General features: G+C 55.4%; 112 protein-coding genes, 7 tRNA genes and 1 pseudogene (2 of these 120 only partly in view). 84 read left to right on the forward strand and 36 right to left on the reverse strand.

The genetic code is table 11. The annotated features are described in order from the left end of the window. The 28 genes from fliJ to ACXAE6_RS13935 all read left to right on the forward strand — a co-directional run. Positions 1-360: the 3' portion of a flagellar export protein FliJ gene (fliJ, locus tag ACXAE6_RS13800; protein ID WP_475149363.1), read on the forward strand. It extends 87 nt beyond the left edge of the window; only the last 360 of its 447 coding nucleotides appear in the window; its start codon lies beyond the left edge, outside the window; the stop codon is at positions 358-360. Positions 361-494: 134 nt separating this feature from the next. Continuing rightward, positions 495-800 carry an STAS domain-containing protein gene (locus tag ACXAE6_RS13805; protein WP_475149365.1) on the forward strand — a complete coding sequence of 102 codons (306 nt, stop codon included), beginning with the start codon at positions 495-497 and terminating at the stop codon, positions 798-800. An 11-nt stretch (positions 801-811) separates the two neighbouring features. Next, positions 812-2,524, forward strand: coding sequence for an ATP-binding SpoIIE family protein phosphatase (locus ACXAE6_RS13810; RefSeq protein ID WP_475149368.1), 1,713 nt, complete (start codon positions 812-814; stop codon positions 2,522-2,524). A 6-nt stretch (positions 2,525-2,530) separates the two neighbouring features. Then, positions 2,531-2,890, forward strand: a complete 360-nt coding sequence (locus tag ACXAE6_RS13815) for an Hpt domain-containing protein (protein WP_475149370.1) — start codon at positions 2,531-2,533, stop codon at positions 2,888-2,890. 84 nt (positions 2,891-2,974) lie between these two features. Beyond that, positions 2,975-4,849 carry a flagellar hook-length control protein FliK gene (locus ACXAE6_RS13820; protein WP_475149372.1) on the forward strand — a complete coding sequence of 625 codons (1,875 nt, stop codon included), beginning with the start codon at positions 2,975-2,977 and terminating at the stop codon, positions 4,847-4,849. Between the two features lie 78 nt (positions 4,850-4,927). Beyond that, positions 4,928-5,458, forward strand: coding sequence for a flagellar basal body-associated FliL family protein (locus ACXAE6_RS13825; protein ID WP_475149376.1), 531 nt, complete (start codon positions 4,928-4,930; stop codon positions 5,456-5,458). Positions 5,459-5,466: 8 nt separating this feature from the next. Further along, a complete protein-coding gene (fliM, locus tag ACXAE6_RS13830; RefSeq protein ID WP_392803848.1) occupies positions 5,467-6,543 on the forward strand; it encodes a flagellar motor switch protein FliM in 1,077 nt (358 codons plus the stop codon). Beyond that, on the forward strand, positions 6,536-7,021 hold the full coding sequence (gene fliN, locus ACXAE6_RS13835; protein ID WP_475149381.1) for a flagellar motor switch protein FliN: 486 nt from the start codon (positions 6,536-6,538) through the stop codon (positions 7,019-7,021). The genes fliM and fliN overlap by 8 nt, the downstream gene beginning before the upstream one ends. A gap of 4 nt (positions 7,022-7,025) precedes the next feature. Beyond that, complete coding sequence (fliO, locus tag ACXAE6_RS13840) at positions 7,026-7,520, forward strand: flagellar biosynthetic protein FliO (RefSeq protein ID WP_475149385.1); 495 nt, start codon at positions 7,026-7,028, stop codon at positions 7,518-7,520. 13 nt (positions 7,521-7,533) lie between these two features. Then, the gene (gene fliP, locus ACXAE6_RS13845; protein ID WP_392804193.1) at positions 7,534-8,265 is read left to right on the forward strand and encodes a flagellar type III secretion system pore protein FliP; all 732 of its coding nucleotides are present in this window, start codon (positions 7,534-7,536) and stop codon (positions 8,263-8,265) included. A 19-nt stretch (positions 8,266-8,284) separates the two neighbouring features. Continuing rightward, positions 8,285-8,554: a flagellar biosynthesis protein FliQ gene (gene fliQ, locus ACXAE6_RS13850; protein WP_475149387.1), complete on the forward strand. Its 270-nt coding sequence runs from the start codon at positions 8,285-8,287 to the stop codon at positions 8,552-8,554. A gap of 4 nt (positions 8,555-8,558) precedes the next feature. Beyond that, positions 8,559-9,332: a flagellar biosynthetic protein FliR gene (gene fliR / locus ACXAE6_RS13855; protein ID WP_475149391.1), complete on the forward strand. Its 774-nt coding sequence runs from the start codon at positions 8,559-8,561 to the stop codon at positions 9,330-9,332. Between the two features lie 6 nt (positions 9,333-9,338). Continuing rightward, a complete protein-coding gene (gene flhB / locus ACXAE6_RS13860; protein WP_475149394.1) occupies positions 9,339-10,493 on the forward strand; it encodes a flagellar biosynthesis protein FlhB in 1,155 nt (384 codons plus the stop codon). Positions 10,494-10,603: 110 nt separating this feature from the next. Beyond that, positions 10,604-12,826 (forward strand): flagellar biosynthesis protein FlhA, encoded by a 2,223-nt coding sequence (gene flhA / locus ACXAE6_RS13865; RefSeq protein WP_475149398.1) that lies wholly within the window; start codon positions 10,604-10,606, stop codon positions 12,824-12,826. Positions 12,827-12,836: 10 nt separating this feature from the next. Continuing rightward, the gene (gene flhF / locus ACXAE6_RS13870) at positions 12,837-14,195 is read left to right on the forward strand and encodes a flagellar biosynthesis protein FlhF (RefSeq protein WP_475149400.1); all 1,359 of its coding nucleotides are present in this window, start codon (positions 12,837-12,839) and stop codon (positions 14,193-14,195) included. A gap of 61 nt (positions 14,196-14,256) precedes the next feature. Beyond that, positions 14,257-15,084 carry a MinD/ParA family protein gene (locus tag ACXAE6_RS13875; protein WP_475149403.1) on the forward strand — a complete coding sequence of 276 codons (828 nt, stop codon included), beginning with the start codon at positions 14,257-14,259 and terminating at the stop codon, positions 15,082-15,084. 22 nt (positions 15,085-15,106) lie between these two features. Then, on the forward strand, positions 15,107-15,820 hold the full coding sequence (locus tag ACXAE6_RS13880) for an RNA polymerase sigma factor FliA (RefSeq protein ID WP_392804191.1): 714 nt from the start codon (positions 15,107-15,109) through the stop codon (positions 15,818-15,820). Between the two features lie 304 nt (positions 15,821-16,124). Then, a complete protein-coding gene (gene cheY, locus ACXAE6_RS13885) occupies positions 16,125-16,499 on the forward strand; it encodes a chemotaxis response regulator CheY (RefSeq protein ID WP_475149405.1) in 375 nt (124 codons plus the stop codon). 34 nt (positions 16,500-16,533) lie between these two features. Beyond that, the gene (locus ACXAE6_RS13890; protein ID WP_475149408.1) at positions 16,534-17,454 is read left to right on the forward strand and encodes a protein phosphatase CheZ; all 921 of its coding nucleotides are present in this window, start codon (positions 16,534-16,536) and stop codon (positions 17,452-17,454) included. Between the two features lie 20 nt (positions 17,455-17,474). Beyond that, a complete protein-coding gene (locus tag ACXAE6_RS13895; protein ID WP_475149411.1) occupies positions 17,475-19,670 on the forward strand; it encodes a chemotaxis protein CheA in 2,196 nt (731 codons plus the stop codon). A gap of 31 nt (positions 19,671-19,701) precedes the next feature. Then, positions 19,702-20,754 (forward strand): protein-glutamate methylesterase/protein-glutamine glutaminase, encoded by a 1,053-nt coding sequence (locus ACXAE6_RS13900; RefSeq protein ID WP_392803825.1) that lies wholly within the window; start codon positions 19,702-19,704, stop codon positions 20,752-20,754. Positions 20,755-20,785: 31 nt separating this feature from the next. Next, positions 20,786-21,520: a flagellar motor protein gene (locus tag ACXAE6_RS13905; protein WP_475149414.1), complete on the forward strand. Its 735-nt coding sequence runs from the start codon at positions 20,786-20,788 to the stop codon at positions 21,518-21,520. After that, entirely contained in the window at positions 21,517-22,341 is an 825-nt protein-coding gene (locus ACXAE6_RS13910; protein WP_475149417.1) for an OmpA family protein, read from the forward strand. Before ACXAE6_RS13905 ends, ACXAE6_RS13910 begins: the two co-directional genes overlap by 4 nt. A 71-nt stretch (positions 22,342-22,412) precedes the next feature. Further along, complete coding sequence (locus ACXAE6_RS13915; RefSeq protein ID WP_392803819.1) at positions 22,413-23,183, forward strand: ParA family protein; 771 nt, start codon at positions 22,413-22,415, stop codon at positions 23,181-23,183. A gap of 87 nt (positions 23,184-23,270) precedes the next feature. Next, entirely contained in the window at positions 23,271-24,362 is a 1,092-nt protein-coding gene (locus ACXAE6_RS13920; RefSeq protein ID WP_475149421.1) for a chemotaxis protein CheW, read from the forward strand. Between the two features lie 73 nt (positions 24,363-24,435). Further along, positions 24,436-24,915: a chemotaxis protein CheW gene (locus ACXAE6_RS13925; protein ID WP_108165415.1), complete on the forward strand. Its 480-nt coding sequence runs from the start codon at positions 24,436-24,438 to the stop codon at positions 24,913-24,915. Between the two features lie 125 nt (positions 24,916-25,040). Beyond that, the gene (locus ACXAE6_RS13930) at positions 25,041-25,427 is read left to right on the forward strand and encodes a hypothetical protein (protein ID WP_392803814.1); all 387 of its coding nucleotides are present in this window, start codon (positions 25,041-25,043) and stop codon (positions 25,425-25,427) included. 14 nt (positions 25,428-25,441) lie between these two features. After that, on the forward strand, positions 25,442-26,197 hold the full coding sequence (locus tag ACXAE6_RS13935; protein ID WP_475149426.1) for an MlaA family lipoprotein: 756 nt from the start codon (positions 25,442-25,444) through the stop codon (positions 26,195-26,197). Positions 26,198-26,227: 30 nt separating this feature from the next. Here the strand turns inward: ACXAE6_RS13935 and ACXAE6_RS13940 are convergent, their stop codons facing one another. Continuing rightward, positions 26,228-26,530 carry a PilZ domain-containing protein gene (locus tag ACXAE6_RS13940; RefSeq protein ID WP_475149429.1) on the reverse strand — a complete coding sequence of 101 codons (303 nt, stop codon included), beginning with the start codon at positions 26,528-26,530 and terminating at the stop codon, positions 26,228-26,230. Positions 26,531-26,624: 94 nt separating this feature from the next. On the opposite strand from ACXAE6_RS13940, the gene ACXAE6_RS13945 reads away from it, so the two are divergent. From ACXAE6_RS13945 to ACXAE6_RS13990, 10 genes are all read left to right on the forward strand, one after another. Beyond that, entirely contained in the window at positions 26,625-27,809 is a 1,185-nt protein-coding gene (locus ACXAE6_RS13945) for a SpoIIE family protein phosphatase (RefSeq protein ID WP_475149435.1), read from the forward strand. 33 nt (positions 27,810-27,842) lie between these two features. Continuing rightward, a complete protein-coding gene (locus tag ACXAE6_RS13950; protein ID WP_475149439.1) occupies positions 27,843-28,319 on the forward strand; it encodes an STAS domain-containing protein in 477 nt (158 codons plus the stop codon). Between the two features lie 27 nt (positions 28,320-28,346). Next, positions 28,347-29,381: an NAD(P)H-dependent glycerol-3-phosphate dehydrogenase gene (locus ACXAE6_RS13955; protein ID WP_475149443.1), complete on the forward strand. Its 1,035-nt coding sequence runs from the start codon at positions 28,347-28,349 to the stop codon at positions 29,379-29,381. Next, on the forward strand, positions 29,381-29,668 hold the full coding sequence (locus ACXAE6_RS13960; protein WP_475149448.1) for a DUF4389 domain-containing protein: 288 nt from the start codon (positions 29,381-29,383) through the stop codon (positions 29,666-29,668). The genes ACXAE6_RS13955 and ACXAE6_RS13960 overlap by 1 nt, the downstream gene beginning before the upstream one ends. Positions 29,669-29,670: 2 nt before the next feature. Next, positions 29,671-30,108 carry a phosphohistidine phosphatase SixA gene (gene sixA, locus ACXAE6_RS13965; protein WP_475149453.1) on the forward strand — a complete coding sequence of 146 codons (438 nt, stop codon included), beginning with the start codon at positions 29,671-29,673 and terminating at the stop codon, positions 30,106-30,108. Between the two features lie 121 nt (positions 30,109-30,229). Continuing rightward, positions 30,230-31,039 carry an alpha/beta fold hydrolase gene (locus ACXAE6_RS13970; protein ID WP_475149456.1) on the forward strand — a complete coding sequence of 270 codons (810 nt, stop codon included), beginning with the start codon at positions 30,230-30,232 and terminating at the stop codon, positions 31,037-31,039. Between the two features lie 3 nt (positions 31,040-31,042). Then, positions 31,043-31,861, forward strand: coding sequence for an alpha/beta fold hydrolase (locus ACXAE6_RS13975; protein WP_475149460.1), 819 nt, complete (start codon positions 31,043-31,045; stop codon positions 31,859-31,861). A 104-nt stretch (positions 31,862-31,965) separates the two neighbouring features. Further along, positions 31,966-32,907 (forward strand): 50S ribosomal protein L3 N(5)-glutamine methyltransferase, encoded by a 942-nt coding sequence (gene prmB, locus ACXAE6_RS13980; RefSeq protein WP_475149463.1) that lies wholly within the window; start codon positions 31,966-31,968, stop codon positions 32,905-32,907. Between the two features lie 48 nt (positions 32,908-32,955). Then, positions 32,956-34,053, forward strand: a complete 1,098-nt coding sequence (gene aroC / locus ACXAE6_RS13985) for a chorismate synthase (protein WP_475149466.1) — start codon at positions 32,956-32,958, stop codon at positions 34,051-34,053. Positions 34,054-34,130: 77 nt separating this feature from the next. Then, complete coding sequence (locus ACXAE6_RS13990; RefSeq protein WP_475149467.1) at positions 34,131-34,508, forward strand: DUF2914 domain-containing protein; 378 nt, start codon at positions 34,131-34,133, stop codon at positions 34,506-34,508. Here the strand turns inward: ACXAE6_RS13990 and ACXAE6_RS13995 are convergent. The 3 genes from ACXAE6_RS13995 to ACXAE6_RS14005 form a co-directional block, all read right to left on the reverse strand. Beyond that, a complete protein-coding gene (locus ACXAE6_RS13995; RefSeq protein ID WP_475149469.1) occupies positions 34,489-35,646 on the reverse strand; it encodes a cation diffusion facilitator family transporter in 1,158 nt (385 codons plus the stop codon). The two genes, ACXAE6_RS13990 and ACXAE6_RS13995, sit on opposite strands and share 20 nt — an antisense overlap. Next, positions 35,643-36,320 carry a tRNA (guanosine(18)-2'-O)-methyltransferase TrmH gene (gene trmH / locus ACXAE6_RS14000; RefSeq protein WP_475149473.1) on the reverse strand — a complete coding sequence of 226 codons (678 nt, stop codon included), beginning with the start codon at positions 36,318-36,320 and terminating at the stop codon, positions 35,643-35,645. Before trmH ends, ACXAE6_RS13995 begins: the two co-directional genes overlap by 4 nt. Before the next feature lie 91 nt (positions 36,321-36,411). Further along, positions 36,412-38,241, reverse strand: coding sequence for a beta-ketoacyl synthase (locus ACXAE6_RS14005; protein ID WP_475149478.1), 1,830 nt, complete (start codon positions 38,239-38,241; stop codon positions 36,412-36,414). A gap of 101 nt (positions 38,242-38,342) precedes the next feature. Here ACXAE6_RS14005 and ACXAE6_RS14010 point away from each other — a divergent pair, with 101 nt between their 5' ends. Beyond that, a complete protein-coding gene (locus tag ACXAE6_RS14010; protein WP_475149482.1) occupies positions 38,343-39,320 on the forward strand; it encodes a GlxA family transcriptional regulator in 978 nt (325 codons plus the stop codon). Here the strand turns inward: ACXAE6_RS14010 and ACXAE6_RS14015 are convergent. Genes ACXAE6_RS14015 through ACXAE6_RS14035 form a run of 5 tightly spaced genes read right to left on the reverse strand, consistent with a single transcriptional unit; the run spans position 39,317 to position 42,264 of the window. Then, the gene (locus ACXAE6_RS14015) at positions 39,317-39,772 is read right to left on the reverse strand and encodes a DUF2069 domain-containing protein (protein WP_475149484.1); all 456 of its coding nucleotides are present in this window, start codon (positions 39,770-39,772) and stop codon (positions 39,317-39,319) included. The genes ACXAE6_RS14010 and ACXAE6_RS14015 overlap by 4 nt on opposite strands. Continuing rightward, a complete protein-coding gene (gene wrbA, locus ACXAE6_RS14020) occupies positions 39,759-40,358 on the reverse strand; it encodes an NAD(P)H:quinone oxidoreductase (RefSeq protein WP_475149486.1) in 600 nt (199 codons plus the stop codon). Before wrbA ends, ACXAE6_RS14015 begins: the two co-directional genes overlap by 14 nt. Before the next feature lies 1 nt (position 40,359). Next, positions 40,360-40,707: an arsenate reductase (glutaredoxin) gene (arsC, locus tag ACXAE6_RS14025; protein ID WP_475149489.1), complete on the reverse strand. Its 348-nt coding sequence runs from the start codon at positions 40,705-40,707 to the stop codon at positions 40,360-40,362. Between the two features lie 19 nt (positions 40,708-40,726). After that, positions 40,727-41,071: a hypothetical protein gene (locus tag ACXAE6_RS14030; RefSeq protein WP_475149494.1), complete on the reverse strand. Its 345-nt coding sequence runs from the start codon at positions 41,069-41,071 to the stop codon at positions 40,727-40,729. Next, positions 41,068-42,264, reverse strand: coding sequence for a DesA family fatty acid desaturase (locus ACXAE6_RS14035; RefSeq protein WP_475149499.1), 1,197 nt, complete (start codon positions 42,262-42,264; stop codon positions 41,068-41,070). The genes ACXAE6_RS14030 and ACXAE6_RS14035 overlap by 4 nt, the downstream gene beginning before the upstream one ends. 244 nt (positions 42,265-42,508) lie before the next feature. Here ACXAE6_RS14035 and ACXAE6_RS14040 point away from each other — a divergent pair, with 244 nt between their 5' ends. The 3 genes from ACXAE6_RS14040 (at position 42,509) to ACXAE6_RS14050 (ending at position 45,235) form a co-directional block, all read left to right on the forward strand. Continuing rightward, a complete protein-coding gene (locus ACXAE6_RS14040; protein ID WP_475149503.1) occupies positions 42,509-44,215 on the forward strand; it encodes a protein-disulfide reductase DsbD family protein in 1,707 nt (568 codons plus the stop codon). Between the two features lie 128 nt (positions 44,216-44,343). Next, positions 44,344-44,859 (forward strand): 3'-5' exonuclease, encoded by a 516-nt coding sequence (locus ACXAE6_RS14045; RefSeq protein ID WP_475149506.1) that lies wholly within the window; start codon positions 44,344-44,346, stop codon positions 44,857-44,859. A 73-nt stretch (positions 44,860-44,932) separates the two neighbouring features. Next, entirely contained in the window at positions 44,933-45,235 is a 303-nt protein-coding gene (locus ACXAE6_RS14050) for a BolA family protein (RefSeq protein ID WP_475149513.1), read from the forward strand. A gap of 15 nt (positions 45,236-45,250) precedes the next feature. Here ACXAE6_RS14050 and ACXAE6_RS14055 read toward each other — a convergent pair whose 3' ends face one another. Further along, entirely contained in the window at positions 45,251-45,796 is a 546-nt protein-coding gene (locus ACXAE6_RS14055; protein WP_475149520.1) for a YecA/YgfB family protein, read from the reverse strand. Positions 45,797-45,925: 129 nt separating this feature from the next. Between ACXAE6_RS14055 and ACXAE6_RS14060 the strand changes: the two genes are divergently transcribed. Both ACXAE6_RS14060 and ACXAE6_RS14065 read left to right on the forward strand, forming a co-directional pair. Then, positions 45,926-46,001: transfer RNA gene (locus ACXAE6_RS14060), tRNA-Arg, on the forward strand. Positions 46,002-46,047: 46 nt separating this feature from the next. Beyond that, positions 46,048-46,800: an S-methyl-5'-thioinosine phosphorylase gene (locus tag ACXAE6_RS14065; protein ID WP_475149523.1), complete on the forward strand. Its 753-nt coding sequence runs from the start codon at positions 46,048-46,050 to the stop codon at positions 46,798-46,800. Between the two features lie 71 nt (positions 46,801-46,871). Here the strand turns inward: ACXAE6_RS14065 and ACXAE6_RS14070 are convergent, their stop codons facing one another. Further along, a complete protein-coding gene (locus ACXAE6_RS14070; protein WP_475149530.1) occupies positions 46,872-47,693 on the reverse strand; it encodes a CsiV family protein in 822 nt (273 codons plus the stop codon). Between the two features lie 8 nt (positions 47,694-47,701). Then, positions 47,702-51,163 carry a transcription-repair coupling factor gene (gene mfd, locus ACXAE6_RS14075; protein WP_475149536.1) on the reverse strand — a complete coding sequence of 1,154 codons (3,462 nt, stop codon included), beginning with the start codon at positions 51,161-51,163 and terminating at the stop codon, positions 47,702-47,704. A 303-nt stretch (positions 51,164-51,466) separates the two neighbouring features. Between mfd and ACXAE6_RS14080 the strand changes: the two genes are divergently transcribed. From ACXAE6_RS14080 to sthA, 9 genes are read left to right on the forward strand one after another with little or no spacing between them, the layout of a single operon-like run. Further along, complete coding sequence (locus ACXAE6_RS14080; RefSeq protein ID WP_475149540.1) at positions 51,467-52,804, forward strand: Na(+)-translocating NADH-quinone reductase subunit A; 1,338 nt, start codon at positions 51,467-51,469, stop codon at positions 52,802-52,804. A 2-nt stretch (positions 52,805-52,806) separates the two neighbouring features. Then, positions 52,807-54,009 carry an NADH:ubiquinone reductase (Na(+)-transporting) subunit B gene (locus tag ACXAE6_RS14085; RefSeq protein ID WP_475149542.1) on the forward strand — a complete coding sequence of 401 codons (1,203 nt, stop codon included), beginning with the start codon at positions 52,807-52,809 and terminating at the stop codon, positions 54,007-54,009. Further along, a complete protein-coding gene (locus tag ACXAE6_RS14090; protein ID WP_475149546.1) occupies positions 53,999-54,781 on the forward strand; it encodes a Na(+)-translocating NADH-quinone reductase subunit C in 783 nt (260 codons plus the stop codon). Before ACXAE6_RS14085 ends, ACXAE6_RS14090 begins: the two co-directional genes overlap by 11 nt. A gap of 2 nt (positions 54,782-54,783) precedes the next feature. Then, entirely contained in the window at positions 54,784-55,443 is a 660-nt protein-coding gene (locus tag ACXAE6_RS14095) for an NADH:ubiquinone reductase (Na(+)-transporting) subunit D (protein ID WP_392803747.1), read from the forward strand. Further along, positions 55,444-56,052 carry an NADH:ubiquinone reductase (Na(+)-transporting) subunit E gene (gene nqrE / locus ACXAE6_RS14100; RefSeq protein ID WP_392803745.1) on the forward strand — a complete coding sequence of 203 codons (609 nt, stop codon included), beginning with the start codon at positions 55,444-55,446 and terminating at the stop codon, positions 56,050-56,052. A gap of 18 nt (positions 56,053-56,070) precedes the next feature. Next, complete coding sequence (gene nqrF, locus ACXAE6_RS14105) at positions 56,071-57,297, forward strand: NADH:ubiquinone reductase (Na(+)-transporting) subunit F (RefSeq protein WP_475149553.1); 1,227 nt, start codon at positions 56,071-56,073, stop codon at positions 57,295-57,297. Continuing rightward, positions 57,297-58,322 (forward strand): FAD:protein FMN transferase, encoded by a 1,026-nt coding sequence (locus tag ACXAE6_RS14110; RefSeq protein ID WP_475149559.1) that lies wholly within the window; start codon positions 57,297-57,299, stop codon positions 58,320-58,322. The genes nqrF and ACXAE6_RS14110 overlap by 1 nt, the downstream gene beginning before the upstream one ends. A 43-nt stretch (positions 58,323-58,365) precedes the next feature. Next, positions 58,366-58,602, forward strand: coding sequence for a (Na+)-NQR maturation NqrM (nqrM, locus tag ACXAE6_RS14115; RefSeq protein ID WP_108165378.1), 237 nt, complete (start codon positions 58,366-58,368; stop codon positions 58,600-58,602). Positions 58,603-58,625: 23 nt separating this feature from the next. Beyond that, entirely contained in the window at positions 58,626-60,020 is a 1,395-nt protein-coding gene (gene sthA / locus ACXAE6_RS14120) for a Si-specific NAD(P)(+) transhydrogenase (RefSeq protein WP_475149565.1), read from the forward strand. 69 nt (positions 60,021-60,089) lie between these two features. Here the strand turns inward: sthA and ACXAE6_RS14125 are convergent, their stop codons facing one another. The 4 genes from ACXAE6_RS14125 to nhaB all read right to left on the reverse strand — a co-directional run bounded on the left by ACXAE6_RS14125 (position 60,090) and on the right by nhaB (position 64,694). Next, positions 60,090-60,950 carry a DNA replication terminus site-binding protein gene (locus ACXAE6_RS14125; protein ID WP_475149568.1) on the reverse strand — a complete coding sequence of 287 codons (861 nt, stop codon included), beginning with the start codon at positions 60,948-60,950 and terminating at the stop codon, positions 60,090-60,092. 165 nt (positions 60,951-61,115) lie between these two features. Further along, positions 61,116-62,042: a transaldolase gene (tal, locus tag ACXAE6_RS14130; protein WP_475149572.1), complete on the reverse strand. Its 927-nt coding sequence runs from the start codon at positions 62,040-62,042 to the stop codon at positions 61,116-61,118. An 82-nt stretch (positions 62,043-62,124) separates the two neighbouring features. Further along, the gene (dusA, locus tag ACXAE6_RS14135) at positions 62,125-63,120 is read right to left on the reverse strand and encodes a tRNA dihydrouridine(20/20a) synthase DusA (protein ID WP_475149576.1); all 996 of its coding nucleotides are present in this window, start codon (positions 63,118-63,120) and stop codon (positions 62,125-62,127) included. Positions 63,121-63,179: 59 nt separating this feature from the next. Next, positions 63,180-64,694 carry a sodium/proton antiporter NhaB gene (gene nhaB, locus ACXAE6_RS14140; protein ID WP_475149581.1) on the reverse strand — a complete coding sequence of 505 codons (1,515 nt, stop codon included), beginning with the start codon at positions 64,692-64,694 and terminating at the stop codon, positions 63,180-63,182. Positions 64,695-64,988: 294 nt separating this feature from the next. On the opposite strand from nhaB, the gene ACXAE6_RS14145 reads away from it, so the two are divergent. Further along, the gene (locus ACXAE6_RS14145; RefSeq protein ID WP_475149586.1) at positions 64,989-65,636 is read left to right on the forward strand and encodes a multidrug transporter; all 648 of its coding nucleotides are present in this window, start codon (positions 64,989-64,991) and stop codon (positions 65,634-65,636) included. A gap of 2 nt (positions 65,637-65,638) precedes the next feature. On the opposite strand, the gene ACXAE6_RS14150 is transcribed toward ACXAE6_RS14145, so the two are convergent. Continuing rightward, on the reverse strand, positions 65,639-65,953 hold the full coding sequence (locus ACXAE6_RS14150) for an SCP2 sterol-binding domain-containing protein (protein ID WP_475149594.1): 315 nt from the start codon (positions 65,951-65,953) through the stop codon (positions 65,639-65,641). Positions 65,954-66,078: 125 nt separating this feature from the next. Here ACXAE6_RS14150 and sohB point away from each other — a divergent pair, with 125 nt between their 5' ends. After that, positions 66,079-67,080 carry a protease SohB gene (sohB, locus tag ACXAE6_RS14155; RefSeq protein ID WP_475149599.1) on the forward strand — a complete coding sequence of 334 codons (1,002 nt, stop codon included), beginning with the start codon at positions 66,079-66,081 and terminating at the stop codon, positions 67,078-67,080. Between the two features lie 57 nt (positions 67,081-67,137). On the opposite strand, the gene ACXAE6_RS14160 is transcribed toward sohB, so the two are convergent. Next, positions 67,138-68,883, reverse strand: a complete 1,746-nt coding sequence (locus ACXAE6_RS14160; protein WP_475149604.1) for a lytic transglycosylase — start codon at positions 68,881-68,883, stop codon at positions 67,138-67,140. 136 nt (positions 68,884-69,019) lie between these two features. Between ACXAE6_RS14160 and ACXAE6_RS14165 the strand changes: the two genes are divergently transcribed. The 3 genes from ACXAE6_RS14165 to dnaQ are packed head-to-tail and all read left to right on the forward strand — an operon-like array spanning position 69,020 to position 70,998. Next, positions 69,020-69,811 carry a class I SAM-dependent methyltransferase gene (locus tag ACXAE6_RS14165; protein WP_475149609.1) on the forward strand — a complete coding sequence of 264 codons (792 nt, stop codon included), beginning with the start codon at positions 69,020-69,022 and terminating at the stop codon, positions 69,809-69,811. Continuing rightward, positions 69,804-70,250 carry a ribonuclease HI gene (gene rnhA / locus ACXAE6_RS14170; protein ID WP_392803716.1) on the forward strand — a complete coding sequence of 149 codons (447 nt, stop codon included), beginning with the start codon at positions 69,804-69,806 and terminating at the stop codon, positions 70,248-70,250. Before ACXAE6_RS14165 ends, rnhA begins: the two co-directional genes overlap by 8 nt. Position 70,251: 1 nt before the next feature. Continuing rightward, on the forward strand, positions 70,252-70,998 hold the full coding sequence (gene dnaQ, locus ACXAE6_RS14175) for a DNA polymerase III subunit epsilon (protein ID WP_475149614.1): 747 nt from the start codon (positions 70,252-70,254) through the stop codon (positions 70,996-70,998). 21 nt (positions 70,999-71,019) lie between these two features. On the opposite strand, the gene lexA is transcribed toward dnaQ, so the two are convergent. Beyond that, the gene (lexA, locus tag ACXAE6_RS14180; protein ID WP_475149618.1) at positions 71,020-71,628 is read right to left on the reverse strand and encodes a transcriptional repressor LexA; all 609 of its coding nucleotides are present in this window, start codon (positions 71,626-71,628) and stop codon (positions 71,020-71,022) included. A 74-nt stretch (positions 71,629-71,702) separates the two neighbouring features. Here lexA and ACXAE6_RS14185 point away from each other — a divergent pair, with 74 nt between their 5' ends. Continuing rightward, positions 71,703-72,545, forward strand: a complete 843-nt coding sequence (locus tag ACXAE6_RS14185; protein ID WP_475149621.1) for an alpha/beta hydrolase — start codon at positions 71,703-71,705, stop codon at positions 72,543-72,545. A gap of 65 nt (positions 72,546-72,610) precedes the next feature. Here the strand turns inward: ACXAE6_RS14185 and ACXAE6_RS14190 are convergent, their stop codons facing one another. Continuing rightward, positions 72,611-73,705 carry a 3-deoxy-7-phosphoheptulonate synthase gene (locus ACXAE6_RS14190; RefSeq protein WP_392803708.1) on the reverse strand — a complete coding sequence of 365 codons (1,095 nt, stop codon included), beginning with the start codon at positions 73,703-73,705 and terminating at the stop codon, positions 72,611-72,613. Between the two features lie 108 nt (positions 73,706-73,813). Here ACXAE6_RS14190 and ACXAE6_RS14195 point away from each other — a divergent pair, with 108 nt between their 5' ends. Further along, positions 73,814-74,260 (forward strand): hypothetical protein, encoded by a 447-nt coding sequence (locus tag ACXAE6_RS14195; RefSeq protein ID WP_475149624.1) that lies wholly within the window; start codon positions 73,814-73,816, stop codon positions 74,258-74,260. Between the two features lie 5 nt (positions 74,261-74,265). On the opposite strand, the gene ACXAE6_RS14200 is transcribed toward ACXAE6_RS14195, so the two are convergent. Continuing rightward, positions 74,266-75,027 carry a sulfite exporter TauE/SafE family protein gene (locus ACXAE6_RS14200; protein WP_475149627.1) on the reverse strand — a complete coding sequence of 254 codons (762 nt, stop codon included), beginning with the start codon at positions 75,025-75,027 and terminating at the stop codon, positions 74,266-74,268. 234 nt (positions 75,028-75,261) lie between these two features. Between ACXAE6_RS14200 and cysB the strand changes: the two genes are divergently transcribed. Next, a complete protein-coding gene (cysB, locus tag ACXAE6_RS14205; RefSeq protein ID WP_108165360.1) occupies positions 75,262-76,236 on the forward strand; it encodes an HTH-type transcriptional regulator CysB in 975 nt (324 codons plus the stop codon). Positions 76,237-76,245: 9 nt separating this feature from the next. On the opposite strand, the pseudogene ACXAE6_RS14210 reads toward cysB, so the two are convergent. Then, a pseudogene (locus ACXAE6_RS14210) lies at positions 76,246-76,971 on the reverse strand (phosphoadenylyl-sulfate reductase); the annotation flags it as partial. A gap of 239 nt (positions 76,972-77,210) precedes the next feature. On the opposite strand from ACXAE6_RS14210, the gene thrH reads away from it, so the two are divergent. Then, positions 77,211-77,828 carry a bifunctional phosphoserine phosphatase/homoserine phosphotransferase ThrH gene (gene thrH, locus ACXAE6_RS14215; RefSeq protein WP_475149630.1) on the forward strand — a complete coding sequence of 206 codons (618 nt, stop codon included), beginning with the start codon at positions 77,211-77,213 and terminating at the stop codon, positions 77,826-77,828. 10 nt (positions 77,829-77,838) lie between these two features. On the opposite strand, the gene pabB is transcribed toward thrH, so the two are convergent. Both pabB and ACXAE6_RS14225 read right to left on the reverse strand, forming a co-directional pair. Further along, positions 77,839-79,206, reverse strand: coding sequence for an aminodeoxychorismate synthase component I (gene pabB, locus ACXAE6_RS14220; protein ID WP_475149635.1), 1,368 nt, complete (start codon positions 79,204-79,206; stop codon positions 77,839-77,841). A 78-nt stretch (positions 79,207-79,284) separates the two neighbouring features. After that, positions 79,285-79,665 carry an FHA domain-containing protein gene (locus ACXAE6_RS14225; protein ID WP_475149637.1) on the reverse strand — a complete coding sequence of 127 codons (381 nt, stop codon included), beginning with the start codon at positions 79,663-79,665 and terminating at the stop codon, positions 79,285-79,287. A 199-nt stretch (positions 79,666-79,864) separates the two neighbouring features. Here ACXAE6_RS14225 and ACXAE6_RS14230 point away from each other — a divergent pair, with 199 nt between their 5' ends. The 8 genes from ACXAE6_RS14230 to ACXAE6_RS14265 all read left to right on the forward strand — a co-directional run bounded on the left by ACXAE6_RS14230 (position 79,865) and on the right by ACXAE6_RS14265 (position 87,282). After that, complete coding sequence (locus ACXAE6_RS14230; RefSeq protein WP_475149640.1) at positions 79,865-81,880, forward strand: serine/threonine-protein kinase; 2,016 nt, start codon at positions 79,865-79,867, stop codon at positions 81,878-81,880. A 44-nt stretch (positions 81,881-81,924) separates the two neighbouring features. Beyond that, positions 81,925-83,325 (forward strand): PhoH family protein, encoded by a 1,401-nt coding sequence (locus ACXAE6_RS14235; protein ID WP_475149643.1) that lies wholly within the window; start codon positions 81,925-81,927, stop codon positions 83,323-83,325. Positions 83,326-83,448: 123 nt separating this feature from the next. After that, the gene (gene uvrY, locus ACXAE6_RS14240) at positions 83,449-84,093 is read left to right on the forward strand and encodes a UvrY/SirA/GacA family response regulator transcription factor (protein WP_475149645.1); all 645 of its coding nucleotides are present in this window, start codon (positions 83,449-83,451) and stop codon (positions 84,091-84,093) included. Between the two features lie 7 nt (positions 84,094-84,100). Beyond that, on the forward strand, positions 84,101-85,933 hold the full coding sequence (gene uvrC / locus ACXAE6_RS14245; protein WP_475149649.1) for an excinuclease ABC subunit UvrC: 1,833 nt from the start codon (positions 84,101-84,103) through the stop codon (positions 85,931-85,933). A 119-nt stretch (positions 85,934-86,052) separates the two neighbouring features. Continuing rightward, entirely contained in the window at positions 86,053-86,610 is a 558-nt protein-coding gene (gene pgsA, locus ACXAE6_RS14250; protein WP_475149652.1) for a CDP-diacylglycerol--glycerol-3-phosphate 3-phosphatidyltransferase, read from the forward strand. Positions 86,611-86,907: 297 nt separating this feature from the next. Then, positions 86,908-86,982 (forward strand) — tRNA-Gly (locus ACXAE6_RS14255). Between the two features lie 70 nt (positions 86,983-87,052). Then, positions 87,053-87,126, forward strand: a tRNA-Cys gene (locus ACXAE6_RS14260). A gap of 68 nt (positions 87,127-87,194) precedes the next feature. Further along, positions 87,195-87,282, forward strand: a tRNA-Leu gene (locus ACXAE6_RS14265). Positions 87,283-87,310: 28 nt separating this feature from the next. On the opposite strand, the gene ACXAE6_RS14270 is transcribed toward ACXAE6_RS14265, so the two are convergent. The 6 genes from ACXAE6_RS14270 to ACXAE6_RS14295 form a co-directional block, all read right to left on the reverse strand. Continuing rightward, positions 87,311-87,709: a VOC family protein gene (locus ACXAE6_RS14270; RefSeq protein ID WP_475149655.1), complete on the reverse strand. Its 399-nt coding sequence runs from the start codon at positions 87,707-87,709 to the stop codon at positions 87,311-87,313. A gap of 39 nt (positions 87,710-87,748) precedes the next feature. Continuing rightward, entirely contained in the window at positions 87,749-88,138 is a 390-nt protein-coding gene (locus tag ACXAE6_RS14275) for a VOC family protein (RefSeq protein ID WP_475149658.1), read from the reverse strand. A 30-nt stretch (positions 88,139-88,168) separates the two neighbouring features. Next, the gene (locus ACXAE6_RS14280; RefSeq protein ID WP_475149662.1) at positions 88,169-88,705 is read right to left on the reverse strand and encodes a cell division inhibitor SulA; all 537 of its coding nucleotides are present in this window, start codon (positions 88,703-88,705) and stop codon (positions 88,169-88,171) included. Positions 88,706-88,871: 166 nt separating this feature from the next. Continuing rightward, positions 88,872-89,357 (reverse strand): DUF934 domain-containing protein, encoded by a 486-nt coding sequence (locus tag ACXAE6_RS14285; RefSeq protein WP_475149667.1) that lies wholly within the window; start codon positions 89,355-89,357, stop codon positions 88,872-88,874. Then, positions 89,341-91,002 (reverse strand): nitrite/sulfite reductase, encoded by a 1,662-nt coding sequence (locus tag ACXAE6_RS14290; RefSeq protein WP_475149668.1) that lies wholly within the window; start codon positions 91,000-91,002, stop codon positions 89,341-89,343. Before ACXAE6_RS14290 ends, ACXAE6_RS14285 begins: the two co-directional genes overlap by 17 nt. Positions 91,003-91,442: 440 nt before the next feature. After that, on the reverse strand, positions 91,443-91,661 hold the full coding sequence (locus tag ACXAE6_RS14295; RefSeq protein WP_475149670.1) for a DUF2970 domain-containing protein: 219 nt from the start codon (positions 91,659-91,661) through the stop codon (positions 91,443-91,445). A gap of 191 nt (positions 91,662-91,852) precedes the next feature. On the opposite strand from ACXAE6_RS14295, the gene ACXAE6_RS14300 reads away from it, so the two are divergent. The 3 genes from ACXAE6_RS14300 to ACXAE6_RS14310 are packed head-to-tail and all read left to right on the forward strand — an operon-like array spanning position 91,853 to position 98,045. After that, a complete protein-coding gene (locus ACXAE6_RS14300) occupies positions 91,853-96,670 on the forward strand; it encodes an NAD-glutamate dehydrogenase (RefSeq protein ID WP_475149672.1) in 4,818 nt (1,605 codons plus the stop codon). A gap of 50 nt (positions 96,671-96,720) precedes the next feature. Further along, entirely contained in the window at positions 96,721-96,978 is a 258-nt protein-coding gene (locus ACXAE6_RS14305; RefSeq protein ID WP_475149676.1) for a DUF2835 domain-containing protein, read from the forward strand. Positions 96,979-97,031: 53 nt separating this feature from the next. Next, a complete protein-coding gene (locus tag ACXAE6_RS14310) occupies positions 97,032-98,045 on the forward strand; it encodes a quinone-dependent dihydroorotate dehydrogenase (RefSeq protein ID WP_475149680.1) in 1,014 nt (337 codons plus the stop codon). A gap of 69 nt (positions 98,046-98,114) precedes the next feature. On the opposite strand, the gene rmf is transcribed toward ACXAE6_RS14310, so the two are convergent. Continuing rightward, positions 98,115-98,330 carry a ribosome modulation factor gene (rmf, locus tag ACXAE6_RS14315; RefSeq protein ID WP_392801347.1) on the reverse strand — a complete coding sequence of 72 codons (216 nt, stop codon included), beginning with the start codon at positions 98,328-98,330 and terminating at the stop codon, positions 98,115-98,117. A gap of 269 nt (positions 98,331-98,599) precedes the next feature. Between rmf and rlmKL the strand changes: the two genes are divergently transcribed. After that, entirely contained in the window at positions 98,600-100,744 is a 2,145-nt protein-coding gene (gene rlmKL, locus ACXAE6_RS14320) for a bifunctional 23S rRNA (guanine(2069)-N(7))-methyltransferase RlmK/23S rRNA (guanine(2445)-N(2))-methyltransferase RlmL (protein ID WP_475149684.1), read from the forward strand. Here the strand turns inward: rlmKL and ACXAE6_RS14325 are convergent. Then, the gene (locus ACXAE6_RS14325; RefSeq protein ID WP_475149687.1) at positions 100,741-101,847 is read right to left on the reverse strand and encodes a class I SAM-dependent methyltransferase; all 1,107 of its coding nucleotides are present in this window, start codon (positions 101,845-101,847) and stop codon (positions 100,741-100,743) included. The two genes, rlmKL and ACXAE6_RS14325, sit on opposite strands and share 4 nt — an antisense overlap. Before the next feature lie 39 nt (positions 101,848-101,886). On the opposite strand from ACXAE6_RS14325, the gene ACXAE6_RS14330 reads away from it, so the two are divergent. After that, positions 101,887-102,312: a secondary thiamine-phosphate synthase enzyme YjbQ gene (locus ACXAE6_RS14330; RefSeq protein WP_475151759.1), complete on the forward strand. Its 426-nt coding sequence runs from the start codon at positions 101,887-101,889 to the stop codon at positions 102,310-102,312. A 13-nt stretch (positions 102,313-102,325) separates the two neighbouring features. Here ACXAE6_RS14330 and trmA read toward each other — a convergent pair whose 3' ends face one another. Beyond that, entirely contained in the window at positions 102,326-103,411 is a 1,086-nt protein-coding gene (trmA, locus tag ACXAE6_RS14335; protein WP_475149690.1) for a tRNA (uridine(54)-C5)-methyltransferase TrmA, read from the reverse strand. A 147-nt stretch (positions 103,412-103,558) separates the two neighbouring features. Between trmA and ACXAE6_RS14340 the strand changes: the two genes are divergently transcribed. Next, entirely contained in the window at positions 103,559-104,191 is a 633-nt protein-coding gene (locus ACXAE6_RS14340; protein ID WP_475149693.1) for a MiaE family protein, read from the forward strand. Here the strand turns inward: ACXAE6_RS14340 and ACXAE6_RS14345 are convergent. The 3 genes from ACXAE6_RS14345 to folD are packed head-to-tail and all read right to left on the reverse strand — an operon-like array spanning position 104,188 to position 106,372. Continuing rightward, positions 104,188-104,973 carry a UDP-2,3-diacylglucosamine diphosphatase gene (locus tag ACXAE6_RS14345; protein ID WP_475149696.1) on the reverse strand — a complete coding sequence of 262 codons (786 nt, stop codon included), beginning with the start codon at positions 104,971-104,973 and terminating at the stop codon, positions 104,188-104,190. The two genes, ACXAE6_RS14340 and ACXAE6_RS14345, sit on opposite strands and share 4 nt — an antisense overlap. 2 nt (positions 104,974-104,975) lie before the next feature. After that, complete coding sequence (locus ACXAE6_RS14350; protein WP_392801332.1) at positions 104,976-105,473, reverse strand: peptidylprolyl isomerase; 498 nt, start codon at positions 105,471-105,473, stop codon at positions 104,976-104,978. A 32-nt stretch (positions 105,474-105,505) separates the two neighbouring features. Next, entirely contained in the window at positions 105,506-106,372 is an 867-nt protein-coding gene (gene folD / locus ACXAE6_RS14355; RefSeq protein ID WP_392801329.1) for a bifunctional methylenetetrahydrofolate dehydrogenase/methenyltetrahydrofolate cyclohydrolase FolD, read from the reverse strand. Between the two features lie 174 nt (positions 106,373-106,546). Between folD and ACXAE6_RS14360 the strand changes: the two genes are divergently transcribed. From ACXAE6_RS14360 to ACXAE6_RS14395, 8 genes are all read left to right on the forward strand, one after another. Beyond that, positions 106,547-106,623, forward strand: a tRNA-Pro gene (locus ACXAE6_RS14360). A 62-nt stretch (positions 106,624-106,685) separates the two neighbouring features. Beyond that, positions 106,686-106,762, forward strand: a tRNA-Arg gene (locus tag ACXAE6_RS14365). A 22-nt stretch (positions 106,763-106,784) separates the two neighbouring features. Beyond that, positions 106,785-106,860, forward strand: a tRNA-His gene (locus ACXAE6_RS14370). Between the two features lie 155 nt (positions 106,861-107,015). Continuing rightward, positions 107,016-108,329 (forward strand): trigger factor, encoded by a 1,314-nt coding sequence (gene tig / locus ACXAE6_RS14375; protein ID WP_475149699.1) that lies wholly within the window; start codon positions 107,016-107,018, stop codon positions 108,327-108,329. Positions 108,330-108,425: 96 nt separating this feature from the next. Beyond that, the gene (gene clpP / locus ACXAE6_RS14380; protein ID WP_108165334.1) at positions 108,426-109,064 is read left to right on the forward strand and encodes an ATP-dependent Clp endopeptidase proteolytic subunit ClpP; all 639 of its coding nucleotides are present in this window, start codon (positions 108,426-108,428) and stop codon (positions 109,062-109,064) included. 149 nt (positions 109,065-109,213) lie between these two features. Further along, complete coding sequence (gene clpX / locus ACXAE6_RS14385; RefSeq protein ID WP_392801323.1) at positions 109,214-110,500, forward strand: ATP-dependent Clp protease ATP-binding subunit ClpX; 1,287 nt, start codon at positions 109,214-109,216, stop codon at positions 110,498-110,500. 109 nt (positions 110,501-110,609) lie between these two features. Continuing rightward, a complete protein-coding gene (gene lon / locus ACXAE6_RS14390; RefSeq protein ID WP_475149703.1) occupies positions 110,610-113,039 on the forward strand; it encodes an endopeptidase La in 2,430 nt (809 codons plus the stop codon). Between the two features lie 188 nt (positions 113,040-113,227). Beyond that, positions 113,228-113,421, forward strand: the 5' portion of a protein-coding gene (locus ACXAE6_RS14395; RefSeq protein ID WP_108127673.1) for an HU family DNA-binding protein. 79 nt of this gene lie beyond the right edge of the window; the window shows 194 of its 273 coding nt (coding positions 1-194); it begins with the start codon at positions 113,228-113,230; its stop codon lies beyond the right edge, outside the window.

Here is a 113,421-nt window from a genome sequence, read left to right on the forward strand (position 1 = left end):
GCTCAGCTGGAGCGGGAAATTAAACAGCTGGATGAACTGGCCGAATATCAGCGCGATTACCATCAGTCTTTGCAGATCAGCGGTGGCACGGGTATTTCCATCGAACAGTGGCGCCGTACTCAGGGTTTTATCGACCAGTTGGAAACGGTGATGGGCCGCCAGCGTGGTGTCATCCAGCAATGGCAGGAGCAGGAAGGCAAATTACTGGAGCATTGGCAGGGGCTTTATCAGCGCCGCAAAACGCTCAATCAGTTGGTGGAAAAAGTCTCCATGGAAGAGTTGATTGAGGCCGACCGACGCGAACAAAAAGCGCTCGATGAGGTGGTCAGTCAGATGCGCCAACGCAGCGGCAGTTGGTAGTTGCGCCCTTGGTTAAACAGACATTACAGTGGCGCTGGCCGGGCACTTTGGACTAACCGCATGGCCTGGCTGGCGGCTGCGATAAAGCCGGCTACAATGAGTTCAAGGCGCACCGCCTGACTAGAGGAACCGCTATGACCGTCTCGGCAATACCCAATGACAACGGTACAGAAATTACCATTAAAATTACCGGCCGCTTCGATTTCAGTTCGCACCAGGAATTTCGCCAGATTTATGAGAATGCAGCCCCCAACATCCAGGGTTACATCATAGATATGGGTGAGGCGACTTACCTCGACAGTTCGGCATTGGGTATGTTGTTGTTATTGCGCGATCATGCCGGTGGCGATAATTCCGACATTCGCATTATTAATTGCAACGAAGACGTTCGCAAAATTCTATCCATATCCAATTTTGGACAACTGTTTCGGATCGAATAACTGCGTCTGCCATGTCCAGCGCCCCGCTCACCATTCTGGTTGCCGACGATAGTAAAACCGACCGTCGGATTCTCAGCGCCATTGTGCAACAGGAAGGCCACCGGGTGGTGGAGGCGAGTAATGGCATCGAGGCGCTGGAGCGATTTACCGAAAGCGTCCCTGACATTATTTTAATGGACGCCTTGATGCCGAAGATGAATGGCCTGGAAGCCAGTCGTCTGATCAAGCAACGCGCCGGTAATCAACTGGTGCCGATCATTTTCCTGACCTCACTTCAGGATGCTTCATCGCTGGCCAGCTGTCTGGAAAGTGGCGGCGATGATTTTATGTCCAAGCCCTATAACCGGGTCATCCTCAAAGCCAAAATCAACGCCTTTGGTCGCATGCGACGCATGCACGATCAATTGCAGTCCCACAACCGTCAGATGCTGCTGGAGCAGCAAGTTGCCAAGACGGTCTTTGATAACGTCGCTCACTCCGGTTGTCTGGCGCTGCCCAATCTGCGTCATTCGCTGTCACCGCTGGCGGTTTTCAATGGCGATACTGTTCTGGCGGAGCGCAAACCCGACGGTGGCCTGTCGTTGTTTCTTGGCGACTTCACCGGTCACGGTCTGCCGGCAGCCATCGGTGCCATGCCGGTGGCGGAAATCTTTTATGGCATGACCCAAAAAGGTTTTGCCATGGAAGATGTGTTGCGGGAAATCAACGCCAAGTTGCACACCATTTTACCGACCGAAGTTTTTTGCTGCGGTGCCATGGTCGATCTGGATGTGACCAATAAGCTGGCGCGCATCTGGGTCGGTGGCGTGCCCTCGGTGTATCTCTATCGCAGTGACAGTGGCGAAGTCGAAAAAGTGCCGTCAACCAATCTGCCGTTGGGGGTATTAAAACCGCGCAGTTTTTCGCCGCAACCCAATGATTACCGCATGCATAATGGTGACCGCGTTTTTCTGTGGTCGGATGGCATTGTCGAAAGCCATAACGCGGCCGGGGAATTGTTCGGAGAGGCTCGTCTGGATGCGCTGTTCACCCATGCTAAAGATCCTGAGCGGTTGTTCGATGACATTCTCGATGCCGTCGACGCCTTTATCGGTGGCAGTGGTCGCGACGATGACATCACGCTGTTGAGCGCCACCATGGTCGATCTGGATGTATTGGGCCTGCCGCTGTTGCACAGCAATAAAGCGTCCATCGGTGGACCCATGGATTGGCAGATGAGTTTGCAGCTTGGGCCGCAGAGTCTGGGCGCTTTTAATCCCTTGCCGCTGGTGCTGAACATTCTCACCGAGGTAGAAGGGCTGCGCACGCTCAGCGGCTTGCTCTATACCGTGCTGGCCGAATTGTTCAACAACGCGCTCGAACATGGCGTACTCGGTCTGGATTCCCGTCTGAAGCAGGATCCTCAGGGTTTTGCCCAGTATTACCGTTTACGGGAACAGCGATTGGCTAATTTGCAAAGCGGCCGGGTCTGTTTGGAAATACGCCATCGACCCAGTGGCGATGGCGGCGAATTGGTGTTTGAGATCAGCGATACCGGTCCGGGTTTTGACTATGGTTATCAAGACCTGCGCTGTCTGACCGATAACCCGGACTACAGTGGACGCGGTTTGGCATTAGTAAGGCAGCTATGCGATGAACTCGAATTCAATGACACCGGTAACCAGGTTCGCGCCACCCTGTGCTGGCCTCGCCCAGCCAGGAGTGATGTGCCTGCAAACGGATAACACACCATGACAGCTGACCAGCCTGAACAGCATCTGGATGAGGCCGCTCTGGCCGACTTGCGCATCTTGCTGGAGGATGAATTCAGCGACCTTATCGACACCTTTCTGGGCGATGCCCGCCAGCGTTATGCCGAATTGGTTGAGCTGCTGCAACAAGCCAGACCGGATGCTCAGATGGTACGCAGTACGGCCCACAGTTTTAAAGGCAGTTGTCTGAACGTGGGGGCTCCTCATCTGGCGCAACTCTGTCGTCGTCTGGAAGATCTTGCCGCTGTGGATCAACTGACAACAGTCGACTCTCTGGTTGCGGATATGGGTGACGAGTTGGCCGAGGTGGATCGGCTGTTGCACGAACATTATCTCTGATTGACGTTTTTTCCAAAGCTGGCCCGGCCATTGCTATGTTCACTGTGGACACCATCGTCCTGAACACTGCAAAAGAGAGCACTCATGCTGTTTTTGACCAGCCCGGATGCCAGTCTAAAACCCGTCAGCCTATCACCAGGCACAACCCCCGATGCCCTGAAAGTCACTAGTGACGGGGCTTCCAATGGAATATTCGCGCGGTTGTTGTCCACAGAGACGGCGCCACGCCCGCTGTCGATTGACGCTGAGCAGGCCCCCGTATTGACGCCACAGCTGCTAAAAGCGGCGCTGGGGAATGCCTTGGGTGACGGGGTTGAGGGTCAGAATTTGCCGCTGCAGCGGCAAGCCTTGGTCGGCATGTTGCCGGATGTTGTGGTGGCGCAGGGAGTCTTGCCGGGCACAACAATGACGCCAAACAGCAGCGTACTGCCCAGCCTGGATTTGCAGGTCAGCGAGGACGAGGATGGCTTGAATCTCAAGAGCGAAGGTCTGCCTTCGACCTCCTGGCTGGCCCGGCTTTTTGGTCTGGGACCGACAACGGAAGAGGCTGGCGAGGCGCTCGATGATCTCGACAGCAGCCTGCAGGACCTGGGTGAGACGATTGCGCAATTACTGGGCGTCAAACCCTTGCGCGAGGTGGTCGAACAGAACCAGTCCGCTGCTGATGGTGGCAGCAACAGCGATGCGGCCCTCAACAGTGATGATTCTGTTGATGGTGATGTTTCGGTCGATGGTTATGGTTCCGTTGACGCTGATGACTTTGATGTTGAAGCTGCGCTGGCGCAACTGGGTATCGAGCTGCCGAGCGAGACCGTGGAGCAATGGATCACCGCTGATACCCTGGTGATTGATCCCAAGGCGGTTGAGCGGCTGCAGAATTTTCTCCATGAAGAGTTGGGCCTGAACCTGGTTCAGACCGAAACCGTTATCAACGCCATGACCACCTGGGTCAAAAACCCGCCACAGCTGAACATCACCCCGGAACAGTTGGCCGCAGCCGATGGCGAGCAGTGGCAGCAGGTTGAACAATTGACGCAGGTGCTGGATGAACTGGGCGGCCAGTTCAGCAGTTGGCTGGAGCAGTTGGACGCCATGGCCAACGGCAGCGATAAAGGTGCCGTTGCTGAGGCAGCGCCGGTGCTGTCCAAGGAATTACGCACTCTGGCCGATGCCTTGAATGGCAAAGGCAGCCTTGAATCCGATGGCAAAACACCGTCGCCAGCGGTCATGGTGGCGCGTCTGCTGCAAAGCGTTCAGAACAGCGCCACCAGCGGCAGCCTGCCGATTACTCTGGATAACAGCCGTCCTGAGCAGGCTTTGTTGCTGGCTCCGGCCAGTCCGGTCAGTCACGATGTGGCCTTCAACACCACCCTGGTGAAGATGGCGCGTGAATCCCTGACGAGTAAAACCGACGCTGAAACCCGGGTGGCGGCGTTAAGCAGCGCCGTCAGTGCTTCCGGTGACAGCAATCAGGTCGTCAATTTGTCACTGTCACAGAGCGACACGCCCGAGCAGCCCCAGGTGCTGGATCTGAAACGGGTGGACCGGCCCTTGGTGTCTGCCGAGGTCAGCCGTCAGTTGAGTGAACGCATTCAGATGATGTCGCAAGGCGAGATCAAACACGCCACCATTCGTCTGGATCCGCCGGAACTGGGAACCCTGGAGATCAAGGTAACGGTGCAGCATGATCAGACTCAGGTGCAGATCACCTCGCCCAACCCTCAGGTGCGTGAAGCGCTGGAAAGTCAGAGCGTGCGCCTGCGTGAGATTCTGGAGCAGCAGGGCTTGAACCTGTCGAATCTGGATGTACGCGATCAATCGTCCAACGGCAATGCCGACTCCGGTGACGGCAGCGGCAACCGCCGTGGCGGCGGCGAGGGTGATGACGGTCTGGATCAGGAAGCACCGCTGGCGGCCGCATCAGGCCGGCCGATGGGACTGGTTGATCACTTTGTTTAGTTATGGCGTCACAGTCCGCTAGAATGTGAGCATCACCCTGACTTATGCAGGGCCCGGCAGCAGTAAGAGAGCGAGCGTATGGCAGAGGAAGAGATCCCCACGACAGGCGAAGAAGCCGGTGGCAAGAGTCGACTGAAGTTATTGATCATGGTGATTGGTGGTGCTGTGGTCATTGCCATCTTGTCGGTGGCGGCAACCTGGTTCTTTCTCGGACGCGGTGGCGAAGAAGAAGCGCCACCGGAGCCGGAGGAAATTCCGCTGACGCCGCCGACCGAGATGTTAACGGATGGGCCGGCTATTTATCTGGCGTTGCAGCCGCCCTTTATTGTGAATTACAGCGTCGGGGCGCGGACGCGATTCCTGCAGCTGGAGCTGAGCATCGTGGCGCGCGATCATGCGGTGATTGATACCGCCAATACCTATATGCCGCTGATTCGCAATAATTTACTGGAAGTCCTGTCCGAGCAGGACTTTAACAACCTGAGAACAGCCGACGGCAAAGAGCAATTGGTCGAAGATCTGACCAAGACCATCCAGGATGTGATGGAAATGCGCCTCGGCAGGCCAGGTATTGAAACTGTGCTGTTCCGCAGCTTTGTCATGCAATAGGGGGTCCCGTGCAGGACTTACTCTCACAAGACGAAATTGATGCGCTCTTACACGGCATTGACGACGGCGCCGTTGAAGAAGAGGACGCCGGGGACGGCACTGGGGTCAAGACCTACGACCTGACCAGCCAGGACCGCATTGTCCGGGGCCGGATGCCGACCCTGGAGATGATCAACGAACGTTTTGCGCGCTATACCCGCATCAGCATGTTTAACTTTTTGCGGCGCAGCGCGGATGTGGCCACCGGCGGGATTCAGATTCTCAAGTTCGGTGAATACGTCCATACCCTCTATGTACCGACCAGTTTGAACCTGGTGAAAGTGCGGCCATTGCGCGGCACAGCGCTGTTTATTCTCGACGCCAAGCTGGTGTTCAAACTGGTGGACAACTTCTTCGGCGGTGACGGTCGTCACGCCAAGATCGAAGGCCGGGAATTTACTCCGACGGAAATCCGCGTGGTGCAGATGGTGCTGTCGCAGGTGTTCCAGGACATGAAAGAAGCCTGGGCGGCGGTGCTGGATGTCGATTTCGAATACGTCTCCTCGGAAGTTAACCCGGCCATGGCCAACATCGTATCGCCCAGCGAGGTGGTGGTGGTGTCGACCTTCCACGTCGAGCTCGATGGCGGCGGCGGTGACCTGCACGTCACCATGCCTTATTCGATGATTGAACCGGTGCGCGAAGTGCTGGATGCCGGTGTGCAGAGTGACGTCGATGAAGTCGATGATCGCTGGATCGATTCACTGCGCCACGACATTCTGCGCGCCAAAGTGCCGATCAACACCAAGGTGGTGGAACGCGATATCAAGCTGCGCGATCTGGTCGAACTGGAAGCGGGCGACATCATTCCGATCGATCTGCCCGAGAGCATCACCATGACGGCCAATCAGGTGCCGTTATTCGAATGTAAATTGGGACAATCCGGCGAGAACCTTGCATTAAAAGTGATTAAGCCGGTCAAGACGAACTCCCGTGATGTCGGTGATCTGAAAACGCGGCTGATGGGCCAACGCCAGAAAAAACGGGAAGAACACGCCGTCGAGGCCATAAACGAGGCGGTCAAGCAGGAGAATCAAGATGAGTGATGACGATCTGCCAAACGAAGACGAGAACAACGCAGAAGGCGGCGAAGACGAAGCGCTGTCTGAAGACTGGGCAGCGGCCATGGCCGAAGCCGGTGAAACCGGTGATGACGACAGCGATGACAATGATGTCAGTGCTGACGCCAACCCACGGGCGCCGCTGGAAGAGTTCGAGGTAACGCCACCGGGCGCGCCGACCAGCACGGGCAGCAGCGATGACACACCGAACCTGGATGTGATTCTGGATATTCCGGTGACCATTTCGATGGAAGTCGGCAACACCCAGATTCCGATTCGCAACCTGTTGCAGCTGAACCAGGGCAGTGTGATCGAACTGGATCGTCTGGCCGGTGAACCCTTGGACGTGCTGGTCAACGGTACGCTGATTGCGCATGGCGAGGTGGTGATGGTGAACGAGAAGTTCGGTATCCGCCTGACCGATGTGGTCAGTCAGCAAGAACGCATTCAGCGGCTGAGGTAATGTCATGGGTTTTGACACCCGCAGCAAAAAATTGACGCATCCAGGCCTGGTCGGTTTGTTGATGGCGTTATGGTCGTTGCCAGGCTGGGCGCAGCCATCGTCCTCAAGCCTGCTGCCAGGCGGTGGCAGCGACTATTTTAAGCTGACTTTAACCCTGGTCTTCATTGTTGGCCTTATCTTTGCGTGTGGCTGGTTAGTACGACGAATGGCTGGCGGTACGAGCTTCAATCACCGTCACATCAAGGTACTGTCGGTCATGCCGCTGGGCACCCGGGAAAAATTGATGTTGGTGAAGGCGTTCGATGACTACCTGCTGCTCGGTGTCACCAGCAACAACATCAATACCCTGCATCGCTTCGATGAGCCCCCAGATCTGACAGAGTTGCCACTGACCAGTCCATTCGCCGATCGCATGAAAGGCTTGTTGAAAGGACTGGATAGTGACCCTCTGGCCAAGCATCAAAAGAACACTAAGAACCGCTCAAACTCTGGCGACTGATTACAGTCGCCTGCTGATTGTCATCGCCTTTGGCCTGCTTTCTCTGCTGGCCGGTTTTGCCCACGCAGAAGGCATTCCCGCTCTGACCGTCACCGGTACCGAAGACGGCGGTCAGGAATACACCGTCACCATTCAAATTCTCGCCATCATGACGGCGCTGACCTTTATTCCGGCAGCGCTGATGATGATGACCAGCTTTACCCGCATCATTGTGGTGTTCGCTATCCTGCGGCAAGCCATCGGTTTGCAGCAGACTCCTTCGAATCAGATGCTGATTGGCCTGGCATTATTCCTCACCTTTTTCATCATGTATCCGGTGTTTATGCAGATAAACCGCGATGCCATCCAACCCTATATGTCCGAAGAAATTTTACCGCTCGAAGCCATCGATCGTGGTTTGGCGCCGATGAAAGATTTTATGCTCAACCAGACGCGCGAGACCGATTTGAATCTCTTTGTGCGCCTGGCGGATATGGAAGGTGAAATTGAAACACCGGAAGCGACTCCGCTGAATATTTTGATTCCGGCCTTTGTCACCAGTGAATTAAAAACCGCTTTTCAAATTGGCTTTTTGTTATTCATTCCTTTTTTGATCATCGACCTGGTGGTCGCCTCTATTTTGATGTCGATGGGTATGATGATGTTGTCACCCATCATTATTTCGCTGCCGTTCAAGATCATGCTGTTCGTCCTCGTCGACGGCTGGGCCATGATCATGGGATCGCTGGCTTCAAGTTTTGTCTGAATTCGGGAGAATCTGACTGATGGATGCTGCCAACATTGCGGATCTGTTTTCCGAAGCGCTGTTTATTGTGGTGGTGATTGTGACCGTGATTATCGGACCTTCGCTGATAGTTGGTTTGATCGTCGCGACCTTTCAGGCCGCCACCCAGATTAACGAACAGACGCTGAGTTTTTTGCCACGTTTGATCATCACCTTGGTGGTCTTGATCGTCACCGGGCCGTGGATTGTCGCTAAGGTGGTCGATTTCACCAATACCATTATTTTTAATATTCCCATCCTGATCGGGTAGTGAAGTGGAACTGACTGACGCCCAGATCGCCTCCTGGATCAGCCACTATATGTGGCCTTTTTTCCGCATCACTGGCTTTTTTATGATCGTGCCGGTGCTCGGTGCACGAGTGACGCCGGTGCGGGTTCGGGTGTTATTGGCCTTTGTCTGGACCACGGCGCTTTACCCCATTTTGCCGCCCATGCCGATGATCGAAGTGACTGGTCTGGGCAGCCTGGTCATCATCGCGCATCAGATATTAATCGGTGTGGTACTGGGGTTTGTGGTGCTGGCTATTTTGCAGGTGGTCGTTTTGGCGGGGCAGATTATTTCGATGCAGATGGGCCTGGGCTTTGCTTCGATGGTGGATCCGGCCAACGGCATTAATGTGGCTGTGTTGGCGCAGTGGTATCAGGTCTTGGTGACGCTGGTTTTTCTGGCCATTAATGGTCATCTGGTGGTGCTGGAAGTGCTGGCCGATTCTTTTGACGTGTTGCCGGTGGCACCAATCAGTTTTAACCAGGGCAGTTTCCTGGCTGCAGCGGAGTTTGGCTCCTGGGTGTTTCGCGCGTCACTGATGCTGGCACTGCCGGCCATTGCCGCCTTGCTGTTGGTCAACCTGACTTTCGGTGTGATGACGCGTGCCGCTCCGCAGCTGAACGTTTTTACCCTGGGTTTTCCGGTCTCCATGCTGGCTGGTCTGGTGATTGTCTGGGCCAGTTATTGGGCGGCCTATCCCATGGTGCAAAAGCTGGTCGGCATTCATGTCGATTTTATGCGCAACTTAATGGCCTGGTAAGACGTCATGGCAGAAGAGAACGATAGTTCCCAGGAGAAATCCGAAGAACCCACGGAACGAAAACTCCAGAAAGCGCGAGAAGAAGGCAATGTCGCGCGCTCGCGTGAGCTGAACACCAGTGCCGTCTTGTTAGCCGGTGCTGTCAGTATGTTGTTGTTCGGACCCAGCGTCGGCGAGTCGATGCTGGGCATCATGAAGTTCACCTTCAGTTTCGATCGTCAAGCCAGTTGGGACACCATCGTTGCGCTGCGTTATCTGGAAGCTTCGATCTTTGAAGCACTCTGGTCGTTGGTGCCGGTCTTTGCGTTGTTATTAGTCGCCGCCATCGTTGGTCCCATCGCTTTGGGCGGCTGGAATTTTGCGGCCAAAGCTGCGGCGCCAAAAGCCAGCCGCATTAATCCGCTGTCAGGTATCAAGCGGATGTTTTCGATGAATGCGCTGGTTGAGTTGCTGAAAGGCTGGGGCAAGGTTTTGGTGGTCGGCACGGTGTCCGTTATTGCACTGTTCGGCCTGAAAAACGATTTTCTGTCGATGGTGTTTGAGCCGACCGAACCCGCCATTAAACATGCGGTCGTACTGCTGGCCTGGACCTTTTTAATTATCTGCTCCAGTACTTTGATTATTGCTGCGCTGGATATTCCTTTTCAGATATACAGTCATACCAAAAAATTGCGTATGACCATGCAGGAGATCAAAGAAGAATATAAGAACACCGAAGGTAAGCCTGAGGTGAAAAGCAAGATTCGTCAGTTGCAGCGTGAAATGGCGAACCGTCGCATGATGTCGGATGTGCCGGACGCCGATGTGGTTATCACCAACCCGACCCACTTTGCGGTCGCGCTGAAGTATGAGCCTAACTCTATGCCGGCGCCCGTTCTGCTGGCCAAGGGTATCGATGAATCCGCTTTGAAAATTCGTGAAATCGCCAACGAATACAAAATACCGGTGATGGAAATTCCACCGCTGGCGCGTTCGGTTTATTACCACACCAAGATTGGCGATGAGATCCCGGAAGGGTTGTACATCGCTGTGGCTCAGGTATTGGCTTACGTCTATCAAATTGATCAGTGGCGCAAAGGGCGTGCGCCCAAGCCGGAAGCCAAGCCTGACTTCCCGATTCCTGACGATCTGCGTGAGGACGAGCCGCCTCCGCAGCAATAAGTCATGCTCGGTTGTGACGCTGTTCCGAACAATTTGAGAGTGCCATCGCATTCTGGCCCGATCCGTGCAAACACCAAGGTGAACCTACAGATTCGCCTGATTATTGACAGATGGCTTTCCTCGATAATGTAAGAGGGTTGGGAACCCAGGTACGCGGTCTCGATCGCGGCGCCGTTCTCAGCTCCACCCGCACCAATGCCAAACTGATGACGCAGCGCGTCGTCGGTGTGCCCTTGATGTTGCTGCTGGTACTGGGCCTGATGACGCTGCCGGTACCGCCCTTTGTTCTGGACTCTTTTTTCACCTTTAACATCGCCTTGTCGATCGTGGTGTTGCTGGTAACCATCTACGTACTGCGTCCGCTCGACTTTGCCGTCTTTCCGTCCATCATTCTGGTCGCGACCTTATTGCGTTTGGCGCTGAACGTGGCGTCGACGCGGGTGGTGTTGCTCTACGGCCATGAAGGCGGTGACGCTGCCGGTCAGGTGATCGAGGCTTTTGGTGCGGTCTTGATTGGCGGTAATTACGCCGTTGGTTTTATCGTCTTTGCCATTTTGATGATCATCAATTTTGTCGTGGTCACCAAGGGCGCCGGCCGGGTCTCGGAAGTCAGCGCGCGTTTCACCCTCGATGCCATGCCCGGTAAGCAGATGGCAATTGACGCCGACCTGAACGCCGGCCTGATCGATGCCGAAACCGCCAAAACCCGCCGCACTGAGATCGCCCAGGAAGCCGACTTCTATGGCTCCATGGACGGTGCGTCAAAGTTTGTTCGCGGTGATGCCATCGCCGGTATTCTGATTCTGGCGATTAACATCTTTGGTGGCCTGGCCATCGGTATGTTGCAGCATCAGTTGGAATTCGGTCAGGCGGTGGAACGCTATGCTTTGCTGACCATTGGTGATGGTCTGGTTGCACAGATTCCGTCGCTGTTGTTGTCGGTTGCCGCGGCCATCATGGTGACGCGCAACTCCAACAGCCAGGAAATGGGCGAGCAGATTCTGCATCAGATGTTCTCCACGCCTCGGGCGCTGAGCATCGCTGCTTTTCTGATCGGTGTCATGGGCGTGCTGCCCGGTATGCCGCATTTCGTGTTTTTGTCACTGGCGTTTATCTGTCTGATCGGTGCGCTCTTTATTGTCTACCGCCAAAAAGTTGCCGCCGGTGAATCTTTCTTGCCCGGTGCGCCGGCCCCCAGTGGTGCTGGGGCGAGCGCTAAAACCGGTAAGGTCGAACCCGGTGGCGCGCCGCCGGTGGCGAGCTCTGAAAGTGATACCAAAGAGCTCAGTTGGGATGATGTGCAACCGGTCGATATTGTCGGACTGGAAGTGGGCTATCGCCTGATTCCACTGGTGGATCGCTCGCAAGGCGGGCAATTGCTCGGTCGCATCAAAGGCATTCGCAAGAAGCTGTCTCAGGATCTGGGTTTTCTGGTGCCGTCGATTCATATCCGCGACAACCTCGATCTGATGCCCAATGCCTATCGGCTGACGCTGATGGGCGTGGGTATCGCTGAAGCTGAGGTGTATCCGGATCGCGATATGGCGATTAATCCGGGCCAGGTGTTCGGCTCGCTCGATGGCATCAAGACCCAGGACCCGGCTTTCGGTCTGGAAGCGGTGTGGATTGAGTCGACGCAGCGTGATCGCGCCCAGACGCTCGGCTACACCGTGGTCGATGCCAGTACGGTGGTGGCGACGCACGTTAATCACCTGCTGCATCAGCACGCCTATGAACTGCTCGGTCATGAAGAAGCCCAGCAGATGCTGGATCTGCTGACCAAAAAATCGCCCAAGCTGGCCGAAGAACTGGTGCCCAATACTTTGACGCTCAGTCAGTTGCTCAAGGTGTTGCAGAACCTGCTGATGGAAGAAGTGCCGGTGCGCGACCTGCGGACCATTGCCGAGTCGCTGACCAATTTACAGCCGAAGAGCCAGGATATCGCCATTCTCACGGGCGCAGCGCGGATGGGACTGTCGCGCATGATCGTCCAGGGCATCGTTGGTAACGAGCGTGAAATACCGGTGATCACTCTGGATCGCGGGTTGGAACAGTTGTTGCAGAAGACAGTTCAACAGGCCGGAAATGATGGAAATCTTGACGGTGTGACCTTGGAGCCGGGTATGGCCGAGCGACTGCAGCAATCTTTGCAAGAGACGTCGCAACGTCTGGAAGGCGAGGGCAAGCCCTCCATTTTGCTGGTCTCCGGTTCGATCCGTATGTTGTTGGCGCGCTTTGTTCGCCACGGCGTGCCGGGATTGAAGGTCCTCAGTTTCCAGGAAATACCGGATAATAAACACATCACCATCGTGGCCACGGTAGGCGGTCAGTGAGGATAAATCGATGAAAGTGAAACGCTTTGTCGTTGCCAGCATGCAGGTTGGGCTGAAGCAGGTTGCCGAGGCTCTGGGGCCGGAAGCGGTTATTCTGTCGACGCGCAAACTGCCCGAGGGCACCGAGATTGTCGCTGGTGTCGATGAGGCTGAATTCGCTCGCTTTGAAGCCAACCGACCGGCCGCACCGGACCCGGACGCCATTATCAAGGCACATCCGCGCCAGAACGATGGCCAGCCCAAGCTGGATACTGAGAGCCTGAAGGGATTGCTGGAAAATCTGGCGCCGCACAGTCGTGCTGCCTTTGGTGATCTGGCACCGGACCGCTCAGCGACCAGCAGTTTTGCTGCCGATCAGACACTGGATTCTCCCCTGGCACGTGCCATGGAAGCCGAGCAGCGTGTCGAGCAGGCGGCACAGCGGCCGACGCCGAAAGCAGAGGCTCAGCCAACCCAACTGCGCGCTCAGTCCGACCAGGAGTTGATGACGTTGATGCGTCAGGAAATCGACAGTCTGCGTCAAATGCTCAAACAGCAAAGCGATTTTCTACAGGCGCCGGTAGTGGGGCCACAAACGCCTCAGCTGGAAAAACTGGAAGGCCGTTTGCGCGCCCTGGGGTTGGGTGAATCGGTACAGCGTTCGCTGTTGCGCCACTACAACCGCGATGCTGCTCTGGATGCCAACTGGCGTCGTCTGCTGGCACGCTTGGCGTCTGGCCTGTCGGTACCGGTGTTCGATCCGTTGACCGAAGGTGGCGTGGTGGCACTCTGTGGCCCCACCGGCGCCGGTAAAACCACAACGCTGGCCAAGCTGGCGGCCCGCGCGGTCAAGCGCCGTGGCCATGCCAAGGTGGCGGTGGTCAGTACCGATTGTTACCAGCTGGGGGCTCAGGATACCCTGGCGTCGGTCAGTCAGATTCTGGGTGTGGATTATCGCGCCCTCGGTGAAGACGATAGCCTGGCGGAAACACTGCAAGAGCTGGCGCATTATCATCTGGTGTTGATCGACACCAGCGGCAGCGCCGAAGCGTTGCGTCAGTGGCGTGAGCAGGTAATCGATACCGGTCTGGATGCGCGCATTCAAAGCGTGCTGGTGATGCCGGCGACCGCCAACAGCGACAGTCTGAACCAGTTTATTCAGGCGTTTCCGAGTCAACATCTGGCGGGCGCCATTATTACCAAGCTGGATGAAGCGCCTTGTTTTGGCAGTGTTTTTGACAGCTTGCTGCGTCACCGCTGGCCTTTGTGGTACAACACCGATGGTCAGCGCATCCCGCAGGATATTGACAGTGTCGATCCGGTGCGGCTGGTGAAGCGATTGGCGCGCGCGCTGGATGAAACACGCCCAGGGCTTGCCCAGGCGAGCTGACACAGGGCCATCAAAGACGATGGTAATTGCCTATACTGGGCCAACGGAGTTAAACGAGCGAATGAGTGGTTTGAAACCGATACAGGTACTGGCCGTCACCGGTGGTAAGGGTGGCGTGGGTAAAAGCAATGTGTCCGTCAACACGGCCGTCGCATTGGCAGAGCAGGGCAAGCGAGTGGTGCTGCTGGATGCCGATTTGGGCTTGGCCAATATTGATGTGCTGCTGGGCGTTTCGTCCGGCCGCAATATCGGCGATGTATTGTCTGGCGAGGCAGAGTTGCGCGATATCCTGGTACCCGGCCCCGGTGGCATTCGCATTATTCCGGCTTCGTCTGGCACCCAGCGCATGGCCAACCTGGGCGAACAGGAACACGCAGGTATCATCGGTGCATTCAGTGATCTGGGCGACGATATGGATGTATTGATCGTCGATACCGCCGCGGGTATTTCGCGGACGGTGACGTCCTTTGTTCGCGCCGCTCAGGAAACACTGATCGTAGTGACTGACGAACCCACGTCAGTGACCGATGCTTATGCTTTGATCAAGGTGTTGAACCGCGACTGTAAGATGGATCGATTCAGGGTGTTGGCTAATATGGTCCGTACGCCCAATGAAGGTCAGGCGCTGTTCAATAAATTATCGAAGGTCACGGATCGCTTTTTAGATGTGACGCTTCAATATGTCGGCTCAGTACCCATGGATGAATCGGTACGTAAGGCCGTCCAGCGCCAGAAGGCCGTTGTCGAGGCGTATCCGCGGTCCAAAGCCGCGATCGCTTATCGTTCACTGGCCCAGAAGGTCGCGACCTGGCCCTTGCCAACCACACCTCGGGGAAATCTCGAATTTTTTGTGGAGCGGCTGGTCCAGGGGACTACTGGAGTCGCCTGACATGTCGGTGCAGCATTACACTATGTATCAGACCGAAAAAAAGGTCGATTACGACCGCCTGGTAAACGAGCAGGGTGTGCTGGTCAAGCGCATTGCCCATCACTTGCTGGCTCGTCTGCCAGAAAGCGTACAGCTGGAAGACCTGGTGCAATCGGGCATGATCGGCTTGTTTGAGGCTGCACAGAATTACGATCATACCAAGGGTGCCAGTTTCGAAACCTACGCCGGCATTCGCATCCGCGGCGCCATGCTCGATGAAGTGCGTAAGGGTGACTGGATTCCGCGTTCCGTACACCGCAATTCGCGCCGCATTGCCGATGCTATTCGCGAAATTGAAATGCGTGAAGGCCGCGATGCCCAGGATCAGGAAGTAGCCGCTGTGCTGGAGATGAGTCTGGACGACTACTACTCCCTGCTCAAAGACACTCAAGGCTCACGTCTGTTCAGCTTTGAAGAGCTGATGGAGCAGGGCAATGGTGATCTGCAGGATTACCAGGTGGGTAACAGCCAGCACCTGGCACCGCATTCGGAAGTAGAGTCTGACCAGCGTAATCACCAGTTGGCTGACGCCATCAAGCAGTTACCAGAACGTGAGCAACTGGTGTTGTCGCTGTATTACGACGAAGAGCTCAACCTCAAGGAAATTGGCGCTGTTCTGGGCGTCAGTGAATCCCGCATCAGTCAAATCCATACCCAGGCCGCCATGCGCCTGCGTGCCCGTATGAGCGAGTGGTAGCCACTTGTATTTGCCCTTTCAGTCAGGCTGTATCACGGCCGCTGTTGGGGTAGACTAGTCGGCTTCCGGACGCTCTAAACTATCGCGATCACCGGTCGATACAGATGCCAACAGACCTTGACGAGTCTTGTGGGTGCTCTCATTCGCAGTTGTGGTAACACAATTGGGCTTGAGTTAGCGCTTAGAGCCACGACGGTCAGTGAAAAGGCATTCTCAAGACTGGATAGCCGGTTACCAGCGTCTATCATAAAGACAGTAAGCAGTTTGTCGGGTGAGGCTAGAGGAGGTCATCTTGGACAAGAACATGAAAATCCTGGTTGTCGACGATTTTTCAACAATGCGGCGCATTGTTAAGAATCTTTTGCGCGACCTGGGCTTCAGTAACACCCACGAAGCGGACGATGGTTCCAGTGCATGGCCGATGTTGCAAAGCAGCGATTTCGACTTTGTGGTAACCGACTGGAACATGCCGGGTATGACCGGTATCGAACTGCTCAAGAAAATTCGTTCGGACGAACGTCTGAAATCCATTCCCGTCTTGATGGTTACCGCTGAAGCCAAGCGCGATCAGATCGTTGCTGCTGCTCAGGCAGGCGTTAATGGCTATGTCGTCAAGCCGTTCACTGCGGCCGCCTTGAAAGAGAAGATCGATAAAATCTTCGAACGGGTAGATGGCTGATAGCCGGTGTTAAGGGTTGACCAAAGAGGCCGTTATGGCTGATCCAGACAACAAAAAATTATCTCCTGAGTTTCTAGATGCGCTTAAAGCCATGGTTCCAGCTCTGCTGGAGCAGGTGCAGCACGAGAATATGGACGAAGCGGTTGCGATTCTGGCTAAGCTACAACAGGCCCGGACCGAGCATTATGCCGGAACTACCTTTTCCGATTTATTGAAAGAAAAGGCCGCAGAACTGCATCAGCGTATTGAAGCAGGGGAAACCGAATCGGCGCTGGAAACGCTCCAGGAATTGCAGGATGCGCGTGATCGGGGGCTCTATCAGGAAGTCGGCCGGCTCACCCGAGCGTTGCACAGCGCCATCACCAACTTTCATATTGATGCCAAGCCTGGTGAAGGCGTGCAGGAGCTTTCGGAAATGTCCGAAGCCACTGACCGACTGGGTTATGTCGTTACTTTGACGGAAAAAGCGGCCAATACCACCTTGGATCTGGTCGAAGAAAGCATGCCGGTGGCCGGTGCGTTAAAGGAAGAATCTGCGCGTCTGAAAAGCGAGTGGAAGCGCCTGGTCGATCGGGATATGAGCGCCGAAGAGTTTCGTTCGCTGTATTGGCATTTAGACGGGTTTTTTACTCTGCTGAATGATCAATCTGAAACGCTCTATAGCAATCTGTCGAGCATTTTGCTGGCACAGGATTTTCAGGATTTGACCGGTCAGGTCATTAATAAAGTTACCAGTTTGGTCAAGGAGGTCGAAGCCAGTCTGGTGGATTTGGTCTTTATGGCCAGCCAGGTCGATGAAATAACTGGCATCGTTCGCGAAGGCCCAGAGGTTGACGCCGATAAGACCGCTGAAGTCAGCGATAAAGGCGAAGGACCTCAGATCAATGCCAATGCTGAGGGTGTCGTATCCAGCCAGGACGATGTGGACGATCTATTGTCCAGTCTTGGTTTTTGATTGGGGTCTAGGAGAGCAGCATGGGCTTCGAAGCGGACGAAGAGATTTTACAGGATTTCCTGGTTGAGGCTGGTGAAATTCTAGAGCAATTGTCCGAACAGCTGATTGAACTGGAGCGCAGCCCGGACGACCGGGATTTGCTCAACGCCATTTTCCGGGGCTTTCACACCGTTAAAGGCGGCGCTGGTTTTTTGCAACTGACACCCTTGGTCGATTGTTGCCACGCTGCGGAAAACGTCTTCGATACGTTGCGTAATGGCTTGCGTCAGATCGATGCTGATCTGATGGATGCCGTGTTGCGTGGCCTCGATAACGTCAACGAAATGTTCGCTCAAGTCAGTAATGGCGAAACACCTCAGCCTGCTGATGAAGAACTGGTGGCGCTGCTGCATCGATACGCTGCGCCGGCTTCGGCGGACGAAGCCCCTGCTGAAGCCGAAGAAGCTGTGGCAGCAGACACCGACGAGGCAGCTTCCAGCGTCGCCCAGGATGCCCCCAAGCCCGGTGATGACATCACCGATGCCGAATTTGAAGAATTACTTGACGCCATTTCCCCGAACGATCAGGCCGGATCAGCGCCGGCGTCGGGCTCAGAATCTTCAACGCCTCCGCCGGCTGCCAGTGAACTGACTGGCAGTGGTGATGAAATTACCGATGACGAATTTGAAGCGTTGCTGGACGAGTTACACGGTAAAGGTCAGTTCAAGGCAGCGGGCGGCGATGAGGCGCCAGCGAAAGAAGAGAAGCCTGCGGCTCCGGCTGCGGCGGCCTCGAACAGTAACGAAATCACGGATGATGAATTTGAAGCGCTGCTGGATGAACTGCACGGCAAGGGTCAGTTTAAAGCAGGTGCTGACGAAGCTGCGGCTGCATCGGCAGACGATGCCAAACCCAAAGCCGAAGCGCCGAAAGCTGCAGCCAAACCAGAGCCCAAGGCGGCAGCCAAGCCGGAACCCCAGGCGGCACCTAAAGCTGAAGCCAAGCCCGCAGAAGCCAAGGCGCCCGCTAAAGCCGCTGGCGGCGAACCACAGCGGGCGGCTGCCGGTGGCGATACCACCGTGCGTGTCGACACCAAACGACTCGACGACATCATGAACATGGTGGGCGAACTGACGTTGGTTCGTAACCGTCTGATGCGTCTGGGCAGTGAGTTGGAAAACGAAATGCTGCAGAAGGCGGTGAGTAACCTCAACGTCGTGACCGGTGATCTGCAAACCTCGGTGATGAAAACCCGGATGCAGCCGATCAAAAAAGTCTTTGGTCGGTTCCCGCGCGTGGTTCGGGATCTGGCGCGCAGCCTGAAAAAAGAAGTGAATCTGCAATTGGTCGGGGAAGAAACCGACCTCGATAAAAACCTGGTCGATGCGCTGGCCGATCCTTTGGTGCACTTGGTCCGCAACTCGGTCGACCACGGTGTCGAGATGCCTGACGTGCGTGCTGCTGCCGGCAAGCCGCGCGCCGGTGAAGTGGTGCTGTCAGCCGAGCAGGAAGGTGATCACATCCTTTTGATGATCCGTGACGACGGCGGCGGCATGGACCCCAATGTGCTGCGCGGTATTGCCGTTAAACGCGGGGTCATGGATCAGGAAGCGGCCGACCGTCTGACCGACAACGAATGCTATAACCTGATTTTTGCGCCCGGCTTCAGTACCAAGACCGAGATCTCCGATATCTCCGGCCGCGGTGTGGGCATGGACGTGGTTAAGACCAAAATCAGTCAGTTGAACGGCACCATTGATATCGATTCGGAAAAAGGCCGTGGTACCACCATTCGCATCAAGGTACCGCTGACGCTGGCCATTATGCCGACGCTGATGGTGATGTTGGGTGATCAGGCATTTGCCTTGCCATTGGTTAACGTGGATGAAATTTTCCATCTCGATCTGAGTCGAACCAACGTTGTCGATGGTAAAGAAGTGGTGATGGTGCGAGGCAAACCCTTGCCGCTCTATTACCTCAAACGCTGGCTGGTTAAAGGCCATCGCAGTGACCCCAAAGAAGAAGCCGGTCATGTGGTCGTGGTGTCTGTCGGTACTCAGAAAGTCGGCTTTGTGGTTGACCAACTGGTTGGTCAGGAAGAGGTGGTGATTAAACCTCTTGGGCAGATGTTACAAGGCACGGAAGGCATGGCAGGTGCGACCATCACGGGTGATGGCCGTATCGCACTGATTATTGACGTCCCTGGCTTATTGAAAGCCTATTCCGCTGCGGATTGATGCGGGCGTTTGCCCAATTAAGGAGAATTGAATGCCCATCTCGGTGATGATCGTTGACGATTCCAGCTTCTTTCGAACCCGGATTCGTGGACTGATTGACGCCCATCCTCAGCTGAAGGTGGTTGGTGAAGCGTCCAATGGCCGTGAAGCCATCGATCTGGCGGTGCGCCTCAAGCCCGATGTCATCACCATGGACTATGAAATGCCCATGATGGATGGCATCTCGGCGGTTCGTGAAATCATGAACCGCCAGCCGACGCCTATCCTGATGTTTTCGTCCCTGACCCAGTCGGGCGCCCGGGTTACGCTGGATGCCCTGGATGCCGGTGCGGTCGATTACCTGCCCAAAAGTTATGAAAACGTCGCCGATGGTCCTTCGGCGCTGAAAAAAGCGCTGTGTGAAAAGATCATTGCCATCGCCGGTCAGGCCCGTCCCCGGGCGACCGGTCTGGATGCGGTGCCACCGCCGCCGGAAAAACCGGCACCGGCTCAGGCAGGTCGACGCAAGCGTTATGCGCAGCGTTTTGATCTGGTGATGATCGGTACCTCCACCGGTGGTCCGGTTGCACTACAGAAGGTACTGACGCAAATACCGGCCAACTTCCCAGCGCCGATCCTGATGATCCAGCATATGCCGGGCAGCTTTACCGGCGCTTTTGCCGAACGGCTTGATCGGCAGTGCGCGCTGAGCGTACGTGAAGCCAGTGATGGTGACAGCCTCAAAGCCGGTGAAGCGCTGTTGGCGCCAGGCGGCCTGCAGATGATGTTCTCCGGCAAGAATCGGCTGCGTATCTTTGAAGGCGATGAGCGACTCAATTACAAACCCTCGGTCGATGTCACCTTTGGCAGCGCGGTTAAGTACTATGGCAAGAACATTCTGGCGGTGGTGTTGACCGGCATGGGCGCCGATGGTCGCGAAGGCGCTCGCCTGATCAAAGACAGTGATGGGGTGGTTTGGGCGCAAGAGTCATCGACCTGTGTGATTGATGGCATGCCTTCTGCAGTGGTCAAAGCCAATTTGGCTGATGAAGTCATCGCTTTGAATGAAGTCGCCAATCGCCTGATAGAGGTGGTGTCGGCCTGATTCGGGGTTTTGAACGCAGGGGACCTACACCATGATCGCGTTTTTTGGGTTGCTGCTGGCCTGGTTTGCTGTCTTTGGCGGCCATCTGCTGGAAGGCGGCCATATCGGTTCACTCACCAACCTGCCGGCCGCCGCTATTGTCTTGGGCGGGACTCTGGCGGCTGGTCTGGTGCAGTCAGACACTGCCACCTGGCGCCTGGCCTGGCGCTATTTCCCATCCGTATTCAGCGGCCCTGACTGGGCGCTCAGCAACGCTCAAGCGAAGCTGGTGCGCTGGTGTCAGTTAGCCCGTAAAAAAGGGCTGCTGGCGCTGGAAGCCGACTCCAATAGCGAGGCTGACGACTTTATGCGCTTGGGCCTGCAATTGCTGGTTGATGGTGAGCCCAGCGACAAAATTCAGCGCAGCCTTGAAGTGTCGATGGACACTCGCGAAGGACGTTGGCTGAAAGCGGCTCAGTTGTTCGATTCCCTGGGTGGCTATGCGCCGACCATGGGGATTATTGGTGCCGTTCTGGGACTGATTCAGGTGATGACCCAGATTGAAGATACCCAGGCGCTTGGCGGCGGTATTGCCACCGCTTTCGTGGCGACCATCTATGGTGTTGGTCTCGCCAACCTGTTCTTCCTTCCCGTTGCTGCTCGCCTGAGAACCCTGGCTGAAGAACGTTTTGCGTTTGATGAGATGGTGCTCGATGGCATGCTGGCGATTGCCGATAGTGAAAACCCCAGAGTTCTGGAGCGTCGCCTGAAGGAGTATGGTGAATGAGACGCCGGCGTCGTCGCAATCAACGCTTCAGCGCCAATCAGTCGCAACGCTGGATTTTATCGTACGCCGATTTTTTGACGTTATTGTTCGCCTTCTTTGTGTTTCTCTACGCCATTTCTTCGGTTGATAGCGGAAAGTTTGAGGCGGTCAGTCGTAATCTGTTACAGATATTCAATGTTGAGCCGAGCAGTATTGATCCGATTGAGTTGGAAACAACGCCGGCGGGCCCGGATTTTTTTAATCCGTTGTATCGTCCTGAACCGATTCCCAGTACTCGTGAGAATCTGGCTGATACCCAGCCCTATCATCAGGAATCGACCTTATTGGAATTACGCCAGCAGTTGGAAGAACACTTTGCCCAGCGTATTGATGATCAGTTAATCAGCGTCAGTGGTAATAGCGAATGGCTGGAAATCAATTTAGAGGAACCGGTTTTATTTTTGCCCGGATCGGCCGATATAACGGCACAAGCGGAAGCCATTCTCTATGAAGTGGCGGCCTTATTGAGTCCATTGCAGCAACCGGTGGCCGTTGAGGGCTATACTGATCAATCACCACCGGGTGGTCAGTTTGACGATAATTGGACCTTATCGGTTACCCGGGCGGCGAATGTCGTCCGCTATTTGCAGACGGCGGGAATTGCCGGCGAACGCCTATCCGCCGTAGGGTTTGGGGAATATCAACCGCGCTTTGATGAGACCAACGCCCAGCGAGCCGCACGAAACCGGCGGGTCAGTATTGTTGTTACGCGGCTGAACGGGCCTAATAGCCTGATATCATCAACGTCTGCGCCAGTTGGTCCGGAAGTTGCTAAACCCTGAAGCGGTCCTTGGTCCGAGGGCAGGTTTTGGCCGCTTTCGGAACAAGAAGAACGGATGTTTAAGGAGAGTCCATGCACGTTTGGTCCGTTGCCAATCAAAAAGGCGGGGTGGGGAAAACCACCTCGGTGGTTTCATTGGGCGCCATGTTGGCCGACAAGGGCCACAGAGTATTGGTGTTCGATCTGGATCCCCAGGGCTCTCTGACCAGCTATTTCGGCTATAACCCCGATGATCTGGAGCGCAGTGCTTACGACCTGTTTATGACCAAGGGCAAGGTGCCTGAAGACTTGCCCAAGCAGCTGATCAAGGAAACCTCCCAGCCGGGCATGTCGCTGATGCCGGCGTCGACCGCTCTGGCTACTCTGGAGCGTAACGTCAGTCAGCAGGAAGGCATGGGCCTGGTGGTGTCCAAGACACTGGCGCACCTCTGGGACGATTTTGACTATGCGCTGATCGATACGCCGCCTTTGCTTGGTGTATTGCTGATTAATTCGCTGGCAGCGTGCAAGCGCTTGCTGGTGCCGGTGCAGACCGAGTTTCTCGCGCTTAAGGGCCTGGAGCGGATGGTTCATACCATCTCCATGGTGATGGCATCGCAAAAACGCGGTTTGCAGCATTTGATCATTCCAACCATGTTTGACCGTCGTACTCAGGCGTCGTTGAAGACGTTGCGTACCTTGCGCGAACAGTACGAAGGCAGCATCTGGCAGTCGGCTATTCCGGTCGACACCCGTTTTCGTGATGCCAGCCGCGAAGGCTTGCCGATTTCACTTTACTCGCCGGATTCCCGTGGCGCCCGGGCGTATCAGTCATTGTTAAAAACGCTGTTGGCGATGGAGTGAGGTTGAATCGATGCATTGCGCTCACCTTGAATCGTTATTTTTTAGCTCCGGTGTTGTGCTGAGCCGGCGCGTGGGTGGGCATTTGCGATGAATAACAAGGCAGAAACAGAGGTTCGCACCGAACTGGCGGCTGATCGCACTCTGGCAACCTATCTGGATGCCATGCTGCATGAAGCCACCTTCAGCGAGCCCGAAGACGAAGAATTGGACTTGGCAGCCGAAGCAGCGATCGAGGATGCTGTTGTCGAGCCAGAGCCAGAGCCAGAGCCAGAGCCAGAGCCAGAGCCAGAGCCAGAGCCAGAGCCAGAGCCAGAGCCAGAGCCAGAGCCAGAGCCAGAGCCAGAGCCAGAGCCAGAGCCAGAGCCAGAGCCAGAGCCAGAGCCAGAGCCAGAGCCAGAGCCAGAGCCAGAGCCAGAGGTGGCTCAGGCAGAACCGGAACCTGAGGTTGAGGCAGTACAGCCAGACCCGGGACCTGTGGTCGAACCTGAACCTGAACCTGAAATAGAAACGGCTCAAGCGGAACCGGAGCCCACCTGGGATGATGTCCCGCCCGAGCCCGAACCTCAGTCGTTTGAGCCTGAGCCGGTGGCTGAAATACAGCAGCCGGAACCGGTATTTGAACCGGAGCCTGTATTCGAGCCTGAACCTGAGATCGAGGCGCCGCAAGCAGGCATTGATTTTGACACTGAGCTTGAGCCCGAGGATGAAGGCCTGAGTCGTTGGTTGGAGAACGGCCGACCGGTCTGGGGGCAGGAGCGTTTTGATTGTCTTGTATTTGTGGTCGATGGCCTTAAATTGGCGGTGCCGTTATTGCTGTTGGGTAATATTCATCCAATGGACAAAGAATTGACGCCTTTGTTCGATCAGCCGAAATGGTTTCTGGGATTGTTACCGATTCAGTCCGATCGCCACATTCGCGTGGTCGATACCGCTCAGCTGGTGATGCCCGAGCGCTATCGGCCGGAAAGTAAGGAAAGCCTGGAGTATGCCGTCGGTGTGCATGGTTCGGATTGGGCTTTTGGCTGCCATTCCATAGAAGGCTCTATCAGCCTGCACCCCGATGCGGTGAAATGGCGTTCCACTCGCACCAGTCGACCCTGGTTGGCCGGTACGGTGATTGATCAAATGTGTGCCCTGGTGGATTTGCACGCCTTTGCGCGAACGGCTCTAAAACGCTGATTTCAGCGGCCCAGCTGGACGCCTGAGCGGACTCTACTATAGTTGCTAACCAGATGAATTAAGAGGTTCTGTTATGACAGCGCAAACCATCAAAGCCGGTGATGACTCGGTTTTACAATGGGTGACGTTTCGGCTGGGTAACGAGACTTATGGTCTCAACGTGATGCAGGTTCGTGAAGTCTTGCGGTATTCCGAGATTTCACCGGTACCGGGTGCACCGAGCTATGTAATTGGCATCATTAATTTGCGCGGTAACGTCGTCACGGTGATCGATACCCGTGAGCGTTTCGGGCTGCAGACGGCTGAGCTGACCGACGACACCCGCATTGTTATTCTCGAATCCGATAATCAGGTGGTCGGTATTCTGGTCGATTCAGTCGCTGAGGTGGTGTATCTGAAGGCGTCCGAAATTGAAACGGCACCGAATGTCGGAAATGATGAAAGCTCTCGTTATATCCAGGGCGTTTGTCACAAGAACGACGAACTTTTAATTCTGATCGAAATCGCCAAACTGCTCACAGAACGCGAATGGCAGGAAATTGCCGAGCTGTAATTTGAGCGCCGCCCTTATTACCTGATTCCCAGCTGACTTATTGCTCCCCTCCGAACTGGCCCGCTTTGTGCACAAAGAGGGTCAGGGTGTGACGACCGTCAATAATCAAACGGAGGGGATCCGTCATGTTGAATGAAATGCTGCATACTGGCCAGGCTTTGCTGGCATCATTGGAACCGACTTCCTGGGGCGTCGCTGCTGTCGCCATTTTGCTGCTCGGTGTTGTTTGGCACCATGCGCGCAAGATTCGACAGCTGCAGCAGCAGTTACTCAATCAGGATCGTTTTTTGCGCCAGGAATTGAAAATGATGAACCAAGGCGCCATTGGTGTGGGTAACCGCGTTAAAACTCTGGAAAAGCAGGTGCGCAGTCAGCCCAGTGAATTTGAACAACGCCTGTTGGCACAAGCCAGCGTTGCTCAAGCCCAGGAACAACGCCCCAACCGACCGTCCAAAAGCCGTGCTGAACAAGCCTTGGCAGACTGGATGAAGGATTATCGCACGACAGCCTGAGGCATCATTCGGCTTTGAATTCCAAGACCACCCAAACCTTAACTTCTCTGGTGCTGAGCCTGGTATTGCTCGGCGCCGGCCAGGCCATTGCTGACGATCGCGATCCACTGGAGCCGCTGAATCGAGCGATTTTTTCCTTTAATAACGGTGTCGACCGCGTGCTGGTGCGGCCGGCAGCGCGTGCCTATCGCTGGGTGATGCCGAATTTCGCCGAGCAGGGGGTGCGTAATGTGTTCGCCAACCTCGGAGAGGTGCGTAATGCCAGCAATAATCTGCTGCAGGGCAAATGGCAGCGCACCGCGGCAGCGACCGGACGTTTTGCCATAAATTCGACGGTCGGCGTGGTCGGCCTCTTTGATGTGGCGACACGGGTCGGTATTGAACCGGTGCCGGAAGATTTTGGTCAGACACTGGGTTACTGGGGTCTTGGTCACGGTCCTTATCTGGTGTTGCCGGTATTGGGACCGTCATCGTTACGGGATGGTACTGGTCGGGCGGTGGATTTCTGGCAGGATCCTTTGCTCTACGTCGAGCTGGAGCCGGCGGAGCGGGGCGCAATTTTTGTCGTGAGTGGCTTGCAGACGCGGGCGGATTTGCTGTCGTCGGATGGTCTGTTTTCCGGTGATACCTACCCGGTCATTCGCGAAGCCTACTTCTCGATGCGCGAGTTCCAGGTCAATGATGGCGAGGTCAAGTCGGATGCCTTTATCGACGAAGATGGCAGCGAAGAAGGCTACGTCGATGAAGGTTTCATCGACGAAAGTTTCTAGCCGTAGGTGCTGGCCGGTTAAGGTTTTTGCCTAATCCAGCCCGAGTATCTCGACGCCGTGGCGGTATTGATTGCCGTCCGCGTCGCAACGCACCACTTCAGCCTGAGCGTCTAATGAGGACAGCTGCTCATTGGGCGATTCAATCACCACTCGTATCTGGGTTCCCAGTGACAGTGGTTGATCCATTATCAGGCTCATGCCCACCGCACTGAAATCCTGACACAGGGCGGTTAATGCTGTGCTCTCCCCCTCTATAAAGATTTGCGCCTGGGCGTTCATCCGCATGCGAATGAAGTCCCTTTTCTCGTCATAATCTCGATCCGCTGTGCTCATGCTCACCTCGTCTGGCCGATGGCGGATGGCGGTCTATTGCTTTCCAGACCCCGCCCCGTTAAGTTGCATCCATCTCGCAGTGGAAGTCAACCAGATGCCGATCACCGACGCCAAACTGCTGGTCGTGGACGATGACCAGGCGGTACGCGATTCCATCGTCGCTTACCTGGAAGACAGCGGTTACAGCGTACTTGAGGCCGATACCGGCGAAGCCGCCCTGGCTTTGTTCGAGCAAGAATCCCTGGATTTAGTGATTTGCGATATTCGCATGCCAGTGATGGATGGCCTGACGTTGTTGCGACGCATCATGGAAGTGACCGATGAAGTGCCGGTTATCGTTGTTTCCGGTGCCGGCGTTATGTCTGATGTGGTCGATGCGCTGCGCCTGGGTGCCAGCGATTACCTGATGAAACCCATTGTTGATCTGGGCGTGCTCGAACATTCGGTCGAGCGGGCGCTGGAACGGTCGTTGTTGGTACGCGAGAACTACCGTTATCGGGTCGAGTTGGAAGCGCGCAATCAGGAACTGCAGGACCACGTTGATCGACTTAAACTCGACTTGCAGGCCGGTCGTGCGGTCCAGCAACGCCTGTTGCCTGAGCAGCCGCTGGAGCGGGGCGGTTATCGCATCAACCATCGTATGGTGCCGTCGAGTTATCTCAGTGGCGATCTGGTCGATTATTTTCCGGTGCCGAATGATCGTGTGGTGTTTTATGTGGCCGACGTCTCTGGTCACGGAGCCAGCTCGGCCTTAATTACCTTGCTGATCAAAAACCAGATTGATCGTCTGCGCGATGAAATCGACAACGGCAGTTCAGATGTCGTGCTGCACCCCTCTAAGGTGCTGACGCTGATCAATCAGGAGTTACTGAAAACCCAGACCGGCAAACACGCCACGGTATTTTATGGAGTTCTGGATACGGCCTCTGGGCAGCTGAGTTACGCCTCGGCGGCGCATTTTCCGGCGCCGGTGCTGAGTATTGCGCAATCGGTACGCGCTTTGGAGCCGGAAAACCTGGCGGTTGGTTTGTTTGAAGATGTCGGGTTTAACGGACGGGAATTGTCGCTACAAGATTTCGAACGACTGTCGGTTATGTCTGATGGTGTTCTGGAACTGCTCAACGATGGCAGTTTACAAGAAAAGGAAGCGCACTTACTTGAGTTGGGTGCGGACCCGTCCCATACTATGCTCCAATTTCTGGCGCAGATGACCGAAAGGGGTAAAACCCAGGCTGTGCCGGATGACATCACAGTGCTAACGGTCGAAAAGATTGCCTAGGTCGTATCCTCAATGAGTACCGGTCGAGTTTTAATGGCGAACAAATCAGGTGCCTATGTCATTAAGCTGACAGGCGATGTCCGGATGACGCTCTGTACCACGCTCGACAGCTGTCTATACCGAATGGTTGATGACCCGGTGTTTCAGTCTGTGACGGTTGATGTCACCGAAGCAGAAGGCATCGACAGCACCAGCCTTGGTATGCTGGCCAAGGTTTCCCGTCTTGCTACCCCGGCCATGGGCCGTGTTCCCACACTCGTATCCACCCGCGCTGACATCACCCGACTCATCGAAACCATGGGGTTTCGAGATCGTGTCTTCGCTATCGTTTCCCGACCCGAATCGGCTACTCAGTCGACTCTTGACGAACAGCCAGCTTTGCCGGTTGATGAAGGCGATGCCCGCGACCGGGTGTTGGAAGCTCATAAAATTCTGATGTCGTTAAACGACCATAACCGCCAGACATTCAAGGAGCTGGTGGAGTGTATCGAGAATCAGGCGCGGCACTAAGCCCGACCCTGATCGCAAGGAGAGAAAGTGTCCAATTCCCCTTTACCGCCCCAGCGCATTGCCGTTCTGGGCGGTGGTAGCTTTGGTACCGCAGTGGCCAATATCGCTGCAACCAACGGCCATATGGTTCGACTGTGGATGCGCAGTGAAAAACAGGCCGATGACATCCGCCAGCAAGGCGAGAACAGCCGTTATCTGCCCGGTTATAAATTGTCTGAGCGCTTGCAACCGGAGCTCGATCTGGTCGCGGCCGTCAGTGATGCCGATTACGTCTTTGTTGCCGTCCCATCCAAAGCTTTTCGGTCGGTGACGGAACAGGCTGTTCCGCTGTTGCCGGCGCATACTGCGCTGATCAGCCTGACTAAAGGCATTGAACCGGGTAGTTTCAAGTTGATGAGCCAGATCCTGCATGATCTGGCGCCGAGTCATGAAACCGGTGTAATCAGCGGACCGAACCTGGCTAAGGAAATCGCCCAACAGCAAATCTCTGCGACGGTGATTGCTTCCTACAGTCAGTCGCTGCGCCAGAATGTACAGCAGTTGTTGAGCAGCCAGCATTTTCGGGTCTACGGTAACCCGGATATCTACGGCGTTGAGTTGGCTGGGGCCTTGAAGAATATCTACGCCATCATCACAGGTCTGGCTGCGGCTCTGGGTATGGCGGAAAACACCCGCGCTGCGATCATCACCCGGGCGCTGGCTGAAATGTCCCGATTTGCAGTGCGTTTGGGTGCCAATCCCATGACCTTCCTGGGTCTGGCCGGGGTCGGGGATTTAATCGTGACTTGTAGCTCGCAACTGAGCCGTAATTACCGGGTAGGCTATTACATCGGTGAAGGCGATTCGCTGAAGCAGGCCATCAAGCGCGTCGGCGAGACCGCTGAAGGTATTAATACGCTGCGCATGGTGCACGAAAAGGCTGCCGAAATGGGTATCTATATGCCGTTGGTGGGTGGGCTCTACGCCATCATCTATGAAGACAAACCGATTCGGGAAGTGTCGGGCAATCTGATGTCGGGTGATCTGGCGCAGGATGTCGAGTTTATGGGAGCAGGGATCTGATGCAATCGAACATACGTGAACGCAGCGAACACCAATTATTGCGATTGGTGTTTATGGTCATCTTCGGCGTGGTGCTACGGCTCAGTGTCATACTGACGTTTTTGCTGGCTGCCGTGCAGTGGATCTGGCGCTGGTTTCAGCGTGACGATAATCAGCGGCTGCGTGGTTTCTGCCTGGCGCTGGGTCGCTATCAGCATCAGCTGCTGGATTATTTGTTGTTCAATACCGAGGCCAAACCCTTTCCGTTTGCTGACTGGCCAGTGGACGAAACCGATCTCGAGGACTGACCATGCGTTTGCTGCTGTTGCGTCATGGTCAGGCCGAAGCCAGCGCACCCACAGACGCCCAGCGCCGGCTGGTAGCGGCGGGTGAAGCCGCTGTATTGCAACAAAGCCAATGGTTAGACTCCTCGGTGAGCGCTTTCTACTGCAGTCCCTACCGCCGCGCTCGCCAAACCGCCGAACTGATTCGTCCCACTCTGGGTCATACCGAGCCGATTATCGATGACCGTCTGACACCGGATAAACCGGTCAAGGGCGTTCTGGATTTACTGCAAGCGGCAGAAGGCGATGTCATTTTGCTGGTTGCCCACAATCCGCTGCTGTCTCATTTGGCCGGTACGCTGATTGGCGATCCTTACGCCGTGTCACTACCGACCGCCGGTCTGGTTTGCCTCGAAGCCGATGGCTGGTTCCCTGGCAGTGCCCAATTATTGTGGCAGAAATAAACCTTATTGGTTGTTTTCGGCGTTTATTTAATCGAGATTTGCATTAATTCAAACGGTTGTTTGAACGAGGCTGTGGCCTGAACTAAATTGTAGAGTCTCGATGCTGCAGTTCAGGTCATCCATGAAACCGCTGATCCATTTTGCTCACGCTAACGGTTTTCCCTCAGCCAGTTACAACGCTTTGTTTGCGGCCTTGTCGTCCGACTATGAGGTCTGTCAATTACCGCTGGCCGGACACGATCCCAATTATCCGGTGACTGATAATTGGCCGCACCTGAAACAACAGTTGATCGACAGTATTGAAGCCCAGTGTGATCGACCGGTGATTGGTCTGGGGCATTCCCTGGGTGGCGGTCTGACGATGATGGCGGCTCGCGAGCGACCGGATCTGTTCGCAGCCATCCTGTTACTCGATGTGCCTTTGTTCAATTGTCTGGAAAGTTTGTTAGTGCGAGCGGTGAAACAGTTGGGCCTGGTTGATGCGGTCACTCCAGCAGGGCGATCCAAGCGCCGGCGTACTCAATGGCCTGATGCTGAAACCGCACTCGACTATTTCCGCACCCGTGGATTGTTCAGCCGTTTTGATGACCGCTGCCTACGGGATTACGTCGACAGCGCCATTCGGCCTGCGGCCAATGGTGGGGTCGAATTGGCTTATGAGCTGGAGGTTGAGTTAGCGATTTTCCGCAGCATGCCGCATACCCTGGCGGTGCGTGCCGGTCAGTTGTCGATGCCGGCCGGCATTTTGGTCGGCCGCGATACCGACACGGTTCGTAAAAGCCAATACCTGCGCATGAAACGACGCCTCGGCTTCTATGGCGAGCGCATTGAAGGCACCCATATGTTCCCACTGGAATACCCGGAACAAACGGCTGCGGCCATCAATCGGCAGCTGCTGCATATGCAGCTGGATCAGCAACAGGCCGGTTAATCCATGCGTGAATTCAGTCTGTTACAGGGACGCATTCAAGGCGTTCGTTGGGGGCAGGGGCGTCCGGTGCTGGCGTTTCATGGTCTGCTCGATAATGCCATGAGCTTTCAGCCATTGGCGCAGCATCTGGATGACTGGGAAGTCTGGGCGATTGATCTGCCGGGCCACGGTCGTTCGGCGGCGTTGCCGGGTCGTGGTGGCTGGAGTTTACCCGACTGGCTGCCGTTATTGGGTGAGCTGCTGGACGATCTGGACTGGCCGCAATACGAAATTCTGGGACATTCTCTCGGCGGTATTCTCAGTCAGATGTTGGCCACCCTGGATTCACGCATTCAGCGCTTGTGGTCCTTGGATGCACTGGGGCCAATAACCGACAGCGATACGGGAAATTTGGATCGCTTACAGCGTCTCTATGATCGTCGTTTAAAGCCCGCCAGTCGGCGTCGTCATTATCATCATCCTGATGCGCTCTGGAAAGCGCGGACAGCAGGGCGCTTCCCCTTATCTGAACGTTCAGCGCGATTGTTGACCCGGCGCGGTGTTGGCCTGGATGGCGACGGCTGGTATTTCAATCATGACCGGCGCCTGCGCCAGGAAACCAGCTGGCGACTGAGTGAAGCGCAAGTGTTGGCGATGTTGGCGCGGCTGGGTTGCCCACTGCATCTGGCCTTGTTTGAACAGAGTCCCCTGGCTGATCAGCAACAACTGGCAGCACGTCAGCAGGCGGTTCCGCAGTTGCATCTGGCCAGCTTTGCCGGCGGCCATCATGCGCATATGGAAACCCCGCAGCCGATTGCCGAATGGCTTCAATCCAGTGTCTGAAACTTCGATGTTCTGACGGTCAATAAAGCTTGCTGGCGGGTGCGCAAGTCGATGGCTAAATCAGGTATACTGCGGCTTCCTTTTTTAAAGGCTTGTTTCTTGGCATGTCTCAGTTTGCCTTTGCATTCGATGATTCCGATCTGCAGCAGCGTAGTCAGCAGCAATTAACTCAGTTGGCCGACTGGGTACGCTTTGGTGCCAGCCAGATGGCCCGTCATGAGGTATTTCACGGTCACGGTTTTGAGTCCGCCTGGGATGAGTCGCTGTTCTTGTGTCTGCGGGCACTGCAACTGGATTGGGACCTGCCGGCGGCGGCTTTGTCGACCTCCTTGCTCGACGAGGAACGGGCGCAATTGTGGCAGTTTCTGCGCCAACGTTGCGAAGCCAAGGTACCCACGGCTTATCTGCTGCAGGAAGCCTGGTTTTGTGGCGAACCTTTTAAGGTCACGCCAGACGTGCTGATTCCGCGCTCTCCCATTGCCGAACTCATCGATACCGGTTTTGAACCCTGGTTAAGCCAGGCTCCCAAACGCATTCTCGATTTGTGCACTGGCAGTGGTTGTATTGGCATTGCCGCTGCCCGGGTGTTTCCCGAGGCGCAAGTCGATCTGAGCGATCTCAGTGAAGCAGCGGTGGCGATCGCGGTGGAAAATGTTGAAGCCAAAGATCTGGGCTGGCAGATCGATGTCTACCAGGGCGATCTGTTCGCAAGCCTGACCGATGCACGCTACGATTTAATCATCGCCAATCCGCCTTATGTCGATGCCGAAGACATCGATTCCATGCCCGCTGAATTTCACCACGAGCCAAGACTCGGTCTGGCGTCGGGCGAGGATGGTTTGGATCTGGTACGTCGACTGTTAACCCAGGCTGCCGATCATCTGTGCGACGATGGTCTGTTGGTGTGTGAAGTCGGTAACAGTGCCGGCGCGCTGATGGAAGCCTATCCCGATTTGCCTCTGGAGTGGCCGGAATTCAGCCAGGGTGGATTGGGCGTTTTTATTATTCATGCGGCGGATTTACGCGCTTATTTTTCTCAGCTTTAATCCGTCTACTTAATTTTGACCCGATAAAAAACTGCAACGGAATTCAGGATGTCAGGCAATAGCTTCGGAACACTTTTTACCGTCACCACCTTTGGCGAAAGTCACGGCCCGGCTTTGGGTGCCATTGTCGATGGTTGCCCGCCGGGAATGACGCTGTCAGAAGCGGATTTGCAGGGCGATCTGGATCGCCGTAAACCGGGTACCAGCAAATACACTACTCAGCGGCGTGAAGCTGATGAGGTGCGTATTTTGTCGGGGGTTTTCGAAGGTAAAACCACTGGTACTCCGATTGGATTATTGATCGAAAACATCAATCAGCGCAGTAAAGATTACTCCGAAATCATGAACACCTATCGGCCGGCGCACGCTGATTACGGCTACGATCAAAAATACGGTTTCCGCGACTATCGCGGTGGTGGTCGCAGCTCGGCGCGTGAAACCGCCATGCGTGTGGCTGCCGGCGGAATTGCCAAGCGTTATCTCGCCAGCCAGGGCATTCATATCCAGGGCTGGCTCAGTCAGATGGGTCCGATCGAGCTGGATTTTAAAGACGCCTCAGCCATTGAACAGAACCCCTTTTTCAGCGCCGATCCCGGTAAAGTGGCTCAGCTTGAGGAACACATCGTACAGTTGCGTAAAGCCGGCGATTCAGTCGGCGCGCGCGTCAGCGTACGTGCCACTGGTTTAATTCCTGGCTTGGGTGAGCCGGTTTTTGATCGTTTGGATGCCGATTTGGCCAAGGCGTTGATGAGCATCAATGCGGTTAAGGGCGTGGAAATTGGCGATGGTTTTGGTGTGGTTAATCAACGCGGCAGTGAGCATCGCGATGAGTTAAGTCTGCAAGGATTTTTGTCCAATCATGCTGGCGGCATTGTCGGCGGTTTAACAACCGGTCAGGCCATCGAAGCGCACATCGCGCTGAAGCCGACATCGAGTATTACCATTCCCGGTCGCAGTATTACCCGCCAGGGTGAAGCGACGGAAATGATCACCAAAGGTCGTCATGATCCTTGTGTCGGCATTCGCGCGGTGCCCATTGCTGAAGCCATGCTGGCGTTGGTGTTGATGGATCATTGGTTGCGTCATCGCGCTCAAAACGCTGACGTTACACCACCCATTCCTGCTATTCCCGGCGCTGTTGAATAAGTCGATCAGCGCATTTACAGCGGCTGCGTTTCATGCCAATTTGACGGAATACTTCGCGCCAAGAGGAGACAATAATAATGCGAAGCTTCCGTTGGCCGGCCGTTATTCTGGCGGTCCTCTTGCCGGTGCTGGCCCAGGCGGACGTGGTCCGTCATCACTTCACCCGCAATGTCGTTGAGCGCGAACCAGTCGATCGACTGAGCAGCGCCACCAACATTAATCCGCTCTATTATTTTACCGAACTCGAAGGCATGACCGGTGCCACCATTGTGCATCGCTGGCGCTTGAATAACCGTCTGATGGCCGAGGTGCGTTTTGAAGTACAGGGGCCGCGGTGGCGGGCCTATTCGAGCAAAGAAATGTTGCCCGACTGGGATGGCATCTGGAAGCTGGAAGTGCTCGATGGCGACGGCAATTTACTGGCGACCGATACCATCAGTGTGCTGATCGACTGAGCCGTTCGCCGCTGATGGTCAGGGTGATGTCGGCAATCCAGTCAATATCGTTTAACAATTTCAGGCAGTGCTGACGCGCTGCCTGACGTTGCTCATCACTGGCAAAACGCAGTTCCAGTTGGGCGCGTTGTTGTTGGTAGTGAATGATCAAACGATCGTAATCACGCACACCATAGTCGGCCAATAAACCCTCTACGGCCGGACGCAGAGGTGCCAGCGGGCGTACCTGGCTGTCGTCAGGGTCGGGTTCATGATCAATGTGCAGGGTGACATCGGCAATATCGTCGTATTGCTGTTTGAGCGTGGTTAAAGCCCATTCGTTGATCTGGTGTCCTTCGGAGACGGAGATACGGCTGTCGACGCGCAGATGAGCATCGACAAACAGGTCCGGCCCCATGCGGCGGGTACGCAACAGATGCACATCACGCACCCCCGGTATTGTCGCCAGCGTCGTTGCCAGCGCGTGCTGGCGATCGTGATCAACGCCCTGATCGACCAATTGCTGTATGGCCTGCCAGGCCAGGCGAATGCCCATCCAGCCAATCATGACGGCGACGATCAGCGCTGCGACGATTTCCAATGCCGGATAACCGGCCAGCGTCGCCAGTAAACCTACCAAGACCACCACGGATGACAGGCTGTCCGAGCGAGCGTGCCAGGCGTTGGCTTCGATCAAGGCCGAGCGTGCCAGCCGAGCCTGACGAATGGCGTATTGGAAGTAGCCTTCTTTTAAGACAATGGCGACCACCACCGTTACCAGACCAAGCAGGCTTGGCAGCGGTCGTGTATCGGAAAACAGCAGCCCGACGGTTTCAACCGCAATACCCAGAGCAACAGTGAGCAGCAGGGCGCCCAGCATGACGGTACCGAGTGTTTCGAAACGGGCGTGGCCATAAGGATGATCGCTGTCCGGGCGCTGGCGGGCGATGCGCGCCAGCAGGATGATTGGCAAGTCAGCCAGCAGATCGGACAGGCTGTGCATGGCATCGGCAATCAGCGCTGGCGATGCAATTAACCAGCCCACTGCCAGTTTGATGACAAAGGCCAGACCATCAACCACCACCGCCCAGGCATTGGTGCGCCGGATGCGTCGATGGCGATCTTGCTCGGTGCTGGTATCGGTCTGGTTCTGGCTCACAGCGCGCCTCGGTAGGCCGGATCGGCCGGTGGAATTAAGTCACCATCCTCGTCCAGTTCCGGGTAGGGCAAGCCATGGCGATCGCAGTAGGCTGCCATCTTCGGTTGTGCCCAGCGAAACAGGGTGGCGCGGTAGGTCGAATCTTCGATAAAGGGGCGATCGTAGAGCCCGGCCTGACGCCGCTGATGCATGGCTTCTTCCAGAATGATGGCGGCCGCAACGCTGACATTATAGCTTTCCACCATGCCAACCATAGGGATGGTCAGGTGTTCATCGGCGGCTTCGGCAGCTACGTCACTCAGGCCGCGTTTTTCCGCGCCCATGATCAGTGCGAAGGGTTGGCGATAATCCACGTCACGGTAGTTGCGCGCTCGTGGTGACCAGTGTGCGGCATAGAGTTTAAAGCCGCGCTCGCGAGCGGCCTGCATGGCGTGTTCGATGTTGTCGTGAACCCGGGCAGCGACAAAGCGACCACTGCCGCCAGCGGTGTTGTGATACACCAACCGTCCGCGAAGCGGTTGCACCATATGGATTTCCGGAATGCCGACCGCATCGGCGGTGCGCAAGATGGCAGAGATGTTTTGTGCCTTGTGAACCTGATCGGTCAGCACCGTCATATCGGGCTGACGATCACGCAGCACCTGCTTGAATTTTTCGAAACGTGAACGACTCATGCGGTTCCAGAGTTTTCAGGACGGCGCTACTTTAACGGCCTTTCGGCAAAGCGCAAATCAGCGGGCGAGGGCAAGCCTCGCCCGCTGTGGCTCAATCGAGGTAGGGATTGTTTTGCGGCAGGTCGATGGCGGAGGTGAAGCGGCTCAGCGACAGTTGCTCGCGGCTCAGGCTCAGGTCGTTTTCACCCATCACTGCCTCACCGAAGGAGTACATCACCTTCAGTCCCTGTTCGCGCGTGCGACGGTCATAGTCGGCCTGGGCAGCGGCGATGACTTCGTTGCGGCCTTGCCAGCCATCGAGGCTGTTTTGACCGTGACGCTGACGCAGCAGCTCGAGCGTCTTGGCTGGCGACAGCACCAGAGCGCTGGCGTTGTTGCCACCAAAGCCCTTGGCATTGATCAGGGCGCCGTCCATCTCTGCACCCAACTCGCCGACCGCTTTGTGATCCATCAGGATGTCCAGGTTGGAGCGATGCACATCCTCAGCAATGTGATCAATGGTGCGAATGCCGGGAATAAAGCCTTCCGCCCAAACACCCAGGGCGGCGGTCAGGCTGTCGCCAGCAGCAGGCGCCTGGGAATGACCCAGATAAGCTTTGATCGCACTGATCGGCCAGTGCTGAATACCAAAGGTCTTGGCGATTTCATTAAAGATATGCGATTCGGTCACCCGGTTTTGTGGCGTGCCGGTACCGTGCGCCATCACAAAAGTACGCGCCAGCCCAGCGTCGCCCAGAATGGCACGGGCCAGCGCAGTGGCCTTGGCCATGGTGATGTAATTACCGACACCCGGGCTGGAAATGGATTTCTTGTTGGCATCGGCGTTCACGAAGACATCGGCGACCGAGCCAAAGATGGTAGCTCCGCATTCCAAGGCCAAAGCATCGTCCATCAGCACCACGAACTGGCTGGATTCGGCCATGGTAAAGCCAGCGTTGGCGGAAAACGGACGACAGGCGCGACGGTTATCGACCAGATCACTGCCATCGAGCGCGCGCAGTTGGTCGTCTTCGGCCAACGCGCCCATGGTGCGAAAACCCTCAATGATTTCCGGCACGATCGGCGCTTCGGAGTTGCCGACGATGGCGACCCGGCACTGGCCCGATTGGATGTCGGCCATGCCCTGGCGCAGGTTGTACAAAAAGGTCGCACAGGCGCCGACGTTGGTGCCGGTATTGCCGACACTGTTGATTACGTAGGAGTTGATAAAGTCGGCCGACATTTCCGGCAACGACAGCGGCAGCATCTTGGAGGTGATGCGTGAACCAGTCATTGGCGACTGATAGAGCCCGCGCAAGCCAGCCTGGTCGAGCTGAGAATAAGCCGAGCCGGCGTAGACCGAGATTTGATCCGGACGCACCCGCTCCAGCACCGACTGCCACTCCATACCGATCGACTGAATCGCATCAGAGGCACCATAAACCGCCATCTGCAAACCGCGCGGATGGTGTGTGGCGTTGTAATAGGAAGAAGGGTCGAAACCGCTGGGCAAGGAACCGGCAGAAGACACCTTGCTGCTATAGCTGCCCGGCAACAGCACCGGCATCTCGCCAGCAACATGAATGTGCACTTTATTGCCGTGCTCGCTGGTGACTGTCCAGCCTTCAGGCAGAGGATCGGGCAACTGACGACGCGTTAATTCGAAGTTCAGACCGTCAGCATGGCTCAGCTTGGCTTTGGTCTGCGTCTCGACCTGGTCGGGGTCGTAATGACTGGCGGGGTTGATGCGGCGCACCAGGGTGCCATCGAGCATGGCTTGCCGATCGTTGGTGCCCATCAGCGTCGCCAGGTCTTGCCAGGTCGCGGCCATACGGCTGTCGTCGAGGGCTTCGTGCACCAGGCGACGATAGCTGTGATGCATGGAGACCCGGCCAGCGGCGTTGATGCCACCAAAGCCGACGATCAGAGGCAGTGATTTCATGAGTGGACGTCCGTCAGTCAGTAACTGGGCGAGGACTATAGAGCCTGCCGTTCAGTGGTGTTATAACTATCTGGACGAAAAGCAATACAAAAAGGACATCCATGAAGCTGGCCTTTGTTATTGGTCCTCAATCTTTGTTGACTGGCATCGCCTTGCCAGTGGAGATGTTTTACGCCGCCAGTCGACATCGGGTGCGGCGACGTTCGGCCACACCACTGTCGATTCAACTGGTGGGTGAAACGCTGCAGCCGCAGCGCGCCATCGGCGGTCTGAATATTCAGGCGGATCACACCTTTGCGCAAGCCGACAACGCCGATCTGGTGTTTGTGCCGCCGATGTGGGGCACACCCTGGCCGGTTATCAGTCAGGCGCGAGGACTGCAGCACTGGTTGGTTGAACAATATCAGCAGGGCGCGCGCCTGGCGGCGACCGGCACCGGCGTCGGCCATTTGGCGCGGGCTGGCTTACTCGATAACAGAGTGGCTACTACGCATTGGTATTATCTGGACCGGTTTCGCCAGCGCTACCCGCAGGTGAAATTTGAAGGTCATCATTTCGTCACTCATGAAGATGGCCTCTATTGCGCCGGCTCAATCAATGCCCAAACAGACTTGGTGCTGTTTTTGATCGAACAAACTTTTGGTGAAGAAGCATTGGCGCTGGTTGAGCGGCAATTTATGCACGAGCTTAAGCGGACCTTCTCGACACCCTATTTCGAGCCGGGCGGAGCAGTGCATCATGATGAGGGTGTCAGCCTGGTGCAATCCTGGATACGCCAGCATCTGACCGACGATATTACGCTGATTAATCTGGCCGCCTTGATCGATCAATCTGCGCGTAATTTCAGTCGACGTTTTCAGGCCGCGACGGGCGAAAGCCCGATGGCCTATGTGCTGCGTTTGCGCCTGGACAGCGCCCGGGAATTGTTGCGCGATACCAACTTGACGGTGGCCGAGGTGGGGGAGACGTGCGGCTTTCGAACCGCCGCCTACTTTGGCCGGGTGTTTCGCGAGCGTCTGTCGATGACGCCCGGCGAGTATCGCAAGATGGTGCGCTCTAAGCTGTTTACCGCCGGTTAAAGCTGCTGTTCTTTAGCGGCCTGGGCTTTGCGTTGACGAATGACTTCCTCGCGGGCTTTTTTCGCCTTGGCGGCTTTTTTGAACGGCCGCAGCCAGACGATGATTTGCACGAAGGCGTTTAATGTTGTGCCGGTGATGGCCAGGCCGGCAATCAGATCGCCGGGTTTGAAGATCAGCACGATGCCGAACATCAAATACGCCAGAATTAAAAAACTCAGCCAGCTGACGGAACCGGGTTGAGGTTTGTGCGCTGCGGCGACAAAGCAGAACAGCGGAATGGAACTGAACAGACCCACCACGAAGCATGAAGCAATCCACTCGCCCAGTGGCATTGAACCGTAGGCTGGGCCATACAAAAATGCGCCAGCGTAGAGTGCAATCATCAACAGCCAGTAAGCCAGTTTCAGTTGGCGGTTCAGATTGATGGTGTTGTCTTTTTCAGCGGTTGCCATCGTCAAGCCTCAATGCCAGTTGTGCCAGTCGTCGACCCTGATTGCGAGCCAGACGAAGAACTTCAGCGTCCGGAGTTTGGTGGTCAGGCCCGGCGACCCAGGAACTGCCGTACGGCGTACCGCCAGCGCTGTGATCGTGCAGGGCGGCTTCGCTGAAGGGAATGCCGCTGATCAACATACCATGATGCAACAGGGGCACCATCATCGACAGCAAGGTCGATTCCTGGCCACCGTGAGGTGTGCTGGTGCTGGTGAACACGCCGGCGGGTTTGCCGATCAGTCGTCCGGAAACCCATTCATTAGTGCTCTGTTCGAGGAAGAATTTCAGGCTGGCGGCCATATTGCCAAAGCGCCCTGGTGAACCGAGCGCGAGGCCCGCGCAACCGGCCAGGTCGTCTAAGGTGCAATAGAGCGGACCATCGTCGGGAATATCGTTGGCCGGCGCTTGGTGATCGGCGCGCACCGCAGGCACGGTACGCAGCCGCGACTCTATGCCGCTGACTTCATCGACACCACTGGCAATGGCCTGCGCCAATCGTGCCACGCTGCCGTTGCGGCTGTAATAGAGCACCAGTAGATAAGGCACCTCAGATCAGCTCCAGAATCTGTTCCGGCGGACGGCCGATACGGGCAGATTTACCATCGCTCAATACCGGCCGTTCCATCAGTTTCGGATAGGCGGCCAAGGCTTTAGCGATGGCATCAGCGTCGCTGTCGGCCGACAATCCTGAGGCGCCATAATCGGCTTCTTTGGCGCGCACCAAGGCACTGGCCGGCGTATCCAATTCAGCGATCAGGGTTTTGATTTCTGCGGCGTTAAGCGGCTCTTGCAAATAGAGGCGAGTCTGATAATCCACACCCGCATCCTCCAGCAGCGCCAGAGCCTGGCGCGATTTTGAACAGCGCGGGTTGTGATACAAAGTCAGGGTGGTCATGGCGTTTCTCCAAGTCTGGCTAACTGCCGGGGCGCCAATCGTAGAGGCGCTCCAATTCATTCTGGTGCCACATTTCCGCTTCCGGACCACGATCAGTGCCCTGGTAAACGCCCAGAGTTTTGAGCTTGATAAAAAAGCCCGGGCGCGGAATAGGCTCGTTGCCTTTTTGAATCACCAGAGCAGCGCGTTGCGGTCGACCCAGCAAGGCATCATCTTCCTGTACAGCTTCCAGCAGTTCGGCCAGTTTTTGAATCTGTTTGGGGGGCACGAGCCCGAGGGCGTCGGCCAGAGGTTTGTACTGGATGGTCTCACGACGCAGTCGCAGACCTTCCAGTAATTGCAGCAGGGCGTTGGTATCACTCATGAATGGCGAACAGCGACCGGTTTCAGGGTGTATTGACGCAGCATGGTGGTGAACTCGGCCAGGGTTTCGTTGCCATAGGCTTCAGCCTTTTCACACCAGGCTTTGAAGGCTGCGGCCAGTTCGTCGCGCGAGCGGGTGCGCAACGCCCAGATGGCGTTCAGTTCTTCTTTGAGGTTGTGCAGTCGATGCAATTCCGGGTGCTTGTCGAAGAAATCGGTCATCCACTGGCGACGCGATTCGTCCCACTGTTCCTGGCTTTGTGACAACCAGGCCGACAATCGACGATAGTGCTGACCGGCACTGAGACGAATGTCGGCGTCTTCACGTACCGCCTGGCGCAGCACGCGGCGATGGAATTGCGCCATCACCCGGAAGCGGTCGTTGGCGGCAGCAACGGCGGTATCGGCATCGATCAACGACTTGCCATCGTGACGGAATACCAAAGGACCACGACGCACATTGCTGGCCAGCCCCAGCGCTTTGAACAGTCGGATATAGGTCCAGCCCAGATCGAACTCATACCAGCGCGATGACAGTTTGGCCGAGTTGGGGTAGGTGTGATGGTTGTTGTGCAATTCTTCACCACCGATGACGATGCCCCAGGGCACCAGATTACGGGCCGCATCGGGTGACTCGTAATTTCGGTAACCCCAGAAATGCGCTACGCCATTGATCACACCCGCAGCCCAGAACGGAATCCACAGCATCTGAATCGCCCAGATGGACAAACCAATGGGGCCGAACAGGGCGATATTGATAACGGCCATTAAACCGATCCCCGCCCAGTTGCCGATTTTATGGCTGTAGAGGTGACGCTCAATCCAGTCGTCTGGTGTGCCGTTACCGTAGCGTTTGAGCGTGGGTTCGTTGGCGGCTTCTTTGTACAGCTCGGCGCCTTGCCAGAGTACTTTGCGTAAACCCAGGATTTGCGGGCTGTGCGGATCGTCTTCGGTCTCGCAACTGGCGTGATGACGACGGTGAATGGCGGTCCATTCCTTGGTAATGATGGCCGTGGTAAGCCACAGCCAAAAGCGGAAAAAGTGTGCCAGAACTGGATGCAGATCCAGGGCGCGATGGGCGCTGTGGCGGTGCAGATAAACGGTTACAGAAACGATAGTCAGGTGTGTCAGTACCAGGGTGTAGAGCACAGGGTGCCACCACTGCCACTGCAAGAGACCGGTTGCCAGCGTCATTGATTCTAAGGTCCACGGAGATTGAAGCTGGCAGTATAGGCAAGCGGTGCCAGCGGGTGAAGCTGTGTCTTGCGGTCTGTTCTAAACTGGCATCAATTACAAAGTAAAGAAGCCGAAAGCTGGCTGGCCGGTGACCCCTTGGCATCCCTAGTATTTGACGCCAAATTGACAGACCTACCGTCGTCGGCTTTCCAGGGTTGACGCTAAAGTGGTTAACGCTACAACAGTAAGGACCTGAGGTTCGATGAGATCGTTAGTCGCAGTATTGCTGATGATGGCAGCCAGTCTGGCGCAGGCGACCGACTTCCTGCCGGTGGATGATGCCTTTCAGTTGAGCGTTGAGCGCCAGGGTGATGAGCTGCGTCTGCACTGGCAGATTGCCGACGATTATTATCTGTACCGCGATCAGCATCGCATTCAGCCAAGCGAGGGCGTTGAATTGGGAGCGGTGCAGCTGTCTCCCGGAGCGGTAGAAAAATACGATCCCACCTTCGATCAGCAGATGGTGGTCTACTACGGCAGCATGACCGCCGTTTATCCGGTACGTACGGACAGCGGCGAGATCGAAGTGGTCTATCAAGGCTGTGCCGATGCCGGCCTCTGTTATCCACCCCAAAAACGCCGTTACGACCTCAAAGGTGTGGCTCTGGCCAATGCCGATTCCGGCTTTGGTGGTTTTTCTTCCTTCGACGAATCCTCCCTGATCGACCTGCCTGTCAATCGCCAAAACGGCTCTGAACTGGCGGCCGTTACCCTGGCCAGCGCGCTGCTGTTTGCCCTGGTCGGCGGCCTCATTCTCAATCTGATGCCCTGCGTGTTTCCGGTACTGTCGTTAAAAGCGTTGCAACTGGCGCAGCACCGCTCTGAGCCTGGTCCCGGCGAAAGCGAGCACAGCGCCATTGCCCACGGTTGGCTTTATACCGCCGGCGTGGTGATCAGCTTTATTCTGGTAGCGTTGGTGTTGCTGGTGCTGCGCTCGCTCGGTGCCTGGGTAGGCTGGGGTTTTCAATTGCAATCGCCTGGCTTTGTGGCGGCGCTGGTGGTGCTGTTTTTTGTGCTGGCCTTGGCGATGAGCGGTTTTATCGAAATCGCCGGACGTTGGATGGGGGCCGGTCAGAATTTGGCGACGCGCTCCGGCTGGAGCGGCAGTTTCTTTACCGGCGTGCTCGCGACCCTGGTGGCCACACCCTGTACTGCGCCTTTTATGGGCGCCGCCATTGGTTATGCCTTAACCCAGTCGACGCTGATCGGCCTGACTATTTTCGCCGTTATGGGGCTGGGGCTGGCGTTGCCGATTCTGGTGTTGACCTATGTTCCCGGCTTGGGCCGCTTACTGCCCAAACCTGGCGCCTGGATGCTGACTTTCCGGCAACTGATGGCCTTTCCGTTGTTCGCGACGGTGTTGTGGCTGCTGTGGATCCTGATCGAGCTGACCGAACCAGTGGTGGTTATGAGCGCAGGTTTAGGACTGTTGTTACTGACGCTGGTGTTATGGACCGGCCGTTGGGCAACGCGCCTCGATGGTGCGCCTTTATGGTTGCTGCGTGGTGGTCAGGTGGTGGTGGCGCTCTGGGCTTTGTCGTTGGTGTTTTCCGTGCCCCGAGTGGATGAGCAGTGGCAGCCCTATGATGCTGCTACCTTGCAGCGTTACCAGAGCAATGGCGAAGCGGTGTTTTTAGATGTCACTGCTGCCTGGTGTATTACTTGCAAAGCCAACGAATCGGTTGCCTTATCGGGTGATGCTTTTGATCAGTTGGTACAACGCACTGGCGTGCAGTTGATGCGCGCCGACTGGACGCGGCCTTCGCCGGCCGTCGATGCTTTGATTGACAGTTTTGGACGTAACGGTGTGCCGCTCTATGTGTTGTATCCGGCTAATGGCGGTGCGCCGCAAGTGTTGCCACAAATTCTGACGCCTGGTGCTGTCGCTGCAGCTTTTGAGTCACTCTAGGCGGAAAGTGTTTGCAGCGGCTGCTAGCATCACAGTAATGCTGGCAAAGCTTGCTAAGCTATTGATCAGACTGTTAAACATGCCCTGTAACGGGCCAATCCCATTGCAGGAGTAGGTTGTCAACGCGGATGTTGTTGCCAGGTATTTTGGACATAGAAGCGTCCGGTTTCGGCCGGGGCAGTTACCCCATCGAAGTCGGCGTTGCCACGGAGCAAGGCGAAGAATACGCCTGGCTGGTTGTGCCGGAGCCTGACTGGTTGCATTGGGATGAAGGCGCTCAGGCGATCCACGGCATTAGCCAGGAGATGTTGTTGAGCGAGGGCGTTTCGGCTGCCTTGGTGGCCGATCAGTTGAATGAGTTGCTCGAAGGTCAGATTTTATACAGTGATGGCTGGGGTTTTGATTCCGGTTGGCTGGCGCTGCTCTATTACAGTGCCCGCAAGACCATGACTTTCCGTCTGGAAACGCTGCCGCGCATTCTCAGCGAATTTCAGTTATCGGTCTGGGATGAAACCAAACATCGCATTCGTACCGAGCGTGGTTTGAGTCATCATCGCGCCGGTGTCGATGCCAAGGTATTGCAGCTGACTTATGAAGCCACCAGCTTGCTCGAACATCAGCAGCAATTGCGCGGGCCAGGTTGATTTTCAGCGATTGCCGCCCATTTTGGCAGCCTGTAGCTTTATCTTTCGCCTGTGACTGTTATCGAGGTTGATCATGTCTGTTGCCGCATCCATTGAAGCCAAACTGGCGCCATTGTCGCCATCCCACCTGTTGATCGAAAACGAAAGCCACCGTCATTCGGTACCCGAAAACAGCGAAACCCATTTCCGCCTGGAGATCGTCAGCGACCGTTTTGATGGCTTACGCTCGGTGAAGCGCCATCAGTTGGTTTATGGACTTTTGCAGGAAGAATTGAACGGTCCGGTACATGCGTTGGCGATTCATGCTTACGCGCCGCAGGAGTGGGCCGGACAGGCACCGACATCTCCCGATTGCCGTGGCGGCAATAAGCTTTGAGTGATTAACGCCGGGTTATTTTACCGGCGCCTGCAGCAGTAAGTAGAGGTCGGTTAATACTTCGGGCAGATCGTCGATCATCTGGCGAATCAGCTTGGGCTGACGATAGATTGGCTGGTAATCGGCTTCATCAGCAAACAAACCAGACGCTACTTCGATGGGCAGCAACAAGGTCGCCAAGTTGTCTTGCTGTTCACTCTCGAACGATTCCGGCGTCGTGAAAACCACTTCCATAAAAGCTTCGGCCCAGAGCTGCTGCGGCGAATCCTGCCAGTCTGCAGTGGGTTCGAAGGTCAGAGCAATGCCATCGTCGGCATAGAGTTCGGTGGCAATCTGCTGATGCAGCTGCACGCATTGATCGGCAAACCATTGCGCTTCGGCTTCTGGCAACTCGTGCAGCGATTGGTCGATGGCGCTGGCCAGCCATTCATCGGACAGCGGCTGGGCACCGATCGCCAGGGCGGTCAGGTAACCGTGCAGGCCGTGAATGTCGAGGCAATCCTCGGCGCGTTGGTCATCTTCCAGCCAATCGGCCAGTTGGTCCAAATCAAGATCAGTCATGGTTTTTCCTTGGCAACTTGGCGCTGATTATAGCGGTCTCAGAGCCGGCTGAATATGATGTCGACGTCGCTAATGCCTTGATCACAAACGGTTTCCATGCCGGCGAGGGGTCGGTACAATGCCCGCCGACTCCCTGTAGTTCAACTGGATAGAACGAGGCCCTCCTAAGGCCTAAATCCTGGTTCGAGTCCAGGCGGGGAGACCAGCAAACATCAGAACAACACCAACAACAGCAACGAGAGGTGTCACGGATGTCAGAAACACTGGCCATTATTGGCGGTACCGGTTTGACCCAATTGCCGGGACTGACAATTTCCAAAGCACACGATGTGCAAACACCTTTCGGCAGTCCGTCGGCGCCGATCCTCGAGGGCGAACTGGATGGTTATCGTGTGCTGTTTTTGTCGCGTCACGGCCATCCACATCGCATTCCACCGCATCAGGTGAATTACCGCGCCAATCTGTGGGCATTGCAAACGCTCTATGCCACCGACGTTATTGCCGTCACCGCCGTTGGCGGCATCACCCGTAATATGTCGACGGGATCATTAGTGGTGCCAATGCAAATCATCGATTACACCCACAGCCGTGAATCGACCATTTTTGAAGGCGAACTGGCGAGCGTGACCCACGTCGATTTCAGCTATCCCTATACCGAATCGTTGCGTCAGCTGTTGTTGCAGTCGGCCAAGAGCGCCGGCGAAGCGGTGATCAACGGTGGCGTTTATGGAGCGACTCAGGGGCCGCGCCTGGAAACCGCCGCTGAGATTTTCCGTATGGAACAGGATGGCTGCGACATCGTCGGTATGACTGGTATGCCCGAGGCGGTTTTGGCGCGAGAACTGAAGCTGCGTTATGCCGGTTTATCGCTCGTGGTGAATCCGGCCGCTGGTAAAGGTGACGGCGTTATTACCATCAAGCAGATCGATGAAAACCTGGCCGAGGGTATGGAGCGGGTGAAGCGGATTTTGAACGTCGCTGTTGATCAGTTTTACGGTTCTTGATGGGCGCTGTTATCAAGCAAAAAAGGTCGGCATTGCCGACCTTTTTTATGTTCAATCATTCTTCCGCAAGCTTATTTGTCGATCGGCGTAATCAGTATCAGCATGCCGAATTCCGGGTTGTCGAGATAGTGCAGCTCGCCGCTGCGCATACGACGACGTTGCTTCAGACTGATGCTGTCGGTGGCGACAAAAAATCGTTGGTGACTGGTTTGTGCCGTCAGTTCACTTTGATAAACCGGCGCGCCCTGGTTTAACGACAAGCCTGTGAAAGGCGCAGTTGTGTCGCCTTCCTGGTGGTCGTTTATCAAACGAAAGGGATTGTCAGTCTGGGCGTAATGAATCAACTGCAGGTCGGTGGTGAGGTGAAAATACCGCTCGACGTAGAGCTCCAGATAACCCTGCAATTCGTGTTGCTGGCCGTAAGTTTTGCCACCACTGATGCGCAGCAATTCGACATCGTCGCGACCCGGTACCGGCTGTACCCAGGCCTGGTGAAATAACAGCCGATAACCATCGCGACGACTCATGGCTGCGATTTCATCGGCCAGTTGGTATTCGGATTCCCCCAGCAAACGGAAGGGCGATAACTCGCTCAAGTCGCCATCGAGGACGGTGCGTTCCGGCCCGAAAGTGATCTCGTGGCTTTCCTGGGGTTCGTCGTCGGCATCTTCGTCGTCACGGTCGAAGCGCAGGGTATTGGGGATTTCAACGCGGAAGGGTTGTTCGGCGAGCATCGGGTAGGTTGGCCATTGTTCCGGGCTGTCGGTTTCCCGGTCCGGGTTTTCGAACACCAGAATTTCAACCTGATACCAGCGCTCCTCGTCGGATTCGGCCAGCGCCAGCGGTGCAATCAGGGTCAACGTCAATGCCAGGGCGGCATGCTTGAGTGTCATCAGAGGTCTCATCCGGGTTTGCTGGTGATCAGTGTGAGGATTTCTTCGACGGTGTCAAACCGCTGTTCGGGCGTTGCACAGTCGGCGCTGAAGCGCAGTTGAGTACCGTTTTTTAACTTGAACCGATGTGGCTGAGATTGAATCAACTGCACCAGTCGGAAGGGGTCGATGATGGTGTCTTTGGCGAAGTCGATAAAGCCACCACTGGGGCCGACATCAAAGCGTTCAATACCAATGGGTTCCAGGCACAGGCGCACCGAGGTCTGGCGGACAAGGTTGCGTACTGGCTCCGGCAACAGACCGAAACGGTCGATCATTTCCACCTGCAATTCATCCAGCTCATCGGCATCAGCGGCCGAGGCGATGCGTTTGTACAGTGACAAACGGGTGTTGATATCAGGAATGTAATCATCCGGAATCAAGGCCGGTATGCGCAGGTTCAGGTCGACACCGCCGCGTTCGGCCGCTTCCGGCGAGAACGTCTCGCCTGCTTGAATGGCTTTGACGGCGCGATTGAGCATATCCAGATAGAGCGAGAAACCGATGCCTTCGATGTGGCCGCTCTGTTCGTCACCCAGCAACTCGCCGGCACCGCGAATCTCCAGGTCATGGGTGGCGAGCGTAAAGCCGGCACCCAGATCCTGAGCTTCGCCAATGGCTTCGAGGCGTTTCTGGGCGTCTTTGGTCAGCGACTTCCAGGGCGGCGTCATCAAATAGGCGTAAGCCTGGTGATGTGAGCGACCGACGCGACCGCGTAACTGATGCAACTGCGCCAGTCCAAAGCGGTCGGCGCGTTCGATAACGATGGTGTTGGCTGAAGGCACGTCGATGCCGGTCTCGATAATGGTGGTGCACAGCAGCACATTAAAACGCTTGTGGTAGAAGTCGGACATGATGCGTTCCAGCTGTCGCTCGGGCATCTGGCCGTGCGCCACCACGATGCGCGCTTCCGGTACCAGTTCGCGTAACGCCTGGGCGGTGCGCTCGATGGTGCTGACTTCATTGTGCAGGTAATAAACCTGACCACCGCGGAGGATTTCACGCAACAGGGCTTCTTTAACTTGGGCGTCATCGCGTTCGCGTACGAAGGTTTTTACCGACAAACGGCGCGCTGGTGGTGTGGCGATAATGCTTAAATCGCGCACGCCAGACATCGACATATTGAGGGTGCGCGGGATCGGTGTGGCGGTCAGTGTCAGGATGTCGACATTGGCACGCAGCGCTTTGATTTTCTCTTTCTGGGTGACGCCGAAGCGGTGTTCTTCGTCGATGATCAGCAAGCCCAGATCTTTAAAGCGCACGTCCTTTTGCAGCAGCTTATGGGTGCCGACGACGATGTCGACGCGACCGTCGGCCAGGCCATCAATGATGGCACTGGTTTCTTTACCGGAGCGGAAGCGGCTCAAGGCTTCGACGCGCACCGGCCAGTCGGCAAAGCGGTCGCGGAAGTTCTCGAAATGTTGTTGGGCGAGCAGGGTGGTCGGCACCAGTACCGCCACCTGACGACCGGCCTGGGCGGCAATAAAGGCGGCGCGCAGCGCGACCTCGGTTTTACCGAAACCAACGTCGCCACAGACCAGGCGATCCATTGGTTGCTGGCGTTGCATATCGGCGATGACCGCATCGATGGCATTGGCCTGATCGGCGGTTTCCTCGAAACCAAAGCCAGCGCTGAAACGAGCGTAATCAGCTTCGTTGAAGTCGAATTTATGACCACTGCGCGCCTCGCGTTCGGCGTACAGATTGAGCAGTTCGGCAGCGGTGTCGCGCACTTTTTCCGCCGCCTTGCGCTTGGTCTTGGCCCAGCGGTCATTGCCCAGTTTGTTCAGTGGCGCCTGGTCGATGTCGGCGCCGGAATAACGGCTGATTAAATGCAGGTTGCTGACGGGTACGTAGAGCTTGGAACCTTCGGCGTAGGTCAGCATGACGAATTCCTGCGCCTGGCCGTCCACTTCCAGCGTTTCCAAACCGAGATAACGACCGACGCCGTGATCGAGGTGAACCACCGGTGCGCCCGGGCTCAATTCGGTCAGGTTCTTGATGATCTGATCGTTGTTGTCGTTTTGGCTGCGATTGCGGCGCCGTTGCTGGACGACATAGTCACCGAACAGCTGAGTTTCGCTGATCAGCACGAATTCGCCTTCGCGCGCGACCAGGCCTTCACTCAGCGGCGCCACAGTCAGGCCATAGCGAATGCTGTTGTCGGTGATAAAGTCGCTGACCCGGGCCACGCCTTGTGGCTCGACACCGATACCGGCGAGCAGTTCTTTCAATGCTTCGCGGCGGCCCAGCGATTCGGCGCAGAACAATACCCGATAATCGGTTTCCATCAGGAAGCGTTCTAAATGCAGCAGCGGTTGCTGGGCGCGATGGTCGATCGGCAGTTCTTCAGGCGCTTCGACGGGCAGGTTCAGGTGGCCGCTTTGTTCGCGCACGGGCTGTGTCGAGAGCGTCAGCCGCGGGAAAGTATTGGCACGGCCAAAAAGTTCATTGCTGGGCGTGAACAGTTCGGTGGGCGTCAGGATCGGTTGGGTGATGTCGTGGCGTCGGTTCTCGAAGCGCTCTTCCACTTCGCTCCAGAATTGTTCCAGGGCGTTTTCCAAGTTGTCGCCATGCACCACCAGTGCATCGTCTGGCAGGTAATCCCAGAGTGTATCGGTGCGTTCATAAAACAGCGGCAGGAAATATTCGATGCCGCCGGGGGCGATGCCGTCACTGACATCCTGATAGACCGCGCAACGGCTGAAGTCGACATCAAAACGTTCGCGGAACGCCTGACGGAAACGACTGATGCCGGCTTCGGTCATCGGCACTTCCCGGCCGGGCAAGAGGGTGATGCGCTCCAGTGATTCTTCAGAACGCTGCGTTTCAGCGTCGAACCATTTTAGTGATTCGATCTCGTTGTCGAATAAATCAACGCGGATAGGGCGATCGGCGCCCATGGGGAAAACATCGAGGATGGCGCCGCGCACGGCAAATTCACCGTGCTGATAAACCGTATCGGTCGCTCTATAACCAGCGCTTTCCAACTGGCGCCTTTGCGCAGCTAGGTCTAGGGTTTGTCCCAGATGCCAATCGAAGGCGGTACCGATCAGCGCTTCGCGTGGCGGTAACCTGTGGCTGAGGTTGGCAGCGGTGGTCAGGCAGATGCCGTGCGGTGCATCGGCCAGTTGGTTCAGCAGGCTCAGGCGATCGGAAATGATGTCTTCGTGGGGCGAAAAGTTGTCGTAGGGCAGGGTTTCCCAATCGGGAAAGCTGAGGATCTTCCAAGCGTCATCAGCGGCCCGAAAGACGGCCAGCTCGGTGGCCAGACGATCCAATTGTGCCGGGCTGTCAGTAATAACCAGAACGGTGCCACCCTGATCGCGAACCAGCTCCGCCAGATAGGCGCTGTCGGCACTGCCGCGGACATTGCCAACACGACGATGATCGCCGCCGTTTTCGGGTCGATTGAGCGTGAGACTGAGCATGGAGGGCAGTATTTTCCTGGCCGTACAAAGGGCGCGAATGCTATCAAAAAAGCAACCACCGGCACAGCCACAAGCGCCACTGTACAGGCTTTATACAATAATAGCGCTGTTCGAATAAAGGCAGCGTGATGGTAGCAATGGCGGGTGACGATCTTTATACTTGGGCCCGCTTTTTCTAGGTGGGTTGGTCAGGTTTGCCGCCTTGGCACAAGTCTCTCCGGCCTGAAACGCATTTGACACCAGACTGCCGGAATGGGTCGTGTCCTACCGGTTCCGTCTGTCAGTCATCGGGTAAAGCACACTATGATAAAGATCAGTAAAGGGCTCGACCTTCCGATCGCTGGTGCCCCGCGCCAGGAAATTTCGGACGGTCGGCCGGTTTCGACCGTCGCCCTGGTCGGCTACGACTACCAGGGTATGAAACCGACGATGTTGGTGCGCGAAGGGGATCGGGTAAAACTCGGTCAGCCGGTTTTCACCGACAAAAAATCAGAGGGTATCGTTTACACTGCGCCAGCTTCGGGCATCGTTAAAGCCATCAACCGGGGCGCTCGGCGTGTTTTCCAATCCATGGTGTTCGAAGTGGACGGCAATGACGCCGAAGACTTCGGTGCGACTCCGGCCGATCAACTGGCCAGTCTGGATGCCGCAACCTTACGCGAGCGTCTGGTTAAATCGGGTTTCTGGACCGCCTTCCGCACCCGTCCTTATTCCAAAGTCCCTGTCATCGACAGCACTCCAGCGGCGATCTTCGTTCAGGCGATGGATACCAATCCGCTGGCGGCTAATCCGGAAGTGGTGATTGCCGAGCAGACTGAAGCCTTTACTCAAGGCTTGTCGCTGCTGACCAAGCTGACCGACGGCAAAGTCTGGTTGTGCAAAGCCCCGGGCGCCAAGATTCCGACCGCTGATGGCATCAGTGTCGAGGAATTCGCTGGTGTTCACCCGGCCGGCAATAGCGGCACTCACATTCATTTCCTGGAACCGGTCAGTCTCAACAAGACAGTCTGGTCAATCGGTTATCAGGATGTGATTGCTCTGGCCAAGCTGGTTACTACAGGTCAACTTTATACCGATCGTGTGGTGGCTTTGGCTGGCCCTCAGGTTAAAGAGCCGCGCCTGGTGCGTACCCGCATTGGTGCTTCGCTGTTCGATTTGAGCCGTGACGAACTGAAAGACGGCGAGAGCCGACTGATTTCCGGTTCTGTCTTCGGTGGCCGCGGTGGCGTTGATGAAGTGACCTACCTGGGTCGTTATCACAACCAAGTCAGCGTTCTGGCCGAAGGTCGTGAGCGACCGATCCTGCATTATTTGCACGCCGGTCGTAACCGCCACTCGGTACTGAACATCTATCTGTCCAAGCTGTTCAAAGGCAAGAAATTCGACTTCACCACCACGACTAACGGTTCCGAGCGAGCCATGTTGCCGGTGGGGCAGTACGAAAAAGTCATGCCGCTGGACATCCTGCCAACGCAATTGTTGCGTGCTCTGGTCGTGGGCGACCTCGACACCGCCGAACAGCTCGGCGCTCTGGAGCTGGATGAAGAGGACCTGGCGCTGTGCACCTATGTGTGTGCCGGTAAGTACGAATACGGTCCGATTCTTCGCGACAACTTGACGCGCATCGAGCAGGAGGCCTGAGCATGGGTTTGCGTAATACTCTCGACAAGATGGCGCCTTATTTCGAAAAAGGCGGCAAGTACGAAAAGTGGTACGCCCTCTATGAGGCGGTCGATACCATCTTTTACATGCCCAACAGTGTGACCAAGACCACGGCACACGTACGTGACGGCATGGATCTCAAACGCATCATGATCACCGTCTGGTTGTGCGTTTTCCCGGCCATGTTCTGGGGTATGTGGAACCTGGGCTTCCAGGCCAACACTGCCATCGCTGGTGGTCTGTCGCCGAGCGATAACTGGCATGAAGCTATCATCAGCCTATTGGCTGGCCATGATCCGTCCAGCATCTGGGACAACATGATCTACGGCGCGGCTTATTTCCTGCCGATCTATGCGGTCACCTTTGTGGTCGGTGGTTTCTGGGAAGTGTTGTTCGCCATGGTGCGCGGCCACGAAGTCAACGAAGGTTTCTTCGTGACCTCCATTCTGTTCGCTTTGATCTGCCCGCCAGATCTGCCGCTTTGGGCGGTTGCTCTGGGCATCAGCTTCGGTGTGGTCATCGGTAAGGAAGTGTTCGGTGGTACCGGTAAAAACTTCCTTAACCCGGCGCTGACCGGTCGTGCCTTCCTGTACTTTGCCTATCCGGCCAGCATGTCCGGTGATGCGATCTGGACGGCGGTCGACGGCTTTTCCGGTGCCACGGCACTGAGCTACGCGTTCAGCGATGGCCTGGTCGATTCCATGCTCGGCGGTCTGACCTGGATGAATGCTTTCCTGGGTATTCAACAAGGCTCCATCGGCGAAGTATCCACCCTGATGATTCTCATCGGTGGCGCAGTGCTGCTGATTATGGGTATTGCCAGCTGGCGCATTGTGGCCGGCGTGATGATCGGCATGATTGCCTTGTCGACGCTGCTTAACTTTGTCGGCAGCGATACCAATCCTATGTTTGCCTTGCCCTGGTATTGGCATCTGGTCATCGGTGGTTTTGCCTTCGGTATGATGTTTATGGCGACCGATCCGGTGTCTGCATCGATGACCGATACCGGCAAAATCTGGTTCGGTATTCTGATTGGTGTCATGACCGTGATGATCCGCGTAATCAACCCGGCATTCCCGGAAGGCATCATGTTGGCCATCATCTTCGCCAACATCTTTGCACCGACCATCGATTACTTTGTGGTGCAACGCAACATTAAACGGAGGCTTGCTCGTGGCCAGTAATAAAGACTCCATTCAAAACGTCATCAAGGTAGCGCTGCTGGTCTGTTTGGCCTGTGCCATCGTGGTATCAACAGCCGCCGTTGTATTGCGTCCGATTCAACAACAAAACCAGCAGGCAGACTTGCGCCGCAACGTGCTGCAGATTGCCGATATGTATCAGGCCGGTGTGCCGGTCGATCAGCAATTCGAGCAGATCGAAACACGTCTGGTGGATTTGCAAAGCGGTACTTTCTCGGATGCATTTAACACCGAGAATTTTGACCCTCGTTCGGCGCCCAATAATCCGGAAATCAGCAGCAGCATTCCGGCCAGCGAAGACATTGCCGGCCTGAAACGTCGCGAGCGTTATACCGAGGTTTATATCGTCAACGGCGAAGACGGCGCCATGCAGACGCTGATCCTGCCGGTTCGTGGTTACGGTCTGTGGTCGACTATGTGGGGCTTTATCGCTCTGGAAGACGACCTCAATACTGTGGTCGGCTTTGGCTTCTATGACCAGGAAGAGACTCCCGGTTTGGGCGGCGAAGTTGATAATCCGCGCTGGAAAGCCCAGTTCCCAGGCAAACTGGTTTACGGCGAAGACGGCAACGTCCAGCTGGAACTGAAGAAGGGCGGTATTAACCCGAACAATGAGATGGACGCCACCTACCGCGTCGATGCACTCAGTGGTGCAACACTGACCAGTCGCGGTGTGACCAACCTGATCCAGTACTGGATGGGTGAGCGTGGCTTCAAACCTTTCCTGGACAATCTTAAAGCAGGAGAAGCCTGATCATGTCTGAAGCACGTAAGGTGTTAGTGACACCGATTTTCTCCGATAACCCCATTGCCCTGCAGATTCTGGGCATCTGTTCCGCGTTGGCGGTCACCACTGGTCTGAAAGTGACCGTAGTGATGTGTATCGCTTTGACGTTGGTAACGGCGTTTTCCAACCTGTTTATTTCCATGATTCGTAACCAGATTCCGGGCAGCATCCGCATCATCGTGCAGATGACGATTATTGCCTCGCTGGTGATCGTGGTGGACCAGGTGTTGAAAGCCTACGCCTACGACATCTCCAAACAGCTGTCGGTCTTCGTCGGTCTGATCATCACCAACTGTATCGTCATGGGTCGCGCCGAAGCTTACGCCATGCAGAACCCGCCGGGCCTGAGTTTCCTCGATGGTATTGGCAACGGCCTGGGTTACAGCGCGGTGCTGTTGTTCGTCGGCTTCCTGCGTGAGTTCTTCGGTTCTGGCAGTCTGTTTGGCTTCCAGGTACTGCAGACCGTCAACCAGGGTGGCTGGTACGTTCCTAACGGCTTGATGCTGCTGGCGCCCAGTGCGTTCTTTATTATTGGTGGTTTTATCTGGATTCTGCGTACCCGAGATCGCTCTCAGATCGAAGACAATGAATTCAGTATGAAAGCGCACGTTAAGAAGGAGGCGGTGTAAATGGAAGCCTTGTTGAGTCTGTTTATTCGTGCCGTTTTCGTGGAAAACATGGCACTGGCCTTCTTCCTGGGTATGTGTACTTTCCTGGCGATTTCCAAGAAGGTGTCGGCGGCCATCGGTCTGGGTATTGCGGTCATCGTGGTGCAAACCATCACGGTACCGGTTAACAACCTCATCCTGAATTATGTACTGGCTGAAGGTGCACTGAGCTGGGCTGGCTTCCCGGAAGCTAACCTGGAATTCCTGGGTTACCTCAGCTACATCGGCGTTATTGCCGCCATCGTCCAGATTCTGGAAATGGTGCTCGATAAGTACTTCCCGGCGCTGTACAACGCCCTGGGTGTATTCCTGCCGTTGATTACCGTGAACTGCGCCATCATGGGTGCTTCCTTGTTTATGGTGGAGCGGGATTACAACTTCAGCGAATCTGTGGTTTACGGCATTGGCGCAGGCGCCGGTTGGGCGTTGGCGATCGTTGCTCTGGCGGGTATTCGCGAGAAGCTTAAGTACAGCGACGTTCCGGCTGGATTGCGCGGCCTGGGCATCACCTTCGTAACCGTTGGTCTGATGTCTCTGGGCTTTATGTCGTTCTCCGGTGTTTCTCTGTAAAGGCTGAGGATTGAATCGATGAGTACAGAAATTATTTTGGGTGTGGTGCTTTTCACCCTGATCGTTCTGGCACTGGTCGCCGTCATTCTGTCGGCCCGGGCCAAGCTGGTAAGCACCGGCGATGTAAAAATTGAAATCAACGAAGATCCTGATAAGGCCATCACCGTTCAGGCCGGCAGCAAGCTGCTGGGCACGCTGGCCAATCAGGGCATCTTCCTGTCGTCTGCCTGTGGTGGCGGCGGTACCTGCGCTCAGTGCAAATGTAAGGTTGTCGACGGTGGTGGCGCTGCGCTGCCGACCGAAGAGACGCATTTCACTAAGGGTGAGCTGCGCGAAGGCTGGCGTTTATCTTGCCAGGTCGCGGTTAAGCAGGACATGAAAATTGAGGTCGATCCGGAATTCTTCGGCGTTAAACGCTGGGAATGCACGGTCGAATCCAACCCCAACGTGGCGACCTTTATCAAGGAATTGACCTTGAAATTGCCGGAAGGCGAAGACGTCGATTTCCGCGCTGGTGGTTACGTTCAGCTGGAAGTTCCGCCGCACGAAGTGCACTACAAAGACTTCGATATCGAGAAGGAATTCCACGGCGACTGGGACAAGTTCAACATCTGGCAGTACAGCTCCAAGGTGACTGAGACCGTCACCCGCGCATACTCCATGGCGAACTACCCGGAAGAGAAGGGCATTGTTAAGTTCAATATCCGTATCGCCACACCGCCGCCGGGAACCAACCACCCGCCGGGTCAGATGTCCTCTTATGTGTTCAGCTTGAAGCCGGGCGATAAGATTTCCGTATTCGGTCCCTTCGGTGAATTCTTCGCCAAGGACACCGATGCTGAGATGGTCTTTATCGGTGGTGGTGCTGGCATGGCGCCGATGCGCTCGCACATTTTCGACCAGCTCAAGCGTCTGCATTCCGATCGTAAGATCAGCTTCTGGTACGGTGCACGCAGCTGGCGTGAAGCTTTCTACGTTGAAGATTTCGATGGCCTGGCCAAAGAGAACGACAACTTCGAATGGCATCTGGCGCTGTCTGATCCGCTGCCTGAGGACAACTGGGATGGCTACACCGGCTTTATCCATAACGTTCTCTACGAGCAGTATCTGAAGGATCACGAAGCACCGGAAGACGTTGAGTACTACATGTGTGGACCACCGATGATGAACGCTTCGGTGATCAAGATGTTGGAAGACCTGGGTGTGGAACCGGAAAACATCATGCTGGATGACTTCGGCGGTTGATGCGGTTTTTTCATCTCAGTTGCAGCCTGGCGCTGGTTGTTTCAACCGCGCTCTTGGCTGCCTGCGGCGACCGAGAGGTCGCCGTTCGTACTTTAGCCGGTTACAGCATGGGCACCAGTTACAGCGTTAAGCTGGTGACCACTGTCCGTGAAGCCGAGCGTTTGGATGGCACGGTGCGTTCTCGTCTGGAGGCGGTGAACCAGTCGATGTCGACCTATCTGCCGCGTTCGGACGTATCGCGTTTCAACGAGGCTGAAGTGGGTGACTGGATTGAAGTTTCACCATTGACCACTGAAGTGGTCGCGCTGGCACTGGAAATCGCCGAAGCCAGCGATGGTGCGTTCGATCCGACCATAGCGCCCTTGGTCGATCTCTGGGGTTTTGGTCCGCAGCCAAGGCCGGATCAGGTGCCGTCACAGCCGCAGATTGATGCGCTGCTGGGTCAGGTTGGCTGGTCGGCCATCGAAGTAGACGAAGCGAGCCATCGACTGCGCAAGCAAGCACCGCGCGAACTCGATTTATCCGGCATCGCCAAAGGCTTTGCTGTTGACCAGGTGGCCGATGCACTGGCGCAAGCCGGGGTCGATGCCTACCTTGTAGAGGTCGGCGGTGAGTTGCGCTTTGCCGGTACCAAGCCCGGTGGCGATCCCTGGCGTGTGGGTATTGAAACACCAGACAGTGGCGCACGCAGCGCTTATCGCATTCTCGAGGTAACTGAGGGTGCGATGGCCACCAGCGGTGACTATCGCAACTATTATGAAGAAGCGGGGGTGCGTTACTCCCACACTCTGGACCCGAGTAACGGACGACCCATTCACCATTCATTGGTGTCGGTTACCGTCCTGGCTGACGATTGTGCCTTGAGTGACGCCTTCGCCACCGCCATGTTGGTAAAAGGCGCACCGGCTGCGCGTGAACTGGCGCAACAGCAAGGTCTGGCAGTGATGCTGATTGAACGGTCCGACTCAGGTTTTGCCGCCTGGCAGTCGGAGCGCTTTGCCGAACTTTATGGTTCGGCGTCCTGACAACTGAACTATTGACGCCCGCAGGGCGAAGGAGAGGTGCACCATGGCAACCTTTCTGGCCGTACTGGCCTTTATGTTGATTGTAGTGGCGGCGATGTCCGTCGGTGTGATGTTCGGCCGTCAGCCGATCAAAGGTTCCTGTGGTGGCATGGCGGCCATCGGCATGGAATCGGAGTGCGATGTGTGTGGTGGCGATAAAAGCCGCTGCGATTCAGACACACCCTTAACGCGGCGCGCCAAGAAGAAAGCGGCTGATCTGGCCGTGGATGCAACCCGCTGAATCGATTCTGGGAGTAATGGCAGTTGACCGAGACGCAGTATGATCTGGTAATCATCGGCAGTGGACCTTCTGGCGAAGGCGCTGCGATGAACGCCGCCAAAGCCGGCCGCAAAGTGGCTGTTATCGATATGCGCCAACGCGTGGGTGGCAACTGCACTCACCAGGGCACCATTCCTTCCAAGGCGTTGCGTCATGCGGTGCATCAGGTGATGCAATTTAACCGCAACCCCATGTTCCGACATATTTCGGAACAGAAATGGCTGTCTTACAGCCAGGTGCGTGAAACCGCCCAGCGGGTGATCGACAAGCAAGTCGCCATGCGCGCGCGTTTTTACAGCCGCAATGGCATCGATCTGTATTACGGTGTCGCCAGCTTTGTCGACAACCATTCCATTCAGGTGGATCAGGGCGATGAACAAGCCGATGTGCTGACGGCGAAAGAGTTTATCATCGCCACCGGTTCGCGTCCCTGGCGTCCGCCGGCAGTGGATTTCAGTCATCCGCGCATCTTCGACAGCGACACCATTTTGAATTCCACCGAAACACCGCGCCATATTGTGATTTACGGTGCTGGTGTGATCGGCAGTGAGTACGCCTCCATATTCAATGGTCTGGGCTGTAAGGTCGATCTGATCAACCCTGGCGGTCGTTTGCTGGCCTTTATGGACGATGAAATTTCCGACGCATTGAGTTATCACCTGCGTGGTCATGGCGTGCTGGTACGCCATAACGAGACCTTTCAGTCGGTCGAAGCTTTCGATGATCACATCGTACTGGCGCTTGAATCGGGCAAGAAGATCAAAGCCGATGCCTTTATGTGGGCCAACGGCCGCAGCGGTAATACCGACACCCTGAACCTGGATGCGGTCGGTCTGGAGGCTAACCGTCGTGGCCAGTTGGAAGTTGATGAGCATTACCGCACCTCGGTAGAGAACATCTACGCAGCCGGCGATGTAGTCGGCTGGCCGAGCCTGGCCAGCGCTGCTTACGACCAGGGTCGCAGCGCCTCTGGTGTGATCGTGCAGAATAATACCTACCGTCATATCAACGATGTGCCGACCGGTATTTACACCATTCCGGAAATTTCCTCTGTCGGTTTGACCGAAGGTGAACTGACCGACGCCAAGGTGCCTTACGAAGTCGGCAAGGCTTACTTCAAAGACATCGCCCGGGCGCAAATTACCGGCGAAGACGTCGGTGTGTTGAAGTTGTTGTTCCATCGCGAAACGCTGGAGTTGCTGGGCATTCATTGCTTTGGTGACCAGGCGGCAGAAATTTTGCACATTGGTCAGGCGATCATGGCGCAGAAGAACGGCGGCAACACCATTCGTTATTTTATCGAGCACACCTTCAACTATCCGACCATGGCCGAAGCCTATCGGGTAGCGGCGCTTAATGGTTTGAACCGGATATTCTGATCTGCCTGTAGCGCAAAAGCCGGCTTGGTGCCGGCTTTTTTGTACGCGCTGCTAATCACTGGCGTGCGCTTAATAAGTTCTGTGCTTGGGCTGTCGATAGCGATGCACTCTTATCGACGGCAACCAGGGTTCGTCTTCCAACTTGTTGTCGCTGCGCACCAGACGATGGCGTTCGTGCGGCGGTGTCTCGGGTGGAATGGAGAAGTCCGGCAATTCGTTGATGCCCTGGCTGGGAAATAACAGCGGCAACGAGACGTTCATCGATTTACGGCGGCCATCGGCAAACACCAGGTTAGCGCGCAACACCGGCGCCTGCCGTTGTACCCGCGCCAGCGGTTCGCTATCGGGCAGGGTGGCCAGGCGTTCCATTTGAATGCGGATATGGGCCGCTTCGGTGTTTAACTTGGTCAGACGTTCCCAGGCTTCAGCCTTGGTGATGCGGGCAATGGAACGACCGCTGCTGTACCAGCTGAAACCGACTCTATCCGGCCGTTTAACCACCAGCGGCAGATGGCGGAAGACCTGTTTTAAATGCAATCGAGCCAGACCTTCACGGCCGAGCGAATCGTTCAAACTCTGGTAGCGACGCGCCAAGCGTCCCTGAATTTCGCGCCAGGCGATGTTGTCGGCTTCTTTCAGCGCGTGTACTACTTTGCGGAACTGATCCTTGGCCAGATTGACCTCGGCGGCCAGGGTGATTTGTTCGCGGTTGAGAGCGATCAGACCCGGATAAATCCGCGTTTCACGACCGTCCTGTTCTTCCTGATACCACAGATCCAGCAACAGATCTTCGAGATCGGGCGCGCGTACTGACCCCGCCCAAGGCGCGATCCAGTGAGCGCTGTCGTATTGATTAACCGACTTGGCAAAGGCGGCGATGGCGCGGCGCATATGCTCGAACTGATCGAAGAGGCGGGTTTCGCTGTCCATTTATACCGTTATCTCTTGTGGCGTTACGCTAGTTTAGCGGTTTGTGTCGGAGTCGCCAAGGCTGGACGGGTGGCTGCGAGTTGGTGGGAGTGGTATCGGGGAAGTGTTGGCAGGAGGGTCGAAAAGAGCAGGGCAACACACTGCGTCGCCCTGGCGATCAGGAAATCAGGAAGCGCGTGAGCGGATCAGTTCTTCCATCTTGACCTGGTCTTCGATGAACTTGCGAATGCCTTCGGCCAGTTTTTCAGTGGCCATCGGGTTGTTGTTCATGCCCAGGCGGAAGTCGGGTTCGCTAATGGCTGGCGTTTGGTCATCGCTGCCACCACCGGCGTTCAACGCGCGTTTCAACTCGCCTTTGTCCTGGCTCAGTTCTTCCAGCAAGGCCGGGCTGATGGTCAGGCGGTCACAACCGGCCAGCGCTTCGATTTCACCGGTGTTGCGGAAGCTGGCACCCATGACGATGGTTTTGTAGCCATTGGCTTTGTAGTGCTCGTAGATCTCGCGTACCGAAACCACGCCCGGGTCGGTCTCAGCGGTGTAGTCTTCGCCGGTCGATGCTTTATACCAGTCGAGAATACGGCCGACGAAAGGCGAGATCAGCGTGGCGTTGGCGTCGGCGCAGGCCTGGGCCTGTTCCATGCCGAACAGCAGTGTCATGTTGCAGTTGATGCCCTCTTGTTCCAGCACACGAGCAGCCTGAATGCCTTCCCAGGTGGAGGCAATCTTGATCAGGATGCGGTCGCGGCTCCAACCATCGGCTTCGTACAGCTCGATCAGGCGGCGTGCTTTGGTCAGGGTGGCGTCGGTGTCGAACGACAGGCGGGCATCGACTTCGGTAGAAACGTAGCCCGGTACTTCTTTGAGAATTTCCTGGCCGATGGAGGTCAGGATGCGGTCGATGCCGTCATCGAAGTTATCGGCCTTGGCCATGCAGCGATCAATCAGGTCGTCGTAATGGCCACCCTGGATAGCTTTGAGTACCAAAGACGGGTTGGTAGTCGCATCTTGCGGCTTGAACTTGCGGATCGATTCGAGCTCGCCGGTATCAGCGACGATGACGGTGAACTCTTTGAGTTGTTCGAGTTTGTTCATAGCGACTCTCTGTGCTTTACCTGTGTTGTCTAAGTTGCGTGCACCCCGTTGATGATCAACCGGGCCGATGATGAGTTCGTGCTCAGGCGCTTAGAGCCTGGACATCCAGCAGTTGCACTTGATGCAACGCCTGGCGGATCAGTTCCGGGCTGGCGTCGGGCCGGTGCATGCCTTCACTGAGTTGGCGCCGGAAACGACGCGCGCCGACCTGTCCTTGAAACAGTCCCAGACTATGGCGCGCCAGATATTTCAGCGGCGTGCCTTGGGCATATTGATGTTCAATCCAGTCCAGGTAGCGATCGGCGACGTCCTGTTGAGTCTGACACAGCGCTGCTTCGCTGTAGTAGATAGGGTCGACATCCTGGAGTATCAACGGGTTCTGGTAGGCTTCGCGGCCAAGCATGACGCCATCGAGACCATCGGCGATCAGTTGCTGCGCCGTCTGATGGTCTTTGATGCCGCCGTTAATAACGATATTCAGCTGCGGAAAATCGGCCTTTAACTGCTTGACGCGATCATAATCCAGCGGTGGGATTTCGCGGTTCTCCTTGGGGCTGAGACCGTTCAGAATCGCCTTGCGGGCGTGCACAATAAAGGTATCGCAACCGGACTCGGCGGTGGTGCCGACAAAGTCCCGCAAGAAGGCATAGTCGTCGAAATCGTCGATGCCGATGCGATGTTTGAGAGTGATCGGAATGTCGACCGCATCGAGCATCGCCGCCAGACCATCGCGCACTAGCCCAGCGTGGCCCATCAGCACCGCGCCGATCATACCGTTCTGCACCCGATCGGACGGACAGCCAGCGTTGAGGTTGACCTCGTCATAACCCCAGTCTTTAGCCAGCTTGGCGCACTGTGCCAGATCGGCCGGCTCGCTGCCGCCGAGTTGCAACGCCAGGGGGTGTTCGCTGACATCAAAGCGCAGAAAGCGTTCGGTATTGCCGTGAATCAGCGCGCCAGTAGTCACCATTTCGGTGTAGAGCAGGGCACGCCGGGTCAGCAGTCGGTGAAACTGACGGCACTCGGACGTGGTCCAGTCCATCATGGGGGCGACGCTGAAAGGATGTGGGTAGGCCAAAGCGGTCTCCGCGAATTGGAATCGGAGGGGCGCAAGCCCCTCTTAATTCGGGTGCCGAATTATAACCAAAAAGTCACTGCCAGATAACCCAGCGTAGACATCACGATGGTGTACGGCAGCGCCATGATCACCATGCGTCCGTAAGACAGGCGAATCAGCGGCGCGATGGCGGAGGTCAGCAGGAACAGAAACGCTGCCTGGCCATTAGGTGTAGCAACAGACGGCAGGTTGGTGCCGGTGTTGATGGCCACGGTCAGCAGGTTGAAGTGCTCCAGATCGATGGCGCCGCTTTCCAGCGCGGACTTCACTTCGTTGATATAAACGGTCGCCACGAAGACGTTGTCACTGATCGCCGACAACAAACCATTGGCCACGAAGAACATGCCCGGCTGAATGGCTTCGGGCAGGCTCAGTACCAGTGTGATAATCGGTGTAAAGAGGTGCTGGCTGTGAATCACGGCGACGATGGTGAAAAACACCACCAGCAGGGCGGTGAAAGGCAGTGCTTCTTCGAAGGCTTTGCCCAGTTGATGCTCGTCGGTAATGCCGTTCAAGGCGGTCAGCAATACGATCACGCTTAAACCGATCAAGCCAACTTCGGCCAGATGCAGGGCGAGACCAGCGATCAACCAGACCGCCGCCAACGCCTGGACAATCAATTTAGTGACATCACGACGCGTGCGCTTGCTCTGCTGGTGGGTTTCATAGTCGGTCAGGATGGTACGCACCGATGCCGGCAGACGCGCGCCGTAGCCGAACCAGCGCAGCTTTTCGAGCAGCACGCAGGTGGTCAAACCTGCAAATAATACCGGCATGGTGACCGGTGCCATGCGCATAAAGAATTCACCGAATTGCCAACCGGCGATGTGGGCAATCAACAGGTTTTGCGGTTCGCCCACCAAAGTGCAAACGCCACCCAGAGCAGTACCCACAGCGCCGTGCATCAACAACGAACGCAGGAAGGCGCGGAACTCGTTTAAGTCCTGACGGTGCAGGTCTTCTACTGAGTCGTCTTCGTTGTGGTTATGTTCGTTTTGCTGGAAGGGTTTGCCGGAAGCGACTTTGTGGTAAACGCTGTAGAAGCCGACCGCAACGCTGATCAAAACCGCAGTGACCGTCAGCGCATCGAGAAAGGCTGACAAAAACGCAGCTGCCGAACAGAACATCAACGACAACAGCGACTTCGAGCGGATGCCCAGCAGCAATTTCGTGAAGGTGAACAGCAGCAGATCCTTCATGAAATAAATGCCGGCGACCATAAACATCAGCAGCAGAATCACCGGGAAGTTCGTCGCCGCTTCGTGGTAGACAACTTCCGGGTTAGTCAAACCGATGAGAACCGATTCCAGCGCCAGCAGGCCGCCCGGTTGTAACGGGTAGCATTTCAGCGCCATAGCCAGGGTGAAAATAAACTCGCCGATCAACAGCCAGCCAACCACGTGCGGGCCAGCGTCGCCGAGTGCCCACAGCAGAATGGGGTTGATGATCAGAAAACCGACAATGGTTTGTTTGTACCAGGTCGGGCTGTTGCCCAGAAAGTTGGCAACGATGGACTGAGTGTAGGTGGTGCTCATTGTGTGCTCATTGGAAAGGGGAAAGCGGTTGGGAGCCCGTCGTGCTGGGACGTCGTTCTCCCGAAAAATGGGCGCTTAAACTACTCGTTTTTGCCGATTTTTCAAGCGATTAGCGGGAATAACTGAGAATCTTGCCGGCCATAAACGGTGCTTTTCTTGGCTCTGTGACTGTGGAAGACTGAACGGCGTTATCTCAGGCGCTGTTGTGCCTCTCTAAACCGACTAGAGTGTATCGCTAAGCTCGGGCTTTTCGGTTCAATCGGACCCCATCGCAAAGGTGTAAGAGGGAAGCATATGACCTACTGGCCGTTACTGTTGATTCTGTTTCCGGTGTGCATGCTGCTGCTGTTTCTGGCCGTGCGCTTGTTGTTTCGTGGCGGCTGGGTGGGCGGTTTTTTCCGCGGCCTGATTGGTATTGGCAGCCTGCTGATTATCGTTGTGCTCGGTTATCTGGTCGTCGATCTGGCGGCTTACCGGGCCTTACGCGCCGAAACCACCATTGCCAGCCTGTCGTTTCAGCAACTGGACGACCAGCGTTATCAGGTTGAACTGACGCCCACCGATGCTGATGCCAGCCAAAGCTTTGAACTGACCGGCGATGAATGGCAGATCGATGCACGCATTCTCACCTGGACCGGCCCGTTAACGGTTTTGGGGATGGAGCCGGTGTTTCGCCTGGAGCGGCTGTCCGGTCGTTACCGTGATTTGGCGCAGGAGCGCAGTGCCGTTCGTCGGGTGCATTCGCTGGAAAATGATCGCTGGTTAAGCATGCGGCAGTTTGAACCCTTCCTGCCTTGGGTCGATGCGCGTTTTGGTAGCGCGGCTTATTTACCGATGGTCGATGGTGGGGTCTTTGAAGTGGCGTTGACGTCGCGGGGGTTGATCGCCCGGCCGGTCAACGAACCGGCGCGGGCAGCGGTGGGCAGCTGGAGTTCTGAATAGAATCAGAGTGAGAACAGATCCGACAGACGGGTTGCCAGCATCATGTCCCCTTCGGTGCGCAACCGGCCGGCCATAAAGGCCTGCATGCCATTCAGCTCACCCTCGGCAATCTCGTTGAGGGTATCGGCGTCCATCAGCAGGGTTACGCTGGGATCGTCGTGCTCACCTTCACCCAATTGGCACTGGCCGTTGTTAACGATCAGGTGGTAGGTTGCGTCGTCTTCGATGGCAAATTGGAAAACTTCATCCATATCGCCCGCTGCGTCTGCGTTAAACCGTGAATGGATGGTATTGAAGAGTTCAGCCGTCGTAGCCATCTAAGGTCTCCTGTACATGGGCTTGGTAACTTCGGCATTGTAGGAGCCGCCCATGGTGAAATCAAACATCTGTTTGAAACGAAAGTTTGAAGCCGATAACAGTCAATATAGCAAGGAGCCACAGCGTGTGGAGTGATTACTGGTTGTTCTTATTGAAAGCCCTGACGGTGGCCCTGGTCATCATCCTGATCATCGGCGCCATTGCCCGCAATGCGCGCTCAGGGCAGGCGGGAGGTCACAAAGGCCGGTTGATCGTGCGCAAGCTGAACGAGCGTTTCCGCCGCCAGGCCGATGCCATTCGTCACCAGGTGTTCGATAAAAAAGCGCTCAAGGCTCACCAGAAAGAAGAGAAGGCGCGCCATAAGGCGGACAAGGGCAAAACGCCGGAGCGCGTTTGGGTACTGAACTTCAAAGGCGATATTCAGGCGTCGCAGGTTGCTTCGCTGCGTGAGGAAATCAGCGCGTTGCTGGCCGTTGCCAAGGCGGGCGAGGAAGTGGTGCTGGTGCTGGAAAGTCCCGGTGGCGCGGTCAGCGGTTATGGCCTGGCGGCGTCGCAACTGATGCGCATCCGCGATGCCGGCTTGAAGTTGACTGTCTGCGTCGACAAGGTCGCCGCCAGTGGTGGCTATATGATGGCCTGTATTGCTGATCGCATTATGGCTGCGCCTTTTGCCATCGTCGGTTCCATTGGTGTATTGGCGCAGGTGCCCAACGTTCACAACCTGCTGAAAAAGCACAATGTCGATGTTGAGGTGTTAACCGCCGGCAAACACAAAGCGCCGCTGACGCTGATGGGTGAGAAAACTGAAGCCGGCCGGCAGAAATTTCTCGATGATCTGGAGGCCATTCATCGCCGCTTTAAAGGCCTGGTCGGTCGCTTCCGCCCGCAACTGGAGCTCGACAAAGTCACCGAAGGCGACTTCTGGTTGGCCGAAGACGCACTGGAGCTGCAACTGATCGACGAGATTGGCACCAGTGACGACTACCTGAAAAAACTGGTCGATGACAAAGAACTGGTCTCAGTCACCTGGAAGCCGCAACGCCATCTGAATGTGAAGGTGCGCACCGCTGCCTCGGCCGCGACGGAAGGTTTTTTTGAGCGCTTGTCGCAGCGGATATTGCCGTAATTAAGCAATAAAAAAGCCGGCAGTTGCCGGCTTTTTTATTGGGCTGCGACCCGTGCATTAATTAATGCGGGTTACGTCCACATAGAGGGTGAGGCGTTGACCCGGTTGGATATAGGGTTGGTCGATGCTGTTCCAGCGTTCGATGTCGGTAACACGGACATTAAAGCGGTTGGCGATGCGCGACAGTGAATCACCGGAGCGCACCACATAACCAACCCGACGTACCACTTCACGGTTAGTCGGTACGTTGGTGCGGGCGTTGCTGGAATCCAGCCAGATGGCGAGCGTCTGGCCCGGGCGCAAGACATCGCGCGGTGCCATATTATTCCAGCGCGCCAAGTTGCCGACGCTGACGCCGTATTCGCGGGAAATATCCCAGAAGGTATCACCGCCGCGCACCACATAGTTAACGCGGGTGCGATTGCTGCCGGCCAGCGCATTTTGGGTGCGAGCCAGACGCTGACTGGCGCTCATTGAGTAGTCGCTGGAGCTGGCGGAGGCGATGGGGATCATCAACGCATCGCCGGCGCGAATCAGGCTGCCGGACAGGTCGTTGGCGTCGCGCAGCATTTCCACTGTGACATTAAAGCGACCGGCAATAGTGAGCAGCGAATCACCCGGTTTGATGGTATAGCGCTGCCAGGTCATGCGCGATTCCGGCGGCAGTTCAGCCAGTTTCTGGCGGAAGCCTTCGGCTTTATCGACGTAAACCAGCAAACGGTGCGGACCGTCCGGGTTGGTGGCCCATTGGTTGTAGCCGGGGTTGAGCAGGTACAGATCGCTCAGGTCCATATCGGCCAGTTGGGCGGCTTGTGCCAGGTCGATCTGACCACCGACTTCTACCACGGCGAAGTAGGGTTGAGTGCTGACCACGGGCAATTCGATGCCATAGACTTCCGGCGAGTGAATCAGTTTGGCCAGGGCGAACATCTTGGGCACGTAGGCTTCGGTTTCGCGCGGCAGGTTCAGATGCCAGAAATCGGTGGGCCGGCCGGCGGCTTCGTTACGACGCACGGCGCGCAAAACGGTGCCGGGGCCGGAGTTGTAGGCGGCCAGGGCGAGCAGCCAGTCACCGTCGAACATCTGGTTCAGGCGATCGAGATAATCCAGCGCGGCGCGGGTAGAGTCGACGACATCGCGACGACCGTCATACCACCAGTCCTGTTTCAGGCCGTACATCCGGCCGGTGGAAGGAATAAACTGCCACATGCCCGCGGCGCTGCCATGCGAATAGGCAAATGGATCGAAGGCGCTTTCGACGATGGGCAGCAAGGCCAGGTCGAGCGGCATATCACGCGCTTGTAATTCTTCGACGATGAAATAGAGATAACGACCGGCACGATCACTGACCCGATTGATATAGCTTTGGTGTCGGGCATACCAGCGCAGTTGCGCCATGATGCGCGGATTGTCGAGCGTCACGTCGAATTCGAAGCCGCGGCGCAGGGTTTGGTAGAGGTCGTCAGGGTAGTGCGAGAAGGGGTCGTATACAGCGCGGGCGCGGGCATTTTCTGCGCTCAGGTCCGGCTGGTGGGCGAAGATGTCGTCGGTGACCAGCAAGGTGGCAACCAGCGGATCGTAAACCGGATCCGAAAACGGCATGCTCAACGGTGGCCGCGGCATGATGGCCGGATAGCCCGCATCCAGATCGATACCGGCGGTACGCACGGTTTGCTCGATGGGAATGCTGGTGCCGAACCAGGATTGGGGAATGCTTGAAAGGGAAGACCCGCCCAAGGTACTGCAGCCGCTAACCAGTATGCTGGCCAGGGCCGTTGGAAACAGATAACGATTTAAAAGCATGCAAGGGTCGCTTGGGTTTTGAAGCCGGTTTCGGTTTGGGCGATAATTCTATGTTGGTGATGGGGGTGTCGCAAGTGGACGGTCTTGTGCCTGATGTTCATCGGCGCTTCCTTGAACGATTTATTGCGAGGGTGTTTTGAATAACCAGATTGGTCAGCGCTTCAAACACCTGCTTCGTGCCGGGCCTCCGCATGTTGCCTCTCAGGAGGTTGCGCTTTCAAATTGGTATCGCTCTGCTTTGGGTCAGCGCCTGATCGAAACCGAGCGAGAACTGGTTGCGCGGGGGTTGGCTGGCCGTTTCGGTTCTCATCTGTTGCAACTCGACAGCGGTTTGCACGAGCCACTTTTCGAGCAACGTCTGTTTGGCTGTGGCACCATCGTCAGCCAATTGGATAACCGCGCACCTTGCCCGGTGGTGCGGGCCGATGCCGAAGCCTTGCCCTTCGAGCCGGAAAGCATTGATGCGTTGGTGATGCACCATACGCTCGATCAATGCGAAAACCCTTATCAGGCAGTGCGTGAGGCAGCCCAGGTGTTGCGTCCGGGTGGGTTGTTGGTGATCGTCGGCTTTAATCCGTTCAGTGCCTGGGGGGCTCGGGCGATGCTCAGTCGGGCTCAGTCCGGGGTGTGGCGCTCGCGTTTTATTCGCAGTGGTCGTGTCGCTGACTGGATGCAACTGCTCGATTTCGAAATGGAGCGCCAGGAGAAACATCTGTTTATCCCGCCATACCGCCGTCCGGAGTGGCTGGGGCGGTTAGGTTTTTTGAGTCGCGTACAGCGACGTTTATTGCCGGTCTCCGGTGCAGTCTACCTCTTGGTGGGTTGCAAACAGGTGGCGGGACGAATCAACGGTCGGCCGCGCTGGCGCGCCCGGCCGGTACTAAAATCCGGCCTTACAAGCCGGACGATAAGGAATCAATATGAGTGACGCTGTCACCCTTTATACCGATGGCGCCTGCCGCGGCAATCCTGGCCCGGGTGGTTGGGGCGTGTTGATGCGCTCGGGCAAGCACGAAAAATCACTGCATGGTGGCGAACGCGATACCACTAACAATCGTATGGAGCTGATGGCCGCCATCGCTGGTTTGGAATCGCTGAAGCGGCGTTGCCAGGTGGATCTGTACACCGATTCCCAATATGTGCGCAAAGGTATCACCGAGTGGATTCATGGCTGGAAACGTAATGGCTGGAAAACCGCCAGCAAGCAGCCGGTGAAGAATAAAGACCTGTGGCAGCGTTTGGATGAGCAGATCGGCAAGCACGAGGTGCAGTGGCATTGGGTAAAAGGCCACGCTGGTAACGAAGGAAACGAACGTGCCGATGCGCTGGCTAATCAGGGCGTCGACGACATTATTAAGCGAGGTTGATATGCGACAGATTGTACTGGATACGGAAACCACCGGTCTGAGCCCCAACAAGGGCGATCGCATCGTCGAAGTTGGGTGTGTCGAACTGGTCGGCCGTAAACATACTGGCCGGCACTTTCACTACTACATCAACCCGGAGCGCGACATTCCCGATGAAGTGGTAGCGGTTCACGGCATTAATAATGAGAAGGTTAAGGATGCGCCCAAGTTCCGCGATATTGCTGACGACTTCTGGCAGTTTGTCGCCGGTGCTGAATTAGTCATCCATAACGCCGCCTTCGATATGGGCTTCCTGCAAATGGAGTTCGATCGACTGGCTGCCGAGGGCGACAGCCGCTTCGGTCGGTTGGACAGTCATTGCACCGTGCTCGATACGCTGATGCTGGCGCGTGAAAAACATCCGGGAGCCAAGGCTTCCCTGGATGCGTTGTGCAAACGCTATGATATCGATAACAGCCACCGTACACTGCACGGCGCTTTGCTTGACTCAGAGATTCTCGCCGACGTTTATCTGATGATGACTGGCGGCCAGACGGCGTTGATTCTGGATGAAGAACCCCAGTCCAATAATGACGAAGTGAGTTTTGACGCCAGTGCGGTAATGGCGGCTGGAGAGCGCTTGGTCGTTATTGAACCTACGGCCGCAGAGCGCGAAGCGCATCAACAGATGCTGGCGATGATTGAGAAGAAATCCGGCGCCGCGCCCCTGTGGAATAGCTCGAATGAGCCGGGAGCGCGACCGGAGTGATGCGTTTGCCGGGCGGTGCTCTTAGTGCAGCGTCCGGCGAATAACGCCGACGTAGAGACCTTCGATGGCAAAGTCGTCCTGTTCCAGGTCGACCTTAATCGGATCAAAGTCGGTATTTTCCGGGTAGAGCGTTACAATGCCGCCCTCGCGTTCATAGCGTTTGACGGTGACATCTTCACCAACTCGGGCAACAACAATATCGCCATTGCGGGCTTGATCGGTCTTGTGAACCGCGATTAGATCGTCTTCCAGTATGCCGATGTCTTTCATACTGAGCCCCTGTACCTGAAGCAAATAATCGGCTTTGGGGTTGAACAGACCGGTGGGAATTTCGATGAATTCCTCAATCTGTTCCTGAGCCAGAATGGGGGAACCGGCAGCAACACGACCGACGACGGGAATGCCGGCTTCAGCTTCGGACTCCGGCAGTCGGATACCACGTGAGGCACCGGAGACCATCTCTATAGCCCCTTTACGGGCCAGGGCTTTGAGGTGTTCTTCCGCCGCATTGGGGGATTTAAAACCGAGCCGTTGGGCGATTTCCGCCCGGGTCGGTGGGTAGCCGGTGGCGCCAAGGTGCTCTTTAATGATATCCAGCACCTCTTGTTGACGAGCGGTCAGTTTCAGCATAGTGTCGCCCTGTTTTTTTATACAGTAGCTGTGATTATATACAGGCTACGCTCACTGTAAAGGACTCTAAAGGCTTGAAAAGTAGCAGTGAACTTTTCCCGGTGGCTTTGGCCAGTGCGGAATTCAAAGAAGGCGTCTACGAAGATGTCTATTCCCTGAAACCAAACAACAGCACCGACAAAACCGTCGAGATCGCACTGGTGCGTCTGCATCAGGAAAAAGTGACCAAGGCGTTGCCGCTATTGTTGGTTCACGATGCGTTCTACAACCACTGGCAGTGGTTGGATTATGGTGTTGGCGGTACTGCTGGTGAGTTGGTACGTCAAGGTTACGATGTCTGGTTATTGGATTGGCGGGGCCATGGTTTGTCATCGCGCAACCAACGACCGCAAACCAATACGCTGGACATTATGGCTGAGTATGATCTGCCATCTGTGTTCGCGTTTATTGAAGAACGCTGTGGCCACAAACCAGCCGTTATTGCTCGCGGTATGGGCTGTGAGTTGATCAGCCGAACTCTGGCCTACGGTGAGACGCTGCCGGAGCTGTTGTTCGTTAATTCCCACCAGTTACCGCCACGTCGCCTTTATTGGTTGCCCGGAGCCAAGTTGATTCAGCGTATTCGTCTGCTTAAAAGCGCCTGGGTAAAAGGGCCGGGCGAAGAAATGGAAGTGCGGCAGTTGTTTCGCCAATTGCTGAAAAAAGGGGGTTGGTTTGGTGGTTGGAAGACCACTGGCGGCCAGGCCATTCGTCCATCGCTGGATGCCCACCAGGACGTCACGCGTTGGGTATTTGAGCCGGGTCGTACTCCTTCCTGGTTAAAGCGCATTCGAGTGGCAGAAGATCATCGCAGCGAAGCCCGGGTGGTCGATTTTGATTGGGCGGCCTTGCTGCCCAAGGCCTCGGAGCCGGCCTGAAGCCAATGTTCGAGCAATAAAAAAGGGTAGCCATAGTGGCTACCCTTTTTTGTGCCAACTGGTTATTAGCCGGCTTTTATGTTGGTGACATTCTTGCTGATACGACGCGGCAGTGCGTCTTTTAGTTTGTCGCGCATCGACAGCAGTAATTGCTCTGTTGTTGACCAGCTGATGCAAGCATCGGTCACCGAAACACCCGGCTTCAGGTCGGCCAGGTTCTCAGGGATTTTCTGATTGCCGGCTTCCAGATTGCTCTCAATCATCAGACCGATAATGGACTGGTTACCTTCCAGTATCTGGTTGGTGATGTTGTCAGCCACCAGCGGTTGCAGGTTGTGGTCTTTATTGGAGTTGGCATGCGAACAATCGACCATGATGTTGGTCGGCACTCCGGCCTGACGCAGGCTTTCTTCACACAGCGAGACGCTGACTGAATCGTAGTTGGGTTTGCCATTGCCACCGCGCAACACCACATGACCGTAGCGATTACCACGGGTATGGATAATCGCTACCTGGCCTTCGTGGTTGATACCCAGGAAACGGTGTGGCGACGACACTGAATTCAGGGCATTAATAGCAACGTCAAGGCTACCATCGGTACCGTTCTTAAAACCGACCGCAGAGGACAGGCCGCTGGCCATTTCGCGGTGAGTCTGGCTCTCGGTGGTACGCGCGCCGACGGCAGACCAACTGATCAGATCCTGAAGATACTGGGGTGAAATCGGGTCCAGCGCTTCTGTGGCTGTCGGCAAGCCGATCTCAGCGATATCCAGCAACAGCTTGCGACCGATGTGCAGCCCGTCTTCAATCTTGAAGGAGTCGTTCAGATAGGGGTCGTTGATCAAACCTTTCCAACCGGTAGTGGTTCTCGGTTTTTCGAAATAAACACGCATCACCAGCAGTAAGCTATCCTGAACTTTCTCATTAAGCGCTTTTAAACGCCGCGCATATTCCAGCGCTTGTTCGGGATCATGAATAGAGCAGGGGCCGATAACGACAATAATACGATGATCGTCGCGATCCAGGATGCGCCGTACCGCTTCGCGGCCGGCATCAATAACGGCGTGGGCGCTGTCGGAAACAGGAAGGTCGGCCTTTAACGCCTCTGGCGTAATCAGAATTTCCTGGCTTTCGACGTTCAGATTGGTTAACTGTTGCATGGTTTGCGAGCGGCTCTTCTAAGTGAGGCTTTTTGGGGTCGTCTTCACAGGCAAAGATGATAGGGAAGTAAATAAACGAATACAAGCCGTAAACAAAGGGTTACACATATGAGTAGCAAGGGCGCAGTCAAAGAAAGTAGCGCAGCGGGCCAAATTGCCAAATGGGCATTGGTGCTGGCCTTTATTTTGGCCCTGGGCATCGCATTGGATGAATTCACCGCCAATACCGGCGATGGTGAATATCGTCTTTCCATTTGGGACCGTATTACCGGTAAGGAACCACCAAAACAAGGACGCGCGGAGGTGAGTGTGCAATTGGCACAGGAACTCTGCCGTCAGCAGGTTCGGCAAAGTTTGGGCGAAATGTTCATTCGGGCGCATTTCGATAACCGGTCTTCCCGGTACAACCAAGAACTTAAAGTTCACACCATCTTTCTGGATCTCGAAGTGACGTCTGGTGAATCGGGTGTTTACGGCCGTTGCGATGTCTCGGCGGTCGACCGTCGAATCCTGGAGTATCGCGTCAAGGGTTGGAGTAACCCCTTCTGGCGTTAATGGGTTCAAAAGACGGCATATTTCAGGCCTAGCAGCAACAGCGCGGTTGCCAGTAACGGATGCATAATCCGGGCGGGCAATCGCGCTGATAGCGATGTGCCGATATAAATTGCCGGTAAAGACCCCAAAATCAACGCCGCCAGTAACGCAAAATCAACATTCCCCAGAAACAGATGCACCAGGCCTGCTGTCAGTGTCAGCGGCACGGCGTGAGCAATGTCTGTTCCGACGATTTCCTTCGGCATCAGCATCGGAAACAGCACCATTAATACGGCGGTGCCAATAGCGCCAGCGCCGACCGAACTGAGCGTTACCAGAAACCCCAGAACGACACCGACCAACCAGATCAGTATGGGATGATGGACTTGTTGCCTCGAATGCAGACGGCGGGACAGGCGGTTGCGAAAAATCAGCACCGCAGCGGTGGTGACCAGCATGACACCCAAGGTGGTTTGCAGAATCGAGGCGTAATGTTCAGGCTGGCGGAAAAAGAAAAACAGCATCAGACCTGTTAGTGCCGCTGCCGGTAGGCTACCCGCGGCCATCAGAGCGACGATTGGCCAGCGCACATGACCACGACGATGATGGGCCACCATGCCACCGCTTTTGGTGATGGCGGCGTACCAAAGATCGGTGCCGATAGCGATGTGCGCGGGGAAGCCGAACATCAGCAGCAGGGGCGTCATCAGGGCGCCACCACCGACGCCGGTCAGGCCGATTATCAGGCCGACGGCGGCTCCGGACAGACTATAGAAAAGGATTTCCATACTGACTAAATCGTCATAGAGTACTGGTGTTGCTAAACCTATCGGTTATTAAGTATTCTTAAAAAGAATAATTGATCATACTTATATAACTTTACTGTTCTATCGCCCAGCACTGAAATTGACAGTAAGAAGAGTGCGGTAACGCACCGGATCCGATGTCGCTGTATTCAGTAATCGACAAGGACAAACAGGCAGAACTGCGCAAAGCGGTGATTGCTGCGAAACGGGGAAACCATGAAGCTGCAACAGCTCAAATATATCTGGGAAGTCGCACATCATGATCTCAATGTGTCGGCGACAGCCCAAGTGCTCTACACCTCCCAACCGGGTATCAGTAAGCAGATCAGATTGCTGGAAGATGAACTGGGCATCGAGATTTTTGCTCGTTCCGGCAAACATCTGACGCGCATTACACCGGCCGGTGAAGCGGTGTTGAAAGTTGCTGGCGAAGTGCTGCGCAAAGTCGACTCCATCAAGCAGATTGCCCAGGAATTCAGTAACGATCAGCAGGGTAATCTCAGCCTCGCCACCACTCATACGCAAGCGCGTTATGCGCTGCCTTCAGTGATCGACGACTTTATTCACGAGTTTCCCAATGTGGCCTTGCACATGCATCAGGGAACCCCGGTGCAGATTGCCGAAATGGCTGCCGATGGCACCGTCGATCTGGCCATCGCCACCGAAGGCATGGAGCACTTTGCCGACCTGGTGATGATGCCTTGCTACCGCTGGAACCGTTCTATCGTCGTGCCGAAAAACCATCCGCTGGCACAGAAAAGTCAGCTGACGCTGGAAGATGTTGCTGCTCATCCCATCGTTACTTATGTGTTCGGCTTTACCGGTCGTTCCAAGCTGGATGACGCCTTCGTCAATAAAGGCTTAACACCAAAAGTAGTCTTTACCGCAGCCGATGCAGACGTAATTAAAACCTACGTTCGTTTGGGATTGGGCGTGGGCATTCTGGCGCATATGGCGATCGATCCAGAGCAGGACAGAGATCTGGTCAGTCTGGATGCCAGCCACCTGTTTGAACCCAGTGTGACCAAGATCGGTATCCGCAAAGGCACCTTTATTCGCGGCTTTATGTATCGCTTTATTGAGCGTTTTGCGCCGCATTTGAATCGGGATCTGGTCGATCGCGCCATGGCGACGCATAGCCGCCATGAGCTGGACGATCTGTTTCAGAACATCACCTTTCCAACCTACTAAAACGACGGACTAAAGGCTGGGGGCTTTCAGGTTCCCAGCGTGCAGTCCGCATTCTTTTTGCGTCGATTCTTCCCACCACCAGCGGCCTTCGCGTTCGTGCTGGCCGGGTAATACTGGTCGTGTGCACGGCTCGCAACCGATACTGACGAACCCTTGCTGATGTAAGTCATTATAAGGAATTTCCATCAGCCGGATGTAATCCCAGACTTCCTTGGAACTCCAGTTTGCCAGTGGATTGTATTTGTACAACGCCTCGCCGCGGCCTTGGAAACTGCCATCCAATTGCACGCTGGGGACTTCAGAACGCGTACTCGGGCTTTGGTCGCGGCGTTGGCCGGTAATCCAGGCATCCAGGCCACTCAAGGCACGGCGCAGTGGTTCGATCTTGCGTATGCCACAGCATTCTTCGTGACCGTCCTGATAAAAACTGAACAGGCCTTTTTCCCGAACCAGGGTTTGCACCGCTTCCGCTTGCGGGCTGAACACTTCGATATCTATGTTGTAGTGGTTGCGCACGCGCTCAATAAAGGCGTAGGTCTGGGGATGCAGCCGTCCGGTATCGAGGGTGAAGACCTTGGGCGTATCGGTCAGTTTGCTCAGCATATCGACCAAAACGACATCTTCTGCGCCGCTGAAGGAAACCGCCAGATATTCATGTTCGCTCAGGGCGCGCTTAACGATTTCTCGCGGTGACAGGCCGGATAATTCCAGGTTCAACTCGGTCAGGTTCATTAGGTCACGGTCTTTTTGAAGGTGGCGCTAGATTAGCAGCCTCGAACTCGGACGAAAAATAGCTGCAACTCATAAAGTTATTACCTAAGCGTTGCGATCAGGTTTCCCGGTTCAGGGCGCCGGACATTTTTTGATCAGCTCGCTACAGTATCAAGACAGTGCTGCATAAACTGCCGTTGCCAACTTTGAGGCTGCGTTCTAGTGTATCGGCCATTCTCAACAAGCGACTCAAGGAAACTGCCGTGGAACTGGCCTGCCTGGATCTGGAAGGGGTGTTGATACCGGAAATCTGGATTGCCTTTGCTGAGCAAACCGGTATTGAAGAACTGAAAGCCACCACTCGTGATATTCCCGACTATGACGTCCTGATGCGTCAGCGTCTGGCCATTTTGGAACAGCATGAGCTGGGACTGAATGAAATCCAGGCGGTTATTTCGCAGTTGGCTCCGCTCGATGGTGCAGCCGATTTTGTGGGTTGGTTACGCGAGCGGTTTCAGGTGGTTATTTTGTCGGATACCTTCTACGAATTCGCCCAACCGTTGATGCGTCAGCTCGGGTTTCCCACGCTGTTTTGTCATCGATTGGAAGTGGCCGAGAATGGCCGCGTAGTGGATTATCACCTGCGTCAGAAAGATCCCAAGCGTGCTTCAATTCGCGCCTTTCACAGTCTGAATTATCGCTGCATCGCCGCTGGTGATTCCTATAACGATACCACCATGCTGGCTGAGGCTGACGCCGGTATTCTTTATAATGCCCCGGATAACGTCATTGCCGAGTTCCCGCAATTTCCGTCTGTGCGAGGTTATGACGAATTGCGCCAGGCTTTCTTAAGCGCCAGCAATCGCGACTTAATGCTCTAAGCTCCCGCCTTTAATCCGCTTCAATGCACCCCAGGGTTTCGAGTAATTGTCGAACCTTGGTGGCGCTTTCGGCGTATTCGCTGTCGGCATCGCTGTCGGCGACAATGCCTCCGCCACCGGCGCAGTTTAAGGTTTGGCCACGACGCACCACTGAACGGATCAGGATGTTGCTGTCGAGGTAACCGTCGTCGCTGAACCAGAACGCCGAACCGCAATAACTCGCCCGAGACGCCAGCTCTAATTCATCGATAATTTGCATGGCGCGACGTTTGGGCGCGCCAGTGATCGAACCGCCAGGAAAAGCATCGAGCAGCGCTTTTAACGGGCTGGTCTGCGGTTGTAGCTGCGCCGTCACGGTGCTGACCAGATGGTGCACATTGGAGTAGGACATCAATTCAAACAAGCGAGGCACCTGAACCGAACCCGGTTGGGCGTTGCGCGCTAGATCGTTGCGCAACAGGTCGACAATCATCAGGTTTTCGGCGCGATCCTTGGTACTGTTTAGCAGCGCCTGAGCCTGTTCATGATCACTTTGACTGTCTTTACCGCGCGGACGCGTACCCTTAATCGGCTGGGTAACGATGGCGCCGTCATCGATGGTTAAAAAGCGTTCTGGCGACACACTCAGCAGGCTGTGATCGGTAGCCCGGTGATACACCGAAAACGGCGCGGGCACTTGTTCGATAAGTTTCTGATAGAGCGTCCAGTCGTCAATGTCGGCAGGGCATTCGGCCTGCCATTGGCGGGTTAAATTGGCCTGGTAAACATCGCCATCGAGAATGTGCTGCTGCAGTTGTTCAAAACGTTGCTGGTACTGCGCTCGCGACATCATTGAACGCCATTGCAACGCAACGGACGAGCCTGCCGCGGTTTTTTTTAGTTCGGGTGTTATGGTTTGCAAGGTTTCCAGGCGTGCGACGATTTCAGCCGGGCAGTCGGGGTGAATCAACAGCCAGGTTTTCATTTGCTGATGGTCGAGCACCAGACTCCAGTCATAGCGATCGACGCTGGCCAGGCATTGTTCGGCGCTGTGTCGGCTACTGATCTGCTGTGATTCAAAACCGGCGTCGTAATCAAAGTGACCGGCAAGTCCCGAGGCGAAGGGTAGGTCGGGTGCGCCACCGTGACGACGATATTGGTTTAAAAAGACACTGAAGTCTTGGATGGTGAGCTGGTCAATCTGCTCAGCACGACGGCGTTCAACCTGGCCATGACCGAGATATCGAAAGCGTTCAGACGGCCAGGCGGAACACCACTCCCAGCGGTGTTGTTGCGGGTCGGCCCGGCCGGAATGAAACCAGATAGCGCCGGTTTCATTGGCAATATACTGAAACCAGGGTCGGGCGCTGGCGGCGTATGGAAGTTCAATGCGTTGCAAGGTAAGAATCCGCGTCGGCCGATCGGTTGGGTCAGGGTTGAAAGGCTGGTCAGCGCCGGAGAGACCCGGCGCTTGCTATTAATCTTTGGTGTAGTAAACGCCGGGTATCCAGCTTTTGTGGATTTTGGCGGTTTGTTCGAAATCCTGGGTGGTTTCATCCAGATAACGAAAGTTGACGAAGCCAATGCGAATATCGTCGTCGTGACGCAAAGCGGCGGGTTCGGGTAGTCGCTTCTCATTCAGGAAGGTACCGTTAGTGCTGCCCAGGTCGGTCAGTTGATAGAAACCGCCCTGTTCGTTGTCGGCCTTGACCCACTCAATGCGGGCATGGCGGCCAGACACAGCGCGGTCTTCGATTTGGATGTCGTTGTCGGCAGCGCGGCCAATCGACACATCCTGGCCGTTCAATGCGACCTTGTGTTGAACCACCTCATTGTTGACCTGCATAAGGATGGGCATGTTCGTACTCCAATCTGCTCTAGGACCTGCAGTCCTCTTTTTTGGCTTGTCCGCAAAGCGGCAATCCGTTATAGGTTACCATTAGTACCGGCCGACGTTGATATATAGCTAACAAATGACTCAGCAATCCGCAGCGGAACAGATTAGTAGGCGTTCAATGGTTTTGCGGTCCCTGTTGAGCTGGCCACTGGCTCTGCTTTTGGCCGTCACCCTGTTAATGGTTGGTTTCCCCGGCGGTCCGTTATTGGACCAAAGCTGGTTGCGATTGACCACTGCCTGGTCCTGGCAATCTTCCGCTCCGCCGCCACGCTATACGCTTGATCCTGCCAATGTGCCCGATGGCAGCCTGGTGGTCTGGCCGTCCGGCTGGAAACTGGGACCGGTTTCCGGCCCGATGATGACGCCGCAACAGGGACTGAGTGCTGACTGGCCCGTCTGGGCCTCGGCTTTAATTTTACCAACCTTGCCCTCGGTCTCGGCTGGCCCGGCACTCACGCCCTTCGATCTCTACTGGCAGCCAGCGCAACATGGCTATAAATCACTGGTCTATCACAGCGGCGACCGCTTGCTGGTGGATGCCCAACTGACGCTGCTGGATGATGCCGACTGGCGTTATCAACCCGGCCAGTTGCTGATCAATTCGGATCGGCAATTTCCGGTGAACTGGCAGGGTGCCGTTTTGCTGGCTGACTTTGCCGTGCCGGAACCCGAATTTGAATCGCTAACCGCTGCGCCCTTGCCCAAAATCGCTCAGCGCGATGGGCCAGGACTCGCGGCCGTTCGTGAACACTGGGCGCTGCAGCAAGGTTTCTACTTATATACGCCGTTTTGGCTGGCACTGCTGGCGGCCTTTGCGATGGCCTTGCCTTGGCTTTTACCGCGTTATCTGGCTCGACCTTTGTGGGCGGGACCATTAATAGCAGTGGCCTGGATTGGGTTAAACATAGCCCTGGCGGTCACGCTGCGCTGGTGGTTGCCGCTGTGGTATCCGCTGGTGTCGATGTTATTGGCGGTGCTGTGGCATCGTCGGCTGCAACGCAGCGAAGCAAAACGGGAAGCGTTGCTGGCGGAATACCAGACGCTGGCATTGAATTGGCTGCGGCACTTGCTGGACGACGGCAAAACCGAAGCGGGCCAACGGTTTCTCAACAGTTCTGCCAATCTGGCGTTCGATCCTGAGCTGACTTATGAATTGGGTATGGGCTTCGAGAAGAAACGGCAGTATGAGCAAGCGCTGGCGTGCTATGAACGATTGCATCGATTTGCTCCGGGTTACCGAGATACCGACCAGCGACTGACTCAACTGAAACCGTTGAGTGACCCGAACCAGACCTTGGTAATTGGCGGCGGCAACAGTACGACTCGGCCCATAGCGACGGTTGCCGGAATGCAGGCGCCGGAAATTGGTCGTTATCGCATTCTGGGTGAATTGGGTCGTGGCGCCATGGGCGTGGTTTATGAAGCTGAAGATCCACGCATCAGTCGCCGGGTGGCGTTGAAGGTGGTGCAGTTGGATACGCTGGCGATGGAGGAGGCCGACTCGGTCAAACAGCGTTTTTTCCAGGAAGCTCAGGCCGCTGGCCGGTTGAATCATCCCAACATCGTGACCGTTTATGACGTTGGGGAAGAGCGCGAACTGGCCTATATCGCCATGGACCGGTTAACGGGCCAGTCGTTGTCTGAGCGGTTGGAACGTAAACCGGGTCCGGCGCTGGCAACGCTGTGCGACTGGATGGCTCAGGCCGCCGATGCACTGGATTTTGCCCACCGCAACGACATCATTCATCGCGATATCAAGCCCGCGAACCTCTACATTGATGAAGCGGCTGGCAAGCTGACAGTGACCGATTTCGGCGTTGCCCGCATTACTGGTATGCATCAGACCCAAACCGGTGTGGTGCTGGGCAGCCCGTCCTTTATGTCGCCCGAGCAGATCCGCGGCGAGTCATTGACGGGCGCCTCGGATATCTTCAGTCTGGGTGTAACGCTCTACCAGGCGTTATGCGGTCACCTTCCTTTCAGCGGCGATACCCTTCCGGGTCTGGCGTACGCCATCACTCAAACTCAACAGGAGAGCCCCCGCAAGCATAACCCTGAAGTACCGGTTGCCTTGGTGCGTATCGTCAACAAGGCACTGAAGAAGAATCCCGACGAGCGTTACGCTTCGGCGGGTGAGATGGCGCAGGCCTTACGCAAGTGGGCCGGCGCCGAGTAGGGCGCGGTAAACAGACCGCGGCCCACTGTTCATCAGGAGTCGCTATGCAGCCAACCCTTTCAGACCCAGCGGACAGAAAGATCTACGTCCTCGACACCAACGTCCTGATCCACGATCCCAACTCCGTTTTTAATTTCGAAGAGCACCAGGTGCTCATCCCCATGGTCGTGCTTGAAGAGCTCGACAAACTCAAGATTGGCAACACCGCCATTGCCGCCGACGCCCGTCAGGCGGTGCGCACCATCGACGCCATTCTGGGTCCTGCCAGCCCGACGGAAATTATGGCGGGTGTCGATATTCATCGTGTAATTCCCGGTGGCCCCTTGGGAACGCTGACCATTCTGATGCCAATTGAAGAAGCGCCGGCAACCTTATCGACGCAGATTAACGACAACCGCATCATCAATGATCTGCTGGCATTACAGGCGAAAAGACCGGACTACAAAGTCATCCTGGTCACCAAAGACATCAATATGCGCTTGAAGGCGCGCGGCAGTGGCCTGGAGTCTGAGGATTATCACAACGATCAGTTGATCACCGACATCGACAGCCTGACCAGCGGTTACCACCATATCGAAGGCAGTTTCTGGGAAAAACTGGATGCCATGGCGCCGCAGACCGTCAACGGCGAACGTGAGCACAGCGTCGATAGAGGGGTGATGGAAGAGCTGCTTGGCGCAGCGTTTTTCGTCAATCAGTTTTTCTTCGATGACCGCGAATTTGCTGGCCGGATTTTGTCTGACGATGGCACTCGGGTGCGTTTGGAACTGCTCAATACCGGTTCCTTGATGCGCCAAAAAGCCTGGGGTCTGGCGCCGCGCGATCTGTATCAGGCCATGGCCATGCATCTGCTGTTTGATCCGGACATCGACCTGGTTGCACTCAATGGCGCCGCCGGCAGTGGCAAAACCATACTGGCGCTGGCCTGTGCGCTGGAGCAAACCATGGAGACCAAGCTCTACAAACGCATTATCGCTACCCGTTCCACGCGCGGACTGGACGAAGACATCGGCTTTCTGCCGGGCACCGAAGCGGAGAAAATGCAGCCCTGGCTGGGTGCCTTTACCGATAACTTAGAGGCGCTGCATGCCGAGGATTTCGATCCGTCCAGCAGTCAGCACTTTGTCGGCGCCAAGGTGCCGTTGCAGTTTAAAAGCCTGAACTTTGTGCGCGGGCGCAGCTTCCAGCAGAGCATCATGATTGTCGATGAAGCCCAGAACCTGACGCCGCATCAGATCAAAACCATCGTGACGCGGGCAGGCCAGGGCACCAAGGTAATTTGCCTGGGTAACCTGGCGCAGATCGATACGCCTTATCTGGGGCCGACCAGTTCAGGGCTGACCTTTATGAGTGAGCGTTTCAAAGGCTTTGCTCATGCCGGCACGATCACCCTGAAAGGCGTGGCCCGCAGTCGTCTGGCGGCCTATGCGGAGTCGCACCTGTAATAACTGGACGTTCAGGGCGCGCTTTGACTATGCTGGAAACCAAGGATGGTTTCGCAGTCGAAGAGACTTTGCGCCCTGGATGGCTGGACGTATGATGTCAGTAAGTTATCAGGGGGAAGAGCTGTGATTCAGGTGGTCGTTGTCGATGATCATGATCTGGTCCGGATGGGACTGGTGCGGTTACTCGAGGATATCGAGGGACTGAACGTGATTGCCGAAGCGGCCAGCGGCGAAGAAGCCGTGCGTCTGGCCAAAGAACTGGCGCCGGATGTCATCCTGATGGACGTGCGCATGCCCGGTTTGGGTGGCCTCGAAGCCACTCGCAAAATTTACCGCCTGTATCCCGAAATCCGCGTCATCGCCGTTACCGCCTGTGGCGAAGATCCATTTCCCTCCCGTTTACTGCAAGCCGGCGCCGCTGGTTACCTGACCAAAGACGCGTCCACCGACGAAATGGTGCGCGCCATTCGCACTGTCAATGCCGGCCAGAAATACCTCTCGCCGAAGGTCGCTCAGGAGCTGGCGTTGCGAAACCTGAGCGGTAAGGTATCGCCCTTTGCGGAACTGTCCGATCGGGAAATGCAGATCACTACGCTGATCTGTTCGTGCAAAAAGGTCCAGGAAATTTCCGATCAACTCTGTTTGAGTCCCAAAACCGTCAACACCTACCGCTACCGCATTTTCGAAAAGCTGGGCATTTCCAGTGATGTGGAATTGACGCATTTAGCGATCCGTCATGGTCTGTTGGAACCGCAGGAAATGATATAGTAGCGGCATGGAAGACACCGCAACCCCCTTCGATCACAAAGCCTATCTTAAGCACCTGACCATCAGACCCGGCGTTTATCGCATGTTCGATGCCGAGGGCACCTTGCTGTATGTGGGCAAAGCCAAGAACCTGAAGAATCGGGTTTCCAGCTATTTCCGTGGCCGCGGCCTAAACAACAAAACCCTCGCCCTGGTGGCGCGCATTGCGCGCATCGAAACCACCGTAACGCACAGCGAAACCGAAGCTCTGTTGCTGGAACAGACGCTGATCAAGCAACACCGGCCGCAGTACAATATTCTGCTGGTCGACGATAAGTCCTATCCCTATATCAAGCTGACCACTGGTGGCGATTGGCCCGGTTTGTACGTACATCGCGGTGCGCGCAAGGGCAGTTCGGAATACTTCGGACCCTACCCAAGTGCCGGAGCCGTGCGCGAAAGCCTGGCGATTTTGCAGAAGGCGTTCAAGGTTCGCCAATGCGAAGACAGCGTTTTTCAAAACCGGCAGCGGCCCTGTTTGCAGTATCAGATCAACCGCTGCAAGGCGCCTTGCGTCGGCTTCGTTTCCAAAGAGGAATACCAGGCCGATCTGGAGAAAACGCGGACTTTTTTACAAGGCCGTAATCAGAGCCTGATCGATACCCTTGAAGTGGAAATGGATGCTGCCAGTGCCGACCTGAACTTCGAAGCCGCAGCAGAAGTGCGCGATCAATTGCTCTATTTGCGCAAAGTGCAGGAGCAGCAATTTGTTTCGTCCGATCGCGGCGATGTCGATGTGTTTGCGTTGGAAGCCAGCGAAGCCGGACTGTGTGTGCATTACCTGATGATTCGCCAGGGGCGTTTGCTGGGCAGCCAGAGTTTCTTTCCCAAGCCGGGTATCGATGAAGAACCGGCCCAGATCATGATGAGTTTTCTGGCTCAGTATTATCTCGGTCGCACCCGTGATGATTGTCCGCAAACTATCCTGCTGAACACGCCGGTGACCGAAAAAGACTGGCTGGAAAAAGCCCTGGCCGAACAGTTTGGTCGCAAAGTCAGTTTGTCGTCATCGGTGCGTGGCCGCAATGCGCGCTGGGTGGAACTGGCGCAGACCAATGCGCGAGAACAACTGCAGCATCGCATCAGTCAGAAACAACAAATTGTGCAGCGCTTTGCCGCCCTGCAGGAAGTGTTGAAACTGGAAGCGGCGCCCGAGCGCATGGAATGCTTTGATATTTCCCACAGCTCTGGCGAGGCGACGACGGCGTCGTGCGTGGTCTTCGATCAGAACGGACCGAATAAATCCTTGTATCGTAAGTTCAATATCGAGGGCGTAGCGGCTGGCGATGATTACGCGGCCATGTCGCAAGCCATTCAACGTCGTTATAGCCGCCTGCAAAAAGAAGCGGCGCGGCTGCCCGACTTATTGATCGTGGACGGCGGCAAAGGCCAGATGAAAATGGCGCGCGAAGTCATGAATGAACTGGGGTTAAGCATTCCATTGCTGGGTGTCGCCAAGGGTGAAACGCGCAAACCAGGCATGGAAACCCTGTTTTATGAAACGCCTGACCGGGTGATTCAACTGCCCAATCACAGCCCGGCGCTGCATCTGATTCAACACATTCGCGATGAAGCACATCGCTTTGCCATCACCAGCCATCGCGGCCGGCGTGGCAAGGCGCGTCTGGGTTCCATTCTGGACGACATTCCCAGTGTGGGTGCAACACGCCGTAAAGCACTGATCCGTCATTTTGGCAGTGCTCAGGGCGTAAAAGCCGCCAGCGCCGCCGAGATTGCCCGGGTAAAAGGTATTTCCAAGGCGCTGGCCGACAGCATCTATGACCATCTGCATTCAAGTTAAACAGGGGTAATAGTGACGAAGGTGACTTTACAGCTCGCCGTGAAGCTGAAATCCTTGCAGCCTTTCGCACAAGCCATAAGTCGTCGGTACAAAGCCGACCAGCCTGACTAAGGGTCGTTATGAACATTCCCAATCTTCTGACGCTGTTTCGCATCATCATGATTCCGGTATGCGTCGGTATTTATTACTTGCCCTATGGCTGGGCCTATATGGTCGCTGCTGCAGTTTTTACCGCGGCTGCAGTGACCGACTGGTTTGATGGCTACCTGGCACGCCGCCTTGGCCAGATGACACCTTTCGGCGCCTTTCTTGATCCTGTTGCCGACAAACTGATCGTCGCTGCCGCTTTGGTGGCTCTGGTGGAAACCCACGGCAACATCTGGATGACGCTGCCCTCCATCGTCATTATCGGCCGCGAGATCGTTATTTCTGCTTTGCGTGAATGGATGGCTGAACTGGGCAAACGCGCCAGTGTCGCCGTCAACATGCTGGGCAAGGTAAAGACCACGCTGCAGATGATTGCCATCGTCGTTTTGCTCAGCCAGAACCCCGCAGCCCATACCAGCCTATCGACCCTGGGTCTGATTGCCTTGCAAGTCTCAGCGGTACTGACGCTCTGGTCGATGGTCGTCTACCTGCGCGCCGCCTGGAGCGAGCTTAAGCCAAGCGCCGGCTGAAACAGCCTTGATGGCTAAGTGCTTAAATTAAAAGGAAAATTATTGACCGGGCCCATCCCAGCCCTTAGAATTCGCCGTCGTTGTCTGGGTTGGTTAATGCAGGCAACGGATAGTATTGCGGGAATAGCTCAGTGGGTGAGGCCCGATGTATTCCGAAGCACTGCTTCGGATCGGAGCTGAACGACTTGGATCCAATATCCGACGTCGGAAGAGCACAACCTTGACCGAGGTTGGGGCTGGGCGCGTAGCCTCGCGAGTTCTCGCGACCCGATAGAGGGTCAGATACAACCAGTTTTTGCGGGAATAGCTCAGTGGTAGAGCACAACCTTGCCAAGGTTGGGGTCGCGAGTTCGAATCTCGTTTCCCGCTCCAAAAAATCCCATCTCGGTGGGTAAGTAAGCAAAGCAACAACGCGCTTACTTTTTGAACCTTCGGGTTCTAAGGCTGGATGGCAGAGTGGTCATGCAGCGGACTGCAACTCCGCGTACGCCGGTTCGATTCCGACTCCAGCCTCCATTTCTTCCTGCTCTTATGCAGGAAACCAACGGTCCAACCCTGGGATCGTTCCCTGGCAAGTTTTAGACGCCCGGATGGTGAAACTGGTAGACACAAGGGACTTAAAATCCCTCGGCCATTGCGGCCGTGCCGGTTCGATTCCGGCTCCGGGCACCATTTAAATCAATTTAAGCGAATCGAAATATCACCCATCCGCCCGGTGACAAACCGCCTCAATATTGTTCCCGTCCGGATCAAGCACAAAGGCGCCGTAGTAATGCTCGTGATAGGTCGGTCGTAACCCCGGCTCGCCATTATCGACACCACCGCCTTTAAGGGCCGCTTTATAGAAGGTACCAACCTGGTTTCGGTCTGATGCACAAAAGGCCAGGTGTCTGGGGGTGTAGGCTTGTTTCACTTCGATGATCCAGAAGTTGGGCTGACCTTCTGGGCCATAGGCGCACATGCGTTGGGTGGGGAAGTCGGTGTTCCATTCGGCAACGAATTCCATTTGCACCGAATAGCCCAAGGCGGCCAGGGCTTGATCGTAAAAGGTTTTAGTGGCTTCGAAGTCAGTGGCGTAGGTGCTGAGATGATCGAACATCCTTGGTCTCCATTGGCTATTTAGTTGTTGTTACTGTGATTACATTTCGCTGCCAATCTCCAGCAGGATGCCAGCCGGGGTTCTGACATAAGAGACGATCTGGCCCCAGGGCTTTTGTTGCGGTGCTTTTATTTCTTGAGCGCCTTCGGCGAGTGCCGCCTGATGAGTCGAATCAATATCGTCGCAGATTAGCGCGACCTCTATGCCCAGTGGTAACTCTGAGGTGGTGCCGTTGATGTAGCCATCCGGCAGGTTGGTGGCGCCCAGGCTGTGTTTGGCGAATGCCAGCGTGGTGGTGCCGGTATCCAGTTCGCCGTAGTCACCACTGTCATCAATGAACTTTCTATTCATGCCGAAAGCGCGCTCGAAAAACTCGACGCTGGCGATGACATCATCGACATAAGCGATGGTGTAACCGAATTTAACCATGCTGCAGCTCCTCTTGAATGAACCAGTCGGTTAAAGCGCTAACGCCAATTGATGAGTGGTTTCGCGCTCTGGTTGTACTGTGGCTTGCGCATGACCCAATTGGCGGAAAACAAAGGTCTGGGTGTTGCCAGCCATGGATGCCTGCTTCAGTACTTCGCGACGCAGGTCATTGAATTCACCGTGCGGCGGCCATGCTAAAACAGTGCTGCTCAGGCCATTGGCCAGTGCTTCTTCCAGCGTTTTCCAGTAGTCACTGACTGAGCGGGTATGCGCCACTCGAACCTTAGCAGTATCGACGCCGGCACGTTTTAATGCCCCATTGTTTGGCAGGCAAGGTGGGGCGATAAAGGTGATCCAGCGTTCCTGTTGCTGGCTCAGGTTAGCCAGTGTCGGCACCAGCAAGTGCAGCTGATTCAGACCGCCGTGATGGCAAAAGATCTCAGTAAAGGTGCCTTCCGGCTGCGTTGTTTTTGCTTCGCGACGCAGCTGCGCAACGGGCTTGCGCGCCGGAGTGCGCCAAAACTGCGGGTTTTGCATTGCCTGGTCGGTGTTGTTCAGGGCGTGCATGGTCGGCTCCTTCACTGTTCAAACATACAGTAACTGTATTTATATACAGTAAAAATACTGGCGTCAAACGATTTGATGAAAAACGTTTGAAGGCGTTTAAATCAGTCGGAGTGTTTGGCAAGTAAGACGGCGCCCAGGGCAGGCGCCGCCTGGCTAAAGCGGATGTTTAGCGCTGTTGGAACAGGGCGGTCTGGTTGAAGGCACTCTGGTAGTGAACACTGAACGTATCGAGCATCGACAGGGCGGTCTCGGCTTCACGTTCGCTGCGGCAGGCAAAAGCGTTAACGCCGCAGCGTGACATGTAGTCGACCTGGTCAGGCAGGAAATCGCCGATGGCGCGGATCTCTCCCTGGTAACCCAGGCGGTCGCGCAGCAGCCGCGCTTTCGAGAAGCTGCGGCCGTCGGCGAATTTGGGGAAGTGCAGGGCGATCAATTCTACCGTGTCGAGCAGGTCGGCAACGTCATCGGCCATTTGTTCGTCGTTCAGCCAAATACCGACACGTGCTGGCAAGTTACCGGCTTCGCTCAGTTCCAGGTAGCGTTGCAGCGGTAAAATAGTAGCTGCAGTAGAAGACACTTTGGCGCTGTCGTCTTCGACCAACAGCCAGGCATCGTCGGTGATCAGCGCGCCGTTCTTAATGAGATTTTGCATAGACGCGCTCCTTGAACGGATCCAGACCAATGCGTTCGACCGTGTCGACGAAGGCTTCTTCGGGCTGGCGGTTTTCGGTGTATACCTGGATGACTTTGTCGACGACAGCCGGAATGTCTTCGGCGTTGAACGATGGGCCGAGAATTTTACCGATACGCGCATTCTGACCGGAGTCGCCACCGAGCGATACCTGATAGAACTCCTGGCCTTTCTTGTCGACACCCAGGATGCCGATGTTGCCGATGTGGTGATGACCACAGGCGTTCATGCAGCCGGAAATGTTCAAATCCAGATCGCCCAGGTCGTAGAGGTAATCCAGGTCGTCAAACTGCGCCTGGATGGATTCAGCGATGGGGATGGATTTGGCGTTGGCCAGGGCGCAGTAGTCGCCGCCCGGGCAGCAGATGACGTCGGTCAGGGTGCCGATGTTGGCGGTGGCAAAACCCACCAGCTTGGCGGCTTCCCACAATTCAAGCAGTTGATCCTGACGGACGTCGGCCAGAATCAGGTTCTGTTCGTGGCTGACGCGCAATTCGCCGAAGGAAAACTGATCGGCCAGGTGAGCAACGCTGCGCATCTGGTCGGCGGTGCAATCGCCCGGGGCGTAGCCGAGTTTCTTGATCGACAGCGTGACCGCAGCGTAACCCGGCTTTTTATGCAGATAGACGTTGCGATCGAGCCATTGCGCAAAGCCGGGGTGATCGGCTTTTTGCTGCGCCAGAATGGCATCGGCGTCGGCCAGGTCTTCATAAGCCGGGTCGACAAAGTGCTCGGAGACGCGCTCGATTTCGGCATCGGTCAGTGTCGCCGGGCCGTCTTTCAGGTGCGCCCACTCGGCTTCAACCTTGTCGCGGAAGGCTTCAACACCCAGCGCTTTCACCAGAATTTTGATGCGCGCTTTGTATTTGTTGTCGCGCCGGCCCAGCAGGTTATAGACGCGCAAAATCGCTTCCAGATAGCTCAGCAGATGTTTGCCTGGCAGGAAGTCACGAACTTCCTGTCCCACCAGCGGCGTGCGGCCAAGACCACCACCCACAAATACCTTAAAGCCCAGTTCGCCGGCGTCGTTACGCACCAGCTCCAGGCCGATATCGTGAAAACGCACCGCAGCTCGATCGCTGCTGGTGCTGCCGTTAACGGCGATTTTGAACTTGCGCGGCAGGAAGGCGAATTCCGGATGCAGCGTCGACCACTGACGAATCAGCTCGCACCAGGGGCGCGGATCGGCAATTTCATCGCGCAGTACGCCAGCGAACTGATCGGTGGTGGTGTTGCGAATGCAGTTACCGGAGGTCTGGATAGCATGCATCTGGACTTTGGCCAGGCCAGCCAGAATGTCGGGCACGTCTTCCAGCGCTGGCCAGTTGAACTGGATATTCTGGCGCGTGGTGAAATGGCCGTAGCCTTTATCATAGGTTTCAGTCAGCTCGGCCAGCTTACGCAGCTTGGTGGAATCGAGCAGACCATAGGGGATGGCGATGCGCAGCATGGGCGCATGGCGCTGAATATAGAGGCCGTTTTGCAGGCGCAGTGGCAGGAATTCGTCGTCGGCCAGCTGGCCGTCGAGATAACGCTCAGTTTGTTCACGGAACTGAGCGACGCGTTCATCGACCACTTTCTGGTCGAACGAGTCGTAAACGTACATCAAGGCAACCTGTATCGGTTTGGTGAAGGTTGGGCGCTACTCTAACGAAGTTTACTTATTCCAGGAATGATTTAATTTTCATAATTTGAGTTCATACCGTTATATGCTGGCGCTTGAACCCAAGCCACTTACAGAGTTAAATGACCGCCGTAGACGGCAGTTCTTGCAGTCGTATTGGCCCTCGCGGCAGGTAGAACAACAATAACAGGAGGACAAACCATGGCCAGCAAGAAAGTTGGAATGAGTGACGCCCAGGCAGACGCCATTGCGGCGGTGGTCATCGTAGTGACCGTTGTCGTTGCTGCTATATATTGGGTGGCGACGGCAGCTTGAAGGTTGTTGTCGATGATAATCCACTCAAGCGGATTTGAATTGTATCTGGGTCGGCCGTGAAGCCGACCTGAAAAAGGGCCATCATGGCCCTTTTTCTTTGCCCTTGGCTAGGGAGCCAAAGTGCGCACCAGCAGGATCAGCGCCAGTACGAATAAGGCGGTCATTAAGATGCCGCCAATGATAAACGGCCAGATGCTGGTCGAGTGGAAGTCGCTGATTCTGTTTTTATCGCTTTGCACGCCGACCAGTCCTGCCAACAAACTCAACACCAGCCGCCATAACCGCCCCAGTCGACCCTCAGCCCGAGGCGTTCGATTTTCCACCATCTTTTTTCTCCTGCTTCGTTTCGGTGTCACTTTCACCATTGCGACCCCAGTCGTCAAAAGGCGACACCAATGCGCCAGCGTACTGGCGAGTGTTTGTCTATGCTAGAGAATAAGGCCGTCTACCCTGACGGCACAACGATTGCCAGCAACCCGTTTGGACTGCGCATAACAACAACCTACAGAGGCCAACAATGACCACCACCCTGTCACCTCGACGGATTGAGTTACTCGACACCCTCTATGCCCGTTTAACGCCTCATTTTCCCAAAGACAAGCAGGCCGATCTGAAGATTCTGATCGACCATCTGTTCCAGCATGCCTCCATGCAGGATCTGGCCAGTTACGACACCACCGACCTGGCCGGCATGGTGGTGTCGCTGTGGCGAACTCTGCAGCAGCATGAAGGTGGTCAACAACGTGTCGATGTTTTCAATCCGAATGTTGAGGAAAACGAGTGGCAGTCACCGCATACCATCGTTACGGTATTGTATGAAGACGTGCCTTTTATCATCGATTCCGTGCGGCTGACGTTGAACCGTCTGGACGCCAATATCCACACCATCTTCCATGCCAGTCTGGGCGTTGCCCGGTCGAAAGACGGCCGCTTTGAAGGTTTCGACAAAGCACAGCCGCGTGAGCTGTTGTTGTGCATTGAAGTCGATCGAACGACGGTGGCGGCTGAGCGCGATGACATCGCCAAGGCGCTCAACTCAGTGGTGGAAGAGGTTAAGCGGGTGATTGCTGATTACCCGAATATTTTGCAGAAGACCGAAGACGCTATCGCCGACTTCCATCATAAAAAATACCCGGTCGATCAAGACGAGTTGGATGAAGCCGAAGTGTTTATGAAGTGGTTGGCGGATAACCACTTTACCTTCCTGGCTTACGACGAATACGAAATAGAAGAGGGTAAGGTTAAGCAAGTCGAAGGCAGTGCGCTGGGTCTGTTTCGTCAGAGCAATAAACGACGCGAAGAGTTTATCGATGAGATGACCGAGCAGCGTCGTCATCATGTGTTTGAGAAGGAACTGCTGATTTTTTCCAAGTCCGGACGTCGCTCCAATGTGCATCGGCCGGCGTATTCTGACTATGTATTGGTCAAACGTTTTAACGACAAGGGCGAGGTTGTCGGTGGTCGTCGCTTTCTCGGCCTTTACACCTCTACTGTCTATAACGGTTCACCCGATACCATTCCCGTGGTACGTCGGAAAATTGAGCAGGTTCTGGAACAAAGTGGTTTTGCCAAAGGTGGGCATAACTATAAAGAACTGGCGGCCATCCTGTTTACCTTCCCGCGCGATGAGTTGATTCAGGCGTCCATCGATACACTGTTAAACATGACCTTGGATGTACTGGCCATTCAGGAGCGCAAACGCATTCGCCTGCTGTTACGTCGCGATATTTATGGCAAATTCCTGACCGCCATTGTGTATGTTCCGCGTGATATTTTTAACTCTCAATTGCGTCAGCAAATTCATGACATGCTGGCTGAACAATTTGATATTGAAGGTTCGGATTTTACCACCTTTTTTAGCGAATCTGTGCTAGCGCGAACGCGTTTGGTATTCAAGCTTAAGCATCCCATTGAAGGTGAATTGCCAACCGAAGCGTTGGAGAAACGTATCTTCCAGATTGCTCGTCGCTGGACCGATGAGCTGCAGCAGGTTTTGGTGGAGAACTTTGGCGAAGAGCAGGGCATTCAACTGCATCAGCGCTATCACCAAGCCTTCCCCGCCAGTTACCGAGAGCAGTACAGCCCAAGAGTGGCGGTCGCTGATATTCAGCGGATGGAGTCGCTGAACAAGAAAAATGCTGAACCTATCGCCCTGAGTTTTTATCGCGCCATGGAGCCCACCGGCAGCGAATTAAAACTGAAAATTTTCAAAAAAGGCGAAGCGCTGCTGCTGTCAGAGTTGATGCCGGTTTTGGAAAATCTGGGTTTGAAGGTTATCGATGAATATCCGTATGAAATCAATTATGGCGATAACGAGTGCACCTGGATCTACGATTTTTCCTTGCTCTATGAGCCTAACCCGCTGATTGATCCTGTTCAGTATCGTGAAGAATTTGCGCGCGCTTTTCTCAATATCTGGAATGGCCGTGCCGAAAGCGATTCTTACAATCAATTGATCCTTCGCGCCAAGCTTACCTGGCGCGAAGTGGCGATGTTGCGTGCCTACGCGCGCTATATGAAACAGATCCGTTTTGGTCTGTCGCAGGAATACATTGCCGATACGCTGATCAAGTACACCGACATTACTCAAAACCTGGTTGAACTGTTTTCAGCCCGTTTCAATCCAGACAAGCAGGAGAATGTGCATAAGGATCTTGATAAGTGGCAGGAAGCCATTAACGGCCAGTTGGATGCCGTCAATAATATCAACGAAGACCGTATCTTCCGGCGCTATGTTGAACTGATTAAAGCCACCTTGCGCACTAACTTCTATCAGCCGGGTGCCGATGGTCGGCGTAAGGATTATTTCAGTTTCAAACTGAACCCGGCAAAGATCAGCAACATTCCGTTGCCCAAACCGATGTTTGAGATTTTCGTCTATTCGCCGCGTATTGAAGGTGTGCACCTGCGCGGCGGTAAGGTGGCGCGTGGTGGCTTGCGCTGGTCCGATCGCATTGAGGATTTCCGTACCGAAGTGCTCGGTCTGGTAAAAGCTCAGCAGGTTAAGAATGCGGTAATCGTGCCGGTGGGTGCCAAGGGTGGCTTTGTTGCCAAGCAGTTGCCGGTCGATGGTGATCGCGAAGCCATTCAGGCGGAAGGTATTGCCAGTTATAAGACCTTTATTCGCGCTCTGCTCGATATTACCGACAATCTCAGCGAAGGCGAATTAGTACCGCCTCAGCACGTTGTACGTTACGACGAAGACGATCCCTATCTGGTTGTGGCTGCCGACAAGGGCACCGCAACCTTCTCGGACATCGCCAATGCCGAAGCCATTGATTACGGCTTCTGGCTCGGTGATGCGTTCGCATCTGGCGGCTCCAATGGTTACGACCACAAGAAAATGGGCATTACCGCTCGTGGCGCCTGGGTCAGTGTGCAACGTCATTTCCGCGAGTTGGGTATCGATGTTCAGAAAGACCCGATCAGCGTGGTGGGTATCGGCGATATGGCCGGCGATGTGTTCGGCAATGGTTTGTTGCGCTCCGAGTCGCTCAAGCTGGTTGGCGCCTTTAACCACTTGCACATTTTCGTTGATCCGGACCCGGATCCTGCCAAGAGTTTCGCTGAACGTCAGCGTCTGTTTGATTTGCCTCGTTCCAGTTGGGAAGACTACAACGCTGATTTGATATCCAAAGGCGGGGGGATTTTCAGTCGCAGCGCCAAATCGATTCCGGTCAGTAAGGAAATGAAAGCGCTGTTTGGCATCAGTAAGTCGAAAATCACGCCGAATGATCTGATCAGCGCCATGCTGACGGCGCCGGTGGATCTGTTGTGGAATGGTGGTATTGGCACCTATGTCAAAGCCAGCCACGAAAACCATGCTGACATTGGCGACAAGGCCAACGATTCGCTGCGCGTAGACGCCCGTGATCTGCAATGCAAGGTGATCGGCGAGGGTGGCAACCTGGGCTTTAGTCAGTTGGGCCGGGTGGAATTTAACCTGGGCGGCGGTCGCTGCTTTACCGACTTTATCGATAACGCCGGCGGCGTGGATTGCTCGGACCACGAAGTGAACATGAAAATCCTGCTCGACGACCTGGTCGCCAGTGGCGATCTGACCGTCAAGCAGCGCAACGATAATCTGTTCAAACTGACCGAAGACGTGTCCAAGCTGGTGCTGCGTAATAACTATCGCCAAAGCCAGGCGCTGGGTATTGCATACACCGAATCGTTCAAGCGCGTTGAGGAATATCGACGTCTGATCAATGCCTTGGTCAGTGCCGGTAAGTTGAATCGTGAACTGGAATTTTTGCCTTCCGATGAAGCGATCAGCGATCGCAAAGTCCAGGGCCAGGGTTTAACGCGGCCGGAATTGTCGGTGCTGATTTCCTACGTTAAAGGCGACTTAAAAGAGCAGTTGATCAAAGCCGATGTGGCTCAGGATGCCTACCTGGAAACGGCGGTTACCACCGTCTTCCCGGAAGCGATGCGTAAGAAGTTCGGCAAGGCCATGTACCAGCATCGTTTGCGCGGTGAGATTGTTGCCACTCAGGTGGCTAACGACATCTTCAACTACATGGGGATTTCCTATTTTAACCGGCTGCAGGAAAGCACCGGGGCGTCACCGCTGGAGGCGGCCAAAGCCTATGTTGCCGCGCGCGACATCTTTGGCATGCATAGCTTGTGGGACGAACTGGAAGCGCTTGATCATCAGATCGACACCGAGTTGCAAAGCAGTCTGATGTTGAAAACGGCGCGCATGGTGCGTCGCGGCAGTCGCTGGTTAGTGAAAAACTATCGCACCGGTATCGATATTCAGGCGGTGCTCGATCTGTATCAGCAACCCATTCAGAGCATGAGCGAGCAACTGGAAACCCTGTTGCCGGACGATCAAAAAGAAATCTGGTTGAGTGAATCGGCACAGTTGGTGGAGCAGGGTGTGCCGGAAGATCTGGCGCGTCGTGTCTGCGCCTCGGACATTCTCTATACCGCCTTGGGTGTGGTTGCTGTGGCACAAAGTCAGGAACGCGATCCGATGCAGGTGGCTCAGGGTTATTTCCGCGTCGGTGATGCGCTTGAATTGGACAGCTTTGCTGAGCAGGTCAACAGCCTCAGCGTTAATACCCACTGGCAGGCGATGGCGCGTGAGTCGTTCCGCGATGATCTGGAATGGCAACAGCGCCGTATCACCCAGGGTTTGTTCAGCCAGATTGGTAATGAATCGCTGGATGAGCTGGTCGATGACTGGCTGGAACGCAATCAGATTCTGGTCGAGCGCTGGCTGAAGATGATGAGCGAAATCCGCGCCGTCGGTGAACCGGAGTTCAGCATGTACAGCGTGGCCATTCGCGAACTGCTGGATCTGTCGCAGGCAACTATGCCGGAACTCTGAGCGGGTTCTGTGTGCAATGGTGCTTGCGCAGACAGTTGCTACGGGGATAATTGCCCCGAGCAACTGTCTGGGTTCTCGATGTCATGTCACAAACGCTGATCGTCGATCTTTATATTTCGGCCGATGACTATCTGCAGCATTATCAAGGCTCGGTTAGATACGTCTCCTGCGAGTCGCGTGACGGTCGTCGGGTGCAGTTTCCTTCCGGTATTCTGCAACGCTTTGTCACCCGTAATGGTGTTCGCGGCAGTTTCAGCCTGGAAGTCGACGACAATTTCAAACTGATCGGCATCCGCCGCATCGCCTAGTTTTCCCCAGCTGTTATACTGCCGGCCGTTTTCATCATGCCGGGAAAGCTGTTATGTACGACATCCTGCGTCCAGCCCTGTTCGCGCTCAGTCCTGAAACCAGCCATGACCTCAGTCTGGAGTCGTTGGGCGCTGCTCATCGCCTGGGACTAAGTCGCTTCTTTGGGAAGATGCCGGCCGGTGATCCGGTGTCGTTGTGGGGACTGGAGTTTGCCAACCCGGTTGGCCTGGCCGCGGGACTTGATAAAAATGGCGATTATCTGGATGCGCTGGGCGCGCTCGGTTTTGGCTTTGTCGAAGTGGGCACGGTGACGCCGCGTCCGCAAAGTGGCAACGAAAAACCGCGACTGTTTCGGCTGCCTGACAGCCAGGCGATCATCAATCGCATGGGCTTCAATAACAAAGGTGTCGATCATCTGGTTGAACGCGTTAAACGCAGTCGTTATGACGGCGTTGTCGGCATCAACATCGGTAAAAACAAAACCACAGCGGAAGACGATGCGCTCGAAGATTATCTCTACTGTCTGGACCGGGTTTATCCCTGGGCCGGTTATGTGGTCGTCAACCTGTCGTCACCCAATACACCCGGGCTGCGCAATTTGCAGTTTGGCGATGCGCTGAAAAAGCTGTTGAATGGTTTGCAGCAACGTCAGCAACAACTGGCCGCCCGGCATGGTTACAAACCCATCCTGATTAAGATTGCTCCGGATTTGAACGAAGCCGAAATCGATGCCATCGCCACGGTGTTTAATGAACACGAAGTTGATGGCGTGGTCGCAACCAATACCACCATCAGCCGCGAGGCGGTATCCGGTGAACGCCATGCAGAAGAAGCCGGTGGTTTGTCTGGTCAGCCGTTGTTCCAGTCGTCGACGGCAACCTTACGCAGCTTCCGACGCTATTTGAAACCGTCGATTCAGTTGATCGGGGTTGGTGGCATTTGCTACGGCGATGATGTCAAGGCCAAGCAAGAGGCAGGTGCCCGCCTGGTACAGCTATACAGTGGCTTTATTTACCGCGGGCCGAAGTTGATTCGTGAATGCATTGAAGCTTGGCAGGATGATTGAAATTGCAACGGCCAGCCACTAAAAAGCCGGCGTTGAGCCGGCTGTTGCTGCTAACGCCTGGGTGTGGCGTCAGTGGTGGATCAAAACTTCATTGAGGCGATGTATACCGCGCACGCCGGTTAATCCATCCCATTGATCACTGCGTCCTTCACGCCAACCGTTCATCCACTCCTGATGCAGTTCCGGTTTGCCACTGGGACATAAGGTTTTCGACCGACCTTCCAGTCCGGCCAGATAGCCTTTCTGGTAGGCTCGTTCACGGCGGTCACGCTTTTGTCGCTTCATAGATAGACCTCTCTTGCTGTCCATGGTGAAGTGGGGCCGATCGGAACAACCGACCCCGGTGAGGCTGCCTTCACTAGTGTTGTATCGAAAACTGTCCGGTCGTGTCGATGAACCATTCAGTCTAAAAACCGCCACACTTAGTGGCTACTGTAATAAAATAGTCATGCCCATCCAGTGGGGGGCTGTAGCCAGGTCTCAAAGCCTGTTCGAGCTTTCTTAAAGCGTTATCGTCTTAGTTCTATCCTTTTTAATAGAGAATCCGTCTAAAAATGAGCATCACCGAACCCGCGACATTTTGGGTGACTTGCCCCCAGGGCTTTCATCGACTACTGAAGCCTGAGATCACTCAAATCACCGGCCAGCCTGCGCTGGACTGGTCGCGTGGTCTGGCGTTCGAGGGTTCGCTGGCCGACGCCTATCGGCTCTGTTTATGGAGCCGCCTGGCCAACCGCGTCCATCTGGCGCTGGGACAGAGCGACAACGTCAGCCTGGATGGCTTGATGGCGCTAATCGACAGCGTCAACTGGGACCAGCACGTTCGCCCGGGCGGTACTCTGAGAGTGGATTTTCAAGGTCGAATGAGTGGCATTGATGATCCGCGTTACGGCGCGCAGAAAGTGAAAGATGTCATCGTCGACCAGATGCGCGATCGCCATGGCATCCGCCCCAGTGTTGAGCGCGACTCACCCGATATTGTTGTCTTTGTTCAGCTCGGCCGTCAGCGCATTGACTTGGGATTGGACTTGTCGGGCGATTCCTTGCATCGCCGGGGTTACCGGCAGGCGACTGGTCCGGCACCGCTGAAAGAAAACCTGGCGGCGGCTGTTTTGATGGCCGCTGACTGGCCCAAGCGAGCGGCGGCTGGCGAAGCCTTTATCGATCCACTCTGTGGTTCCGGCACCCTGGTGGTGGAAGCGGCAATGATTGCCGCCGATATGGCGCCGGGATTGATGCGACGTCGTTTCGGTTTCGACGGATGGCTCGGTCATGATCGTGGACTGTGGAATGAATTGCTCAGCGAGGCGCGCCAGCGTCGTCTCGATGGCGAAAGCCAGATGAGCCCGGTCTTGGGTTACGACGCCGATGGCGGTGTCGTCGCGCGGGCCAACGAGACGCTCGAGCGGTTGGGTTTGTCGCGTCAGGCGCGCTGTTATCACAAGCCATTGAACGATTGGACCAAACCGACACACTGGGCTTTACAGCCGGGCTTGGTGGCCTGTAACCCGCCCTATGGTGAGCGTCTGGGCAACAAGCCGCAGTTGCTGGCTTTGTACCGGCGTCTGGGTGAATTGGCACAAACCGAACTGGCCGACTGGACGGTGGGCATTCTGACGTCCGATACCGTTCTGGCGCGCGAGACCGGTTTGAAAGCCAGCGCCAAGGAGCGTTTCTTTAACGGTCGTCTGGAAACCCATCTGTATGTGTTCGCGCCGGATGAGCGTGAAGCCAGCAACCAGACGCCGGCAATGGTTGAGCAAGACAGCGCTTTGCGTAATCGCTTGCTCAAAAATCTCAAGCAACGGCGCAAGGCGTTGAAAGGCAAAGACATCGAAGCCTACCGACTGTACGACGCCGACTTACCCGAATTTGCGCTGGCTATCGACGTCTATGGCAACCAATACCACGTTCAGGAATATGCACCACCGCGCGAAATTCCCGAAGACAAAGCGCGCGCGCGTTTGCTGCATGCGTTGGCGGTGTTGGGTGAGGTCATGGACGCGCCGCCGGAAAACATCGTTTTGAAACAACGCCAGCGTCAGAAAGGTCGGACGCAATACGAACGCCAGGATGAAAGCGGTGACTTTTTTATCGTGCGTGAGGAAGGCGTCTTTCTGGAAGTTAATCTGCGCGATTATCTGGATACGGGCTTATTTTTGGACCATCGTCCAACCCGCCATTGGATTCAGCAGCAGGTCAAGGACAAGCGCTTTTTGAATCTGTTCTGTTACACCGGCGCGGTGACCGCCCATGCTTATGTTGGCGGTGCGGCGAGTACCACCAGTGTCGATTTATCGCGCACCTATTTAAATTGGGCGCGGGAAAATCTGCGCTTGAACGGCGGCGAACCCAACGCCCAACATCGTTTTATTCAGGCCGATTGTTTGCAATGGCTGGATGAGTGTCGTGAACAGTTCGATCTGATATTTCTCGATCCGCCGACCTTCAGTAACTCGGCTCGGATGAGCGATACGCTGGATGTTCAGCGTGATCAGGTGGCGTTGATTGATCGGGTTATGCGGGTGTTGTCACCGCAAGGTTTGTTGATTTTCTCTAACAACTTTCGCAAATTCCGACTCGAGCCGGAACTGTCAGAGCGCTATGCAGTGACTGAGAAAACATCCGTCTCTGTGCCGTTCGATTTTCAGCAAAAACGTCCGCACCAGTGTTGGCATTTACGCCATAAAGCGCATTAACTTTTGACGTTGTGAGCCGCCAGGACGACAAACTTCGGGTGGCTCGATTTTACCTCTACCTGCCTAAAATACCGCTTCAATCGCTGGTGGTAACCCAGGTGTCGATTACCGACTAACCAGAACTCGCCGTCTTTGGCGAGAGATTGGGCCGCGCTTTTGATCAGCTGTTCGGCGATGACGTCGGTGAGGCTGGTGTCTTGATGAAAGGGCGGGTTGCAGAGCACCAGTGGCAAGTTTTTTAAATCTAAATCCGTTAAACCGTTATTGTGAATCAGCTTGAGGCGTTCGCTCAGATTATTAGCCTCAGCACTGGCGCGAGCGGAGGCGATCGCTTGGGCACTTTCGTCAATGCCGATGGCTATCGCTGACGGATGATCTCGTAAATAACTCAACGCCAAAATGCCATTACCGCAGCCCAGATCCAAAACTCGATCGACATTGGGGAGTTGGGCGAAATGCTTCAGGAAAACGAGCGCACCCGGATCGGGTTTTTGCGCGCTGAAGCAACCGGGTTCGCTGATCAAGCTAAGGCCGTCATCGGTACGGCAGGGGTGTGCCTGAACCATCTCGGCTGATAGAGGTTCAGACAGTTCGACACAGCGTGCTTTTTTCTCGGCACGGCCGGGGTTGACCTGACCAAACCAGCGACGCATGGTTTTTTGATGCCCTTCGCTGAGATGTTTTACCATCCCCAATGCGTAGACTTTTCCGTTTGCTGTCAGGCGCTTTGTCAGTTGCCCCAGCTGCCAGTCGAACAGAGCAACCGACTTGGGTACCTGGATGATGGCGCAGCTTATGTGGTCTGGTAGTTCGTCGCTTGAATGAATCAGCTTGGGCAGGGCACGCTGGTTTCGTGCGCAGTTGTGTTGCAAGGCTTGTCGCGCCATGGCGCTGTCGTTCCACCAGGCACTGACGCGCTGATCCAGTGCCACGGCTAAACTGCCGAAGCTGTCGTTGATCAACAGAATGTTGTCGTCATCAGGCGCCACTCGCGACAGCACTAACTCGTCGGCAGCGTTCCAGGCTTGAAGCTGCGTATCAGCTGGTACGCGCTGCAAGCTGAAGGCGGAGAAGTTTTGCGCTAGGGAAGTTGGTGTCGTCACAATTTATGAGGAGTGTCAGTCATGGCGGAATCACAATCGATTTGGGCGCAACAGGAGATTCGCTTGCAACCGCGTGCGCGTGGCTTTCATTTAATTACCGATGAAATACTGGCAGCGATCCCTGAGTTAAAACAGGTGCGTGTCGGCTTGTTGCATCTGTTATTGCAGCATACTTCGGCGTCACTGACCATTAATGAAAACGCCGATCCCAGCGTGCGTACTGATTTTGAAACCGTCTTTAACAGTCTGATTAGTGAAGGCCGCAGCGACCTGATTCATACCTATGAAGGGGCTGACGATATGCCGGCGCATATTAAGTCTTCTTTATTAGGCGTTTCATTATGCCTGCCGGTTCGTGAGGGGTGTCTGGTGCTGGGAACCTGGCAGGGCATTTATCTGGGTGAGCATCGTAATGCAGGTGGTAGCCGTCGCCTTGTTGCCACACTTCAAGGGCAGAGCGACTAATAGGTCAGAACGGCTAGGCCCGGCTCAGCACTAACCCTGCTTCCATATGGTCGGTGTAGGGAAACTGGTCGAACAGAGCGGCGGCTTCGATGCGGTAGTCTGTCCCCAGGTCAGCCACGTTTTGCGCCAGCGTTTCCGGGTTGCAGGAAATGTAGATGATGCGCTCAAAACGTTTGGCCAGGGCGATGGTATCGGCGTCCAGACCGGAGCGCGGAGGATCGACTAAGAGCGTGCGGAAATCGTATTCGTCGATTTGCCATTCGCGCAGTCGGCGTGACTGTGTCTGGCCGAGCCAGGCTGCGGAGAAATCCTCGCTCGACATTCTGGCAATGCGCAGGTTGTCGACGCCATTAGCGGCGATATTGTGCTGTGCACTGTTGACCGACACCCGGGAGATTTCCGTTCCCAAAGCGCGCTGGAAGTTTTCTGCCAGCGGCAGGCTGAAGTTGCCGTTGCCACAATAGAGTTCCAGCAAGTCGCCTTCGCTGCCCTGGCTGTGTGTTTTGGCCCAGCTCACCATCTGCTCACACACGCCCGCATTGGGTTGGGTGAAGCTGTTTTCGTATTGTCGGAAATGATAGTCGCGGCCGAGAATATTCAGCCTTTCATTGACGTAATCTCGCTCCAATACCAGTCGCTGCTTACGCGCTCGGCCGATAACGGCGGCCTGCCATTGGTCCTGCCAATAACGGGCGCGCTCTTCCCAGTGCGCGTCCAGCTTGCGGTGATAGAGCAGGGTAATCAGTGCATCACCGGTCTGAGTGGTGAGAAATTCCACCTGAAACAGTTTGTGGCGTAGCGGCGGATCGCTCAGGACTGCGTCACGAACCTGCGGCATCAGCTCATTAATACGTTGACTGGCGACGGGGAATTCGTCGACTCGCAGCGGCGTCTTGGGGTCGGCCGGGTTGAACATGGCGTACCAGGCATCATCGCCGTCGTGCCAGAAACGAAATTCCGCGCGCATCCGGTAGTGGCTTGGCTGGGAAGCGAATATATCCAGCGCCGGAAGTGGGCGATCAGCGAATAAATCTTTCAGTCGATCCACCTTGGTGTCGAGCTGTTCCTGATAGTGATTGGGATCGAACGGAAAGGGCATGGAAGGTCCTCAAACAGTCGCGGCAGGCCATTCTATTCAGAGCAGGCCTGAGCTCTAATTTATACCGTTATCTTTTGTGGCAATTCTGGTGGTCATGAAGCTGGGCGTCATTATAATGCGGCCCTCAACGATTCAGGCGCTTTAGTTATGACCACCACCCCCAGCGCGGCCGACTGTCAGGTCATGCTCGAAGACATCCCCGATTTTCTGGGTAATGCTACACCGCAAGCCTGGATCGATTACGCTCTGACGCAGCTTCCGACGCTGTTGATTGACCACGCCCAGTGCGAAAAGAAAGCAGCTTCCACAGCGATGTCGATGATGTACAAGTATGTCGATCGGCGTGATTTGTTGTCGAAGATGAGTAAGCTGGCGCGCGAAGAGCTGGTTCACTTCGATCAGGTACTCAAGCTGATGGACAAGCGCGGCGTTGAGTACACCCATTTATCGGCAGGTCGTTACGCCGGAGCCTTGCACGATAGAGTGCGCAAGCCGGAGCCGCAGCGCTTGGTTGATCGATTGATCCTTGGCGCTTTTGTTGAAGCCCGTTCTTGCGAGCGCTTTGCGGCCTTGGTCCCCTGTCTGGACGAAGAGTTGGGACGCTTTTATGCCTCACTGCTTAAAAGCGAAGCGCGTCATTATCGTCACTATTTAGAGTTGGCGCGTTTGTACGCTCAGGAAGATATTCAACCGAGAATCGAAGCGTTCCGGGAACTAGAGGCCGAACTGATCGCAACGCCAGATACCATCTTCCGTTTCCACAGCGGTGTTCCGGCTTAAGCGGTTGTCTGGCTTGTTGCTTCCTTTATAGACAGCCCGGGTCCTTCCTCGATGCTAAAGCGGTGCAACTGCTGCTGGTTAACATCAAAGGACAAATACCAGCCGTGATGATGCCAGTCGCCTAACACGAGGCGCGGCTTGGTCATGCCATTTTCCAGTTTGTGCTGATGCCAGTCGGCTTTATGGGTATGGCCATGGACCAGACCGTCGACCTGTGTATCGGCTAACCACTGTTGCACGGCTGTTTCTGTGACATCGACATAACGCACAATATTCATTCGGTTACGTTGCTGGCTGTTACCGCGCAGATAATCTGCCAGCTTAATGCGCCAGGGTAGTGGCATACGACGTAGGGTGCCCAAGACCCAGGGGTGACGGATGACCTTGCGATAGCGCTGATAACCTTTGTCGTCGGTGCACAATTCATCGCCATGACTGAGCAGCCAGCGGAGGCTACCGAGTTCAACCAGGGTAGGGTCCGGTAGTAAGGTCGCACCGCAGCGCTGGGTATAGTCTTCGCCCATGGCAAAGTCGCGGTTGCCGACCATCAGGTGAATGTTCACAGATTGAGACAGGGCTCGCAGTCGCTCAGCGATGTCGAGATGGAAGGGCGTTGCTGCATCGTCGCCAACCCAGTACTCGAAGAAGTCACCGAGAATAAACAGCGCCTGGGTTTGACCAGGCAGCTGTTCCAGCAATTGAAAAAACGCCCGGGTAATGGCCGGGCGACTTTCCAATAAATGCAGATCGGAAATGATGACGGCCCGATCGTAGTGCAGCATCATCAATCCAGCAGTTTGGCTTTTTCGATGACGATGTCGTCAGCGGGGACATCGCTGTGGCCGGCGGCAAAGGTGGTGGGAACACCTTTGATGCGATTCACCACGTCCATGCCGTCAACGACCTTACCGAAGACAGCGTAACCCCAGCCTTCGGGTGTTTCGGCGCTGTGGTTCAGGAAGTTGTTGTCAGCCACATTGATAAAGAACTGGGCGCTGGCGGAATGCGGGTCCATGGTGCGAGCCATGGCAACAGTGCCGATGTCGTTCTTCAGACCATTATTGGCTTCGTTCTTGATCGGCTCACCAGTCGGGCGCTGTTTCATGCCCGGCTCAAAACCGCCGCCCTGAACCATGAAGTTGTTGATTACGCGATGGAAGATCACGCCATCGTAATGGCCTTCCTTAACGTAGTTAGCGAAGTTCTCGCTGGTCTTGGGTGCTTTTTCTGTGTCCAGCTCCAGGGTGATGTCGCCCAGAGTAGTGGTCAGCAATACTTTCACGGGATTACCTTTCTTCAGTGTAATAAGACCAATCAGTGCGTCAGGTTCAAATGCAACCGTTTCGCGGCGATCAGGGTATTTTCCATTAAGGTGGCAACGGTCATGGGGCCGACGCCACCGGGAACCGGAGTGATCCAGGCGGCGCGTTCAGCGGCTGCAGCGAATTGCAGGTCACCTGACAGCTTGCCGTCTTCGAGTCGGCTGATACCGACGTCAATAGCAATGGCGCCTTCACGAATCCATTCGCCTGGAATAAAGCCGGGTTTGCCGACGGCGGCAACCAGGATGTCGGCGCGACGCACATGGCTTTCCAGGTTTTCAGTGAAGCGGTGCGCGGAGGTGACGGTACAGCCAGCCAGCAGCAGTTCGAGCATCATCGGCCGTCCGACGTGGTTGGAGGCGCCGATGACCACCGCTTCTTTGCCACGTAGCGGGACGCCGGTTTCGCGCAATAACGTCATAATGCCCTTGGGCGTACAGCTTTCCAGCATCGGGCGGCGCTGCATCAGTCGACCGGCATTAAAAGGATGGAAGCCATCAACATCTTTGTCCGGACGGATGCGCTCGACGATGGTGTCGGCATTAATATGTTCCGGCAGTGGCAGTTGCACCAGAATGCCATCGATTGAGGCGTCTTCGTTGAGATCGTCAATCAGCGCGATTAGTTCGCTTTCGCGCGTTGAGCTGGGCAGGTCATGGCTGACGGACTTGAAGCCAACCTCTTCACAGGCGCGACGCTTGCTGCCTACATAGACTTGGGAGGCTGGGTCAGCGCCGACTAAAATAACCGCCAAGCCGGGCGGGCGAATACCTTGTTCGGTCAGATCCGAGACTTCTGCGGCGATGCGAGCACGAAGATTGGCGGCAACGGCTTTGCCGTCCAGTAGCTGAGCTGGCATTCAAGGCTCCAAAGAGGGTTTGGCGAATTTTCTCATGGTGCTGGTGACCGGGCAAGCTAAGTTGAGGGCAGGGAAGCGCTATCGTCTTGTTTTTGCTGAATTTTTCATAGAAAAGATTTGACGACCCCGGTGGGCATGGGTACTATGCGCCGCACGTTGACGGGACGTCTTGTTCGGAGCATAGCGCAGTTTGGTAGCGCATCTGGTTTGGGACCAGAGGGTCGGGGGTTCGAATCCCTCTGCTCCGACCAATTTCAGCGGTTTCGTCCTGGTGAGCGAGGCAACCGAATCCGGGCTCGGGTCGGTTAATTAAGCGCCCGTAGCTCAACCGGATAGAGCACTCGCCTTCTAAGCGAGTGGTTGCGGGTTCAAGTCCTGCCGGGCGTGCCAGTTTCGTGACAACGTATTTGTGGTGGGCGTAGCTCAGTTGGTAGAGCCCTGGATTGTGATTCCAGTCGTCGTGGGTTCGAGTCCCATCGTCCACCCCACCTTCTTCTTAAAAGAGCCGCTTGTCGGCTCTTTTTGTATGTGTTCGGGGTGCGTCAACCGGGGTGCTCCACCGCGCCGGGCTTGATTCGGGTCCGGTCTGTCCCTACATTAACGGCCCCCTAAATTATTAGCGTTAAAAGCAAGAGGAAACCTCATGCAAGTCTCTGTCGAAGCGACTGGCGGCCTGGAACGCCGTGTGACCGTTGGCGTACCAGCCAGCGAAGTCGATGGTGCCGTGGATCAGAAGCTTAAGGAAACCGCGCGTCGCGTTCGTATCGACGGTTTCCGCCCTGGTAAGGTACCGGTCTCTGTTGTTAAACAGCGTTTTGGCGACGGTATCCGCGCTGAAGTGCTGCAGGACGTTGTGCAGCAGAACTACGCCAAAGCCATTACCGAAGAGAAGTTGACGCCGGCGGGTATGCCGAGCATCGAATTCACCCGCGACAAAGCCGGTGAAGACGTTGAATTCGTAGCTACCTTCGAAGTCTTTCCTGAAGTAAAGCTGGCTGAAATCAGCGGCTACAGCTTCGACAAGCCGACGGCTGAAGTGACTGACGCTGATATCGATAAGATGATCGATAACCTGCGCCAGCAAAAAGCCGAATATAAGCCGGTTGAGCGTGCGGCTCAGAAGGGTGATCAGGTTAAGATTGATTTCGTCGGCAAGGTCGATGGCGAAGCATTCGAAGGCGGCAGCGCCTCGGGCCAGACTCTGGTGTTGGGCTCAGGCCAGATGATTCCTGGTTTTGAAGACGGCATCGAGGGCATCAAGATTGGTGAAACCAAGGCCGTTGAAGTGACTTTCCCGGAAGCATATGGCAACGCTGAACTGGCGGGTAAGCCGGCGGTATTCGATATCACCGTCAATGAAGTTGCGGAGCCGGAGTTGCCGGAACTGGACGAAGCTTTCTTCCAGGCTTTCGGCAGTCAGCATACAGACGTTGATGGCTTCAGGACTGAAGTGCGCGCCAATATGGAGCGCGAAGCACGCAATGCGTTGCAGTCCAAGTTGAAGACGACGGTCATCGACAAGCTGCTTGAAGATAATGACTTGGATGTTCCTACCGCGCTGGTCGACGATGAGATCGGTCGTTTGCAGCAGCAGGCGGTTCAGCAGTTCGGTGGTGGTGCGCAAATGGATCCGTCCAGCCTGCCGAAAGAACTGTTCCAGGATCAGGCTGAGCGTCGCGTGAAAATCGGTCTGCTGATGAATGAGCTGATCGAAAGCGCCGAGCTGAAGCCGGAAGAGGCTGAAGTGCGTGCTTATGTTGAAGATCAGGCTGCTGTTTATCAGGATCCGCAGCAGGTCATCGACTATTACTACAGCAATGCGGAATTGATGAACCAAGTCCGCGCTATGGTTGTTGAAAACGCTGCAATCGACTATATCCTCAGTAAATCCAAGGTGAACGAGTCCACCATCGGATATGAGGATGCCGTCAAGTCAAATGGTGCGGAGCAAGGCTGACCGATCTGGTCAGGGTTGAACCGCTCGAATTAGACCGCAATGAAAGTTGGCGCTTCCCGGAGGTGCCAACTTTTTTGTTATTTAGGAGTCGCTTGAATGTCACACTTTGCTGCGGACGGGTCTGCGCCCGATATCATGAACGCCAGCGGTCTTGTCCCTATGGTCGTGGAGCAATCCTCGCGCGGAGAGCGGGCCTATGACATCTATTCCCGTCTGCTGAAGGAAAATGTCATCTTTTTGGTTGGCCCGGTCGAAGACCACATGGCTAACCTGATTATCGCTCAGTTGCTGTTCCTGGAGAGCGAAAACCCGGACAAGGATATCAATCTCTACATCAACTCCCCGGGTGGTTCGGTAACAGCGGGCATGGCCATCTACGACACCATGCAGTTCATCAAGCCTGACGTATCCACCATGTGTATTGGTCAGGCCGCCAGCATGGGTGCGTTGCTGCTGGCCGGCGGTGCTAAAGGCAAACGTCTGGCACTGCCTAACTCGCGCGTCATGATTCACCAGCCGTTGGGTGGTTATCAGGGCCAGGCGTCGGACATCGAAATTCATGCCCGTGAAATCATCGAGATGAAGCAGAAGTTGAACGAGATTCTGGCCCATCACACCGGTCAGCCTTTGGACGTGATTGAGCGTGATACCGACCGGGACAACTTTATGAAAGCCGATGATGCCGTCGAGTATGGCCTGATTGACCAGGTATTGAGCTCGCGCAGCACCGACTAAGAACGGTGTTCGGGTTTAAAAGTAATGGTAAATCAACAGGTTACGTCAGGTCGCTTAGGGCGTAAATCTGCCGACAAAAAACTTGCAATTGGCCCAATGTGGTTTCATCTTTAAATGAGCCACATGGGTATCAGGTATGGAGTAGTTGAATGGCCGACGATAGAACCGGAAAAGGCGAAGACGGAAAGCTGCTGTATTGTTCCTTTTGCGGGAAAAGCCAGCACGAAGTCCGCAAGCTGATTGCCGGGCCATCGGTATTCATTTGCGATGAATGCGTCGATTTGTGCAACGACATCATCCGGGAAGAGCTGCAAGACAGCGGCCCCAAAGATGAAAGCAGTCGTTTGCCAACACCGGCGGAAATTCGTGAAACGCTGGATGAATACGTGATTGGGCAGTCGCGTGCCAAGATGGTGCTGTCAGTGGCCGTCTATAACCACTACAAGCGACTGCAGTATGGCGACAGCAATGACGATGTTGAGTTAAGCAAATCCAACATTTTGCTGATCGGACCGACCGGTAGTGGTAAAACCCTGCTGGCGGAAACGCTGGCGCGTATGCTGAATGTACCATTCACCATTGCTGACGCTACCACTTTGACCGAAGCCGGTTATGTCGGTGAAGACGTTGAGAACATCATTCAGAAGCTGCTGCAGAAGTGTGATTACGACGTCGATAAGGCCCAGCGCGGTATTGTTTACATCGATGAAATCGACAAGATTTCGCGCAAGTCAGACAACCCGTCGATAACGCGTGACGTTTCCGGTGAGGGTGTGCAGCAGGCGCTGTTGAAACTGATCGAAGGTACGGTTGCCTCGGTACCACCGCAAGGTGGCCGTAAGCATCCCCAGCAGGAATTCCTGCAGGTGGATACCGGCAATATTCTGTTTATCTGCGGTGGCGCTTTTGCCGGCCTGGATAAGATCATTCGTGATCGTTCCGAGAAAGGCGGTATCGGTTTTAATGCAGCGGTTAAAAGCAAAGACAAAGGCCGCAAGTTGGGCGATACCATTGCCGAAGTCGAACCGGAAGATCTGGTTAAGTATGGGCTGATTCCTGAGTTCATTGGTCGTCTGCCGGTGGTCGCGACACTGACTGAACTGGATGAAGATGCGCTGATCCAAATCCTGACCGAGCCAAAGAACTCACTGGTGCGTCAATATCAGAAGTTGTTTGATATGGAATCGGTTGAACTCGACTTCCGCATGAGTGCACTGAAGGCCGTTGCCAATAAGGCAATGGAGCGTAAGACGGGAGCGCGTGGTTTGCGTTCCATTCTGGAGAACGTCTTGCTGGATACCATGTATCGCATACCTTCAGAGCCTGGTGTGACCAAAGTAGTTATCGAAGAAAGCGTCATTCGAGGCGAATCCGAACCTTTGTTGATCTACGAAAATCAGGACAATCAAAAGACGGCCAGTGGCCAGTCCGATTGAGCCTTCGGCAATAACGGGCCCGGCGGCCCGTTTTTCTTTTCCGGTGCTTGATTTAGTCAGCCCGCGCCGCCATTAACACAGCCAATAATCCAACGGTTTCCGAGGTTTCATGAGTATGGAGCGTTCCGACTCCCCAAACGGCGACCCCATCGTACTGCCGCTGCTGCCGCTGCGGGATGTGGTTGTCTATCCGCACATGGTGATACCGCTTTTTGTTGGGCGGGAAAAATCCATTGCGGCCCTGCAAGCGGCCATGGACGACGGCAAAAAAATCTTACTGGTTGCCCAGCGTAATGCGTCTGATGACGACCCGAATAAGAGCGATCTTTATGAAGTAGGGACGCTGGCCACAGTCTTACAGTTGTTGCGCTTGCCCGATGGCACTGTGAAAGTGTTGGTGGAAGGTGTTGATCGCGTTGCTATCGATGAATTGATCGATGGTGAAGATTATCTGCGTGGTCACGCGTCCATGATGGACGGCGCTGTCCTGAGCGAACGTGAAAGCGAATCCCTGATTCGGATTCTGATGTCGCAGTTCGACAAGTACGTTCAGCTCAGTAAAAAAGTTCCGTCGGAAGTTATTACCTCGCTCAACAGTATTGAAGAGCCCGGACGTCTGGCTGACACCATTGCTGCACACCTGTCGTTGAAAATCGATGAAAAACAACAGGTGCTGGAACTGGCCGGAGATCGTGAGCGCATTGAACATTTGTTGTCTGTATTGGAGACAGAAATCGATCTGCTTCAAGTGGAAAAGCGCATCCGCGGTCGTGTTAAAAAGCAGATGGAAAAATCCCAACGCGAGTACTATCTGAATGAGCAAATGAAGGCCATTCAAAAAGAGCTGGGTGATCTTGATGAGGCGAATCCGAACGAAGTCGAAGAATTGGAAAACCGCATTGATAATGCGGGCATGCCCAAAGACGCTAAAGAAAAAGCCAAAGCAGAATTGAGTAAGCTGAAGATGATGTCGCCGATGTCGGCTGAAGCTTCAGTGGTGCGTAATTATCTGGACTGGATGGTTAATGTTCCCTGGTCCAAGCGCTCGCGTGTCCGTCATGATTTGAATCGAGCCAAGGAAGTACTGGAAGAAGATCACTACGGCCTCGAAGAAGTCAAAGAGCGCATTCTTGAATACCTGGCAGTACAGCAGCGGGTCAAGAAAGTTAAAGGGCCAGTGTTGTGTCTGGTCGGGCCTCCGGGTGTTGGTAAAACGTCACTGGGTCAGTCCATTGCTCGTGCGACAAATCGTAAGTTTGTTCGTATGGCTTTGGGCGGTGTTCGTGATGAGTCTGAGATGCGTGGCCATCGCCGGACTTACATTGGTTCCATGCCTGGTAAAATTATCCAGAAGCTGAGCAAGGTTGCGGTGCGCAATCCGCTGTTCTTGCTGGATGAAATCGACAAGATGGGTATGGACCATCGTGGTGATCCAGCCTCTGCCTTGTTGGAAATTCTCGATCCGGAGCAGAACCATACTTTTAACGATCATTATCTGGAGGTTGATTACGACCTGTCGGATACGATGTTCGTTTGTACTGCCAATTCGATGAACATTCCCGGTCCTTTGCTCGACCGTATGGAAGTGATTCGTTTGCCGGGATACACCGAAGACGAAAAGATCAACATTGCCGAACGTTATTTGCTGCCTAAGCAATTAAAGGCCAATGGCTTGAAAGAAAACGAGCTGGTGTTGCCAACCGAGACGATTCGCGACCTGATCCGTTACTATTCCCGCGAGGCCGGTGTCCGTAGTCTTGAGCGGGAGATCGCCAAGATCTGTCGCAAGGTGGTCAAGAATAACGTTATGGATAAGGCTGCTGAATCGACCACCATTGGTCCCAATGAATTGGAAGACTACTCCGGTGTTCGCAAGTTCAAGTTTGGCTTGGCCGATAAGGATAACCAGATTGGTATGGTCACTGGTCTGGCCTGGACGTCGGTGGGCGGTGAGTTGCTGAACCTTGAAGCGACAGCTGTACCAGGTAAGGGACGTACTGTTCAGACAGGGTCCTTAGGCGATGTGATGAAAGAATCCATCCAGGCAGCTTTGACCGTGGTAAGATCTCGCGCTCAGAGTCTGGGTATCATGCCAACCTTTAGCGAGAACCGGGATTTACATATCCATGTTCCTGAAGGTGCCACTCCTAAAGATGGCCCTTCAGCGGGTATTGGTATGGCGACCGCTTTGGTATCGGTATTGACTCGAATTCCTGTGCGTGCCGATGTGGCCATGACCGGTGAAATCACGCTCCGAGGTCAGGTGTTACCCATTGGCGGCTTGAAAGAAAAGCTGTTGGCGGCGCGCCGTGGTGGGATTAAGACGGTTATAATCCCCCAGGAAAATGTGCGTGATTTAAAGGAAATTCCCGACAATATTAAGAACGATCTCGACATTCGGCCGGTTGAATGGATTGATGAAGTGTTGAATGTGGCGTTGGAGCGCAGTCCGACCGCCTTGACTGATGAGGAAGTCGAAGCCGAAATGGCTAAGGCTCGCTCTGAGAGGCAGGCCACATCTAGCCTCAGCACCCATTAGAACTGCTTGACAGTCGAAAAATGAGGCTGGTATAAAGTGTTTTCGACTCGTCTCGAAGCACAGGCTGAATAATAAACAAAACAGGTGCGGAAACCTCATTATCCGGGACCGCGGTCGTCTATTGTACTCTGGCCATTTACCAAGGACGTGAGATCCGCATCTCACAACGAAGTTAAAAGGGGAAAAGTGTGAATAAGTCTGAATTGATTGATGCTGTAGCAGCAGCAGCTGACATTCCTAAAGCGGCAGCTGGTCGGGCATTGGATGCTATGATCGACTCCGTTACCGACACTCTGAAAAAGGGTGACCAAGTGGTTTTGGTTGGTTTTGGTACTTTTGGTGTTAAAGAGCGCGCTGCGCGCACTGGCCGTAACCCGCAAAC

This window comes from Saccharospirillum sp. ABV4_185, assembly GCF_056159245.1.

Bases quoted from the DNA above. Each gene is read 5' to 3' on its own strand.
- ACXAE6_RS14235 (WP_475149643.1), top strand. From the start codon at position 81,925: ATGCAGCCAACCCTTTCAGACCCAGCGGACAGAAAGATCTACGTCCTC.
- trmA (WP_475149690.1), bottom strand. From the start codon at position 103,411: ATGCCCTTTCCGTTCGATCCCAATCACTATCAGGAACAGCTCGACACC.
- ACXAE6_RS14200 (WP_475149627.1), bottom strand. From the start codon at position 75,027: ATGGAAATCCTTTTCTATAGTCTGTCCGGAGCCGCCGTCGGCCTGATA.
- clpX (WP_392801323.1), top strand. From the start codon at position 109,214: ATGGCCGACGATAGAACCGGAAAAGGCGAAGACGGAAAGCTGCTGTAT.
- ACXAE6_RS13810 (WP_475149368.1), top strand. From the start codon at position 812: ATGTCCAGCGCCCCGCTCACCATTCTGGTTGCCGACGATAGTAAAACC.
- cysB (WP_108165360.1), top strand. From the start codon at position 75,262: ATGAAGCTGCAACAGCTCAAATATATCTGGGAAGTCGCACATCATGAT.
- ACXAE6_RS14345 (WP_475149696.1), bottom strand. From the start codon at position 104,973: ATGCTGCACTACGATCGGGCCGTCATCATTTCCGATCTGCATTTATTG.
- ACXAE6_RS13940 (WP_475149429.1), bottom strand. From the start codon at position 26,530: ATGAGCACAGCGGATCGAGATTATGACGAGAAAAGGGACTTCATTCGC.
- ACXAE6_RS13875 (WP_475149403.1), top strand. From the start codon at position 14,257: ATGAGTGGTTTGAAACCGATACAGGTACTGGCCGTCACCGGTGGTAAG.
- ACXAE6_RS14195 (WP_475149624.1), top strand. From the start codon at position 73,814: ATGAGTAGCAAGGGCGCAGTCAAAGAAAGTAGCGCAGCGGGCCAAATT.
- fliQ (WP_475149387.1), top strand. From the start codon at position 8,285: ATGGATGCTGCCAACATTGCGGATCTGTTTTCCGAAGCGCTGTTTATT.
- ACXAE6_RS13970 (WP_475149456.1), top strand. From the start codon at position 30,230: ATGAAACCGCTGATCCATTTTGCTCACGCTAACGGTTTTCCCTCAGCC.
- ACXAE6_RS14010 (WP_475149482.1), top strand. From the start codon at position 38,343: ATGAAGCTGGCCTTTGTTATTGGTCCTCAATCTTTGTTGACTGGCATC.
- ACXAE6_RS14050 (WP_475149513.1), top strand. From the start codon at position 44,933: ATGTCTGTTGCCGCATCCATTGAAGCCAAACTGGCGCCATTGTCGCCA.
- pgsA (WP_475149652.1), top strand. From the start codon at position 86,053: ATGAACATTCCCAATCTTCTGACGCTGTTTCGCATCATCATGATTCCG.
- ACXAE6_RS13950 (WP_475149439.1), top strand. From the start codon at position 27,843: ATGGCGAACAAATCAGGTGCCTATGTCATTAAGCTGACAGGCGATGTC.
- ACXAE6_RS13930 (WP_392803814.1), top strand. From the start codon at position 25,041: ATGTTGAATGAAATGCTGCATACTGGCCAGGCTTTGCTGGCATCATTG.
- nqrF (WP_475149553.1), top strand. From the start codon at position 56,071: ATGAGTACAGAAATTATTTTGGGTGTGGTGCTTTTCACCCTGATCGTT.
- tig (WP_475149699.1), top strand. From the start codon at position 107,016: ATGCAAGTCTCTGTCGAAGCGACTGGCGGCCTGGAACGCCGTGTGACC.
- ACXAE6_RS14160 (WP_475149604.1), bottom strand. From the start codon at position 68,883: ATGCTTTTAAATCGTTATCTGTTTCCAACGGCCCTGGCCAGCATACTG.
- nqrE (WP_392803745.1), top strand. From the start codon at position 55,444: ATGGAAGCCTTGTTGAGTCTGTTTATTCGTGCCGTTTTCGTGGAAAAC.
- ACXAE6_RS13880 (WP_392804191.1), top strand. From the start codon at position 15,107: ATGTATCAGACCGAAAAAAAGGTCGATTACGACCGCCTGGTAAACGAG.
- ACXAE6_RS14295 (WP_475149670.1), bottom strand. From the start codon at position 91,661: ATGGTGGAAAATCGAACGCCTCGGGCTGAGGGTCGACTGGGGCGGTTA.
- ACXAE6_RS14085 (WP_475149542.1), top strand. From the start codon at position 52,807: ATGGGTTTGCGTAATACTCTCGACAAGATGGCGCCTTATTTCGAAAAA.
- ACXAE6_RS13895 (WP_475149411.1), top strand. From the start codon at position 17,475: ATGGGCTTCGAAGCGGACGAAGAGATTTTACAGGATTTCCTGGTTGAG.
- lexA (WP_475149618.1), bottom strand. From the start codon at position 71,628: ATGCTGAAACTGACCGCTCGTCAACAAGAGGTGCTGGATATCATTAAA.
- ACXAE6_RS14300 (WP_475149672.1), top strand. From the start codon at position 91,853: ATGACCACCACCCTGTCACCTCGACGGATTGAGTTACTCGACACCCTC.
- ACXAE6_RS13990 (WP_475149467.1), top strand. From the start codon at position 34,131: ATGCGAAGCTTCCGTTGGCCGGCCGTTATTCTGGCGGTCCTCTTGCCG.
- clpP (WP_108165334.1), top strand. From the start codon at position 108,426: ATGTCACACTTTGCTGCGGACGGGTCTGCGCCCGATATCATGAACGCC.
- ACXAE6_RS13975 (WP_475149460.1), top strand. From the start codon at position 31,043: ATGCGTGAATTCAGTCTGTTACAGGGACGCATTCAAGGCGTTCGTTGG.
- flhF (WP_475149400.1), top strand. From the start codon at position 12,837: ATGAAAGTGAAACGCTTTGTCGTTGCCAGCATGCAGGTTGGGCTGAAG.
- nqrM (WP_108165378.1), top strand. From the start codon at position 58,366: ATGGCAACCTTTCTGGCCGTACTGGCCTTTATGTTGATTGTAGTGGCG.
- ACXAE6_RS14095 (WP_392803747.1), top strand. From the start codon at position 54,784: ATGTCTGAAGCACGTAAGGTGTTAGTGACACCGATTTTCTCCGATAAC.
- ACXAE6_RS13890 (WP_475149408.1), top strand. From the start codon at position 16,534: ATGGCTGATCCAGACAACAAAAAATTATCTCCTGAGTTTCTAGATGCG.
- ACXAE6_RS14035 (WP_475149499.1), bottom strand. From the start codon at position 42,264: ATGACGCTGGCAACCGGTCTCTTGCAGTGGCAGTGGTGGCACCCTGTG.
- ACXAE6_RS13825 (WP_475149376.1), top strand. From the start codon at position 4,928: ATGGCAGAGGAAGAGATCCCCACGACAGGCGAAGAAGCCGGTGGCAAG.
- ACXAE6_RS13945 (WP_475149435.1), top strand. From the start codon at position 26,625: ATGCCGATCACCGACGCCAAACTGCTGGTCGTGGACGATGACCAGGCG.
- ACXAE6_RS14080 (WP_475149540.1), top strand. From the start codon at position 51,467: ATGATAAAGATCAGTAAAGGGCTCGACCTTCCGATCGCTGGTGCCCCG.
- cheY (WP_475149405.1), top strand. From the start codon at position 16,125: ATGAAAATCCTGGTTGTCGACGATTTTTCAACAATGCGGCGCATTGTT.
- ACXAE6_RS14270 (WP_475149655.1), bottom strand. From the start codon at position 87,709: ATGTTCGATCATCTCAGCACCTACGCCACTGACTTCGAAGCCACTAAA.
- ACXAE6_RS14045 (WP_475149506.1), top strand. From the start codon at position 44,344: ATGTTGTTGCCAGGTATTTTGGACATAGAAGCGTCCGGTTTCGGCCGG.
- folD (WP_392801329.1), bottom strand. From the start codon at position 106,372: ATGCCAGCTCAGCTACTGGACGGCAAAGCCGTTGCCGCCAATCTTCGT.
- ACXAE6_RS13960 (WP_475149448.1), top strand. From the start codon at position 29,381: ATGCAATCGAACATACGTGAACGCAGCGAACACCAATTATTGCGATTG.
- ACXAE6_RS14225 (WP_475149637.1), bottom strand. From the start codon at position 79,665: ATGCCCATCCTTATGCAGGTCAACAATGAGGTGGTTCAACACAAGGTC.
- ACXAE6_RS14040 (WP_475149503.1), top strand. From the start codon at position 42,509: ATGAGATCGTTAGTCGCAGTATTGCTGATGATGGCAGCCAGTCTGGCG.
- ACXAE6_RS14290 (WP_475149668.1), bottom strand. From the start codon at position 91,002: ATGTACGTTTACGACTCGTTCGACCAGAAAGTGGTCGATGAACGCGTC.
- ACXAE6_RS14125 (WP_475149568.1), bottom strand. From the start codon at position 60,950: ATGGACAGCGAAACCCGCCTCTTCGATCAGTTCGAGCATATGCGCCGC.
- rlmKL (WP_475149684.1), top strand. From the start codon at position 98,600: ATGAGCATCACCGAACCCGCGACATTTTGGGTGACTTGCCCCCAGGGC.
- tal (WP_475149572.1), bottom strand. From the start codon at position 62,042: ATGAACAAACTCGAACAACTCAAAGAGTTCACCGTCATCGTCGCTGAT.
- ACXAE6_RS14030 (WP_475149494.1), bottom strand. From the start codon at position 41,071: ATGAGTGATACCAACGCCCTGCTGCAATTACTGGAAGGTCTGCGACTG.
- trmH (WP_475149473.1), bottom strand. From the start codon at position 36,320: ATGAGTCGTTCACGTTTCGAAAAATTCAAGCAGGTGCTGCGTGATCGT.
- sixA (WP_475149453.1), top strand. From the start codon at position 29,671: ATGCGTTTGCTGCTGTTGCGTCATGGTCAGGCCGAAGCCAGCGCACCC.
- ACXAE6_RS14190 (WP_392803708.1), bottom strand. From the start codon at position 73,705: ATGCAACAGTTAACCAATCTGAACGTCGAAAGCCAGGAAATTCTGATT.
- ACXAE6_RS14005 (WP_475149478.1), bottom strand. From the start codon at position 38,241: ATGAAATCACTGCCTCTGATCGTCGGCTTTGGTGGCATCAACGCCGCT.
- ACXAE6_RS13900 (WP_392803825.1), top strand. From the start codon at position 19,702: ATGCCCATCTCGGTGATGATCGTTGACGATTCCAGCTTCTTTCGAACC.
- fliN (WP_475149381.1), top strand. From the start codon at position 6,536: ATGAGTGATGACGATCTGCCAAACGAAGACGAGAACAACGCAGAAGGC.
- mfd (WP_475149536.1), bottom strand. From the start codon at position 51,163: ATGCTCAGTCTCACGCTCAATCGACCCGAAAACGGCGGCGATCATCGT.
- ACXAE6_RS13910 (WP_475149417.1), top strand. From the start codon at position 21,517: ATGAGACGCCGGCGTCGTCGCAATCAACGCTTCAGCGCCAATCAGTCG.
- lon (WP_475149703.1), top strand. From the start codon at position 110,610: ATGAGTATGGAGCGTTCCGACTCCCCAAACGGCGACCCCATCGTACTG.
- fliO (WP_475149385.1), top strand. From the start codon at position 7,026: ATGGGTTTTGACACCCGCAGCAAAAAATTGACGCATCCAGGCCTGGTC.
- ACXAE6_RS14340 (WP_475149693.1), top strand. From the start codon at position 103,559: ATGACCACCACCCCCAGCGCGGCCGACTGTCAGGTCATGCTCGAAGAC.
- ACXAE6_RS14280 (WP_475149662.1), bottom strand. From the start codon at position 88,705: ATGCACGCCCTGAACAACACCGACCAGGCAATGCAAAACCCGCAGTTT.
- rnhA (WP_392803716.1), top strand. From the start codon at position 69,804: ATGAGTGACGCTGTCACCCTTTATACCGATGGCGCCTGCCGCGGCAAT.
- prmB (WP_475149463.1), top strand. From the start codon at position 31,966: ATGTCTCAGTTTGCCTTTGCATTCGATGATTCCGATCTGCAGCAGCGT.
- ACXAE6_RS14275 (WP_475149658.1), bottom strand. From the start codon at position 88,138: ATGGTTAAATTCGGTTACACCATCGCTTATGTCGATGATGTCATCGCC.
- ACXAE6_RS14310 (WP_475149680.1), top strand. From the start codon at position 97,032: ATGTACGACATCCTGCGTCCAGCCCTGTTCGCGCTCAGTCCTGAAACC.
- dnaQ (WP_475149614.1), top strand. From the start codon at position 70,252: ATGCGACAGATTGTACTGGATACGGAAACCACCGGTCTGAGCCCCAAC.
- arsC (WP_475149489.1), bottom strand. From the start codon at position 40,707: ATGACCACCCTGACTTTGTATCACAACCCGCGCTGTTCAAAATCGCGC.
- ACXAE6_RS14110 (WP_475149559.1), top strand. From the start codon at position 57,297: ATGCGGTTTTTTCATCTCAGTTGCAGCCTGGCGCTGGTTGTTTCAACC.
- aroC (WP_475149466.1), top strand. From the start codon at position 32,956: ATGTCAGGCAATAGCTTCGGAACACTTTTTACCGTCACCACCTTTGGC.
- ACXAE6_RS14285 (WP_475149667.1), bottom strand. From the start codon at position 89,357: ATGCAAAATCTCATTAAGAACGGCGCGCTGATCACCGACGATGCCTGG.
- ACXAE6_RS13905 (WP_475149414.1), top strand. From the start codon at position 20,786: ATGATCGCGTTTTTTGGGTTGCTGCTGGCCTGGTTTGCTGTCTTTGGC.
- ACXAE6_RS13805 (WP_475149365.1), top strand. From the start codon at position 495: ATGACCGTCTCGGCAATACCCAATGACAACGGTACAGAAATTACCATT.
- flhB (WP_475149394.1), top strand. From the start codon at position 9,339: ATGGCAGAAGAGAACGATAGTTCCCAGGAGAAATCCGAAGAACCCACG.
- ACXAE6_RS14145 (WP_475149586.1), top strand. From the start codon at position 64,989: ATGACCTACTGGCCGTTACTGTTGATTCTGTTTCCGGTGTGCATGCTG.
- ACXAE6_RS14055 (WP_475149520.1), bottom strand. From the start codon at position 45,796: ATGACTGATCTTGATTTGGACCAACTGGCCGATTGGCTGGAAGATGAC.
- ACXAE6_RS13920 (WP_475149421.1), top strand. From the start codon at position 23,271: ATGAATAACAAGGCAGAAACAGAGGTTCGCACCGAACTGGCGGCTGAT.
- ACXAE6_RS14070 (WP_475149530.1), bottom strand. From the start codon at position 47,693: ATGACACTCAAGCATGCCGCCCTGGCATTGACGTTGACCCTGATTGCA.
- uvrC (WP_475149649.1), top strand. From the start codon at position 84,101: ATGGAAGACACCGCAACCCCCTTCGATCACAAAGCCTATCTTAAGCAC.
- flhA (WP_475149398.1), top strand. From the start codon at position 10,604: ATGGCTTTCCTCGATAATGTAAGAGGGTTGGGAACCCAGGTACGCGGT.
- ACXAE6_RS14015 (WP_475149484.1), bottom strand. From the start codon at position 39,772: ATGGCAACCGCTGAAAAAGACAACACCATCAATCTGAACCGCCAACTG.
- ACXAE6_RS13915 (WP_392803819.1), top strand. From the start codon at position 22,413: ATGCACGTTTGGTCCGTTGCCAATCAAAAAGGCGGGGTGGGGAAAACC.
- nhaB (WP_475149581.1), bottom strand. From the start codon at position 64,694: ATGAGCACCACCTACACTCAGTCCATCGTTGCCAACTTTCTGGGCAAC.
- ACXAE6_RS14065 (WP_475149523.1), top strand. From the start codon at position 46,048: ATGTCAGAAACACTGGCCATTATTGGCGGTACCGGTTTGACCCAATTG.
- ACXAE6_RS13925 (WP_108165415.1), top strand. From the start codon at position 24,436: ATGACAGCGCAAACCATCAAAGCCGGTGATGACTCGGTTTTACAATGG.
- ACXAE6_RS13815 (WP_475149370.1), top strand. From the start codon at position 2,531: ATGACAGCTGACCAGCCTGAACAGCATCTGGATGAGGCCGCTCTGGCC.
- rmf (WP_392801347.1), bottom strand. From the start codon at position 98,330: ATGAAGCGACAAAAGCGTGACCGCCGTGAACGAGCCTACCAGAAAGGC.
- ACXAE6_RS14150 (WP_475149594.1), bottom strand. From the start codon at position 65,953: ATGGCTACGACGGCTGAACTCTTCAATACCATCCATTCACGGTTTAAC.
- ACXAE6_RS13820 (WP_475149372.1), top strand. From the start codon at position 2,975: ATGCTGTTTTTGACCAGCCCGGATGCCAGTCTAAAACCCGTCAGCCTA.